Here is a 115,343-nt window from a genome sequence, read left to right as displayed (position 1 = left end):
CCAGCTTCGCGTTCCTGATCAGCCTTGTTCGAGGCAGCAGCCGCCTTCTGACCCCAGTCAGCAGCAAGCTTGGTGTCCTGCTCATGGTCGCGTTCGGCCAGGCGCAGGTTTCCAACTGTTTGTGCGACAGCATTTTCAGCTTCCGCAATCGAGTTGGTGTAATCGCGAATCAGCTGATCAAGCATCTTTTGTGGGTCTTCGGCACGATCCAGCAAAGCGTTAATGTTGGCTTTCGCCAGCTGTGCCATTCGTCCTAGAATTGTCTGCTTCTCTGCCATCGGGGCTCCTCCCGTATCTCATGACGTGATTCGTCTCACGCTTCGATTCAATACTATAGATCTGTGGCATCCGCTGCCTGGTGACGACGACAACTCAGCTACTTTTCGGCTCTCAGCGATGCCATGGAAGGGGCAAGAAATGCTGAACAGGCACACACGTGACTCTGACCAGGGCTCACCCACACCGAAGAACGATGCTCTCGACCGGGGTGCACCTGACCAGGGTGCGCCCGCACCTGCGAACGGCGCTCCCAGCTGGGGCGCACCCTCACCCACGGTTGGTGCACCTGAGCACTCAGATGAAGACAGCCAGCCGCTCGCGCGCATTGAAACCGGCAATCCCTCGGCCCCCACCACGATCTACCTGCTCCACGGCATCACGAGCTGCGCCGGTGCGATGGCCGACCTTCAGCTTCGCTTGGCGCATCCTTCGCGTCGCATTATCGCCTTGGATGCCAGGGGACACGGTTTATCGCCTCGCTGGAGTGACGATCAACTTGCGCGAGCAGGCGACCAGCTGATCGACGATGTTGTGAACGCGATCGAACGGGACCGGGCGTGCAGACGATCTCCCTCGCACCAGATCTTTCACCAAGCAGCGTCCCCCTCGGGCACAAATCGTGGGCCGCGAACAATCCTGATCGGGCATTCGATGGGAGCAGCGACGGCGGCGGCAGTCGCGCTGCGCAGGCCGGACCTCGTGGACGCAGTCGTGGCTGAAGACCCCGCACGTTTTGGGTCGCGCTCGCTGGAAGAACTTCATGAACGAGGGAAACTGCGCGCAGCTAAGATTCAAGAAACTGCGAATGACCTGGTCGGTGCACTGACGCGTGAGCTGGCGGCAGGGGCCGCGCCGAGCAGTGAGATTTTACCGGGTCTGTGGGCGAGCCAGCAGTGTGACCCGCGGCTTCTTCAGACGGGAGTCGTCGCGCCCGAAATAAGATGGGAAGAAGTCATGGCAGGACTGAAGGTGCCGACCCTGGTTGTCACTGGCGATGTTGTGGGTGAATCGCGGGTCGGGCTCGAGGGGATGGAGATCCTGCGCCAAATCGGCAACCGGTGTGTGGAATGCGTGATCGTGCACGGCGGAGTGCACAATGTGCGGCGCTCGCGGCCGCAGGGTTACTTTGATGCGGTCCTCCCGTTTATCGCGCGCATAGAGGCCAGTGGTAGGGGGGAGGAAATCACTGGTTGACGCGAGTGGACGGTGACGTGGCTGAAGGCCCGGCTGGCTCGAGCGAGTAAGTGAATCGCGCGCCAAGAAGGCTCCCTGCCAGCGAGCCGGTGTCGTCAGTGAACCGGAGGGGCCAGCGGCTGAAATCGCCGCCAAAGGCGCTGCCAAGACGTCAGCGGCTAAAGCCGCCGCCGAAGCTCCCGCCAAAACCGCCGCGGCTGAAGCCGCCGCCGAATCCTCCGCCGAGGCCGCTAGAGCCACGACGCGTGAAACTGCCACCGACAGAGCCACCCACACCGCCGCGACGCGTGAACTTTCCGCCACCGTAGCGTGAACCGGAACCGCCCCAGTAGCCTCCGCCGCGGTTAGAACCCAGGGTGGAGCCGAACAGGGTCCACAAGAAGGGATTGCTCAGCAACGAATCGGAATCGAAGAGATTATCCTGATTGCCACGCTTACTCGCCTCGATGGCCTGATGCGCCGCCTGATAGGCAGTCTTGGACGCTTCCTCGGATTGAGCGGGGTCGGAGTCAACCAGCTCTTCAGCGCGCCGCAAGGCTTCTTCGGCACGGGCGAGAGCTGAGCGAGCATCCTCAGGCGAATAAGCGCCCGAGGAGCGCACAAATTGACGCGCACGCTCAACCCAAAGTCGTGCACTGGACAGCTGCTTGTGGGCACGCTCAATTGCGCGCTCGCTCTGCTCAGCCTGGGAGCGCAATGGATCCAACGCGGCGTCGAGTGCACTTTCTGCCAGATGCAGCGACTCCAGGGCTTCCAGCGGATCCGCCTGCTTCTTCAGCGCCAGCCTGCCCTTATCCACCGCCTCATGCGCATCGGCAAGCATCGGCGCAAAGGCCTCCTGGTCGGCACCCAACTTCGTCACGTCCGCAAGATCCGAGCTGATCGAGGCAATCGCGCGCGACAGATTGTCCGCAGCATGCGCCACATTTTCCTGCGCCTTCAAAATCGCGTCGACCTGTACCTGCGCAAGACCCAGCGCGCGCTCGGCAATATCGAGAAGCTGGTTGGCGCGCCCGCGGTCCGTATTCAACAGTCCGTGAGCCTCATCGGCAGAAGTGCGAGCCGATTCGATCAAGGTGCGCGCCTGCTCAGGGTTGTCGAGCAGCGAGGCGATCATCGTGTGCGAATATGCAGCCGTCAGGGTGCGCAATTCGCCCTCGGCAACGCGAATATTGCCTTCGATCTGGTTGATGCGTTCGCGAACAGCGCGTTCACGCTCATCAGCGCTGGCCTCTTTCTCACGCATCACAGCGAACTCGTCGTGCTGTTGAGCGAGTGGCCCCATCGCTTCTTCGAGCGCCTGGAGGATAGTCAATGCGGCTTGTCGCTTCGTGCCCTCGTCATCTGATTCGAGCAGTTTCTGCTGATTCGCGAATTGAGCGTCTACAGTTTTGCGCGCGCGGCGGATCGCCTCGTCGTAGTCCTGAGTGCGGTTGCGACCAAACTGGGCGCGAGAATACGACAGCTCATCGGTGGCACTGCGAACAGTTTCGTCAGCGGCGAGCAGGCGTTGACCCGCCAGCGATACCAGCTCCTCGGTGCTCATATCCGCATACTGACCACGCGCACCCTGCTGCCCCTGCTGCCCCTGCTGCCTCTGCTGCGGCCTGTTGCGGCGCCTGAGCCAATACAGGGCAATGAACAGCACGGGAAAGCCCGCGATCACCACCGCGATCGCCCAGAACGAGGTGCCCGACCCGGACTGCGACGGCGAGCCTGACGAGGAACCTGACGGTGACGGTGCACCCGACCTGGTCAAGGCATCAGCAACCGCGGTACTTGCGGCGACGAACTCATCGCTCGTAATGGCCCCACTGCCCTGATTGATGACGTCAGTTGCCGCGTCGAATGCTGCAGACAGGTTTGAGTTGGCTTCGGAATGCCCGCACATGCCCTGAAGCTGGTCATCCAAGGCCAGCACGTACAGGCTCGCTTTGTCCTGCCCGGTCGCGTCGATGAAATTGTCGAGGGCGTCCTCACACCAGTCTTCAGGAGAAAGCGAATCAAATGAGGAGATAGCGGCAAAAAGTACCGGGTGGCCGTCGCTCTGCGCCGCAGATGCACGTTCTTGCAGGGTGGAGTGCTGATCTGGCGAGAGCATCGAAGACGGATCCACCACCCACGATCCTGACTCAAAATCCAGCTCATCGGGAGATACTGCCCACGAAGGTGAGGCAATCACGCAAGCGGCAATCAACCCGATCGCCAGCATCCATGCTCGTTTCAACGTCTTCATCGCTGCTCCTCACGGGTTGCCGCTTCATCAGAATGTCGGCATAATTCTTTCTCTTGATAGCCTACTGTTTTCGACGTTTCTTCGATAGATTTATGAGGGTGTCCGTCGGTCGCCTCGCTGCGCGGCTGGCGAAAAACAGCCTGGAGAATCGCCCGGGACAGCTTCCCGGCTTATCATAGACAGGACACATGCGCGCCACCGCGGCGCGCACACCGACCCCGAAGGGCGGCACAGCTGCCCTGAGGGACTCTACTTTAAAAGGAGCGCGATCGTGCCGACCGGCAAAGTGAAGTTCTTCGATGCTGACCGTGGCTTCGGCTTCATTGGTGGAGACGATGGAGTTGAGGTTTTCCTCCATGCCTCTGCGCTGCCACCCGAGACACCTACGCTCAAATCAGGAACCCGCGTTGAGTACTCGGTTGCTGACGGACGTAAAGGGCCCCAGGCTCTTTCCGTGCGCGTCATTAAGGAAGCTCACTCCATCGCAAAAGCGCACCGTCGCCGTCCCCAAGCCATGGTTCCCGTTGTTGAGGACCTCATCAAACTGCTCGATGACGCGTCGAACTCACTTCGACGTGGCCACTACCCAGAAAATGCGCGACAGGTAGCCAAAATGCTGCAAGCTGTCGCAGAGGATTTCGATGCCTGAAAAGACAACGCGACCCAGGAGTCGCAAGAAAGACGTCGTGCTGGAAGGCGCGGTTGAGATTGCGCGCCAAGCCGCTGAAGACGTCGCACGCCCCGGCACAGTTGGTGAACACGTCGGCATCCGCGTCGACGGTGACCGCTTGCTCACCCATCTGTTCGACAACCTCGATCCCGGTTACCGCGGGTGGACATGGGCAGTGACAGTTGCCCGCGTTCCGCGTGGACGCAAAGCAACGATCTGCGAAGTCGCCCTTATCCCCGGTGACGACTCGCTGCTTGCACCGCCGTGGGTGCCATGGGCTGAGCGTCTGACTCCCGACGACCTTTCACGCTCAGATGTCCTGCCGTATCGCGCAGATGATGAGCGCCTCGATCAGTCCTACGAGGACGCCGGGGAGAATCCAGACCTGCCGACGACGCGTGAGCTTGGCCTGGGCCGTGCGCGTATCCTTTCAACCGAGGGCCGTCGCAGTGCCAGCGAACGCTGGTACCACTCTCAGCAGGGTCCGGCACGAGGCCGCCTGGCGAAAAATCCGTGTTCGACCTGTGGATTCCTGGTGAAGCTGCCAGGGGAGTTCCGCACCGTATTTGGTGTGTGTGCCAATGAGTGGGCTCAGGACGATGGAAAGGTTGTCAGCCTCGACCATGCGTGTGGTGCACACTCGGAAACCGATACACCGAATCGGAAAACTCAGTGGCCTGTGCGCCCATCTCACGTCAACGATTTTGGAGTGGAAACGGTCGAGCTGGGGCAGGCGAACCAGGCAGGTCTCCCTCGTCAATTTGTGCCCGTGACGAGGCCTTAAGGTGCCTGACGAGGTGGCGCGGCGTTATATCGGTCTCTTTCAGCACTACCCAGCTTGAAAAAGTCATGTCGAGCGGGGCACCATTTTCAGGTGAGCTCCAAAAATTCCAAGCAGCGCAACAATGCGCGCAATCACAGTGTAAAGAATCAGAAAAACGCCGCAGCTCAGTCACAGCGTTCTGCAAGCAGCGGTGTTGCACAAAACGGTCTCGATCGTTTCTTCCACATCACCGAACGTGGTTCCACGGTGGGCCGGGAAATCCGCGGCGGCTTCGTCACCTTCTTCTCGATGGCCTACATCCTGGTGATTAACCCGATCATCTTGTCGTCAGCTCTTCCTGAGAACATCTCGACCCAGGCAGTCGCCGCCGGCACCGCGCTTGTTGCAGGCATCATGACCGTCCTGATGGGTGTCGTCGCCAACTACCCGTTGGGTCTGGCAGCAGGCATGGGCTTGAACGCTATGGTGGCATTCACCCTGGTCGGCGCATCAGGTTTGACCTTCCAGGAAGCAATGGGCCTGATCGTGTGGGAAGGTATCCTCATCACGATCCTGGTGCTGACAGGCTTCAGGGAAGCGGTCTTCAAGGCGGTTCCGCGCCAGTTGAAGACCGCTATTTCTGTGGGCATCGGTCTGTTCATCGCTTTTGTCGGTCTGCTGAACGCCGGCATCATCCGTCCGGGCGGAACACCCGTCCAGCTCGGTGTTGACGGCTCCCTCGACGGGTGGCCCGCAGTGATCTTCGTCTTTGGCCTGTTCCTGACGATCATCCTGTACGTGCGCAAGGTGCGTGGCGCCATCCTGATCGGCATCCTCTCATCGACCGTTCTGGCCATCATCATCCAGGCGTTCGTGAAGATCGGGCAGAAGTCCGACGAAAACCCGACCGGCTGGGGACAGTCAGTTCCTCAAATCGATGGCGCACCGGTGGCTTTTCCTCAGTTCTCCTCCCTCTTCCAGGTCGACATGTTCGGCGCATTCGGCAAGCTGGGACCCCTCGCAGTGATTCTGCTGGTCTTCTCGCTGATGCTGGCTGACTTCTTCGACACGATGGGAACAATGGTGGCCGTGGGCGCCGAGGGTGACCTGCTGGACGAAAAGGGCAACCCGCCGCGATCCAAGCAGATTCTGCTCATCGACTCCGTTTCAGCAATGGCTGGCGGTATGGGTGGCGTCTCCTCGAACACGTCCTTCATCGAATCAGCGGCCGGCGTGGGCGAAGGCGCACGAACTGGTCTAGCATCGGTAGTGACGGGATGTCTGTTCCTTGTCTCGACCTTCCTTGCACCGATCGTCAACCTGGTGCCGACCGAGGCTGCCTCAACGGCTCTGGTCTTCGTCGGGTTCCTCATGATGGTGCAGGTCACCGACATGGAGTGGCACAAGCCCGAAATAGCGATTCCGGCATTCTTGACGATTGCCTTCATGCCGTTCGCCTACTCGATTTCGGTAGGTATCGGCGTTGGATTCATCGCTTACACAGCCATTCAAATAGCGATCGGCAAAGCACGCAGGATTCACCCGCTCATGTGGGTCGTGTCGATTCTGTTCGTGGCCTACTTCGCGTTGGGCCCGATTCAGCGCGCACTGCTTGGCTGAACGCTCAACCTTTAAGGAGTAGTTCGTCAGGTGTCCCGGACCTTCCACTCGCTGCGCTATACCAACTTCCGCTACTGGTTCATCGGCAATATCATTGCCTCGACCGGTACGTGGATGCAGCGTGTGGCTCAGGACTGGCTGGTTCTCACCGTCCTGACGGATAACGAAGGGTTCCAGGTCGGCGTGGTGACAGCACTGCAGTTCATACCACTGCTGGTGCTGTCACCATGGGCCGGTGTCCTGGCAGACCGCCTCAACCGCAGACACCTCATTCAGGCCATGCAGGTCTTGACTGCGGCTCTCGGGCTGATCCTGGGTGCCCTCGTGCTGACGGGCACCGCCCAACTGTGGCACGTCTACGTGCTGGCCCTGATCGGTGGAATCGGATCGACCCTCGATTCACCTGCCCGCCAGGCATTCGTGTCCGAACTTGTTCCCGCTGAATCACTGCCGAACGCAGTGGGACTGAATTCAACTGCTTTCAACTCGGCCCGCCTCATTGGACCGGCACTATCTGGCCTGGTCATTGATTGGGTGGGTCCGGGCTGGGTCTTCATCATCAACGGTGCGTTGTTTGCGGCGCCTGTGATTGCGCTGGCACTGATGCGCACAGATGAGTTGAACGCTCAGCGTCACGTCAAGCGCGAGAAGGGTCAGATCCGCGAAGGTCTCGCCTACGTGCGCTCGCGCCCAGACATCATCCTGATCCTCATCGTCGTGTCCGTGGTGTCAGCCCTTGGCATGAACTTCCAGATGACTTCCGCCATGATGGCCACAGAGGTCTACCACCGTCAGGCCGGCGACTACGGAATTCTTGGTTCCTTCATGGCGATCGGAGCGCTGACCGGCGCCCTTATCGCAGCACGTCGACGCGTACCGCGCCTTCGCCTGATTGTTCTGGCTGCAGCAGCATTCGGACTGGTTGAAATCATTCTGGGACTTGCACCCAACTACTGGTCGTTCGCTCTCATTTCGATTCCGACTGGCCTGGCGATGCTCACCATGATTACCGCGGCCAATGCCGCCATCCAGATCTCCACTGCTGAGGAGATGCGCGGACGGGTCATGGCACTGTACTCGATGATCTTCATGGGATCCACTCCGCTGGGAGCCCCGCTGATCGGCTGGATAGGGCAGCAGTTCGGTGCCCGCTGGTCAATCCTGATCGGAGGAATCTTCTCCCTCCTGATCGCTATTGCAGCCGGCGTGTGGGCGATTATCCACTGGGAAATCCGCGTCCGACTGCACTGGTCATTCCACCCGCTCGAAGCGGTCGGCCCTGTTGAACGCGCCAGGGCCGCTCAGGATGCGGCCGAGGCCACCCGACGCGCATCCGAAGGTGGATAGCGACCTGGTTCAGGCGCTAGGCGAGGTTGTTGTCGATCACCCAGTCCACGCACTGTGTGAGTGCGCGAACGTCCCGGCTTTCCACCGAGGGGAATGTACCGATGCGCAGCTGATTGCGCCCGAGCTTACGGTACGGTTCGACATCGACAACCCCGTTGGCACGCAGAATCCGGCATACGCGCGCCGCATCGACGGTGTCGTCACAATCGACCGTGACAACAACGGGGGAGCGCCACTGAGCATTGGAGACGAACGGCGTCAGGTGCGAGTGCGCATCCGCCCACTGGTACAGCACGTCCGAAGATTCGAGGCAGCGAGCTTCCATCACCTGCAGGCCACCACCGGCCAGCATCCACTGAATCTGCTGATCCAGCATGATGAGCGTGGCGATGGCAGGAGTATTCAGCGTCTGATCCTTGCTCGAATTCCTGCATGCGATTGACAGATCCAGGATCTGCGGCATCCAGCGTGCATCATCGCCGTGCAACCTTTCGGCGCGCTCCTGAGCCGCAGGGGAGAGCAGCGCGACCCACAGGCCTCCGTCGGAGCCAAAACACTTCTGAGGGCTGAAATAGTAGACGTCCACATTGTTCAGATCGACGCGTACACCACCGGCGATCGACGTGGCGTCCACAACGGTCAGACAGTCATCAACGTTGACCCGATACAGCGGGCTGAGAGCACCAGTGGAAGTCTCGTGATGCGGGTATGCCGCAACGTCGATCGGTTCCCCTGAATCATGGCCGACGGCACCCTCGTCAATGAGTGTGGCCACCGTGCCAGGCTCACTTTTCACAATCAGGGGTGCGGCAAGGTGGGGCGCGCGGGCGGCCTCGTCAGCGAACTTCGAGCCGAACTCGCCGAAAACGGCGTGGGCGCTGCGCCTGCGAATCAGTGAGGTCGTAGCGACGGCCCAAAATGTTGTGGATCCACCATTGCCGAGGGCGACCTCCCACCCTTCGGGCAGGGAGAACAGATCGCGTAGCCCACTGCGGATCGATGCCACAATGGAGCGGACAGGCTGCTGACGGTGAGACGTTCCCATGACGAGTGGACGCATCAACGCGTCGAGCTGCTGGGTGCGAATCTTCGACGGGCCGCAGCCGAACCGGCCATCGTGAGGCAAGAGCGTGTCAGGAATGCGAGGGCACTGAGCGTCCAACTGATCTGTCATAGCCCCCAAGGTAGTCCCTTTTCAGGCTCGAGAGTGCCAGCCTTGGCGGGGTGGACACTCGTGCCGTCGAAGCATCTGCGCTGCATGCGCACCGCCGCGAATAAGGCAACGCCCGCCTTCCGAATACGAGCGTTTACAGCGGCCGGCAGGCACCTTGACTTTTCGGCGTTCTGCAGCTATCTGCGGCGTTTTTCACTGTTCGACACTAAAGTCATTAACGTTGTGGCTAATACCACGTCACGAAATGGGGATGGAGGACACAGTGGGAGAGCTCATCGACACGACGGAGATGTACCTCAAGGCCATCTTTGAATTGGAAGAAGATGGGGTCACACCTCTGCGTGCCCGGATCGTCGACCGGCTCGGTCACTCCGGCCCTACTGTTTCACAGACGGTGTCGCGCATGGAGCGCGATGGTTTGCTGCACGTGTTGGGGGATCGACGCCTTGAACTGACGCGAGACGGATGGTACCGGGCGCGGGAAGTGATGCGCAAGCACCGTCTCGCTGAGCGCCTCCTCCTCGACATCATCGGTCTGGGATGGGCGGACGTCCACGAGGAAGCATGCCGATGGGAACACGTGATGTCCGAACAGGTCGAAGCGCGCCTGGTCAAACTGTTAGGTGTCCCCCAGACGGATCCGTATGGCAACCCTCTTCCGGGTATTGAGATCGACCGTCCGGAAGTGTCCGTGGAGGTTGCGCTCAGAGAATCGGAACGTGTTGTAGCTCCCATTGCACGCATTGGTGAACCCATCCAGGCAGAGGTTGATGTGCTGGCACGCTTCGAAGAACTCGGCCTGTTTCCCACGGTCATGGCGGTTGCCGTGGCTGATGAGAAGACGGGAGATGTCCTGATTCGGGCGCTCAGCGACGAGGGCGAGGACGCTCATTTCCTTCGGCTGAATGTGGCTTTCGTCCCGCATCTGTTCTTTGCGATGGAACGCAAGTAGGGGTGCTCCAAAAGATTGCGTACATCACCGTTACCATTGCGTGACATTTGAGGGGTAGACGCGCTAATGTATCTCTTGGTTGCGACGCATCCACCCACACACCATCCGCTTAAGCCAAACAATGGTGAGCGTGGGAAGCACCTGTTTGGCGCGGGGGACCCAAAACCTGACGTGATCGCCTGGCGATCTTGGGGTGAAGTCCCAAAGTGGACCGGACACTCCAGTCCGAACCCGACAGCTGACCTCGTAAGCGAATAAGTGGAGATTTTAAAAGAAGTGAAACGAACGAAAACCGTTCTGCGGCATCGCAAGGCTTGCCGCCCTTTGACACCCTTGACACCGATTACTGATGCCGTATCGTCGGTTACCCTTCAGCCCGTGCGTGGGACAGCTTTTGTTTCCGTGACGGGTCTTGCTTTGACCGCTGCTGTTGTCGGCACCGCTCAGGCAACCCCGGAAGGTTCTGACGCGCCTTCCACTCACGTCAAAGGCATTACTGCTGGCACTGAAAAAGCAGCACCGACCCTGAGCGTTCCGAACATCGCTTGGAAAGCATCTGACCTGATCGGTGACGAAGCTGCAGTCACGGCAGCAGCCCCTGAAGAGGCAGCGCCAGCTACTGAAGAAGCTGACGGGATGGAGGCCGCCAACCGCGATGAGGCGCGCGCGGAACTTACCGACGGTGAGCAGGCTCCGATCGCAGTGAACGCTGCTTCTGGCGATATCGTTTCGATCGCCATGTCTCTGCTGGGTGTGCCCTACGTCTACGGTGGTTCCTCACCGGCTGGATTCGACTGCTCGGGCTTCACACAGTACGTCTACGGCCTGGCGGGCATTTCCATTCCCCGCACCTCCGGAGCGCAGGGAGCGGCCGGCGTGTCGGTTCCTGCATCGGAAGCTCAGCCTGGTGACCTCGTGTGGCACGCATACGGCCACGTCGGCATCTACGCCGGAAACGGAATGGTTATCGAAGCCACCACACCTGGATCCGTGACCAAGGTCCAGGGTCTGTGGGGAAGCTACGAGTTCATCCGCGTCGCTCACTGACCTCAGCAAGGCGGCAGGGCTCCTTGGATGCGGGCTCTGACCTGATTGTCACGCGTGGGTCTCACCGTAAGGTGAGGCCCACGTTTTCATGCGAGCAGGAATCGTTTTACGCCGTTTCGATCTCTATTCGCCCCACAAAGGCCAACTTCAAGGCACAATGGTGGTAACACTTCATGAAGGAGGACAATATGGGGTCCAAGGAAGTTATCCTCGTCGGAACGGATGGTTCCACTGAGTCTCTGGCTGCTGTGAAGTGGGCGAGTGACCGCGCGGTTCGAACGGGTGCGCGAGTCCATGTGATCTGTACCTATGCGCTTGCCTCGTATTCTGCGGCCGCCCTCGACGGCGGGTACGCCATGCTGGACGACGAAGCTCTCAAGCGTGGGGCGCAAACTGTCGTCGATGAAGCTGTCGAACATGCGAAGAAGCAGGGAGACATCCACGTTTCCAGTTCGATTGAGCCGGGGGATCCTGCAGGCGTCCTGGTTGACATGTCCAAAGAAGTGGACATGATCGTTGTCGGGTCGCGCGGCGGTGGCGGGTTTGCCGATCGGCTGCTGGGAACAGTTTCCAGCGCCTTGCCGGCTCACGCGAAGTGCCCTGTGGTTGTCGTGCCGCGCCATACCAGCGGCAAGTCGTTCACCCCTGTGGAGCGAATCGTGGTCGGCAGTGATGGCTCCGAGGTTGCCTCTGCCGCCTTGAAGCGCTCCATTGATGAAGCTGAAGTGTGGGATGCTGAACTGACGGCAATTTCGGCGGTACCGATCGCGCAGGGCAACTCGATGATGGCGTGGATGCCGACGTCAATTGACCGCGAAGCGCTGCTGGCCGACGTGCGTCAGGGACTGAACATGGCGATTGATTCTGCGCTGGCTGGCCGTGACATCCATGTGGCGCGTCACGCGTTGGACGGATCGCCCGCGTCGCTTCTCATCGAGTTCTCAACAGCCGTTGACTTAGTGGTTGTGGGAACACGTGGGCGCGGTGGGTTTGCAGGGGTCTTGCTGGGATCGACTTCTCAGACGGTTCTGGGCCATTCAACCTGCCCGGTCATGATCGTCCCCTCTGAACGCACAGATGACTCACCCGCGCCGCAAGGCACTTGGGAGCGCCGCTAGTCAGTTCGGAGCGGCGCACGGTACCTAGCGTGCCGCTGGTCAGTTCCGAGCGTCTCAATACAGATGGCGGTAGTGTGCTAGCCAGTGCTGAGCGCGGCAAGATAGCTGAGACGCCCTAAGTCGCATGCGGCCGCGATGTGGTGAACCAAAACGAGGGTGATACTCTATTCCTTGCGCCTTGGCGCACTGCCCTCGTAGCTCAGGGGATAGAGCACCGCTCTCCTAAAGCGGGTGTCGGACGTTCGAATCGTCTCGGGGGCACGCAGAACCTGAATCGTCATATTGCAAGACGTATCAAACTACTGCCCTGACCGGCAGACAAAGCGACAGCATGATGTTAGTCTCGATGCCATTCAACGATGAATGCATTGGAGAAGAATATGACGAATAATCGCTTTAGGTATAAATGCGTTCTCGGCATTGCAGCAGTCGTGTGCTTTGCCCTCGGCGTGGGAGGTGGAGACGCTGCGTATGCAGCAGACTCGGCTGACAGTGCCGCAACAGCTTCCGAGGCAGTCGCCGAAGCAGTCGCTATGCCACATGTCATTCCTTCGCTGACCGGACAATGGACGCTCCAGGACACGACGTTTACGCTTGGCGCCACCGCGAAGATTGCGGCTGATGATAACTCCAAACTGGCTGCCAGCGCGTTGAAAAGCGAACTTGACCGCGCCACAGGAAGCTCTCATGAAATCGTTCCGATCGAACAGGCCGAATCCGGCGACATTGCGATCATGCAGGACGTCAGCCTGAACAACTTGGGAGCGCAAGGTTACCGATTGACGATTGATGATTCGGTGCGCATCGCGTCGCCCTCGTCAATTGGAGCACTGTACGGCAGCCAAACCGTCGCGCAGATCTTCTCCCAGCAGCTCACCGTCCCGCGTGGGCAAGTCGACGACCAGCCCGCTTACGCTGAGCGCGGCGTGACCCTCTCAGCGAACTGGCTCTACCTGTCGATGGACTACATCGAGCGTCTCCTCGACGACATGGCCTACTTCAAGCTGAACCAGGTGCTGCTGGAAGTGAAGATCCCCAACGAAAACTACCCGAAATCAAGCGAATGGGGGTACTACACGCCCGACCAGGTTCACCACATTCTGGATTATGCGGCCGAACGAGGAATCGACGTGATTCCCGAGATCAACTCGCCCGGACACATGGAACCGTGGATCAGAAACTATCCGGACCTGCAGCTATCCGACAGGCACGGCAAGAAATACGAGGGCGACTTGGATATCACCACGCCTGAAGCATTCGACTTCTACACCAGCCTGATCGACGAGTACATGAAGCTGTTCACCTCACAGTACTGGCACATGGGAGCAGATGAATACATCTGGGGACGATACGAAGACTTCCCGCAGATGGCGCAGTATGCGAAGAACAAGTGGGGCCAGTCCGCAATTCCGCGCGATGCATATGTGGATTTTGTCAACCGTGTCAACGACTACGTCAAGGACACGTACGGAAAGACGCTGCGAATCTGGAATGACGGCTACCCGCTTGAGACCGGAACTCAGGCTCTTGACACCGACATCATTGTGGAACACTGGCTGGCCAAGGATCGAAAAGCACAGAACCTAGTGGACAGCGGTCATCAGGTCATGAATGCGAATGTGGCGCTCTATCAGACGCGCGGCTCGCTGAAAATCGACACCCCCAGGCTCTATGGCGAACGCTTCAGCGTAGCGAACTTCGACAAGGACGAAAAGGTCGGGGAATTGGGCGCGCCTCATCCCAACGTTCTGGGCGCAAAGATGAGCCTGTGGCCGGATAACAGCGCTGCCGAGACTCAGAACCAGGTCGAACGGCTCCAGAATGATCCGCTGCGCTACGTCGCACAGATTACGTGGTCAGACGCATACGAACTGGATACATGGGACGAGTTCAAGACGCTGATCGACACACTGGGGCATTCAGCAAAGTGGATACCACCCACGGAACCCACGCTGCGCGATGGGAATTACACGATCGAACTGGTAGACAATGGGCGATACCTGAATGTCGCTGATGACAAGTCAGCGCATTTGACTCAGAACCAGTATGTGTGGAACGTGCAGCAAACTGATGACGGCTACTTTACGATCAGAGACTCCGTGACCGGCAAGTGCCTTGACCTGGCAGGTGAGCCCACACGCCTCCAGGTTCCAGCTGACGAGGGCGGATCACTGGCTCTGGCCGCGTGCAGTGATACGTCACGACAAAAGTGGCAGATCAGCAATGACCACAACAACGCGGTGGTGATGAACGCGGCGTCAATGATGCTGATGGCTGACAAGGATGTTCGCGCTGCGCAGCTCCCATATGACAAGACGCAGGCCCGCTGGAAGATAGTTGGAGCTTTCGGCCTGGCTCTGAACTTTGACGAACCACGTGTTCACTACGGTGAATCAGCAGCCATCACAGCTGTGCTGACAAATAACAGCGGAGCAACAGTGACCAACGTGAAGCTCACCGTCGAGGAAACACCAAAGTGGACAGTCGAATCGACAGGCGCCATTCCGGAAACCATTGAAGACGGCCAGAGCGTCGAGGTGCCACTTGTCCTTTCTCCACGGTGTGCTGATTTCGGTCAGACACAAGTTCTGGCAACCGTGAGTTGGAACGATGGGGCAGAGGAACACAGCACGCAGGCAGGAGCAAGTTTCCGCTACACGTTCGTCCCGCTCAAAGCGTCAGCCTCCGATTCGAACTGGGACGGACTGCCGGAGAATGTGCTCAATCTTGACCCCGAAAAACTGTGGCACTCGCAATGGCAGCCAGAAATCCTCCCTTTCCCGCACTGGGTGACCATCGACCTTGGAGAAGTCAGGCGCATCACGGCACTGAACTACTGGCCTCGTCAAGTCGGCATGAACGGCCAGGCTCGCCAGTTTGAAGTCGCGACCAGCGTTGATGGAGAAAACTGGACGAAGCCACTGTTCTCAGGTGAATTTGTCGAAGGTACCTCATGGCAGCTTATTGAATTGCCGGAAACAACAGGACGATTTATCCGCCTGACCCTCAAGAGTCAGGTGTGGGCTCAGCCGGTAGTCGCCGTGGCAGCGCTCGAAGCTTATGCCTATCCGCTGAACGAAGTCTGCGAAGAGCCCCAAAGCGGAAATAATCCGGAAAGTGATGAAAATTCTCACAATGGCGAGAATCCGGGAGAAAATGGCGGTAATCAAGGTGACCAGGCTGCTCAACCGGGAACAGGCCAACGTCCCACAGTGGAACCTGATGGCGACGCCAGCCATTCACACGAAGGCCGCACATTCATTGCAAGAACCGGTGGAAATGGCGCGTTGGCGCTGTTTGGGGCTCTTCTCGGCTGCGCCGGAGGAGTGGTACTGATGACGCGGCGATGTGTCACAGATCGTTAACGAATGTTACGTGTCACGAGGATCGGTTTGGCAAAGATCCATGTGGCACGGGTACTATTTATGTGAACTTGAGGTTTGCGTCAAGAGCCTCAGACATTCAAGCTCGAAGGAGAGACAACACGATGGCCAATTCACTGAAGAAGGTGACCGCTCTCGGAGCGGTGGCATCCCTCAGCATGATGGGACTTGCAGCATGCTCCAATGGCGACGGCGGTGAGTCGAATTCCGCATCTGGCGATCAGTCAACGGCCGCTCCGGCTGGTGACGGCGGAAAAGTGGAGATTGCTTACATGCACCGTCTGCCTGACGGCGACGGCATGGTGAAGGTACAGGAAATTGCTGACCGCTGGAACGCGGAGCATCCTGATATTCACGTCACCACAACGAAGTTCGATGGTGCCGCACACGAAATGATCAAGAAACTTGAAACGGATATCAAGGCTAACTCGGGCCCCTGCCTGGCGATGCTCGGATACGCCGAAGTCCCCGAAATGTATGTCAAAGGCTTGGTCGAGGACGTGACCGAGCTGGCGGATCAGTACAAAGATCACTACTCCAGCGTCTTCAACCTGATGAAGGTCGGCGACGTGACCGTTGGCCTGCCGCAGGATACCGGCCCGCTGGTCTACTACTACAACAAGGCTGCATTTGAAGAGCTCGGCATCGATGTTCCGACGAACCTCGAAGAGTTTCAGGCTGCAGCTGCGAAGGCTGCTGAAGCCGGCAAGTACATCTCAGCATTCCTGCCTGACGAAGCACACTGGTACAGCGCTCAGGCCGCTGCAGCTGGTGGTGAGTGGTATACACCAGAAAATGACCAGTGGAAGGTCAACGCAGACTCAGACAAGTCCGCAGTCGTTGCCGACTTCTGGCAGAAGATGCTCGACGACAAGACCACGCTGCCTCTCGAGCGCTGGGGCGACGCATTCGCCCAGGCTCTTGTCGAAGGAAAGCTCATTGGCACTGTCGGCGCCAGCTGGGAAGCTCCTCTGCTCATGGACACCATGAAGGGCACCGACAATGAAGGCAAATGGGCTGTCGCTCAGCTCCCCGATTATGGTGCAGGCGCACTGACCGGACCTGACGGTGGGTCCGGTACGGCAGTCATGAAGGGATGCGAGTACCCCGAACAGGCCATGGAATTCAACGACTGGTTCAACACTCAGATCGATGACCTCGTTTCCCAAGGCCTAGTCGTGGCCGCGCTTGGCGAAATGAAGACACCGGAAGCTGTGATGAGCTTCTACGGTGGTCAGGATGTCTTCGCTGAACTCGCAAAGGCCAACGAAGCAATGGCGCCTAATTTCAGCTTCATGCCCTATTTCTCGGCTGTGGTGCCGAAGATGCAGGAAGCTGCGGCAGGCGCTGCAGACGGCTCAGGAAAAGTTGCTGACGTCTACAAGGCAGCGCAGGAGACTTCAATTAAGACATTGAAGGACAACGGTCTGCCGGTTGCCGAATAGCTATCACGATGATCAGTCGGCCAGAACAGATATGCAGGCGTTCTGGCCGACTGATCACTGTATACGCCACGAACATACAGCGCATATGCTCAGCGCGCCTGCCGTAGATGATTCAAAGGAGCAGTAGAGGTATGACAGGGACAACGGTGAGACAGGACTCACCGAGAACATCATCCATTCACGCCACGCCACGCCGCGGATCGAACAGGCGCGCCCGGAGGGAATCAATTGCAGGCTGGGGCTTCGCGCTCCCGTTCTTCCTGTCATTCGTCCTCGTCTTCCTGATTCCTATCTTCGTGTCCTTGTACAAGTCCTTCTTCAAACTGGTTCCCAAAGGAGGCGGGCTATTTGGCGGCGGCGAAAGTACTGAACAGTTCGTCGGATTCCTGAACTATCAGGAAGTGCTGGGAAATCCGCGCTTTTGGGCAGGTGTCGGACGCGTTCTCATTTACGCGCTCTTCCAGATCCCCGTCATGACACTGGCTGCTTTGGGGTTGGCGCTTCTGCTCGACTCATTCCTGACTCGCCACGTCACCGTTTACCGACTCGGCTACTTCCTTCCGTTCGCTATTCCTGGAATTGTTGCCGCCATGGTGTGGCTGTACCTGTACACCCCCGAGATTTCCCCGATTGTTAAAGGGCTGGCATCAATTGGCATCAGCATTGACTTCATGTCGAAGAACATCATCCTCGCGTCGATGGCGAATATGACGACATGGACGTACACGGGCTACAACATGCTGATCTTCATGGCCGCGCTTCAGTCAATTCCTCACGACCTGTACGATGCGGCTTACATTGACGGTGCGAACGGCTGGAAAGTTGTCCGACATATCAAGGTCCCCATGGTCAGAGGCGCGTTGCTGCTGTCCGTTCTTCTGTCGATCATCGGCACGATCCAGCTGTTCAACGAACCTACAGTAATGGAAACAGTCAACACTTGGATGGGTAAGGACTACACGCCGATGATGATGTCCTACAACACCATGATGGGAACACTTTCACCATCCGGTGACGGCCCGGCTTCCGCCGTGTCAATAGTGATGGCGATCATTGCGGGTGTTCTTGCCGCAATCTACGCATTGGTCCAACGGAAGGTCAGCCGATGAGCATCGCAACGCACACTCGTCCATGGAGCGCAAAATTCCGTAAGCCAGCCGCACGCCGTGAAAGCAGCCGACCCGAACCTCCACGGTCGCTGGCACCGTCCACATTTGCACGCGTCATCACAGCTGTTGTTTTGATCGGTGCGCTGATCTATTTCCTGATCCCGATCGTGTGGGTCATCTTCTCATCCACAAAAACCAACGCTGACCTTGCCTCCTCGAACGGCTTCTGGTTCGCACGCATGAACCTGGCGGAAAATTACTACAAGCTCAACGAATGGACTGGTGGCCTCTTCTGGCGCTGGGTTGGCAACTCACTGCTGTATTCAACCGTTGCCGGCGTCATCGGCACACTGATTTCAGTGGCGTGCGGCTACGCACTGTCCAAGTTCAACTTCGCGGGAAAGAAAATCGTACTCGGAACCATCATGGCAGGTATGCTGATCCCGATAGCACTGCTGACAGTTCCGCTGTACATCGTGTTCCACTCTCTTGGTCTGACCAACACCATGCTGGCGATCATTATTCCAAGCTGGGTCTCACCGTTTGGTGTGTTCCTCGGCATGGTGTATTCGTCCACATCAGTGCCGACCGAGCTGCTGGAGGCGGCACGCATTGACGGAGCCGGAGAGGTACGTATCTTCTTCACAGTTGTCCTGCGTCTCCTCGGCCCCGCGATGGTCACGATCTTCCTGTTTATCTTCGTGCAGACATGGAACAACTTCCTGCTGCCGTTGATGATGGTCTCATCCCCGGAGATCAAACCAGTGACCCTTGGCCTGTACGGCATGATGAGCTACTTCGCACCTCAAAAGGGTGCGGTCATGCTGGGAGCACTTCTGGGCGTTATCCCGTTGATCGTCCTCTTCCTTGCCTTGCAGCGCTACTGGCGGGCGGGCCTGGCTGCAGGCGCTGTAAAGGGATAAGGCAGACAGTTCTTGGGCGTGTGCCGAGTGCGGCTGGCAACAGTCAGCTGGACTCGGCACACGTTTTTATTTGCCCATTCGCTGTTCCCGACAGCGGCATGCTGGGTTAATGCCCGAAATGTGTGTATGGGGTGGGCGTGTCGCGGGGTGTTTAGTGTCCGGCCCAGCCTTTTTTGATGTGTAGTGATCTGTCTTGGTAGTTGGTGTTGTAGTCGATGGTGGTGTCGTAGCGGGCTGGTGTGCCGGGGTTGTCGGCACGCGTGGTGAGGGGTTTGTGGGATGGTGGCTGGTAGTGGCTGGTGAGGTAGCGTACCGGTTGGTGGGGTGGATTGATTTGTTGTTGAGGGATCATTGGACCGCGGTTCGCATGTGGTTTTGTGACAGGTCTTTATGAGCGGCGAGCAGTTTTCTGATGCCGGCGTTGATCCCGCCTTCGAGACTGCTTGTGGTTCTTGCTATCCCAAGGGTGGCAACGCTGGGGTCAAGATGAGTGAACAGGGACTTGTTGGCCAGTAGCTTCGCTAGGCGCAGGTAGGCGCGTCGAAGCCGGTAGTGGGTGTACCACCAGTGTTGTCGTCCTGGTTGCCAGCTGGTGTTGTAGGTTCGTTGCCTGGTGAGGTGAGCGTGAATGTTCCACCATTGGTTGAGTTGGGTGGCTCATGTGGCGGCTTCGTCGAGAGTGTTGATGGCGGCGAGGTTGCCTCCGAGGCGCAGTAATGCCTTGCCGGCAGGGGTTTTCGGGTGCCCTGTCAGGTCGGTTTTCGTGTTGAGCCATACGTGGAACAGGCAGCGCTGAACCCCGGTGGCGGGCCAGCATTGCCGGATCGCTTTGAGTGCTCCTGGCCCGCCATCGGTGATGACCACGGTAGGGGCTGGGAACTTGGAAAGAAGCGCCTGCCATGCGGCTACGGATTCACGGTCGCACCATTGCCAGCCAATGACGTGTGACTCGTTTGTTGCGATCAGTAAACACCAGTGGTGGGATAGATAAATCCCGTCGATGATGATCTGATCATAAATCTCACCAGTGATCAACGGTTGCGGAGGATCGACCTGCTAGCACCAGGAGACCTTTCTGGCAAACGAGGTTGTCGGCATTGCCAGCTGTTTGACGCACACTCCTGCCACAAGCCATGACACGAAAAGTGATGCCTGGGCTCGCCTGGTGGTATCTGGGCGGTTGATAACCCTCGACGCCCCGCACGCTCGGCACCGCCACCTGGTTCTTCCAGCACTGGTTTTGCCGTTCTTGACAAGCTTGTGGCCGCATACACCACAACGCGGCCGATTTCTAGCAGCATGGACCATACATGCTTTCAAAGCATGTACACAGCGCTCAAACCCCTGACACACCGAACAAAAACCAACACCACGTACACACAATCCGGGCATTAACCCTAAAAACGCGCCAGCGCCTCGGCAAGATGAATGAATCGAGTCATCTTGCCGAGGCGCTGGCTTTACCATTTGCAGGTCCTTCAAAGCGCATCCCCACCGAAGAAGGGGATACCTGAGCATGAACTAGTCGGGCATTGGGGTCACGAGGTGCGATGAAGCCATCTTTTTCCGAGCCGGCAAGAAAGCGCAGATACCTAATCCCGTGACGATACTCGTTGCGATAAACCATGCCATTCCTGGGAAACCAGTCCGGACTATGTGATAGGTGGATTCTGGCTCTTGACTGGATGCCGCGGACTCCGTGGCTTCTTCCCGAGTTGACTGAGACGAATCGAGAGATTGAGCTGAGTCAGCCGGATTCTCGACCTCGAATCTGACAACATGCTGGTAGCGTGACTGCTTGTCCGCGGACAAGACATCGATGACCGCGAACGGGGTTTCGAGAGAAGCCTGAGTTATCGTCACCGTCGCATCCCTATCGAGCGGAATTGCGCCGATTTCTGGAAAGTTACCACTCTCGCGATCTAGCCGCGGTATCGCTAAAGTGCTCTCGCCCGTGCCGGAGACAAAGTGAGGGACATCCACGCCATCAGCGGTTAGGCGTGCAATTCCAGATTGGCTCGATGCAGTGGCTCTCGTCGCATTGATTACGACCTCGGAAATAATCATGTGGGTCTGTGGGCGTGCTGTCAAAACGATTCGGATTCCTTGAGTCCAGCGATTCACATCAACCTTTACGAATGGAGCCCCTGTGTCTGAAGACTCGACATTGACCTCGGGCAACGCCTTCCACTGGTCAGTGGCGGGATCTTTATTTTCAACATGCAATCGAGATAGGTAAGAGAGGTAGCTGCCATCTCTATAGGTGTAGATTCCAACTTCCGATACCAGCTCGCTTTTTTCTAATTCATAAGTGAGCATGTCCGTTGAGTTCTTGTCACCAGACTTCCAATTCGACCACGCTTTATCATCGAGCACCATATTTGTCGTCGCGCCTACCGAGTATCCCGGTTCTGTGAAGCTAGCAGAGGAATTTGAATGAGGCGCGACGTTGTGAGCGCTAGGAGAGGTGACGATTACGTGAAGAATGGCAGGCACGCTCTGGCCGACACTTTCCGCCTCTCCGTACACGCTGGTGACACCCTCATGCGTGAGATCTTCTGGTCGTAGAGAGGAAAAATCCCATGTAACTGGCATTTCGAAGCGTTTCTCAGATCCGGCAACAGTGCCTGTCGTTGTCAGAGGAGCCGACTTCTTGATTTCTTCTATTGAAATGTGGGGATAGACCGTTATCGAACTTGGATCGGCGTATGCGGTGGCCCCAACTACTACGTGGACTCTCGCATCGTCGAAAGCATTACCGTATTGATCTATTCCATGACCGAGCACATCGACTGTTCCATGGTCAGGCCAAGAAATACCTTCGGTATCCCATGTGACGTTGACAGGTAAGCCATGACCGTAACTAAAGATCGGCGTCACCTGTTCTGGAAGGCTCGGGGCAAGACCTGGTTTCGTTCGTACCGTGGTTTCAATGAATCCTTTTCGAGCGACGTCGCGTAATAACCAGCGCTGATTTGCCCCTCCCGACGATTCATACATGCCGACACGCGCCCCATCGTTGCGCGATTGGTCTATGACGTCAAGGACCTGAATGCCTCCTGCCGCTTGGAGTGTGAAATCCTTCCCCGTAGTGGTCGAAATAATCCAATCGATAGGATCTGCCGATTCTGAAGCTATGACTCGGTCGCCATTGAGAGCAAGTTTCTGACCATGAGAATTTTCAAGGTTTATCACTAGCCGATTGGTGCCTTCGCCCGATTTAACAGTCGCTTTCCACGCTTGCCGCGTAGAGCGGTCGGTCGTTGGATCGTAGATTGTGACTGTTTCGTCTGCTCCGGCGGTGAGAGCTTTACCTGACTGCACGCCAAATAACTCGTACGACTCCCCATCGTGAAAAGCAGGGGCAGTCTGACTAATTCCAGAGACAGACTCAATTTCGAATGTTGTGACAGAACGCGCCGGCACAGTCATCATCGTGACACCGCTTGCATCGACTTTAGCCGGAGTGCCGCGACGGAGTGCATTCGCCGTCACGTTGTCTTGCGGGGATTCGGTTGTGGTTATGGGAGTAATTACCGCATTCGAAAAGTCGGCGAAGTTAGATAGGTCAATAGCAACTTGGCGAGTTTCATTGCTTGAATTTACGTGGACGATATTCAAACCATTGCCATCTGAAGTGATGGCTGCAGTTGAGTGCACCTCATCAACTGGAATGAGACGGTCGCCGGGACGAATATGATGGGTAAAGTTTCTGATGGTATTGAACTTGGAGTTGGTGAGAACCTTACAGGATGGATCTGGTTCGCCATCTTCAATCCTTCGGATTGAATTCCCATTCTCGTCGCAGTCGAAATCAACAAAAACAGATCCCCAATTCAGTTTTTCGACCTTTTCCATGTTGTAAAGATCTTCAACGGGTTGCCAAAAGACCCATGCCCTGGGCTCAAGCTCGCGCAGATCATCGATTATGTGCTGTGCCATTCCTAACCCGTTGGCTATATCGACCTGGTTGAATCCCAGCGAAGTTTGAGACCAGTTTCCTTCAACTTCGCTCATCCACAAAGGTGTTTGATCCGCTTTCGCAATGTCCCGCACTTTAAGCCGGTCAGTTGTGCCATATGTATGAACGTTGTACTGACTGACCAAATTACGTGCTTCAGGAGACCAATCGCGCCAGTTCCTGACGAAAGTCCCAGGATTCGTTTCATCCATCGCGGAGATCTTGACGGAGGTACTCGTAGATTCATTAGCGAGGCGAGAATCAAGCACCCGTATCATTTCATCTTGATATGTGGGCCCGATGTGAGCACCCTCTTGTCGCGAGGCGGTAGTTGGCCAGCCCGTGCCTGGATCTATTTGAGTTCCCCAGTAATTTGTATTTGGCTCATTGAAAGGATCAAGTGTGTCAAATTCAATGCCATGAGATTTTTCGAGGTGTTCGACGACTCTCACGAGGTAGTCCGCAAAAGCTGGCATGTTCTCTGTGCTGAGTTGTTCGCGTGTTGAGTCGAAGCCGCCTGAAACAAATCCGGACTCGGTGAGGAAATAGGGGGGAGAATTCGAGAAAGCCTCCCATTTCGTTACCTTATTCTTGATGGCGTCTATCCACCATCGCTGGCTTGCGTCCGCCTCAAAGTTGTAGTGTGATGCATCGTTACTGCTCCAATGTTTTCGGTATCTTTCCCGATCCTCGTAGGTAGAGCTAACGGAGCCGTCATCGTCGCCGACATCCAAAGTATCCTGCCACCACCCCTGAACAGCACCTCCTGGACGTAGGTATGGCGGGACGTCTGTCGCGTTGCCTCCTCCAATGTTGTAGCGGGCAATATTCAGATTGAGGCCGTCTTCTCCAAAAACCGCGTCGCGGAGTTCGTTTCGGACTGAATCTGGATATCCTCCGGTCGCATTGGCAAACCACACCAATGAAGTGCCCCATCCCTCGAATGGCTCACTCTGATACGCAGGATTTGGCTGAATATGGGCTGCGTTCTCAATTTCGTTTGCTTCTGCATGGGCGTCCATGGCTGAGGCAGGAATGGTCGACAACCCAAGCCCTCCCGCGCAGATAAGAGCTCCAAAAGCCGCTAGTTTTGACCGCATCGTCAAAAGTCCCTTCGTCCAAGTAACACACAGACACCACTCTGTGGTTACGTAACCACAGGGTAACAGATGTCAAGCTCACCCAACAGGGTTTAGCCGATCAGGACTGTCAGCGTCTGTTGCTGTGCCAGTGAGCTTCTATTCGAACTGGCTACCACTAAGGCGGTGACCTCCCGGATAGTGAAATATGGCAAACTGGCATGGTTTCGTGGGCGGAAGCCGCATCGTGCTGCCGAGGGCCTACGTGCTTCAGACAGCAGAATGAATGGCGCTCACGTGTTCTTGGAGCTTATGTTGGTATGAAGTGCACAGCCGAATAGGTGTCAATGCACTTTGCACTACGATGCGCGTATGGTAGCGTAATCGCATTCCAACTGTTCGGGGTGCGTCGACGCAGCTCGAAATAAATAGGAGGTTGTTCGATGGCGAGCAAGAAGAAGTTATTAGCAACTGCAGCAACAATTCCGCTAGCTTTGGGACTTGCTGCTTGTGGAGGATCTGGTGGCGGTTCCGGCGAATCAGGCTCTGCAGCTGGCGGTGATGAGAATTCATTGACCGTGTGGGCGTGGGATCCTGCGTTCAACATCTACGCAATGAACACGGCGGCAGAGATTTACAAGAAGGACCACCCTGACGTTGATATTAACGTCACTGAAGTGCCATGGGATGATGTACAAGCTAAGCTGACGACGCTGGCGCAATCGCAGCAGTTTGATCAGTTGCCGGACATCGTGCTTGTCCAGAATATGGCTTTCCAAAAGAATGTCATTAACTACCCAGACCTCTTTAGTGATTACTCCGACTCAGGGATTGATTTCTCCGAATTTCCTGAAGCGGTCGTGGGGTATTCGGTAGTTGATGGCGTGAATTACGGCCTTCCCTTTGATTCTGGGACTGCAGTAAATGCCTTGCGAACAGATGTCTTGGAGGAAGCTGGTTATTCACTTGACGACTTCACTGACATTACATGGAGTGACTTCATTAAGAAGGGCGAGGACGTCCTGGCGAAGACGGGTAAACCGATGATGAGCGGAGTTGCTGGCTCGTCGGACACCTTGATGATGATCCTGCAAAGTGCCGGTGTATCGCTATTTAGCGAAGATGGCAAAGCCAACATAGTGAATAACGACGCGCTGCGCAAGGCCATTGATATCTACGCAGAAATGGTGAAAAAGGGCCTGCTTGTCGAGGTGAATTCCTGGGACGAGTACATTGGTACAATTACGAATTCCACGGCAGCGGGTACCTTGCAAGGTATCTGGATATCAGGCTCGATTCAGACCTCGGAAGACCAGTCCGGTAAGTGGGGCATTACGAACGTTCCAAAGCTGGAAGGCGTGGAGGGAGCGACAAACTACTCAACTAATGGTGGCTCGTCCTGGGCAATTACGTCGAATGCCAACGTGGAACTGGCTGCGGATTTCCTTAAGTCCACCTTCGCAGGTTCGACCGAACTGTATGACACAATTCTTTCCTCGTCAGGCGCTATTGCGAACTGGATTCCTGCTGGTAAATCGGATGTATACAACCAGCCGGTTGAGTTCTACGGCAATGACCCCGTTTACAAGAAGGTTGTCGAGTTTGGATCGCATGTCCCCGCAATTGACCCCGGTGTTTACTACTACGAGGCTCGTGATGCAGTCAGCGCGGCAGTTACCAAGATTATTGCAGGTGGGTCGCCGGATGAAGCACTTCAAGAGGCTCAGGATAACGTTGAATTTGCTATGCAATAACGCTAATTGCGTAGACTTTAATTCTTCGTGCTCGTTATAGCTCTATTGCCGTCCTCGACTTTGAAATGACAAGTCGAGGACGGCGGAAGCTATCGACTCTGAAGCCTTTCATTGATTCAGGAGAATATCTGTAATGTTGGCACAGAAAACTCGTAGGCGTTCTCACAATAAAAATGACAATAGGACTACTACCAGTCGCGCATATCGACGTCGCAACTTAACTGGATGGTCATTTCTAATTCCTGCCGCGTTGCTCATCATGATAATGAGCTTTTATCCTATGGTGCAGGCTTTGATTTTGTCTTTCAAAACCGGTAAAGGCTCTCGGCTGCATTTTGCTGAACCGTTCTATATGAACTATCAACGTCTTCTTAATGATGACATCTTTATGATGACGCTCAAGAACACGTTCATATATCTTATTATTCAAGTTCCGATCATGCTGATATTGGCCATGATCCTTGCCAACATGCTTAACGATCGGAATCTACGGTTTAAGGGTTTCTGGCGGACAGCCATTTTCCTTCCCTGCGCAGTCTCTCTTGTCTCGTACTCGCTAGTTTTTCGTACTCTCTTCGCCAATGATGGCTTTGTTAATGACGTACTTGGAAAAATCGGTCTGATCGACTCGCCAGTGAACTGGTTAGGGCAGCCTAATACAGCGAGATTCGTCATTGTTTTTGGCTTAATTTGGCGCTGGACTGGGTACAATATGGTGTTTTATCTGGCTGCTCTGCAGAACATAGAGCAATCCAGTCTTGAAGCAGCGCGTATTGATGGCGCGAATGCGTGGCAAACCTTCTGGTATGTCACGGTTCCTCAGCTCAAACCAATGATTTTGTTGACAGCCATCATGTCTACGAACGGCACACTTCAGCTATTTGATGAGTCATGGAACTTGACTCGTGGTGGCCCCGCCTACTCGTCGATGACGATGTCGCATTACTTATACGAGTTGTCATTCCAAAAGAATCCGAATATCGGTTATGGATCAGCAATATCGTATGTAATTTTGATTTTGGTAGCAATACTTGCGCTGGCGCAGATGAAGGTCGGTGATAAACGTGACTAAGACGTTCCGCCGTGTTCCGGGATACCTCTTCTTGACAGTTTTCTCGATTTTTTCGTTGTTTCCGCTGTATTACATGTTGGTCTCTGCAACAAATACGTCGCGAGACGTACTCTCGTCAAAACTCACGCCTGGCGGAAATTTGATGGCTAATATTCGCGACTTGCTTGCCACGCAAAATGTTGGAGCTGCAATGTGGCACTCGGTTGTGAATGCTGTGCTCACTACAGTTCTGGCGTTGCTGGTGTGCTCGATTGCAGGGTATGGATTTGAGATTTATCACTCAAAAGGAAAGGATGTCTTGATGGCGGTTCTATTGCTCGCCATGATGATTCCTTTCGCGGCGACCATGATTCCGTTGTTCCGCCTGTTTGCAAAGGGTGGAATGGTCAACTCAACGTGGGCTGTCGTCCTACCTGCAATTTCTACGCCGTTCCTGATTCTGCTCTTTCGACAGTCCTCGCGTAATTTTCCATATGAGATCATCGAGGCTGCACGTATTGACGGCCTGAGTGAGCTTTCGATCTTTGCACGCATCTATATTCCGACGATGCGGCCTACGTATGCCGCTGCCGCTGTTATTACCTTCATGACAGCATGGAATAATTTCCTGTGGCCTAAAGTCATTCTGGTTGATTCGTCGTATCAAACCATGCCTATGCTGATATCGAACTTGGCTGCTGGTTACGTAACTAATTATGGTGTTCTCATGTTGGCTGTTCTGCTGACATCACTTCCGGCGATGGTTGTGTTTTTTGTTCTCCAACGGAGCTTTACTGAAGGAATTACGGGAGCCATTAAATGATCGACATTTCCGAAAAGATCAACAATCCTCAGTGTTTCGCTGAAAACCGGATGCCTGCGCATTCAGACCACCGATGGTTCGGAAGCGCGCGCAGCGCCGCCCTCGGCAATTCTGAATACGAGCAGTGCCTGAACGGACTGTGGAAGATTCACTACGCGAAAAACCCTACGGCAACCGTGCCCGGTTTTGAACAACCCGACTATGACTGCGCGGCGTGGGATGACATCCCAGTCCCCGCGCACATCCAAATGCGCGGCTACGACAAGCCGCAATACGTCAACACCCAATACCCCTGGGATGGGCAGGAAGACGTTGCGGAGGGCACAGCTCCCACCCGGTTCAACCCTGTCGCCTCCTACGTGCATACCTTCACCCTTGACCGGCCGCTCGAAGAAGGGGAGCGAATTTCCGTCTCCTTCAAGGGCGCTGAAAGTGCACTGGTTGTGTGGCTGAACGGCACATATATCGGATACGCCACCGATACCTTCACGCCCAGTGAATTCGACATTACCGACGCGCTGGTCGAGGGGAGCAACAAGCTCGCAGTGCAGGTCATCAAATGGTGCGCCGCCTCTTGGATTGAAGACCAGGACTTCTATCGATTCTCCGGCCTGTTCCGCGACGTCGTGCTCTACCGGCGGCCCGCCGTCCACCTCGAAGACCTGTGTGTAAGCGCCGAGCTGACTGACGATTACTCACGTGCCATCGTGCGCGTCAAACCAGTCGTCATTGGCGAGGGCGACCTGACCGTGGCGCTGGACGATATGGGGGAGCTCAAACGCTCCGACGACGGCACTTACGAGATCACCATTGAGCAGCCGCACCTGTGGAGCCACGAAGATCCGTACCTGTATGATCTCACGCTGGAGTTGCGTGACAACGATGGGCAACTGCGTGAAGTGATCCCTCAGACCGTGGGCATTCGACGCTTCGCCATCGAAGACGGCGTGATGAAACTCAACGGCAAACGCGTGATCTTTACAGGTGTGAACCGGCACGAATTCGGCCTTGATGGTCGCGTGATGAGCCGCGAGCAAACTGAACGCGACATCATCATGCTCAAGCAGGCCAACATCAACGCGATCCGCACCAGCCATTACCCGAACAACTCGTTCCTGTATGAACTGTGTGACCGCTACGGACTGATGGTCATCGACGAAATGAACCTGGAATCCCACGGCGTGTGGGACAGGATGTTGCTGCGCAAGGAACCGGTTGAGCACGCTTTGCCGGGTAACCGTGAAGAGTGGCGAGGCGCACTGTTGGACCGCGCAGCGTCAATGCTGATGCGCGACCGCAATCATGCCAGCATTGTAATCTGGTCATGCGGCAATGAGTCCTACGGCGGTTCGATGATCGCAGCGGTGGCCGACTATTTCCGCGAACACGACTCGCGGGTCGTACATTACGAAGGCGTCGTTCACGACAACCGCTACCCGAACTCCACTGACATCCACTCAGAGATGTACACACCGGCCGCAACAGTCGAAGAATTCTTGGCTCAGCACCGCGACAAGCCGATGATTCTCTGCGAGTTTGCGCACGCCATGGGCAACTCGTTCGGCGCCGTTGACAAGTACCTTGACCTAGCGCGCCGCGAGGAACTTTTCCAGGGCGGATTCATCTGGGACTTCGCTGACCAGGCAATCGCCATGCGCGACAAATACAACCGCCCGTTCTTCGGATACGGCGGGGACAACGGCGAGGCGCCAACGGACTATGAATTCTGCGGCAACGGCATCTACTTCGCTGATCACACGCCTACCCCGAAGATTCAGGAAGTCAGCTATCTGTTCCAGGATTTCGACATCACAGTTGAGCGTGCGAAAGTGACAATTGAAAACCGCTGCATGTTCACGAACTCCGATGCGTTCATATGCGTGGTAAGCCTAGAACATGAAGGTGCCATGCTGGCTCAGAGGGCCCTCGACACTCATGTTGAACCGGGAGAAAATGCCACCTACGACCTGCCGTTCAGCCTGCCTGAAGAAGCAGGCGAATACGTCATCAACGTGGAAATGCGCCTGCGTGAGGACACCGAATGGGCCGAGCGCGGACACGTCGTCGCCTACGGGCAGGGAGTCTTCGCTGTAGAAGGAGCTGCGGCTCCGGCTTCGGGCATTCCTGCACCTCGAGTAGTGGAAGGCGTGCGCAATATCGGTGTGCACGGCGAACACTTCTCCGCTCTGTTCACCTCGGCGCGTGGACTGACGTCCTACCGGTACGGCATGACAAGCGAGGGCGGGCGCGAACTGCTCCACAGCACAGTGCGCCCGAACTTCTGGCATGCGCCCACCTCGAATGAAAACGGGTGGAACATGCAGCGCGAATGCGCTCCCTGGCTCATTGCCTCACGGTATGCAAGACCGGTCGACGAGGAAGCGAAGGTGGAAACAGACGCCACATCGGCAACAATCACATTCCGCTACGACCTGCTGACCACCCCGGGTGCCATGCTCACCGTGGCGTACAGGGTTGACGGAAACGGTCGTATCACGGTTACGATGACGACAACGCCTGACGCGAAGCTGCCGTCGATGCCTGAATATGGTGCACTGTTTGAACTGTCGGACCGTCTGACCCACATGCGCTGGTACGGCGAAGGGCCTGAGGAGTGCTACGTCGACCGTCGTCAGGGGGCGCGCCTGGGTGTCTACGACCTGGAAGTGGCCGACGCGTTGACCCCGTACCTGCGTCCGCAGGAAGCAGGCTCACGCACGGGCGTGCGCTGGGCGGAATTGACCGACGAGGATGGCTGGGGCATCCGTTTCGAGGCTGACGAGCCGATGGAGTTCTCCGCTTTGCCGTGGACCCCGTTTGAGATCGAAAACGCTGCCCATCCCAACGAGTTGCCCGCCCCGATCAAGACTGTGGCCCGACCGGCGCTGATGCGTCGCGGCGTGGCCGGCGATGATACGTGGGGTGCTCGCACCCACCCTGAATATGAGCTGCCGCGAGGTGAGAAACTCCAGTTCACCTTCAGTTTCTGTGGCGTTGTGCACGCCTCGTACTGAACGGCTGCATCAACCGGCTTGAATAAACCGTGACCTGATGACCTGTGGTGTCTGCCCTCGGTACGCACCACAGGTCATCAGTCATATCGAACAGGTTTGAGATTCAAGACACACTCATTGCCGCGACTAAGGACATCAATCTCGGACAAGCGGAGTAGACCCTCACATGAGACTTACCGTCCGTGCGATTCCTGCCAGCTGGCCAGCTCCGGAATGCGTCGGCGTCATCCTCGTGGCAATTGGGGGCATACCGCGGCGCTTCCACAAAAGCGTGGCCATTAGCAATTAGCTTAGGAGAGTGGTTCCGAGTATCTTCTCCCGTTCAAATTCGGCTTCGTCCCGCCCTCGCCGGCGCTCCGAAGCCGCGGACGATGTGCGCGCCCAACACACGCCGATCGCCGACGAGCTGACAGACGCATTGGCGCAATGGCGTCAGGATCTATCCACACTCACGGTGAATGAACCCACCGTTGCAGGAACCAACGAAGCAGCCCCACGCCTTGCGCTCGGACAGGCCCACCCCGGAGGTCTGGCGCAACTGTACGCAGAGCACCCCACGCGCTTGTCGAACCTCGTACGGGAAAAAAGCGCGTACGAGCGGGCACGCGAAAAAACGTTGACGGTGATACGACGCGCGCGCCAGCTGGCTGCGACGCACGGAATCGGCCCCATCCACCTGGCGATCGGACAGGCATCGTGGACAGATGCGGGGGTACGGCGAGGCTCCCCGGCATTGCTGCGACCAGTCACTGTTGAAGAAACTGATGACGGCGATATCGTCATTTCCCTGCGTGAGGGAGCATCGATTGGACCTAGCCTGTCGCAGGCATTTGAATCAGCTCATCTCAACGTGGACCCGCACGCGATCCTGGATGACGCAACGTCGCTGCATGGGTTTTCACCCACCCGTGCACTGGCGCAGCTACGCGATATCGGTGCCAGTCTGGAGCGCTTTGACCTGAGGGAAGGCCTGGTTCTCGGCATCTTTGAGCATCCGGCAAGTGTGCTGCTGCGCGAGTTTGACCACCAGCAGGACCTGGTGAACCACCCGATTATTCGAGCGCTGGCAGGCGATGAAGAAGCGGTCAGAGAAATCGGCCAGGAACTGCCTCGCGCGAACCCCGCGGATCGTGACCCGTGGGATGAAAAAGGCATCGGTGACCTGGCTCCTGCCCAGCAGGACATCGTCGAGGCAGTTGCTGACGGCGCATCCCTCATGATCGATATTCCGCACGGTGCGGACGATACCGCCGTGATTGCTGCCATCATGACAGATGCTGCGTCACGAGGGCGTTCCACCATGCATATTGCAGGATCCCCGTCGCGCACCACGCGAGTGGAAACGTATCTTGACCAGCACGGAGTCAGTGAAATCTCCGTGCGCGTCGATGGCAGTGCCCAGTCGGCGCAGATTGTGCGTGAGCGCCTCGAATTCGCCATGGCCGACACGTCCGATGTGATCACCGATCCCACGCAGATCGAAGCGGTGCGGACGCGACTGCGTCGCGTCCGGGAGGCCCTGTCATCACATACGACCTACCTCCATAAGCCGTTCGACCGTTTCGGCGTATCCGCCTACGATGCCCTACAGGTGTTGACAGATCTGACCAGCATGCACCCTGCTCCACGCACCCGCGTCAGGCTGCGCGAGGATGTCCTGCTAGACATTGCGCAGGATCAGGGACAGCGCGCCCGCACGCTGCTGCACCGAGCCAGCGGCCTGAATCTGTTCTCATCATTCACGCAGCGCGGCGCGTGGCGCGGAGCGGTCATCAACGCAGCGGAGCAGGTTCCCGATGTCTTGAAACGAGTCAGGAGGCTCGCCACCGAATCCCTGCCTGAGATGCGAGTGCAGATGGGCACGGTTGCCGGCGAAACGGGGCTTGTCCCTGCCACCAGCCTGACTCAGTGGGAAGCTCAGCTTCAAATGCTCGAAGGCGTGCGCGATGTCCTCGACGTGTTCGAGCCGGCCATTTTTGAACGCAGCGCAGCCGATATGGTGATTGCAACCGCGTCGAAGCAATGGCGTCGCTCGCACGGTATCTCCATGAAACATTCGCAGCGTCAGCGCCTGATCCGACAGGCACGCGATTATGTGCGGCCCGGACGTCACGTTGAAGACCTTCACCGTGAACTTCTGCTCGTGCAGGAGCGCCGTGATGTGTGGCGACAGCATTGTGATTCCGACGGTTGGCCCACACTGCCGCAACGCATGGATGAGATCATTGAGCTGGCCGCATCAGTGCGTGCTGACCTGAACCGTCTGGCGCCGATTCTTGGCACCTCTCACCCTGACCTTGCCCGTATGAATATGACCGATCTGGGCAGACTGCTCGATCGTCTGGCAGCAGATCCGGATGGTGCTCGCGAACTTCCGCAACGTGTCGCTGTTCTGAAGGAACTGGCTCAGATCGGACTGGATGACCTCGTCGCTGACCTCCGTAAACGTAGTGTCGTCGATGAGATGCTGGATAGTGAACTCGATCTGGCGTGGTGGGCATCCGTTCTTGGACTGATGCTGGCACAAGAACCCAAACTCGGCGGGTTCGACCCGACAAAACTTGAAGACCTCATTGTTGAAGGCCGCCGGCTGGACGAAGAACAAATCGAATCGCTGGCTCCGATTGCGCTCCAGCGTGCACGCCGATTGCGCCAGCAGGCTCTTGCCACGCGACCTGAACAGCACGCCGACTTGGTTGCCTCATTGAAAGCAGGTGCCAGCGGGACTGACCTCTTCGCGCGACACCTCCTGTCCTCGCACCTCATTCCGCTGGTGTTGACCGTCCCGACTCTGGTACCGCTCCTTGTGCCGCATGGACACCGCATTGACCTCGTTGTGCTCGATGATGTCGATAGCCTGCCGTTGGCAGAACTTATTCCCATCATCGCGCGTGCGCGACAGATCGTGGTGATCGCCGACCTGTCGACCAGCGGCACCGCTTCCGAGCAGTCGGATTCCAGCAAAACGCAGGGAGCCGTGAGCGCGCTCGCTCAGATTTTGCCTCACTCGCGTTTGAGCGTGCTGCCGGGTCATCTCAATGACCGTGTTGCCAAATTGGTGAGCCAATACGATTCAGCTCAAATGGGTATCCCGGTTCCCTGGAGCACGACCAGTTCACCGATCAAGGCGATCTGGCCCGATGGCTCAGGTATGCCTGCACCGGGTGTAGCTGCAGTCGAGTCGTCGGCCGCCGAAGTCCACGCAGTTGTCGAGCAGGTCATTTGCCACGCACTCGAGCACCCCGACCGCTCCCTTGCTGTGATCGCGCTCAATGAACGGCATGCCACACGTATCCGCGCCGCCCTCGAACGGGAAGTGGCATCGTCTCCGGGGCTGACATCCTTCTTTGATCCTGATGCTCTTGAACCTTTCGTCGTGGTGAGTCCCGAAGACGCGCGTGGCCTGAGCCGGGATCACATTATGCTCACGGTGGGCTACGCGAAGACACCACACGGTCGCGTCCTGCACGATTTTGGCCAGATCAGCGCTGCGTCGGGCCTGCCCGTCCTTATTGATGTGCTGCGCACGGTGCGTTCGGAACTGACCGTATTTTCGTCAATTCGTCCCGAGGAATTTGATCGCTCACGTGTCACGTCCGAGGGAGCCCACTTGCTGCTCGATCTGTTGGAAGTAGCTGAAGGGGCAGAAGAGGACGAAAGAGATGCAACATGGCCGACCCTGCAGGATGCCCCCGATCCGCTGCTGATCGACTTGGCTGAGCGGCTGTATTCACTTGGTCTGGAAGTGGTACCGAACGTGGGTGTGCCCGGAGGAATGCGTATTCCGCTGGCAATCGGTCATCCCGAAGTACCTGGTCGCCTGCTCGTCGCAGTGCTTACTGATGATGATGCATATGTCAACGAGCCTTCACTGCGGGTGCGCGATCGGATCTGGCCTAAACTCCTGGAGGCCCAGGGATGGAAAGTACGAACCGAACTGTCCATGGCAGTCTTCATTGATCCCGAACGCGAAACTGACGCGATTGTGCAGCTCGTCCTTGATGCAGTTGATGAGGCCAACGGGCCGGCAGCGCATATCACGGTGCCCGACATCATTGATATCGACGAGGCAGACTCCGATGACGCGCCTGGTCTGGATCGCTCACTGAACGCTGACGCCTCGTCCGAGCCAGTTAACGGTTCTTCAGAGTCTGATCGCGGTGCCCATTCCGGCGCGCCCGGCGCAGATGGTCAAACCGGCAGCATCACTGATGATGAGGATGCTGGTGGTACGCGCGTCGAGAGCGGGACGGAAGGCTCCGAAGGTGCGCGAGCACTGGACTCGCCATCACCGGCAATGAGCAGTGAGGATCGGGCTCGTGCCCGAGCTGACGAAATCGAGCTGGGACTGACCGCAGAGATTTCCCGAATCGATCTTGAAGCGGCGAAGGAATCGGCGGATGCTGACAAGCGTGGACCGCGACCAGCTATCGCCAAAGGCCTTCCTCTGGCCGCCTACGGTGATGATCAGCTCGATGAGCTGGCACACTGGGTGCGCGCTGATGGTGAGGAACGCACGGAAGACGAGCTGATTGATGAACTGCGTTTCGCTGTGGGGCTAACCCGTCGTGGAGCGCAAACCGATGCAGTGTTGCGTAACGTTGTCAGGCGTACCCAGCCAACTCAGGAATAGGCGATGGCAGAGCACTCCAGACGTCGGCGCGTCATACGCATCAGCCCGACTGATCAGCGGCTGATCGATGACGGCGTGGCACCCTCGTGGGACGAGAAAGTAACCTCACGTGACCGTGAACGCGAAGGAGCCCAGCGTCATAATGATCATGAAAATGACGCCAGGCTTCTTGACAATGTCCCGCCGCATTGGCAGGTACGATCCGATTCCTAGGTGATGGCCATCAGGCCGCCACCAGGGACAGAAGCGAGGTTAGCGTACCGATGGCGTTGAGCCATTGGTGGAGAGCAGGTCGCGAATTTCGACAAGCAGTTTTGCTTCATCGGTCAAAGCAGGCTCTTCGGCTTCATTCTGTTCGGTCTTCTTCTGACGACGCTCTGCCAGCTTATTCATGGGCATCACGATGCAGAAGTAGATGGCGAATGCGATGAGCAGGAAGTTGACAAGGGCAGTCAGAACGAGTCCTGGCTTGATCTCGGACGTGCCGATGGTGAACTTGAGGACGTCGTCAAAGTTCGGCTGGCCAAAGATGGCGCCAATCAGCGGATTGATCACGCCATCAACGAGGGCGGTCACAATCTGTGAAAACGCGGCGCCGATAATGACACCAACTGCCAGGTCGACGACGTTGCCTCTGGAAATGAATTCCTTGAATCCCTGGATCATGATCGTCTCCTTGAAAAATAGACAAAGGGGATTCTTACCCCGAAGGAGATCGTAATACGAGCGTGATGATGTCTGAGGTAACGTGCCCGACGATCCGCTCAGTTTCGTCTGCTTTCATGATGATCGATACCGATTGGGTGGGCGAATCGGCCAGTGGCCCCGAATCATGGTCGGAAATCGAGGCGATACGGATACCATCAGCAAGCAGGGTCGCCGGGCATTTTCGCTGTTCATCGGCGCAGAATGAGTCAGATGCCCACAGCTGCACCGTGTCTCCAGCCGACACTCGAGTCAGCTGATCGACAGGCAGCTCGATCGTGACTTGAGCCTCGTCATCTGCCAGAGCGCGAGAATCCGCAGATCCTGCCACATTCGATTCAGTCAGCACCGTCCCCGCCTCGATGTCGGCACCCACCCATCGAGGCGGGATATCCGCGTCAGCGCTCAGCGCATCTGCTGGCACCGCAGCCGGTGGCACTGCGACTGTGTGAACTGCGGAACTGCTCGCCATCCCAGATGTCAGACGGGCTGACGTGACGAGGACGTCAACCCCTGGGGGAGGCGGACGCAGATACATCAGTGTTCCGCACAAGGCCAGACACATACTCACAGCTACTGTGATACGGACGGCCCAGTTCCATCGTCGGATTCGTGTCAGATCATCCATACGGTCACCTCATCATGGGTGTGCACTCGCCCAAAGCGCAGTGGCTCCACTTGTGGATCGCGTGAGATTCACGTCGACAGTGTGGATAACACAGTTTCGACCCACTCCTGTGGATGCCGCCGCATTGTCAGGGCCACTGCGGCCGTTCTGTTGATCGAGGCAGATCACTGTACGATTGCCGTAGACTGACATAAGAAACACTGCGGCGAGCGGAACGCAGCAGAGGACCGGGGGTGGCATTGAATGGCACTGTTTGAGGTCGAAAACGGGCGCCTGGTGGCAGCACAGTTCGGCCATCCTGTTCAGGGGCCGATAGGCGAGGATGTGCTGGACTCGGTGCGCAACCAGGTATTGGAGATTGTCTCGCGCCCACTGTTTCCGATTACATGGCGAGACACCTCCCACCATCCTGACGCGGCCGGCACCCCTCGCCTGACTGCGTTGGACGCAACCGGCCAAGTGGTGTGCGTGGAAGTTACCTCACATCTGGATTCAGATCTGCTGATCGCCTCCCTTTCGCGACTGTCAGACTCGGCAGCATTGTCGTGGACTGACCTGGCACGCGAATATGCAGGCGGGGTGGAAGCATTCCGGACCGGATGGCTACGGTTCCGCGATTCCATGCCACCCACCATTTCAGCTGGCCCACGCCTCATCCTGGTGGTCGGATCCATCGACGACCAGGTGCGGCCCGCCCTGGATGTGCTCGCCTCCTCAGGTGTGGAAGTGCATGAACTGTCGATGCGGGCCCTGTCATCTGGCCGCATTTTCCTGGACGTTCAGACAGTGGGGCCACGCTTGTACGGGCACGTCCCGCATGTCCTCGTGTCGGACGCTCAGTCGCAGGCCACGATCGGCCCGGCCCCCTCGGCAGACAATGGGCTGTACGCGCGCGGCGAGACTTCGTGGGACCCATCAGAAGGGGACGAGGATTACCTGCGTGCTGATTTTGATGACGCCACTGCTCAGGAGGATCCCGAAACCGGCGCGATCAGCATTATCGCCCCGCATCTGCCGTCTCGATCCGAGCGACGTCATGCCAGGCACGCGCAGCAACGCCGCGACGACACTTCAGAAGCAGTATCCGTGAGCGCAGACGATGAAGCGCTCGAACTCGTTGCGCACATGGTGGGCGAACAGATCGCACTGGTACTGGATACTGAGCTGGCTACAGATACGCAGGTCAGCGAGGAGCGTGCCCACCTGACCGAACAGGGCGTGATCGTCGTGGCTGAAGCGGAGTTCTCCGACCCGACAGATGCGTTGGCAAGTCTGGGTCTGAGTGGAATTGACGGGTGGCACGCCTGGCATATCGACAATGCTGAAGGTCCGACGCTGGCAGAAGCGCTCGCAGAAATTCGCGCCGTTCGCTGAATGCCGCTCGAACGAGGGAACGCCTGACGTGTGCCCGACAGTGCTGCCGCAGTTCACTGCTACAGTGCGTGAGCCATGAACTCCAGCCAGGAATCCATCGTGTACCAGACGCGTTGACGAACATCAGGATCCGACAACACCAGGTCATGGCGCCCGTCAAAGCGCGCGATTGTCACCAAAGAACCCAGGTGGGCTGACCGCGTAGCCAACACATCGGCATCGAGCACCGTGTCAGAACGGAAAACTTCCGGGCTCCACTTCTCGTCAAAATAACTGTGCGTGGACATCATCGACAGAATCGGGCAGTCAATCGAGACAGAATGCTCGATCTTCTCGTGCCCCACCAGGATGGCATCGAGCCACTGAGCGTACACCGGGTAGCCTTCTGGGCGCTTCCATTCATGCAGGTAGTCCCACCCTGTGAAAGCAGGGTCGTCGTCAGGAAAATCACGCAGCTCTTCTGGCAGGTCGAAACCCGAAGTCGACCAGCCCTCCATGAGGGAACGGCCATAATGATCCGGCCCTGTTGATGCAGGAATTTCCCACAGGGGAGTGCGGGCAGCGATGCGACCAAGGACGGGTTGGACAGCCGAACGCACCACTGCAAGCGTCTGCATCTCCAGCCACGGCGAATTCAGAACCAGTCCATCGAGCGCTCCGGGGTGACGCCACGCCCATAAGGTTGCGATCAGGCCGCCCGTCGAATGTCCCATCACGATCAGCGGGCCGTCAGGGCATTCGCCGCGGATAATGTCGAGCGCCTCACCCATGTCCTCGTCATAGTCGTCAATATCGCTGATGAAGCCAATTGTTTGCCACGGGCGCAGTGATCTGCCGTACTTGCGTAGGTCCAGTGCGTAGAAGCGCCCGCCCAGCGCCGAAATATGGCGTGCGAGGTGCCGCTGGAAGTAATAGTCATTTCGGCCATGCAGGTACAGGACTGTCACGGGGTTCTCGAGGCGGATAATCGGCCGGTCGACTGAACGCAGGTCATCTGCGTTCGGGTCGTTTTCTGGATCGTGACGCACCAACGTTGCCACAACCGGGCCTTCATCGTCGGGCAGAAGATCGATGGTTCGTGACACAAATCCTTCGCCCAGCACGTCAGTGCGCCACTGGCCCGATGGCGGTGGCCCGTCTGTGCCCCACGGTGCCAGGGGATCCCGAACTACGGGTTCGTCCTGTTCAGTCAGTTCATCGCGATCGTTCAAATGCTCACTCACACTCCTACTGTATCGACTGGACCCATCGGTTTGATGCAGAGCCAGGCTCGTATTCCTCATGCCCGCCGCGATACCGATCAATGAATTCTCGGATCAGTCGTGCCACCTGATCACGTTCAATCAGGAAACCGTCATGACCGTGGTCGGAGTGCACCTCTCGATAGAACGCACCGCGCACGTTGTCCGCAATGTTCCACAACTCATTGGGATGGAACAGACGATCCGAATCAACGGCAATCACCAGCGTGCGGGCCGTCACTGAACGCAGCGCGTGCGCAATACCGCCACGATCCCGCCCCACGTCATGCGTCAACATGGCGTGGCATAGCGCGACGTAGGAGCCTGCATCGAAACGGTTGGCCAGCTTGGCACCGTGATGATCCAGGTATGACTGGATAGCCAGCCGGCCCCCCTCGAGCACATCTTCTTCATGCTGCGGGAACCTGCCGAAGCGTTCCTGCAGCTCCGGCGCACTGCGATACGTTGTGTGCGCAATCTGCCGGGCCAGCCCCAGTCCCTGCGCGGGAGGCGGCCCACCGTAATAGTCGCCTCCCTTCCACAGGGGATCGAGGCGGATTGCGCCCAGCTGACTGTGAATCCATGCCGCCTGATCAGCAGTTGTCTGCGCACCCGAGGCAACGACGATAAGGCGTTCGACGCGTTGCGGGTAGGTGATGGCCCACTCCAGCGCTCGGTGACCTCCCATCGACGCGCCGATCACGAGTGACCAGCGATCAATTCCCAGTGCGTCAGCCAGCCGCGCTTCGGCATGGACCTGGTCGCGAGTGGAGATGAGAGGGAAACGCGACCCCCACGGTGTGCCGTCGGGAGCAGGGGAGGAGGGGCCGGTGGACCCATGGCAGCCTCCGAGGATATTTGCAGCGACCACGAAGTGCTCGCGCGTGTCAATAGGAGATCCTTCCCCGACGATGCCCTCCCACCATCCTGGTGTCGGATCGTGGAATGAGGACGTCACGTGAGAATCACCGGTCAGTGCATGCAGGACCAGCACGGCGTTGGAGCGCTCCGCATTCAGGGTGCCCCACGTTTCGTATGCCAGATGTGCCTGTGGCAGTGCGTCTCCGTTTTCAAGACGCAGCGGCCCAATATCGCACAGGTGCCGCCCGCCAGGGCATGTCGGTTTGGATCTCATGTGTCACTCCTGTGTCTTTCGTGCACTCGACCCCTCGCCGCTCACCGCGTCAGCAGCTGCGAAACCTCGCTCCAGATCAGCGATGATGTCGTCGACGTTTTCAATGCCGACGGACAGGCGAATCGTGCCGCCCTCGATTCCTGACTTGCGCAGCTCCTCTTCCGTGAGTTGCGAGTGCGTGGTCGAGGCTGGGTGAATCACCAGAGTCTTTGCGTCGCCGATGTTGGCGACGGTGGGAATCAATTCGAGTGACTCAGCGAAGGTGCGCCCCGCATCGGCGCCACCTTTGATGACGAAGGAGAGCAAGCCACCGGCACCCCTCGGCGCATACTTGAGCTGCAACTGGTGGTAGGGCGAAGCGTCGAGGCCTGCGTAGTTGACCGATTCCACGTCTGCGTGTGCCTCCAGGTATCGGGCAATCGTCAGCGCGTTGTCGACGTGGCGTTCAACTCGCAGTGACAGTGTCTGGATGCCCTGCTCAATCAGGAACGTGTTGAGCGGGGAGAGCGTGAAACCGAAGTCACGCAGTCCGACGGTGCGGGCTCGAAGAATGAAGGACAGGTTCACGCCGAACTGCCCGTCTTTTCCGAGATCGCGCGCAAAGACTATGCCGTTGTAGCTGGCGTCGGGTTCATTGAAGTCGGGGTAGCGGGCAGGGTCTGATCCGAAGTCGAAGGTGCCGCCATCGACGATGACGCCTGCCACTGAGGTGCCGTGCCCACTGAAGTACTTCGTGGCCGAATGGATCACGATGTCGGCGCCCCATTCCAGTGGTCGCACGAGGTAAGGCGTGGCCACCGTGTTGTCCACAATCAGCGGAACTCCGACTCGGTGCGCTGCCTGCGCGACTGGCTCGATATCGAGGATGTCGCCCTTGGGGTTCGGGATCGTCTCGCCGTAAAATGCGACCGTCCTGTCATCGGCAAGTGCTTCCCACTGAGCCGGATCTGCGGGATCATCCACCCAGCGTGTTTCAATTCCCAAACGTCCCAGTGAGTTCTTCAGCAGGATGATCGATCCGCCGTACAGCGAGGGTGACGCCACGACGTTATTGCCTGCCTGAGCGATGTTGAGAATAGCCAGAGCTGCAGCTGATTGGCCCGAGGACACCAACAGTGCTCCCACGCCGCCTTCGAGCGAGGCGATACGGGCTTCGACGGCGTCGTTGGTGGGGTTCGTCAGACGGGAATAAATGGGGCCGAGTTCGCGCAGCGCAAAGCGGTTCGCTGCCTGTTCGGGTGTCTCGAAGGCGAAAGATGAGCTGTGAACAATGGGGAGGCTGGTTGCGCCCGTTTGAGGATCGCGATCCCATCCGGCGTGAATCTGGCGGGTTTCAAAAGCCCAGGTGCGTTCGATTTCGGTGCGGTCAGACATGAGTGTGCTCCTTTAATAGTGTCAAGAATCTTTGGGAGCGCGATGAGCTGGACTCACACTTGTGGTGTGGTGAATTGGTGAGCCAGTTGTCGACAAGTCAGTCTTTGACGCAATCAACAGATATCTGAAACTTGAAAACGAATGGCAGCGTCCAACGTCCCGCGCTAGATGAGGGCGGTGCTGCACAGCTGGTCGTGTGACGAGCGTGCAGTCAGTTGGACATTCGCATTCGTTGGAACATGTCCATCACAGTAAGAGATTCATCGTGATCATGCAAGATGAGGTCAGAGGCGTGTCCACGATGTGGATGGTGGGGTGTGCGGAAGATGAACGAGGGGGATGTGTCTGGTGTGACGAATGTGAAAACTGTGACTGATGTGAATAACGTGAAAAATGGTGAAATTGTTGCCAAAGTGTTCGACGATGGGCTAGCGTAAGTGCTATATGTCGTGCGCGATGTCCACATGGCGTGGGGGAGCGTGCGGGAAAAGTCAGAGTGTCATTAGGTGGATCAGGTGAAAAGACAGGTTTACGGTAAGGTGTTGAGCCGCTTTGGCCAGAAGGCTCCGCGTCGCGCATCTGGCCGATACGCACTGACCGCTCTATTCATGTCAGGTTTGCTTGCTGTCAGTGCCGGCGTTGCGATGCCGGCGTCATATGCAGATGACACGCCCTCTCAAGATGACATCAACCAGGCGCGTGCCGAAGCCGATGCCGCCAAGATGTCAGTGGGGCAGATCGAAGTCGAATTGGCCGCGGTCTCTCAGCGCGCTTCAGATGCCATGCGCAATGCGCAGATTGCCGGCGAAGAGCTCAACAAAGCACGCTTGGATCTTGATGCTGCAACTGCTGCGGCAAATAAAGCTCGCGATGATGCGAATAAGGCTCAGGCTGAGTTTGACAAAGGTCGTCAGGAGCTGGCTGCTATAGCGCAGACTGCCTACCGCTCTGAAGGTTCGTCTCTTGATGCCGCTGCAGCATATTTGCAGGCCGACGGATTGCGCTCCGTTGAGTTCAAACAGACGACACTCGATTCATTCGCCAATAATGCCGATACGAAGATGCAACGGGTGGCCGCCCTCGAAAAAGTAGCATCGGTGATGAAGGAATCGGCTGAATCTGCCGAACAGCGTCAGCAAAAGGCGACAAACGAGGTGCAGGAACGCACCGATGCTGCGCAAAATGCTGCCAACTCGGCGTTGGCTTCTCAGCAGGCCACTGAAGCGCGCCGCAGTGAACTTGTGGCTGAGCTGGCACGCAAGGAAAACACCACTGTTGAGCTGATTAATCAGCGTGAAGCCGAACTGGAACGTCGTCGCGTGGAAGCAGCGCGCAAGGCGGCCGAAGAAGAATCAGCTCGCCTGGCGGCTTTGGCTGCGCGCCAGGAAGAGGAAGCGGCTACTCAGGGTCGACAGGAAGAGACGTATACTCCGCCTTCGCGTGAGACGCGCCCAACGCCAACTCCTACGCCGACCCCAGTGCCGACTCCTGATCCGGCACCCGCACCGTCCTACGGCGGCAGCGGCGGAGCGCAGACAGCGGTCAACGCTGCGTATAGCTTCCTGGGCGTCCCCTACGTATGGGCTGGCGAATCATACGCCGGTGTGGACTGCTCCGGCCTGGTCATGCTGGCGTGGAGGCAGGCTGGCGTGTACCTGCCACACTACTCTGCCTCACAGTATGGATATGGCACCCGTATTCCGCTGAGCCAGCGTCAACCGGGCGATTTGCTCTTCTGGTCCAGAGACGGTTCACAAAGCGGTATTTACCACGTGGCGATCGCCCTTGGCGGCGACCAGATGATCGAAGCGCCGTATCCTGGCACCACGGTGCGCGTCACCAGCATCTATGGCTGGAGCGGTTCCCTGATGCCGTACGTCGTTCGCCTCTGAAACTGCCTGGTGAGCTAGTCGCTACTCGTGCGCGTGCTCGCCAGCTTCGGCTTGTCTGGCTCGCGCGTAGGAGCGACGGATTTCCTCCTCGGCGTCTTCACGGCCCACCCAGTGTGCGCCCTCGACCGACTTGCCGGGTTCGAGGTCCTTGTACACCTCGAAGAAGTGCTGAATTTCAAGACGATGGTATTCCGACACGTCTTCAATTTCTGTGCGCCACGACGCGCGTTGATCGGAAGCTGGAACACACAGAACCTTATCGTCGCCGCCCTTCTCGTCGCGCATGCGGAACATGCCCAAAGCGCGGCAGCGGATCACGCATCCCGGGAATGTGGGCTCTTCGAGCAACACCAATGCGTCCAGAGGGTCGCCGTCCTCGCCGAGCGTGTCATCAATGAAACCGTAATCATCGGGATAGCGGGTCGACGTGAACAGCATGCGATCCAGACGAATACGACCGGTCTCGTGATCAATCTCGTATTTATTACGATTGCCCTTCGGGATCTCAATCGTCACGTCGAATTCCATCAATTTGTGTTCCTCCTGAGTGGCCGTATCTGTCTCATCCGCCATTGTCCACTACTGTGGAGCCGTGGGTCGAGACCGACTCACCCAAGGCGAAGGAGACGCGCGTGCAACGTCGAACTATAGGTGCGATTGTATGCGCTTCACTATGCACTTTAGCGTGTGGGGCGTACGCAGTGGGCGATGTCTACGATGTCGTGCCGGGCCTCCTGACGATCTCCGCGCCTGTTCAGGCCGTCGCGCCACCAGATCTGGCATCCCAGTCGGGGCTGAACATTCCCGATGCCACCGGCCAGTCTGATGGCCAGTCATCGACTCTGAACATCACCGATTCTGCCTCAGCTCCCGCTCCCACCGCCGCGCAGATCCAGACCTTGTGGTCACCAGTTGCGCAGGCCGCGCAGGAGGGCAAATGGAAAGCGTGGGCAGTGGTGATGGATGCGCTGACAGGGGAGGTGCTGCTCGACGCTGACGGCACGGGCGTGCACGTGCCAGCCTCGACAACAAAAATCCTCACCGCAACGACAATCCTGACGCACATCGATGCGAACACCCGCCTGCGCACCGAAACCTTCCTGACCGACACAACACTGCACTTGTGGGGCGAGGGCGACCTGCTGCTGTCTTCTGACGAGGGCGACCCGACCGCCATCGATGGCCACGCAGGGCTGGCTGACCTGGCTCGCCAGACAGCAGACGGCCTGAAGGAACGCGGCGTCACCTCGGTGACCTTGAACTGGAACAACGACATTTTCGGCGGCCCGGCACGCCTGAGTGCGTGGACGACGCAGGAAGTGGCTTCCTACGAAGGTCAGGTCGGCGCATTCGCGATCGACCGCGGCGCCTACGGCTATGCGCGATTTGATCCCACCTTCGATCCTGGACGGGACGTTGCCACCACGTTCGCCGAGCACCTACGCGACGAAGGAATTACCGTCGAACTTGGATCTGACGGTGATTCCACACCGCCACCAACCGTCAGCTCATCCGACACCGCGTCGTCGGGAACCACTACAGCAGATGCACCCGCTCAGGCAAGCAAGTCCGATGAACTGGCAGTCGTGTATTCGGCGACGCTCGGGCAGCAGATTCGCACGATGCTGCACGACTCTGACAACACGCTGGCCGACCAACTGTGCAGAATCGCAGCGCGCCGGGCTGGATATGACGCGAGCTATACAGGGTCAACGCAGATGGTGTCCGATACGATCGCCACGATGGGAATTGACACAACCGGCCTGTCCCTTGAGGACTGCTCCGGCCTGTCGAGCAACGACCGCTTGACGGGGCACATTTTGGTCGACACGCTCCACGCGAGTATGACCTCCGAAAACTCTCAGGTGCGTGACGTCATTCGATTCCTACCGTGGGGAGGACTGGAAGGAACTGTTCGGGCACGCTTCCCCGACACCCCGGCAGGCGGGAACCTACAAGCCAAAACGGGATCCCTGTCTACTGTGTCCACGCTGGCAGGAGCGGTCAGCACTGCTGATGGTCGTCAGCTTCTGTTCGCCATCGGGCACGACAATGTTCCAAACGATGGTGCGTACTCCACTCGACCGATTCTGGACGACTTCGTAGCCGGCCTGGCCGCTCTTCGAGCTCAGTGATTCTGACGCCTCGCCTCGTCGGAAAATTGCATGCAGCCGGCACACATGCCGCACCTTTTAGCCAGCGCGCCGCCAGGTCGGTAGGATGACACCATGAATCGGACAGCACAATGGCACCGCTTGGGGCGCCTCATGTCCAGCGCGACCCTGGCCGGCCCGACCGTCAGCCATTCAGCTGCAGCGGCAACAGTAGGCAGACTACGCAGAGCAATTTCACGCACCAACCCCCTGCTTGCTGGCTTATCCAGCCTTCCCGAAGCTGCCGAGCACGTGGCCTCAGCGCCCGTGCTGATCGTGGATCGCCGCGCCGCCGTCCAAATCATTTCCCAGATCACTGACCAGTTTATTACCACCGGACTGGACCTGACTGACCAGGCCCCCTCATCGCGATCCTTCCTTGCATCGCCTCTGACTACCCTGAGCGAAATCGGCGTGCTCCGCACCGTTGCGCCGCACGTGAAAGGAATTTGGGACCCATTCGGACAGCGACGCATCTTCATCGCACCCTCCGTTCTTGAAGCCGCCCAGCGCGGCACACTCGACCACAAGGATTTCAGCTCATGGGTAGCGATCCGTGCCGGACTGTGGGGCATCCTCTTCTCAGCCGCACCCTGGCTGCGTGACGAGCTGTCAATCACTGCCGCGAAGTTCCCCTCGTCCACAGCGCAGCTGGCCCGATTGGTCATGATGATGGACGGGATCGTGCGCGCGCAGATGGAACAAATTTCTCCGCGCCAGATCTCCTCGGCACGCTGGATCCGCAACAATGCGCCTGAGTCTGCCGGCATGACTGGGTTGATGGAGCTGCGGCGCCTGGGCGCATCCGTGCGTTCCATTGAGGCAGAACGCCAGGGAGCGTTCTCCTTCGCCCGCCACGTCGTCCTCGATGGTCAGGTCGCCACACTGTTGTCTGACCGCTCCCATATGCCCACGCGCGAAGAGCTCGTCTCCTACGAATCGTGGCGCGACCGTGTCGTGTGAGTCCCGCGCCTCACAACTGGTTGGCTCGACCCCGACAGGTGCCGTCCGGCGATTGTCGCTGGCTACACGCCGCTGCCTGCAGCAGATCATGAACGAGGGCGTCCCGACCGCCGTTGTGGTTGGAGTATCCGGCGGACCAGACTCCCTGGCCTTGTTGGTAGTCGCCACCGATTTGTGCAGACGGTGGAATATCCCGGTAGCGGGTGTCTACGTTGATCACCGCATTCGGCCTGAATCCTCCAACGAGGCTCGCCATGTGTATGACGTGGTGCAGTCTGTGGGCGCACATCCGGCAATTATGGATGCTGACATGGAGGCGTATCGCGAAGGCGGACCAGAGGCTCGTGCACGTTCGGCGCGGCGGGACGCCCTCGTCCGCTATGCGACGCAATGGGCACGAGAAAGCGGCACGACAGCAGCGACGATTCTTCTCGGTCACACAATGGATGACCAGGCCGAGACAGTAATGCTGCGCCTGGCCCGCGGATCGGGTGCGCATTCTTTATCTGCTATGCGCAGGCGTGACCTGATGGAATGTGGTGGGGTAGCGATCACGTGGCTGCGGCCCCTGCTTGATCAGCGTCGCGCTGATACTCACCAGGTGTGTCGGGATCTGAAGCTCGCGTGGGTCGATGATCCGACCAATGCGGTCGATGGGCCGTGGCGTGCATCTGATGGCAGTGCGCTGCGTCGTGCTGCAGTGCGCCAGTGGGCACTGCCTGCTCTGGAACGTGCGCTGGGAGTTGATCCGATTCCGGCGCTTGCGCGAAGCGCCGACATGCTCGGAGAAGATGACGCCTATCTCAGCGCACAGGCCGGCGACCTGTTCGATGCGTGTGTGCGCGAAAGCGAGGGAGCTCGAGACGGACGCTCGTCGGAAGCTGAGGGCGTCCGGGGTGCAGAACGCGGGCAGGTAGATGCCTGTGAGCAGTCAGAGGACAATGACAGTGCTCGCGGCAAAGCTTCGCGTGGCCGCGGGCGACACTGGATCGTTGACTGCACCAAGCTGGCAGACCTGGCAGCTCCTATCCGCAGGCGCGTTCTGCACCGACTCCTGGCCCAGGTGTCGAACTCACCAGGTTCCGTCTCTTCTGTCCACGTCAGGCAGCTTGACGAGATGGCGCTTAGCGGCGCTCACGGGACCCGTATCGACGTGCCGGGTGGGCACGCGAGGGTGGAGCGGTCCGGACCTCGTCGATCGATGCGACGCCTGATCGTGGAACGTGCCGAGTGAAGGCGAATCGCCATCACCGCTGGGGTGGTGCAGCAAGTTAGCCGATAGCGAGACTGCCCACGTTGAGTGTCACCTTGGGTGCGAAATGTGGCACTCTTGGACTATTAGTCGTGTAACCGAGAGGAAGACTAGGCGCGTGGACGCTCAAGACATGGGTGAAGACCTCGAGAAGGTTCTCTTAACCGAGCAGCAGATCAGCGACAGGCTCGAGGAAATGGCGGCGCAGATTGACGCCGACTATGAGGGCGAAGAGATCTTGATGGTTGGTGTGCTGCGCGGCGCCATCATGGTGATGGCGGACCTGTCACGCAAGATTCACTGCCCCCTCGAAATGGACTGGATGGCAGTGTCGTCATACGGTTCCGGTACTCGATCATCGGGTGTGGTGCGGATCCTCAAAGACCTCGACACTGATGTTCACGGCCGTCACGTCCTCATCGTTGAAGACATCATCGACTCTGGACTGACACTGTCGTGGCTCAAGGACAACCTGGAGACGCGAGGAGCGGCCTCGGTGAAAATCGCAACCCTTTTGCGCAAGCCGGACGCGGTGAAAGTCGATGTCGATGTGACATATGTGGGATTCGATATTCCCAACGAGTTCGTCGTGGGATACGGACTCGACTTTGCTGAAAGCTACCGCCACCTGCCCTTCGTCGGCACCCTCGCACCTCACGTGTACGGCGGGACCGAACGGCACTGAGGCCGCGCGCGACCATCACGGAACTGACAAGAATATTCGGTAAAGGCAACTGCAGTGGCTGAAAAGAAAAAGAAGAAAATCAACTGGCTGTACGTGATCATCCCCGTGCTCGCGGTCATCATCCTTGCCTCCATGCTCGGAAGACTTTTCGGACCGTCAACTGTTGACACCTCTGAAGGGCTGAAGATCCTTGAAGGCAACACTGTTGAACGCGTCGTGGTCAATGACTCGACCCAGCAGGTCAACCTCACGTTGTCCGAGCCGTACACGCACAAGGCAGTGGACGAGATGGACCGCGAGCGCAACCTCGGGACCCAAATCTCCTTTACCTACGTGCGCGCCCAGGCTGATGACATCTTGTCAACGGTGAAGGATCTGGAGCCGATGAAGGGATGGAACGCGTACTACCCGCAGCCCAGCGCCTGGATGACGATGCTGCAGCTCTTCTTGCCGGTCCTGCTGATTTTCGCTCTGATCTGGTTCTTCGCATCACGCATGATGGGCACACGCATGATGGGCAGTTTCGGCCAGTCCCGCGTGCGCGAAATCAACCAGGAACGCCCTGATATCACATTTGATGATGTGGCCGGTGAAGATGAAGCCGTTGAGGAACTTGAAGAGATCCGTGAGTTCCTGGTCGCACCAGAAAAGTTCCATAAGGTCGGTGCGAAAATTCCGCGTGGCGTCATGCTGTACGGGCCTCCCGGAACAGGTAAGACACTGCTTGCCAAGGCAGTTGCCGGCGAGGCCAACGTGCCGTTCTTCTCCATTGCAGGCTCGGAGTTCATGGAACTGTATGTCGGCATGGGTGCCAAGCGTGTGCGCGACCTGTTTGATAAAGCCAAAGAATCGGCTCCTGCCATCGTTTTCGTCGACGAGATTGATGCAGTTGGGCGTCATCGCGGCTCTGGCATTGGCGGTGGAAACGATGAACGTGAGCAGACGCTGAACCAGCTGCTGGTTGAGCTCGACGGCTTCGATGAACGCACCAACGTCATCTTGATTGCCGCGACGAACCGACCTGACGTCCTCGACCCTGCCTTGCTGCGTCCGGGGCGTTTTGATCGCCAGATCGCAGTGGAGGCACCGGATCTGAAGGGCCGCGCTGCAATTCTGAAGGTTCACTCTCACGGCAAGCCGATGACGAACGATGTGGATCTGCAGCAGATCGCCAAACGCACCCCCGGTTTCACCGGCGCTGACCTGGCGAACGTGCTCAACGAGGCCGCATTGCTGACGGCCCGCTCGAATGCGGACCTCATTGACAATCGCGCGATCGACGAGGCCATTGACCGCGTCATCGCCGGCCCGCAAAAGCGCACCCGAGTGATGAATGATCACGATAAGGCAGTCACTGCCTACCATGAGGGTGGCCACGCGCTGTGCGCGGCGGCACTGCGCTATACGGATCCGGTGACAAAGGTGACGATCCTGCCGCGTGGACGCGCACTGGGCTACACGATGGTGATGCCGACTGAGGACCGTTTCAACAAGACACGCAACCAGCTGCTTGACGACCTCGTGTACTCGATGGGTGGCCGCGTTGCTGAAGAGTTGGTATTCCGTGACCCCTCGACAGGTGCCGCCAACGACATTGAGAAGGCAACGCAGTCCGCGCGTTCGATGGTGACGGATTACGGCATGTCGGATCGTGTCGGCCTGGTCAAACTCGGCCAGTCCAACACGGACCCGTTCGTGGGTCGCGAGATGGGACGAGGTGAAGGACGCGACGTGTCCGAAACACTGGCGGGCATCATTGACGAGGAAGTGCGCCGGCTCCTGGATGACGCGACGCGTGAAGCGTGGCAGATCCTGACGAAGAACCGTCACGTCCTTGACGACCTGGCGCAGCGCCTGCTCGACGAGGAAACTCTCAACGAAAAGGAGCTGGCTCAGATCTTCGAACCTGTCATCAAGCAGCCGGAGCGAGAAGTCTGGAACTACCAGGCGGACGCTGCGATTGAAGGTGCCCGTTTTGGTGATCCGATCGGCGTGAACACCGAGGAGCCGCCCACCCAGCAGGCTCCCACCCTCGCCCCTGATACTCACGGTGAGCCTGCCTCGTCAACCCCGACGCCGGGGTCGACCACTGCGGGTGAACCCGTGGCACCACCCTCGACGGGCCCAGCAGCCGGCCCAGAGGCGGGGACGCAGCACTGATGTATGACCAAGCTGGTGTCGAACAGGCAATTCGTGACCTTCTGGTGGCGATTGGGGAGGACCCAGAGCGTGACGGGTTGAAAGACACACCTGCACGCATGGGCCGCTCCTTTAGGGAACTGGTCGGCGGCCTGGCTGAAGATCCGCGTGAGCACTTGCGCACGACCTTCACAACCGGGACGAATGAAATGGTGCTCGTCCGTGACATTGAGTTCTTCTCACTGTGCGAGCACCACCTGCTGCCCTTCCACGGCAAGGCCCACGTCGGCTACATCCCCTCTGACGGCACAGTCACCGGATTGTCGAAGCTGGCACGCCTTGTCGAGGGGTACGCACGCCGACCCCAGGTGCAGGAACGCCTGACAAGTCAAATTGCCGACGCAATGGTGGAGATCCTGCACCCGCAGGGCGTCACCGTCATCCTCGAGGCCGAACACATGTGTATGACAATGCGCGGAGTTTCCAAGCCGGGCTGCTCCACCGTGACATCAGCGATGCGCGGCGTCATGAACAATGCCGCCACCCGCTCAGAGATGATGGCGCTGGTCATGAGGGGGCGGCCATGACTGAAACCGGGCGCACTCCTTTACTTCCAGATGGGATGACACTTCCGAGCGACCGCACCCTCGTCATGGGGATCCTCAACGTCACGCCCGACTCTTTTTCAGATGGCGGCCAGTGGAACGACACCGACCGTGCTCTCGATCATGCACACGCTATGCTCAACGCTGGCGCAGACCTCATCGACGTGGGGGGAGAATCAACACGGCCGCACTCTCAGCGCATCTCAGCTGACGAAGAATGGGACCGCATCGGCTCGGTCATTACTGCTTTGGCCGCCGAGGGGGTCGTTGTCTCCGTGGATACACTCCACGCCGCAACTGCCAGGCGTGCCGGCGAGGCGGGGGCAGCCATTATCAACGACGTGTCGGGAGGCTGTTTCGACCCGGATATGAATGACGTTGTGGCCAGCACCGGCTGCGCGTATATCGTCCAGCACTGGAGAGGCCTGCCGGGTACCACTGGTGAATCATTCGACTACACCAATGTGGTCGAGGACGTTATCGCTGAAACGTGCGCACAGATCGACAAGGCTGTGGCTGCAGGGGTGGCACCCGAGCGAATCATCTTCGATCCAGGTTTAGGATTCTCATTGACGAACGAGCAATCATGGCTCATCGTCGACCATATGGAGCGCTTGAACGAATCCGGCTATCCTGTGCTCATCGGAGCGTCGCGCAAGCGTTTCCTTGCCCACTCACATCCAGACGGGCCGGACGCAGCTACCCTTGAGGTGACGCGTCAGGCGATTGAGGCGAATATGTGGGCGGTGCGCGTGCATCACGTGGACGATCATGCCACGATGGTTCGAAGCACTTGCCGCTAGGAGGAGAGATGGCACGGAAGCTGGACATCATCACCTTACGAGGCTTGAGCGCAGCCGGACGGCACGGAGTATTCGACTCCGAACGCGAATCAGAACAGCCTTTCCACGTTGACATCTCCCTGTGGGTAGACACCACTGAAGCAGCCCACTCCGACGACATCGACCAGACAGTGTCCTACGCGGACATAGCTGAAGAAGCAGTCGCCGTTTTGTCCGGGCCTTCCGTGTCCCTGCTCGAAACACTGGCGCAGCGCGTAGCCGATGCCGCTTTGGCGCATCCGCGCGTCGAAGGCGTGGAAGTGACCGTCCATAAGCCGATGGCACCGCTGGCCCAGCAATTCTCGGATGTCCTTGTCACGATTCGCCGCGGCACGTGCGATGAGGCACCGCTGCATGTCGAAACGTTGCAGCGAGCTGATGAAGCTGAGGATGCTCGCGGCCCCCTCGAAAAATCCAGTCCGACCTTGCCGCCCCTGCCACCGGTGACCGCATCGTTGGTGCAGCGTCCGGTAGCTGACAACGCCTCCGCGGTACGTGAGCATCCGGGCGAGGCTAAGACAGCCGGCAGCTCTGACAGGAGAGTGGACTACGCGATAGTGCTGCCACCGCGTCGCACCTCCACTCACCAGCCTCACGGACTGGATGATGCCGCGCAAGCTCGTCACGTTGTCCTTGCTTTGGGCGGCAACGAAGGCAATGCGCCCGTCACGCTGGCCGCCGCCGTCGGCAAGCTCATTGACTTGGACGGTTTTGAAGTTGATAACGTGTCGCCGCTGCTGCGTACTCAGGCAGTCATTGACGAGGGGACAGCCCCGCAGCGCGATTACTGGAATGCCGTTGTGCTTGGACGCACGACGCTCGACGCTGAAGAGCTGCTCTTACGGTGCCAGGGCTTCGAAGCCGAGTTGGGCAGAGTGCGCCACGAACACTGGGGGCCGCGCACAGTGGACATCGACATCGTCACCGTGGAAGGCACGACGTGCCATACACCCACGCTGACCCTGCCTCATCCATACGTACATCAGCGCGCGTTTGTCCTTGTTCCCTGGAATATGGCCGATCCGCTTGCAGAACTGGTGGATGCGCACGGCAATGCCACATCCGTTGCTCAACTCGCATTAGCTGCACCGGATCGCAACGGAATACGCGATGCGGTGACAGACTGGTTGGACGATCCAGCCAGCGTCATGGACGAATCGGATCGTGTCCTTGCCTCACAGGTGGATGAACCGCTGTCGAAACTTGATCTGTTGCCACCGGAATCCAAGATCGGGCTGCGTCCCAGCGAATCCGGTACGGATGTCCTGTGGCGCAATCTGTGGAAACAGTGGCAAAGCTCGCCCCTCGACAATTCTGAACGCCATGAACAGGCCGAAGCGCCTGCCCAAGCGTCAAGCGACGTGCCCACCGACGTGTCAGCCGACGCTTTACCAACGCCGCCTGCGCCCAGTGACGCAGCAAGGCGCGAGCAGGACGACGTGCCCGCTGAAGCGCCAGTCGACGAGCCAGCCGACCTGCCGGCCGACCAGCCAATCAACGAGTCAGCCGATGAGCCGCTTGCCGCCGACGAACCAGTGGCCGGGTCGCAGCAGGGCGGATACGAATTGCCGGAGCCACCCGTTGCCTCCACGCGTGAGGATATGTCGGACACATCGGAGATCATGATCCCTTCATCCCTGCTTCGGCACCGCTCTGTACGGTGGGTGCCTGTGCGTTCGGAGCACAACTCAGGCGAGGGGGAGCGCGCCCACACCGACGCTGAATCTGACCCTGATGCCGGCGCCGATGATCCTGTGCCTGAGGGTGATACTCGTGGTAGACGAGGCGCAGCCTCTCGGAGTACGAGCCGACGCGGGAAGGCGCATGTTCCTGCGCTGCCGGACTGGAATTTCCAGTCTTCCTCCCCGGCGCGCATTATCGACGATGCGGACGAGGCACCCGTGCGGCGCCGTTCAATCCTCGATCCACATATCGCTGACCAGTTCCCACATGGGCCACTGCCAGACGATGAGACAACGACCACTTCGGTGGTGCGTGGACGAACAGTGCGACCGACGGTGACGGGGCATATCCCTGTCATCAGGCGCGATGAGGGACAGGCTCAATGAAACCTGTGTCAGTCGCTCACCTCATCGTTATCGCTGTGGTTTCGGCTGTATGTGGTGCGGTGGTCAACTCCCTGCTCATCCAACGTGGGCTCTCACCCCTTCTGGTGTCCTACTTCCTGGCGATCCTGTATCTGCTGATCTCCGCACTACTGGGCTACTACGGTGTGTTGGTGCGTCGGTGGCGCGCACGCAAGAGTGACAGGATCGACGCACTGACCGCTGCTCGCGTGGCCGTCACAGCCCGCTCCTGCGCATATGTGGGGTCAGGTTCTGTGGGTATTTTTGTTGGCATCCTTCTGCCGTGCCTGGCGCGCATCGACGCACCCGCAATGCAGATGTGTGTGACGCGATCACTGGTCGCCGCAGTGGCGGCCTTGGTATTGACTGTGATCGCATTGATTGTTGAACGCTGGTGTGTTGTGGACATGTCAGATGACGACGATTCAAATCCGTCGCAGGCCTCACGGTCGGCAAGCCCCGCGTAGACGCACACCGAGCACTGCAAGCGCCGCGCAGGCACGCTCATGAGTGACGAACCGGCGTGGCACCGGCTTCCCATCGAGCCTGGAACGGTAGCGTCGTATTTATGAAGTCATCTGTGCGTCGCCGTCGTAATCCGTGGCCGCGCCGCATCATTTCGACCACGGTGTTGCTCCTGATCGTTGTGGCGCTTGTCGCGGGCCTCGTGACGCTCATCTCTCGAGCGATCGGACCGGAAAGCCGGCGGGCAGGGCAGGTGCAAACAGCGGTGCAGTCCGGTCAGACCGCACGCGCGCAATCGGGCGACACATATGCACAGTCGGGCCAGGGTTCACAGTCAGGTGCCACCGTCGGCGGTGTGCCTGTGTGCGACCCGCAGTCATTTCAGGCCACCATCGCGCTTGGCGCATCGCCAGTCCTGATCGGGCAGGGCACCTCGTTCGACGTCACGTTCACCAACAAGAGCAACCGTCAGTGCTTCACGACATTCGATCAGGCAGGTCTGCTGGTCGACACAGGTGGGTACACGGTATACGACACGACCTCATGCGAATCCCAGTCAGGGCAGGTCCCTTTGCTGTTCGGACCTCATCAGTCATGGACGGGGCACATAGCCTGGGATGGTCGAATCTACGACGCATCCTGCCAGGCCGTGGACACTGACTCCGATGGGAAAGCAGATATCGCGGATGCCGGCGGGTACACGGCGCGACTCTCATTCGCAGGTCGCGTCCTGACAAAGACACCCTTGACGTTCGAGGTGCGCTATGAGTAAGTGCCGATGTTCCTGGTGCTACCAGCCGACGATTCCTGACAGTGCCATAGCCTGCTGACGTTCCAGATTCTCCACGATCAGACCAGCGCGATACGGGCCAATGCCTTCAATGCGTTGAAGATCTTCCATACTTGCTTCGCGCAGTTCTGACAACGATGTGAACTCAGAAGCGATCACCTTAATGATGCTCCACGGCAGATGGGGAACCATCGACAGTGCGCGTATGCCGCGCGGCTGAATGGCGTTATCCAGGTCAGACATGTCGGCAACGTGCAGTCCCAGAACGTTTGCAATGGCAGTCAGATCGACCAGCTTGTCACCCTCCAGGGTGGACAGGTGTGATTCGGCGCGCGCAATTTCTGACGTGTGCCGGATGTAGTCGCGCAAAACCAATGCACGTTCAGAGGCAGAGCCGCGCACCAGGTCATCCACCTGCAGGGCGACGAGACGCCCATTGGAGCCCAGCTCTTCAAGGTACCCGTTGATTTCAGAGGTGATGCGCCTGATCATCTCCATGCGTTGCATCACCGTGGCAACATCACGCACCGTTGCAGAATCGCGCATCTCCAAAATCGTCAGGGTCTGCAGGACCTCGTCGAGGCGCTGCGAATAGCGGTCCAGAGTATCCACAGCCAGATTTGTTCGCGACAACAGTGTTTCCGGCTCGTCGACCGAGTGGTGCAGTGCGCCGACATAAATGGAGATCAGACGCATGGATGCCGACAGTGACAGCACGGGCACGCCAGTCTGGCGTGCGGTGCGTTGCGCAGTGCGATGACGCATACCTGATTCATTGGTGAGGATGGACGGATCAGGAAGCAACTGAACGTTGGCTCGCTTGATGCGCCATGAATCGGCCTCGAGAATCACTGCGCCATCCATCTTGCACAGTTCGCGCAGTGCCGAGGCGGAAAACTCGACATCGAGTTCGAAACCACCCGAACACATCGCTTCAATCTCAGGAGTCATCCCCATGACAATGAGAGCACCGGTGTGTGAACGCTGGATACGATCCAGCCCCTCACGCAAAGCGGTGCCAGGAGCGATCGCCTGAAGCGCGCCACGCAACGTCGCCTCATCGGATGTCATCGCGCACCTTCCTTCTTTCAAGTCACCCTACCTGCAGTTTACGGCAGTCCGACACGAACGCCAGTGGCTAGATCACTGACCGGAAAGATTTCGATACCGTCGACGGGCCGAACGTCGTCAGCTCCGCGCGCAGGGATAACAGCGTGCGTCAAACCCAGACGCGCTGCCTCTTGCAATCTGCGTTGTACTCCCACGCACGCGCGTACCTCACCGGTCAGACCCACCTCACCGAAAACGACGAGGTTATCCCTCAGCGGCTCGCCACGGTAGGCCGACACGATTGACAGTGCACACGCCAAATCGACCGCAGGCTCGCTGGCTTTCGCGCCACCTACCGTCGACACGTAGACATCTTCCGACGACGTGTCCAACCCCAGGCGCGCCTGCAAAACCGCCAGAATCATGGCGACACGGGAATGATCCACTCCGGCGGTTGTCCTGCGTGGCGATCCGCCCGCGCTCGCAGCGACCAGCGCCTGCACTTCCAATGGCATCGGTCGGCGCCCCTCCAGCGTGATCGTGGAGCACGAGCCGGGCACATGCAGCCCGTTCGATGACAAGAACAGGCCGGACGGGTCAGCAAGCCCGCGGATGCCCGTATCGGTCAGCTCAAAACATCCGACCTCATCGGTCGGCCCGTAGCGGTTCTTCACAGCGCGCAGCAGACGCAGGCGATTGTGCCGGTCACCCTCGAACTGACAGACCACATCAACGAGGTGCTCCAGAATGCGTGGGCCGGCAATGCCGCCATCCTTGGTGACGTGCCCGACCAACAGCACAGGCATGTTGCGTTCCTTGGCCAGCCTGATCAGCGCCGCAGTGACCGCACGAACCTGCGTGACACCGCCTGCCGCACCCTGCTCATCGCGTGAGTAAGCCGTCTGAACGGAGTCCACAATCAGCAGTGAAGGAGATTGCGCTTGAACGTGACCGGCGATCACGGCCACGTCAGCCTCGTCAGCAAGCAGCAGGGCATCATCCAGTGCGCCGATACGGGCTGCGCGGTTGCGCACCTGGGAAGCGGACTCTTCACCCGTGATGTACAGAACCGGCCCGTCACCATTGCTCCGCGCCAGCTCGGCGGCGCGTGAGGCAACATCGAGCAAAAGCGTCGATTTACCTACCCCAGGTTCACCGGCCAGCAACACCACAGCACCGGGGACAATTCCACCGCCAAGGACACGGTCAAGCTCACTGACGCCTGTCGATCGGCAGTCAGCGGCGTGAGCGTCCACCTGCACAATGGGCTGAGCTTGACGCGAAGGCGTGGCGGTAGCCGGCAGCAGCGCGGAGGGACGGCCAGCTTCTTCCAGTGTGCCCCACTCATGGCACTGACGACACTGACCGACCCACTTCGGGGACGTCCATCCGCACTCAGTGCATTCGAAGGTGGTTTTGTCTTTCGCCATGGTCACACGATAAAGGTCGTCATGTGCATCTGGAGACCTACCGCTCAGGGCCTGTGGGCGAAGTGCTCAAGCAGCATCGCATCGCCGGACACGATAATGATGTCCTCCGGGTTGATGCGTGTGGACGAGTCGGCGTATTCGAAGGGCTTACCGGGGCGCATCACACCGAGCATGTTGACGCCGTACTGTGCGCGAAGATCCAGCTCTGCCAGGGTGAATCCCTGAATTTCCTGAGGCGGCCGCAGCTTCATGATGGCGAAGCCCTGCTTATCCATTTCGATGTAGTCAAGCATGCGGCCACCCACCAGGTGCGCAGTGCGCTGACCGGCATCAAATTCGGGGTAGACCACGTGGTGTGCGCCGATGCGTTTGAGGATGCGTCCGTGTTCACGTGAGATGGCTTTCGCCCAAATCGAGGGGATCTCAATATCAACCAGGTTGGCAGTGATGAGCACGGATGCTTCCAGCGAAGAGCCGATCCCGACAACTGCCGACGCAAACTCGCGTGCGCCGAGCTGTTCGAGCGCCTCCGCATTGGACGCATCAGCTTCAACCAGCGGGATACGACCCGCAAATTGCTGGACGCGTCGTGGATCCTTTTCCACACCGAGAATTTCGTGCCCGAGCCGATCCAACGTGGCGGCAACGGCTGATCCGAAGCGTCCCAGCCCGATCACCAACGTGCCGGACGCGAGCGGTTTTTCTTCTGCCATAGGGGTATTGTCCCACAGCGTCGGGAGGAACGGGGCAGACCTATCCGACGATGGGCCGCTCAGCCGGCATTCTGATCACGCGGCGTCGTTCACGCAGTGCCAGAGCTGCAGCAACCGTCATCGTGCCCATACGTCCGGCGAGCATGAGGATAGTGAGCACATACTTGGCGAAAGTCGGCAGGGTTGGAGTGATACCAGTGGACAGACCCACCGTGGCGAATGCGGACACCGTCTCAAAGAGGACGACGTCCAGGGAGTAGTTCGTCACGGACAGCAAAATGATTACTGCGGTCGCCACCATTGCTGAGCCGATGAGCGCCACGGCAACGGCGAGACGTACCACTGAGTGCGGGATGCGGCGGCCGTACGCTTCAATATCGTGATCGCCTCGAGCTTCTGCCACGACAGCCAGCATGAGGACGGCAAATGTGGAGACCTTGATACCGCCTGCAGTTGAAGCCGAACCGCCGCCGATCATCATGAGGATGTCCTGGACGAAGTGTGTCTGAGGCTGCATACCGCCCACATTCAGGGCGGACAGACCTGAAGAGCGACTATTGACTCCCGCCAGGAACACATTGAGAACCTTTGAACTCGTATCAAGCGGCCCCAGGGTTTGCGGGTTGCCCCACTCCGTCAGAGCCATCAGCACTGAGCCGACTACCAGCAGCAGCAGGTACATCGTGATGGTCAATTTGGTGTGGAGCGTCCAGCGGCGAGGCGTGCGCCACCGCGCGACCACATCGGTGACAACGGGGAAACCTACCGCTCCTACAGCCGTGCCCAGTGCGATGGGGAACAGCATCCACCAGTCGGACACGAAGGGTGCTAGACCACCTGGAATGTTGACGAATCCGGCGTTATTGAATACGGAGATCGACAGAAACAATGCGTGTCCGATTGCACCTGTCACGGAGTCCGTCAGCTGCAGGAAACGTGGCAGAAATATGACGAATAGGATTGCCTCGGCAATCAGCGACGTGCCCACAACTGCGCGCAGCAGGGAACCGACCTGTCCCATACCGGACGACTTTGTTTCCATGGCGGCGAGCATGCGCTGCGTGAGCCCCAGGTGACGCGACACGGCGAAGCCGAGGATGGAGGCCAGGGTCATGACGCCGAGGCCACCGATCGCGATACCGATGGCGATGACGGCCTGCCCGAAAGAGGACCACTGCGTTGCAGTATCGACCGTTGTCAGACCTGTGACACACACCGCCGACACTGCGGTAAACAACACGTCCACAAATGATGCGGGCCGCCCTGTCGCAGAAGAAAATGGCAAAAGCAACAGCAGTGTGATGATTATCGCGATCGTGGCGAACACGGCGATCGCCAGGCGCGCCGGTGACGTGCGCGCTCGCTGCTCAACCCATTCGCGCAGGTGGTCCCAGCCTGATTTGCGCAAGAGCGTGAGTTGAGGGCCGTCCACACGCCGAACCAGGGGTGCCGCTGATGATGACTCAAGGCTCGGCGGTTCACCCGGTTGGATAGGGGAGCGTCGCCGTCTGAGTGATGTAGTGGTGATCGGCCGGTTGATCCGTTTCAGTGAGCGCCGGTGCGGGCGCGAGGAACGGACCATGACAACTCCTTTAAGCAAATCACCCGAGGCGGGTCAGCACTGTGATGCTAGCCCATCGTACGCGGGTTGGACCCGTTATCAGAATAGATGGAGTCGAGGTGGCGCACGGTCAGCTCCTCAACGCTGATGATCCCGGAGATGCTGGACAACGAGGTACGGCGTTTGCCCTCAGAAGGGAAAGCACAAGCAGAAAGAGTCGCCGTGTTGCGCCCCGCGAACACTTCCACCGATCCGCGATCAACCAGGACAGTCATCCGCAGGTGGGAGTCACCCTCGTCCATGTCGATGGGGGCGCTGCGGTAGCCGCGATCAGTTCCTGCCTTCGTACGCCTGTCGACAACGATGCGGCGCGCCAGATCGTCGTACGCCACCCACGTGTAGGATCCGTCCGATGTTTCGTTGACACGCAATCCAACCTGCTCAGAGGTGGTGGCAGACAGGTCAACAACCATGTCAATGGCGAATGCGTCCCCGTCGTCAACCAGGAGCCTGTCGCGGTTCGCGTCAAGAACAAAAGTGCCGAGGGTGTCCCGACCATATTCCAGCCCGTTGAGTTCAGGCAGGGCAGTGGCGGCCAGCTTGAGGTCCTCGGTGAGCGTCAACTCGCGCGGCACGGTGAACTGGCCGGACCAGTTGTCGCTGTACTGGGGTGCGAGAGGCAGCGTGAATGCTCCCATCCATGCCAGTGCGATGCGTCGGCCATCAGGAGCCTCGAAGGTCTGCTGTGCGTAGTAGTTTGAGCCCCAATCAGACAGGGCGTAATCGGTCAATGGATGGAAATCGCTGCCCAGCGTCCAATCGCCTACGACATAACCGGCGTTATGCCCGTTACGCATGGCATAGCCGGATGCGCGTGCGTTGGTCATCGGCCCGTAGCACAGTACCCAGTGGTCACCCAAGGGGAACAAGTCAGGGCATTCGAGCATGTAGACGTGCGGGTCAGGATCTTCGAACAGGACGCGGTCAAAGCTCCAGGTGCGCAGGTCCGGTGAGGTATACAGGTGAACCTGGCCGCGATCAGCTTCAGAGGTCGCGCCCAGCACCATGCACCACGTAACGCCTTGACGCCACACTTTCGGGTCACGGAAGTTCGGGAGGCCAGGGGCGTCAATAATGACGCCTTCCTTGTGAAAAGTCAGGCCGTCCTCAGATACCGCCAGGCACTGCGTCTGTTCGCTGCGACCGTCCGCGTGGCCGTCAAGCCAGCGATTTCCGGTGTAGAACACATACAGCAGGCCGTCTGGCCCCTCGACGGCGGAGCCGGAAAAAACGCCATCCTGATCTGCCGGAATGCTGGGGGCGAGGGCGATTCGCTCGCGCTGCCAGGTCACCAGATCAGCAGATGAGACATGGCCCCAGTGCATCGGACCCCACGCGGAGCCGTAGGGGTGATGCTGATAGAACGCGTGGTAGCGACCGTTGAAGTAGCACAGTCCGTTCGGGTCGTTGATCCACCCTGCTCGAGCAGCAATGTGGAAGGTGGGGTACCAGCGGTCGTTGCGTGCGCGCTCAAGCTGGTCAGAGGCTCTTTCAGCGCGTTCCAGCGCCTGCTCGTGTGCGAGGGTGAGCGGTGCGTGGGACAGGGGATGCTGCTCGTGTGCCAAGGCATGCGTATTCCCAGCGTTCAGGTGATCTTCCTGTTCGGGGATCTGTGCGCCTTCATTGGTCGGCTCGATATCGTGCGAATCCGTCGGCGTACTCATCAGGTGTCAGCCTCCTGTGATGCGCCAGTAATGGGCGCGAAAAGGTATCCAAGCTGTCCCCATCACTGTAAACAGCATCGGTGGCGCGCTTCAAGGCGATGCCTGCCAGCGTTCACCTGACGCTGCGAGGCAGCTCTCACATAAGGCGCTAGGTAGCGCCGCCTCGCTGGTGGCGCGAGTCATTGTCAAGCAGAGGGCGCCAAGCCGTGCCCAGCAGAGGGCGCTACCCAATTGTGCGAACGGAGTCCCGCTCCACGATCGGCACATGAACAAGGGTTGGTTCCGAGTGGGGCTCCGACTGCGATGAGTGATTATCTGCATTCTTCTGTGCCCGCCCATGTGAGCGGGCACAGTCAACCAGGAACTCCATCCCAAGGGCGCCCATCTCCAGGTACGGCAGATGCAGCGTCGTCATCGGCGGGCGCATCATGTTGGCAAGTGGCTCATCATCAAACGAGAGCACCGACATGTCGTCAGGCACCCGCAGGTTCCGATCACAGAGCGCCTGGTACACGCCCATTGCGATTCGGTCGTTGGCTGCAACGATGGCCGCTGCGCCGCTGCGATCTAGTCGATCGAGGATCGCATTCGCACCTTCGAAGCCCAGCGGAGACTCCCATGCTTCCCCCAGGAACCTCATCAACGATCTGTACGCCTGACGCAGCGCATCCTGCGTCAATACCGCGCAAGCGGGCTCCTATGCAGATGGATACTTCGGGTGCGGGGTCAGTCGGATAGCGCCCGATCAGAGCCACGCGACGGTGCCCATGCGCTCGCAGGTAGGCAATGGCACGGCGACCCGCGTCTTCCTCGTCAGGCATGATCGAATGCCACCCGTCGGCCTGGCCGTTAATGATTACTCCGGGCAATCCTGACGTCAAATGCGGCAAGGAGACCAGGCGTGGGGACATCAGGCCGACTGCAAATCCTTCGACTGCGCGGGACCTGAGGCCGCTCAGTGCGCGCGCCATGCCGTCGGGGCTTCGGTCGACTTCCATCATGAGGACTGAGAAGGAATGCTCGTCTGCGGTGTCGAGGATTCCACGGATCATCTGCGATGCGAATCGAGTAACGGTCACTCCACTGGAAACGAATCCAACCGTCGATGTCGTGCCGGTACGTAAATTACGCGCTGTGAGATTGGGTACATAGCCAAGGTGGCGAGCAGCCTGCTGGACGCGTTCAATGGTGGCCTCAGGGATGCGTGACTTGTGAACGCTATTGAGCGCCATGCTGACCGTCGCGGTGGACAGCCCGACATGCTGCGCGATATCAGCGATCGTAATGCGGCTTTCCATGTGGATCAGAATAAACCTCTGTGTATACAAAAGAGTGAAAGTGGATGAGGAGGTTTTTCGTCGATAGTTGCTGAAAAAGTCCTGAATGGCATTAAGATAGGGCTCGAGGCTTCTCGGAGCAGTGATCAGACCTGCCCGCCTCTTTGTTTTTGGGAGACGCAATGGACTCTTCACCTGCGCCCCGTTTTATGACGGTTGCGGAAGTGGCAGATCTCATGCGTGTGTCCAAAATGACTGTCTACCGCTTGATTAACAAGGGTGAATTGCCTGCTCTTCGCGTCGGCCGCAGCTTCAGAGTGCCCGAGGCTGCAGTGAGTCACATCATCGATGCCGGCCTTGCGCAATGGTCCGATGAACGTCAAAGTGGAATAAGCGGGTAGGATAGTAGGGTTGTATCTTTCGAGGTACCCCAGACCGTAGCTGTCATGCACCATCATGACTGCATTCAATTTGTGAATGACGAGGGAGGGCCCTATGGGTTCCGTTATCAAGAAGCGCCGTAAGCGCATGGCAAAGAAGAAGCACCGCAAGTTGCTGCGCAAGACACGGCACCAGCGTCGTAACAAGAAGTGACGCGACCGGGGCCCGGCCATCGTGGTCGGGTCTCGTTTTATATCTGATCAACCTGAGTAGCCGACCAGCGGCACAAACCCATCGAAGGGTGACAACCATGGAACTGACAACGATCCACGTGATGCGCCACGGGGAAGTCGATAATCCCGACGGTGTTCTGTACGGAAGGCTCCCTGGATTCGGCCTGACTGAGCTCGGGCACGCGATGGCGGAACGGGTCGCTCAGTACCTCATTGACGAGGGCGCCGATGTCACGGCCATTATTGCATCGCCACTCAAACGTGCTCAGCAGAGCGCTGCTCCGACCGCGCGGGCCTTTGACGTACCTGTCCAGGCGGACGTGCGCCTGATCGAAGCAGATTCAGCTTTCGAGGGTCTGCCCATTAACGCCAACCGTGCACTCTTACTGCATCCGCGTTACTGGCACCTCTATCTCAATCCGTTACGTCCCTCGTGGGGAGAATCCTATGCTGATGCTGCGTCGCGAATGAGTGCGGCAGTTTCCTCAGCCCTGGACAAGGCCCGTGGGCATGAAGCGTTGGTGGTTTCTCACCAAATGCCGATCACAGCGCTGACTCGTTTCGTGCAGGGTCGCATGTTGGCACACTCGCCACTGTCTCGTGTCTGTTCCCTGGCATCGGTGACGAGCTTCCATTTCAGCGGCTCGACGCTGGTGGGTCTCGACTATTCCGAACCATGCAAGGACATGTTGGCTCATGCGGCCGACATGACTCCAGGTGCGTCGGAAGCTCAGCTCAAACGGTAGTAACTGACATCTGCGTATCCGGCTGGTTGGGGCAGCCTATCGGTACCGGCCCTTTGATGTCGGCCTGTTCGAGTGCGGGCGGTGCGTGGCTATGTCTAGTCGGTCAGGCGCGGGCGGCAGCACCGCAATAAACGGTCTAGCGCGTACCTCTGCCTCCAACTGTCCCCTCCCGAACCTGCCTGTCTCTTTCTGCACCCAACTGTCGATCTGAAGGCAGTCTGCGAGGCGGGATTTTCACTAGCACCCGCCTGAACTGCGCAAACGGTGACGACACATCGGTGTGGAACTCGCGAGCGAGCTCGAGATCGACAGATGGGGAGAGAACGGACAGAGGGGCGAGAGGGGCAGATGGTGCGAGACGGAGCAGACGAGAGCGCTCGGAGATGTCTGTGATGAGTGACAGTGAGTGTTAGAGCTCGGGGTCCTCATCCAACGGGTCGCCAGTCTCGGACGTATCTTCGTCGGTGAAGGAATCGCGACCTGCTGGGCCCGCATTGCTAGTGGAATCAGGCTCTGGCGCGTCTGCATTGGTTGAGGAATCAGGGCTTGTTGGATCCGCATCGGTGTCGGAATCGGGCCCTGTCGCGTCTGCTTCTTCGGAAAATGAATCAGCCGGATCTGACTGGTCGGAATCAGAAACTGATGTGGAACCGGCTGGCGGCACGCGATATCCAGGCTCGTCAGGAGAACTCGAGTCGCTGTCAACGGGCTTCGCGTGATCTCCGTGCGCTTCCTCATTGCGAGCCTGCTCGCGTCGGCGGCGCTGAATGTCACGTTCCAGGCGGAACAGGAAATCCGGATCATCGTCGGGTGCCAGTGGTTCGCGACGCTGCGAGGACTGCGAACGGTCAGGTCGCCGGGACCATCCAGAACGCAGCGGATTCGATTCTGATGTCAAGTCCGACAACCCCGTGGTTTCCCCGGATTCGGCGCGCGTGATGGTTCGCAGCAGGATCCACACGATTGACCCGATGGAAATAAACGGCATCGTGATGACGATGATCGTCAGCCACCACATACGGCCGATACGACCAGGCACTTCATCATCAGGAGTGCGTGCCCAGTCAGCGATTGCGTAAATAGTGACGGCAATCCACAGGACAACGGCAAGAATACGAACCATCCCACCATTTTAGGTCAGGAACGACCATGCCTCGACACGACTTAGATGACGATGGCCACTGAAACGATGACGGCGCACGCCAGCGTCGCGATCCCCGTGTACTTCAAGGCGCGTATCAGATCGCGGCCAACCGCACCGTTGAGAACGATTCGAATACCGGGAATGACGGTGCCGGCCATCAGAACAGCGGCCACACACACCGCCCACCACGGGGAATGCACACTGATCGCCAGCACCACAACTGCGGCTATGAGGAGCGCGCAATACGCCGCTCGCGAAGCGGGATCGCCCAAACGGACAGCCAGAGTCATCTTCCCAGAGTTCCTGTCCGTGGGAATGTCACGCAAGTTATTCACCATGAGCAAGGCGATCGATTCCAACCCCATGCCTGCTCCGGCACACCACACCCACCAGGGAGCACTCAGAGTCTGCGTCCATGTGGTGCCCACAGTTGCGACCAACCCGAAGAAAATGAACACCATCAGCTCGGACAGTCCCACACCCATGTACCCGTACGGATTGCGTCCACCAGTGTAGAACCATGCGGCGGCAACTGCCGCGACGCCCACCACCAGCAACCACCACTGGCCAGACAATGCGATCAGAACCAGACCGGCCACGCCTGCCACAGCGAAACAAGCCAGCGCCACTGCCAGGACGACGCGCGGAGAGACCGAGCCGCCGCTCGTCAAACGTGGCGGGCCGGTGCGAAAGTCATCCGTTCCACGCACGCCGTCAGAATAGTCATTCGAAAAGTTCACACCGATTTGCAAAGCCAGCGCCACACACAGTGCGAGCAATGCGCGCCCCCAGTGCAACTGATCCAGCTCAGCTGCAGCCGCAGTTCCCACAATCACGGGCGCAAGAGCGGCCGGAAGTGTGCGAAGGCGGGCGCCCTCAATCCAGTCTTGAACAGTTGCCATTTAGCGTCGCCAGTGCTCCCCGTGTTCGATCTGTTCCATCACCAGTGCCCGCACACGGCTCCGGTCAACTTTCCCGGATTCCAGCATGGGCAGTGTGTGAAGCGGTACAACAACGCGTGGAGCCTGCGCTCGGCCCAGGCGCGCTCCCACGTGATCGCGAATGGAGCGCGCCCATGAATCCAGATCCGCACTGTGCGAGCTATCGCGCACCACCGCGGCGGTGACCACGTGCCCCCAGCGTTCGTCTTCAAGATCGAGGATCCAACTGTCACGCACACCCGGAGCTGACAACACGGCATCACGAACCGGACCAGGTGCCACTGACAGGCCGCCCGTCACGATGACATCATCGCTGCGCCCCAGCACCTGAACGTCGCCATTGGAGGCAATTCGACCGATATCACCTGTCAGCAGCCACCGTGCGCCACCCTCGTCAATGAAGGGGGAGGGGCCGTCCAGGTACTTTGTCATGAGCATGGGCCCGGCAATTGCCAAGCGTGATTGCCCGTCAACGTCGACAGCGCGGACCGTTACCCCCGGCAAGGGACGTGAGTTGTACACGCAGCCGCCACCCGTTTCAGTCATGCCATAGGTCGTGACCACCTGGATGCCGTGGTTGCGCGCAGCCTGCAGGAGTTCCTTGGTTATGGAAGAACCGCCGACGAGGACACCGGCAAGCGAGGCCAGTGCGCGAATAACTTCCTCACCGGCATCCAAACACGCTCGCAGCTGCACGGGTACCAGCGAGAGATACCCTGGCACATGTGAATCCTGAGTGGCACCCGCGATGGAAGAGAGCAGGTCAGCGGGGCGGAAACCTGAATCCGTGTCCACCACCATCGGGCTGAAACCGGCGACTGCACTGCGCATGAGGACCTGAGCACCGGCGATGTGATGGGCAGGAAGCGCAAGAATCCAACGCCCCGGCCCCTCCAGCGCCGCGTGAGTGGAGTGCACGGATGCGATTAATGCCTCGGTGGACAGGCCAACGAGGTGAGGCGTTCCCGTTGATGACCCCGACGTCGGAATCACCACGTCGATGCCGTCCAGAAGAGCCGGGTCATTGCGGACGTCTTCGGGTAGTTCAGGAAAAGCGTGCGACACATCGGTTTGAAGATGGCGCAAGGACGTATGGGGGATCTCGCTGGGAGGACGCATGACCACGACTGTTCGCTTGTGCGACGAGGGTGCCTCGTCCATGGCGCCGTCTGATGCTGTGCGTGCCTGTTCAGCCAGTTTGCTGAGCGAGGCGTAAGCCAAAGCCGCTGCTCCAACGGAAGTGCCTCCCGGAACGACTAAGACACGAGGGGTCTGCACTTGTCCTCCTTTACAAACGGCTTTTCTGAACCATCGTAGTGCCCAATCGGTCAATTAACGTGTGCGGAGATGAGATCGTGGGCAAGTCGACATGGAATTGCACCGATAGCCTCGTTACTATCGAGGTATGACTATTGGGAAGCTCTCAGCGAAAGCCTCATGGGCGCTGATCGCATTACTAGGAGCACTGCTCGTTGCAGTGATCGGTGTGGGTGCGTACGCGGCCTACTTCGCTGACCGCGCCTTGCCGCGAACCACTGTCGCCGGACAGTCCGTGTCCGGACAAAACCGCGACGAAATTGCCCAAGGTCTGCAGGAGCGAGCCTCACACGCCAGCATCAATGTGACGGTTGACGGTACGCTGACCAGCGCGACGCTGGAAGAAGTGGGAATCACCATCGACACCGACGCCACGCTGGATGATGTGTTCGCTCCCAACGGTTCGATCCTGTCACGCATCTCCTCACTGTTTACCTCGCGGGATGTCCAGGTGGTGACCTCGCGAGATGATGCGGCTGCGCAGGCATTGACTCAGAAAGTTTCCGCCTCTGTTGACCAGCCCGTACGCGAAGGTTCCATCCAGTTCAACGAAGACGGTGGCGCATTCAGCGTGATTGAAGCACAGGAGGGGCACAGTGTCGACCTCGAGCAGCTTGCCAGTGCATGCGATGAAGCTGCGCGCACGCTGACTACCCAGGATATTGACTTGCCGATGATCGCCGTCAGCCCGACGGTGACCACGCAAATTGCTCAGCAACTTGCAGACAAGGCGAACACGATGCTGGAAATTCCTGTATCGATTACTGACGGTATTCACACCTACTCACCCGATGCGCGTGAACGCTCGACGTGGATCGCGCTGCCGGATCTGAACGCCGCGGGCGGAGCTGGTGGCAAGGGTGCTGCCGCCAACACAGGCGCACTTGATGTCACGTGGAATGAGAAACCAGTTCGCGCGTGGGTTGAATCGACCGCGCTGTCCACCAACGAAGAGCCCACGAAGGGTGTCAAGAACGTCAATTCGCGTGGGGACGTTGTCGCGGTCGCGGATCCAGGTAAGAGCGGATGGACCGTCAACAACGCTGGCAAGGTGGCCGATGAGCTGCTCGCAGCCCTGAAAGACGGCACCGCCTACGAAGGCGATTTTGACTACGACCAGACCGAACCCGAATTCACCACCCGCGAGATTGCGGATGGTGCTGGCGACAAGGTGTATCAGGCAGCTCCTGGTGAAAAGTGGATCGACGTGGACCTGTCGAACGCATCAGTGACCGCCTACGAAGGTGCAACTGTTGTCCAGGGCCCGATCCCGATGGTTCCCGGCAAGCCCGGGTGGGAAACCGTTACCGGAACGTTCCGCATCTACCTCAAGCATCAGGACCAGATGATGGGCTGCAGCCCCGGCTACGACTACTGCACATACACACCGTGGGTGTCATACTTCCACGGTGACTACGCGTTGCACGGCGCGCCCTCACGCAGCTCTTTTGGGTGGTCAGGTGAAGGTGGCTCGCACGGTTGTGTCAATATGCCGGTTGATGGTGCGCAGTGGATCTATAACTGGGCCCCTGTCGGCACAGTGGTGGTGTCACACTACTGAGCAGCAGGCTCATCATTGCAGTTCGACCTTTTCGTATAAACCTGATAGCATTGTGATCAGTGACACGGGGTGCTTCACGCTGAGATCAAACCCGTTGAACCTGTCCAGATAATGCTGACGAAGGAATGTCCGATGGAGAATTTCCATACCCAATGCGTCGACGCTTTACACGCTGTCAGAACACACCACCCGCTCGTTGGAGCCATCACCAACTCGGTAGTCACGAACTTTACGGCCAACGCCCTGCTTGCCATTGGGGCAGCGCCGGCAATGGTCGATATCCCCGGCGAATCCGGTCCCTTTGCCGCAATTGCCAATGCTGTGCTGATCAACCTGGGAACCCCGACGCCGACTCAGTGCGAAGCCGCTCTGGAGTCCGCCACCAGCGCCAACGAAGCGGGCACGTGCTGGGTTCTTGACCCGGTTGCCATCGGGCCACTGCCGGTGCGCACGCAGCTCGCGCATCAGTTGGTCGCCCTCGGCCCGTCAATTGTGCGAGGCAACCCGTCGGAAATCATTGCTCTGGCAGGTCTGGGAGAAGGTGGCCGCGGTGTTGACTCCGCTGATGCGGTGGACGCCGCCATCGATGCCGCCCGCCGCATCAACAGCGAATATGGATCGTTGGTGGCTGTGTCCGGCAAGTCCGATGCGATCGTCTCAGCGGACGCAATCGTGCGTGTCGAGGGTGGCTCAGATATGCTGACCCGCATCACTGGGGCGGGATGCTCACTTGGCGCGCTGGCCGGCGCGTTCGCCTCTGTGGCTCGGACCCAGCTTGACGGTTTGGTTGCTGTTCACGCACTGTATGCGGCGGCCTCGGAAATCGCGGCGGAGCGTGCACGCGGAACCGGCACGTTCCAAATGGAGTTCCTCGACGCGCTGGACAACTTCCGCGATGAGGACTTTGAACGCGTCACCATCATCGCGCAGTGAGGCCAGGCCAGTGATGAACAAGGCTGTCTCATCCCTCGACCTGAGCATCTATCTTGTCACGGACGCAGACATGTGCCACGCTGCGGGACGCACCGTTGCGCAAACGGTGGCAGAAGCTGTCGCCGGAGGAGTGACATGCGTGCAGCTTCGGTGTAAAGACGCTGAGTCACTGGATTTCTTCAACGAAGTGATGGAAGTGGCCGACGCTGTCGCTGACTCGGTCACACTCCTGATCAATGATCGTGTGGATGTGTTCCTGGCGGCACGCCAGGCGGGCGCGACCGTTGCAGGCGTCCACGTTGGACAAACCGACTTGCCGGTTGCCCTTGTCCGCAAGCTGATCGGTCCCGAGGCCATCATCGGCCTGTCGGCCTCCACCCCTGAGGAACTGAAGGAAGCCGAAGAGAACCCGGGGCGCGTCGACTACATCGGCATTGGTGTCGTGCGTGATACATCCACGAAAACCGATGCTCCTGAGGAACATGGCATCGATGGAACAGGACAGATCGCACGCAGCACACACCTGCCGTCGGTGGCAATCGGCGGCATCAAAGCACCGGATATGGCACCGCTGGCACGTGAAGGATTGGACGGAGCGGCCGTCGTGTCCGCAATTTGCCTAGCACCCGACGCGCGCGAAGCTGCACGCGAACTGGCAGATCAATGGGCAGAAGGCCTGCGCAGCGCGGGTCACTAACCACCCAATTCAGACCCCGAGGAAGGGACTCAGCACGTGCCGGCTATGTATCCAGTGCGTCCGCCAGCTCATGATCCAAGCCCCGAATGACAGCGCATGCATCATCCATGCGATGAAGGAGAACATCTTATGAAAACAGTCAAAGCCCTAACAATCGCCGGATCGGACCCCAGCGGTGGGGCAGGCATTCAGGCAGATCTCAAATCGTTCAGCGCCTCAGGAGCTTACGGAATGAGTGTCATTACGGCGCTGACCGCCCAATCGACGCAAGGAGTGCGAGGCGTGTTCCCCGTCCCGGTGGACTTCGTGCGCCAGCAGATGGACACGCTGCTGGACGACATCACTCCGGACGCCACGAAAGTGGGAATGGTGGCAAGCACGGAACTTGCGGCCGCAATCGGTGAGTATCTGCCGCGCCTTTCGAACACGATTTTTGACCCCGTCATGGTGGCGACCTCCGGTGACCGACTGGTTGACGAGGACGCCATCGACGCTGTGCGCGACCTGTGCATGAAAGCTGACCTTATTACCCCGAATCTGCAGGAAGCAGCCGTGCTGCTGGATTGCGATGTGGCGACAACGCTGGACGAAGCAACCGACCAGGGCAAGGAACTTCTCGCGCGCGGCATGACCCGCGTCCTCATCAAAGGCGGACACCTGACCGACACGTCCACAGACGTGCTGATTGATGGTGACGGGGTCACATTCCTGAAGGGGACGCGTGTCGACACGCAGAACACTCACGGCACCGGATGCACGTTGTCCAGTGCCATAGCGGCCAGACGCCCACGCACAGACACCTGGGTTGATGCGATTGCTCAGGCGAAAGATTACTTGACGCGCGCGATCCTGGCTGCCGACTCGCTCGATGTGGGCAGGGGGCACGGTCCCGTTCATCACTTTGTCGACCTGTGGAATGACGAATCATGAGTTTTACCGACCAGGTATGGCAGCGCATCGAACCGGTGCGCAACGCGATCAGTGAGCATCCCTTTGTCTGCGCACTTGCCGACGGGTCGCTTGAGCTGGAGACATTCCACGAGTACCTACGCCAAGATGCGTTGTACCTGATTGACTATTCGCGCGCCTTGTCCGCACTGGCAGCCGGCGCCAGTGACGCTGACGAAGTGACGTTCTGGTCGGGGTGTGCGCATCAGACAATGGTGGATGAGCGTTCGCTGCACGCCTCACATGTGGACGTCCTTGAGGGGGCAATCATGAACCCCACATGTCGCGCCTACATGTCATTCCTGCTGGCCAGCACGCATGCCGAGACGCAGGGGGTTGGCATTGCAGCAGTGCTGCCATGCTTTTGGCTCTACGATTTCGTCGGGCATCGGCTCCGCGAGGGTGTCCACTCCGAGGATGAGCTGGACGCACACCCCTACGGTGACTGGATCAGAACCTACACGGGGCCAGAATTCGAGGAAGCGACGCGGCGCGCGAAACACTACGCCAACTTATATTCGCAGGCCAGTGACGAAGCAGGTCGTGAGCGAATGGCCGAAGCATGTGAAGTTGCGTCGCGCTATGAGTGGATGTTCTTCGACGCTGCGTGGACAGGTCAGCAGTGGCCACTGTAATGCGCGAGGCCACCGACAGTTGTCGGCCGGCGCAGTGAGGTCACCCGACGACGGGCCACGCGTCAGCAGTATGAATGGCCAGCTGTCAGCCGGCCGGCTTTAGTAGTAGTACGGGAAGGTCGACCAGTCGGGGGAGCGGTGCTCGAGGAACGCGTCACGCCCCTCCTGAGCCTCCGCCGTCATATACGCCATCCGGGTTGCCTCCCCGGCGAACACCTGCTGCCCGGCAAGACCATCGTCAGCCAGATTGAACGCAAACTTCAACATGCGGATCGCCTGCGGAGACTTGCCGGCAACCGTGTGCGCCCACTCCAGCGCCACATTTTCCACATCCTCATGCGGCACCGCACGATTGATGGCTCCCCACGCTTCCGCCTCTGCCGCGTCATAGCGGCGAGCCAGGAAGAAAATCTCGCGTGCGCGCCGATCACCGACCTGACGGGCCAGCAGCGCCGAACCGTACCCCGCATCAAAGGACCCCACGTTGGCATCCGTTTGCATGAACTGAGCATGTTCGCGGGAAGCGACCGCCAGATCACACACGACTCCCAATGAGTGACCGCCACCGGCAGCCCACCCGGTAATTGCAGCGATCACGACTTTCGGACAGGTGCGGATCAGGCGCTGAACCTCCAAAATATGCAGACGTCCCGCCCGAGCCGGATCGATCTGCTCACGCCGGCTCGACACATCGGCGTCCGCGTCAGCACCATCCACCTCGTAGCGGTACCCGTCGTTGCCTCGAACACGCTGATCACCACCCGAACAAAACGCGTAGCCACCGTCACGGGCAGACGGCCCGTTGCCAGTCAGGATGATCGCGGCAACATCACTGCTCATCCGCGCATGATCCAGACAGCGGTACAACTCATCGACAGTCAGCGGTCGAAAAGCATTGCGAATGTCTGGGCGATCAAAGGCAATACGAACCCAGGGCAGATCCTGTCCGGCAGGTGTGCCGTCGCAAGATCCGCGCGAAATTCCGCGATGATACGTCATGTCGGTCAGGTCCTCGAACCCCTCGACAACACGCCAGCGATCAGGATCGAAGGTGTCGGACACAAATGGAAGAGCACTCATGACCTCCACACTAGCGGCTAATCTGGAAGCCATGAGTACAGATCTGTCATCCATGCTGCGCCCCGGACAATCCCTGCTTCGTGAACTTGACTTCACGCGCGAAGAATGGGACAACCTGCTATGCCTGTCAGCAGCGCTGAAAGCAGCCAAGAAGAATGGCACTGAACAACAACTCATGAGTGGACGCAACGTCGCCCTCGTCTTTGCGAAAACATCGACACGCACGCGCTGCGCATTCGAGGTCGGGGCGGCAGACCAGGGAGCCCACACCGTTTACCTCGATCCGCAAGGCTCACAGATGGGACACAAAGAATCCATCGAGGACACCGCTCGTGTGCTGGGACGTATGTTCGACGCGATCGAGTACCGCGGTGACGACCAATCAGTTGTGGACACGCTGGCACAGTACTCAGGCGTTCCGGTATTCAACGGCCTGACCGACCAATGGCACCCGACGCAGATGCTGGCTGACACACTCACGATGAGAGAACACAGCGAGGGCGTGGACGACCATGACATTGCCTACGCCTACGTCGGGGACGCGCGTTTCAACATGGGGCGGTCCCTGTTGGTGAACGGCGCGATCCTCGGCATGGACACCCGCATCATTGCACCGAAGGAACTATGGCCACCGCAGGACGTCATCGAGGCGGCTCAGGCACGGTCCGACGAGTCGGGTGCGCGTCTGACCATTACCGAGGATGTCGACGCAGTCGCTGGCGTCGACTTTGTCCACACGGACATCTGGGTGTCGATGGGGGAGCCTAAGGATGTGTGGGCGCACCGCATCGACCTGCTGCGCAGCTACCGCGTTGACGAAGCGCTCATGGCACAAGCCGGTCCCGATGCGAAATTCATGCACTGCCTGCCGTCATTCCACGATCTGAAGACCACCGTCGGACAGCAGATCTTTGACGAGTTTGGCCTGGATGGAATCGAAGTTTCCGACGAGGTGTTTGAGGGGCCGCGCTCCATCGTCTTCGATCAGGCCGAGAACCGCATGCACACGATTAAAGCTGTTATGGTCGCCGCTTTGGGTCGGAGTGATACCACGAAGGCGTGAGCCACGACGGCAACGGCTTTCGTCCAAAGGCCATCATGGAGACGACAATACTGGCTATGAGGAGCAGAGCACCTGCCGCGCCTGTAATCCAGCGGCCAGCGGGGTTGGGAATCATCGACCCCAATGCGAGGATACTGATGCCGAGCAGCACGCCAGCCAGGCCCGGGATCGTGGCGAACGCCATTTTCTCATCCACCAGTCCGTTCGCGTTCTGCCACCATCGTGAACGCGGAGAATCGGTACGCAGCCACAGTGCCGCTGCCAGCACCATCAATCCGAAGAGCAAGGCAATCAGAATCATGATCCCACCCTACGTGGAGGGCTGCGATGTTACATAATGACCACTCTCAAATCTCAGGCGATCCGCTTCGCGAAAGATCGGGCGCTTCATGCGCGATCGAACAGGTCCGCATCGCTGAGCTGGCACCGGCCACGCGCCGCACGCTGGACGCTATCGACACCGTCCTGATCTACCACACGCCGCTCATCACGCGCTTTCGTGGAGTCACGGAGCGAGAAGGCCTCCTGCTGCACGGCCCTGAAGGCTGGTCAGAAGCGGCGCCGTTTTGGGATTATGGCCCGCCTGAATCCTCACGGTGGCTGATGGCCGCCCTCGAAGCTGCAACGCAGACGCCGCCCACGGCCCGGCGCACCAGCGTCCCCGTCAATGTCACGATCCCTGTCCGAACGCCAGCTCAGGCAGCCGAGCGTGTGCAAGCCAGCGGAGGATGTACGACCGCCAAAGTGAAGGTGGCAGACCCGGGGATGACTGTGGACCAGGACTGTGAACGCGTTGCCGCTGTTGCCCGCGAGCTTGCCCGCATCAGCGATGATCCGCATGTGCGCATCGATGCCAACATGGCGTGGGACGTGCCCACTGCTATCGCGGCGATTACTGCGCTGCACGAAGCAGCGGCCAGCGCCGGTGGCCTGGAATACGCGGAACAACCGTGCCGCACAGTCGAAGAGCTGGCGCGCGTGCGGGCCCGCGTTGACGTGCCAATAGCCGCTGACGAGTCGATCCGACGTGCCGAAGATCCCTATGCCGTTATTCGTGCTCACGCTGCCGACGTGGCGATCATCAAGCTTGCCCCGCTGGGAGGGGCGCGCGCAGCACGTGAGATTGCTGAACGAGCTGGCATCAAAGTAGTGGTCTCCTCCGCCCTCGAATCATCCATTGGGCTGGCGCGCGGCCTCCAACTGGCGGCTTGCCTGCCTGTCGAAACGGCGTGCGGACTGGCAACTGCGCAACTGTTCGCTGCTGACACCGTGCGCGAACCGCTCAAAGTGGAGTCAGGCCGAATTCAGGTGCATGACATGAGAGTGGATGAGGAATTGATTGACGCATGCCCCCTGCCGGCCGGATGCCGGGACAGGTGGATCGACCGATTAGACGCCATGTGCGCCGTGCTGAATGAGGAACGCCAATGACTCAGTCACTTCGCCTTGCTCTTGGAATCGTTCGTGCGCTCGCAGCTCACGGTGTGCGTGACTTCGTCTACAGTCCCGGGTCGCGATCAGCCCCGTTCGCCTATGCGCTTGACGCGTGTGAGCGCCACCTCGATATCCGAACGTGGATTGTGCTCGATGAGCGTGATGCCGCCTTCTTTGCAGGCGGCCTGTCTCGCGCCGACGAGTTGGCCACACCTGACTTCACTCCTGCGGCACATGAGCCTCGGCCCGTTGCGCTGATCATGACGTCAGGTGGAGCCGTTGCCGAGATGCACGCCGGCATCGCCGAAGCTCACCATTCCCATCTGCCGTTGATCGTGGTCAGCGCTGACCGTCCCTTCGAAATGCGATCCGTGGGAGCTTCGCAAACGACGACGCAGGCGGGGATCTTTGCCTCGCACGTGTCGATGACGTGTGACATTCCCGCTGATACCACTGCTGACCGGGCTTTGACGGCCCGCGTTGGACGCCTCGTCGCTGCCGCTCGCGGATGGTCAGCCACCGATCGCGGCCCGGTCCACCTCAATGTCGCACTTCGTGATCCTCTTGCACCTGCCAGTGCGGGTGACGTTGAGAAAATCCTGATGGACGAGGGTGACCCCGCCGTTTCTGCGACCCGCTTCTTCTTATGTGAGCGTGAGCCGGTCGCGTGGCGGCAGGTGGTGGATCCGAATCTGCGCACTGTGATGATTGCCGGCGACGGTGCGCATCGCGACAGCGCCGCATGGGCTGAACGCGCCGGGATCCCGCTGCTCGCTGAGCCGACCAGTGGGCTGACAGGAAGCTCCGCGTGGATTCCGCATCAGCAAAGCATTCTCAGTGACAGTGACGTGCTCAGCCAGATCGAGCAGGTCATCGTGACGGGGCGACCGACGTTGTCGCGCCCTGTTTCCAGGCTTCTTGCGCGCGATGATATTCGCATCGTAGTGGTCAGCGAGCATACGGAATGGCCAGATGTTGCAGGCAGGGCGAGCAGTGTTGTGCCCTCGCTGTGTGATGTGCCTCTGGGCGAGGGGGGCGAGTGGCGTGACTCTCTGCGTGAGCGTTCAGGGTATGCCGATGATGCGCTCGATCCCGAGCAGTTCTCTATGCTCACTGTGGCGGACCTGATCTGGCGCGACACTGGAACCGACGTACTGGTTCTGGGAGCATCGAACACTGTGCGTGCTTTCGACCTGGCGATCCGTACGCCTGCCCAGGCGAGCGTCGTGTCGAACCGCGGTCTGGCCGGGATTGACGGCACGATTGCCACGGCGTGGGGGTGCAGTGCCAACGGTGCGCGCGTGCGCGCGGTAATGGGGGATCTGACTTTTTTCCATGATGCGTCGGCACTGGCGCTTCGCGGTGGTGGAGCGCTGTCGATCATTGTTCTGGACGATCAGGGCGGATCCATTTTCGCCTCGCTTGAACATGGACAGGCACCTCAATCGATGTACGAGCGATGGTTTGGCTGCGCGCAGAGCGTTGATATCGAATCACTATGCCGAGCCTACGGGTGGTCATACCGCACGGCCGCGAGCCTGGATGACGTGGCAGAGGCCCTGGCACTCCCCATCGATGAACCGTCTGTGATTCATGTCAAATTGACGAGGGATGCTGACGGTATGCGGAGAATTCTCACACCTTCACGTTCTCAGAAAACTTCCAGATAACCTTCAGGTCATCTGGAAGATCCCTTGTCATACTGGGCATCACACAGACCAGAAAAAGAAGGACGTATGACAAACGAGCAATTTCCTCGATCTGAATTCAATGATCAGAACGAGACACCAGATGGGCGCGACGCTTACGCGCCACAGGAAACCTCTGACCACTCGTCGGCATATATGCCGCCGAGTGACCTGCCGCGTTCGAAAAGCGATAGCGCCGAACGGGGCGATCTGGGTGAACAGAGCGATCTCAAGGAGCGAGGTTATCAGAGCGATCAGAGAAATCAGGGCGATCAGGGATATCAGGGCCAGTCAAGTGAGCAAACCGGGCAGAGCCGGCAGGTTCAGCAGGGATCCCGATATGCCTACGGGTCGCCCTCGAACTCGACGGAATATATCCGCCCGGACGGGCCCAGCTATGCAGGGCGCGGTTCTTCGGCCTACGCAGGCGGCAGCGATGGCTTCGTAGCCCCGAGCTCCCAGTCGTATGAAGAAAGTGCGGCGAGTGGCCAGAGCCAGTCGTACGGGCACAGGCAGTCGTATGACCAAGGTGAGTCATCTGAGCGCACGCAATACCTGCAGGGCGGCCAGTATGCTCAGGGGGCGAACGGCCAGTACACGCAATCCGGCCAGTATGCAGGTGCGTCACGAGGTGACCAGTACTCGCACGATTCCCGCAATCCCTATGCATCACCGAACCCAGAGTCTGGATCCGCTTCCTATGGTCGAGTCGCCACTGCCGCGCCGGCATCCTCCACGAAACGTGCACGAAAGACGTGGAAAAATGGGCCGGGCTGGGGCGCAGTTGCTGCTGCGATGCTTGTGGCCGTTGCCCTCTCGCTTGGCGGCGCGTGGGGGATTAATGAATTTGTCGGTTCAGATAATTCGACGGCAACTGCTACCAGTTCGCAGAGCTCGCACGCCTCGCAACAGCCTGCACCTGTCATCAGCAGCGATGCGACGTGGGCAGAAGTTGCCGCAGCGGTCTCTCCCGCAACGGTGTCCATCAACGTCCAAGGCGGGCAAACCGCCGACATCGGATCGGGCGTCGTGTACGACTCAGCCGGTCACATCGTGACGAACTACCACGTTGTATCAGCGGCTGAAAATGCCTCAAATGGTCGAATCAGCGTCACCTTGTCTGACGGGCGAATCTATGCCGCCGAAATTGTCGGCGTCGATTCGAGTACCGACCTGGCCGTGCTGCAGATTGTGGATCCTCCCGCAGACCTGTCTGTCGCCGCATTCGGGTCATCTGCGGATGTCCAGGTGGGACAGGACGTGATGGCGATCGGATCGCCACTGGGTCTGTCGTCAACCGTCACCACCGGCGTCGTTTCAGCACTCAACCGCCCAGTCGAGGTGGCAACCGAACAACAGGACAACCAGCAGCAGATCGACCCACGTGACCCCTTCGGACAGCTTCCTCAAAATCAGAACAAGGAAACCAGCCCATCGGTCATCACCAATGCGATTCAGGTGGACGCCTCGATCAACCCGGGAAACTCCGGCGGACCGCTCTTTGACGCCCAGGGCAAAGTCATCGGTATTAACTCATCGATCGCATCTATGGGCTCAGATTCCTCATCTGCAGGCTCGATCGGACTTGGTTTCGCAATTCCATCGGACCTCGTGAAGTCTGTCGCTGAACAGATCATCGCGAACGGACAAGTCGACCACGCTGTGTTGGGCGTGCTCATTACAACCGGCACAGCCACAGTCGATGGCACCACGCGCATGGGTGCCGCCATCAGCGAGGTCAACAATGGCTCAGCCGCGGCCGAGGCAGGGCTGAAAGCTGGTGACGTCATTACCGCCGTCGACGGTAATGCGGTTGAATCCGGAAAGTCTCTGACCGGCTACATTCGCCGTTACACTGGAGGCGACCACGTCAGCATCGAATATGTGCGTGACGGCAAACTGGCCAGTGCAGATGTGACACTCCAATCGCAGATCCAGAAATAGAAATGCCAGGATCTATGCTCGTGTCAACATCTTGTTAAACGGGTCAATATCTCCTGAACTTGGAAGGATACAGCGCCATGGTGGCCGACTCACTGTTCAGTATGGACAAAATAGGGGCACGCCCCTCGATGGATCCGCAGCGAACAGTGAGCGGGCCCCACTGGCGCATCGGCATCATCACCGACCGGCTGATCCGATTCGAATGGTCCGACACCGACGAATTCGTTGACGACGCCACTCAGATCGTTCTGAACCGCAGTTTTGGGGATACTCCAAAATTCCGCGTCACCCGGCGCGACGGGCGCGTCCTGATCGATACGGACGCTGTGCGTATCACCTACGACGAAAAACCGTTTTCCCGTTTCGGGTTGTCTGCGTTTATCAAGGGCGTGGGATCCACCTGGCGTTTCTCGGAACCGGCTCGAGCCAACCTGGGCGGCACCGCCCGTACACTCGACCAGATCGACGGTCCTGTTGAACTGGACGAAGGCCTCGCAGCATTCGACGGGTGGGCTGTGATCGATGATTCCCAGTCCAACCTGATCCGCGATGTCAGCGAAGTTGACGGGCATGACAACGCATTCGGTACGTGGGTCCAGCCCCGTAATCCGGATGAGCCGTCCGGAGCGACACCCTCGTCCCACGACTTCTATCTGTTTGCCTACGGGCATGATTTTGCGGACGCGGTGCGCGACTTCTATCAGCTGACAGGCCCGACCCCGCTGCTGCCGCGCTTCACACTGGGCAACTGGTGGAGCCGCTACCACGCCTATTCGGACGAGGAATACCGCGAGCTCATCACACGCTTTGAGGACGAGCGCGTGCCGCTGTCCGTTGCCGTAATCGACATGGACTGGCACCTTGTCCACGACATTGACCCGAAGTACGGCACCGGATGGACTGGATTCACATGGAATCGTGACCTGTTCCCGCAACCTGAACAGTTCCTCGATTGGCTCCATCAACGAGGGCTGCGCACGACGCTGAATCTGCATCCGGCCGACGGGATCCGTGCCTTTGAAGAGGCATACCAGCGGGTCGCCACACGCATGGGAATCGATCCGGCCAGTGAGGACCCGGCCGAATTTGACCTGACAGATCCGCGCTTCATGCAGATCTACTTCGAAGAAGTCATTCACCCCATGGAAAAGGAAGGGGTCGACTTCTGGTGGCTTGACTGGCAGCAAGGCGGAACAACCCGTCAGCCCGGCCTGGACCCGCTATGGATGATCAACCACCTGCATTTCCTCGATTCCGCGCAGGCAGGGGAGCGCCCGCTGACCTTCTCGCGCTACGCAGGGCCAGGCTCGCACCGCTACCCGGTTGGATTCTCCGGCGACACGGTCATGTCGTGGGAGTCGCTCAAGTTCCAACCCTTCTTCACATCCACGGCCTCCAACATCGGATACTCCTGGTGGAGCCACGACATCGGCGGACATATGTTCGGTGTGCGCGACGAAGAACTGGAGGCACGCTGGTACCAGTTGGGTACCTTCAGCCCGATCAACCGCCTGCACTCCACTGAATCAGCTTTCAACTCAAAGGAGCCGTGGAACTTCCACGACGAGACGCGCAGCGTGATGAACCAGGCACTTCGTCTGCGCCACCAACTGATTCCCTACCTGTACACGATGAACAGGCACACCGCTTACGAGGGGCGGCCGCTCGTTGAGCCGATGTACTGGCAGGCACCCGAGACTGCCGATGCCTGCGATCACCCGCACGAATTCCGCTTCGGTTCGCAGCTGCTGGTCGCTGCCATCACTGATCCACGCGAGCACGACACGATGAAAGCCCAGGCCGACGTCTGGTTCCCGCGCGGCACGTGGTTCGATTTCTTTACAGGTCGACGCGTCGAATCTCGCGGTGAAGCCGGCCGTCGCCTGCGCGTATGGCGCGATCTGGATTCTTACCCGGTTTTCGCTCCCGCAGGCGCAATCATCCCGCTGCAGGATAATGCGCTCGACCAGCTCAACAATGTTGACAACCCCGAGCATCTGCGCGTCATCGTCATGCCCGGTGATAATGGTGAATTCGTCCTGTGGGAAGATGACGGAGCCGCACAGGAAAATGTCGCATGGGCCGCAACCACTCTTTCACTGAACTGGTCACCTGCCGATGATTCCGACACGCGCACCTTCACCATTTACCCGCCTGCCGACCATGTCGACGTTCTTCCGGCCACGCGCACGTGGACCCTCGTCTTCCGCGGCGTTGCGCCCATTGACGAGGGTGACGTGACGATCACCGTCAACAACGCCAAGGTTGCCTCTGAACGCGTGGCGCTGACCTACTGCAACAAGACCTTGTCCTATGAAGTCACGATTGCTGACGTTCCGGCAGATCAGCAGGTTACGGTTGAGATGTCTGCGGAAGCACTGACAGTGGCGGACGATCCGTGGTTTGATGACGCATTCGACCTGCTGTTCAAGGCGCAGATCGGCTATCCGGCCAAGGAGCGCGCGATCGAGATGATTCGTGAGGAAGGTGAACGCGCTTTGGGTGGCCTCGCCTCTTTGGGTGAGCCAACCCCGACGATACAGTGGCCGCACAAACCCGAATACCTTGTGGTTCCTGACAGCGTGCGCAGCGCTCTCGATGAGATCCTGACCCGAACCTCCCAGCCGCATGTAGTTCCCGCATGTCCGCCAGCATCGTCATCTAGGTAGAGGCTCTTTTCACGCATCGCCCGACTGCTGGCGCACGACCCCCTAGATTTAAGGCTGAATCGTGCACATTCCCCTAGATTTTCGATCTGTTTGTGCACATACCCCTAGAAGAACCGCGACCGTCCGCTGGCGCTCTCCGCGCAACACCCCGTGACCTGCGCATATGGGAAAGCGATGAAATGGCGAACCGCCTTTTCTAGGGGTATGTGCATTCTGGCGAGACTTTTTAGGGGTATGTGCACGTGCGCCCGCCAGTTTGAGGGGTCGGTGCACGCCCGCACCGACGTGACCACGCCGCGCCGCCGCAGCGTCGTCACCGAGGCAACCACACCACGCCGCGCCACACGGCCGCCGATACTTCCGTTAGGCGGATACCACCAGTACCCAATCGCGCAATCTACACGCCCAGCGCGTCCAGAACAGGGGACATCTTCGCGCGCGTTTCGGCCAGTTCCATCTCCGGCACGGAGTCAGGCATGATGCCCCCACCAGCGAAGACACGGATCTGTGTGCGCTCACGCGTGAACTGTCCGCATCGCAACGCAATGCCGAACTCACCGTCGCCATTCGCATCGACCCAGCCCACCGGGCCTGAATAGCGGCCGCGACGCGTCTGCTCGAAGGATTCCAGCAGATCGTACGCCAGTGTTGTCGGTGTGCCGCACACCGCTGCCGTGGGATGTAAAGCAGCCACCACGTCGAGGAGGGAGTGATCCGGCACAACAGCGTTGACTTCGGTTGCCAGGTGAATGACGTTTGGAAGTTCGATCACGCTAGGCTCGGGCGGGCACTCGACGGACGTGGCCATCGGTTCGAGGCGGCGGGTGACAGATTCAACGGCCAGCGCGTGTTCACGACGATTCTTATCTGACGACATCAACTCGTCAGCATTTCCGGGAGCTGCAGTGCCAGCCAGGACGCGCGAGTACACATGATCAGCTTCTTTAGACGCCAATATCTCCGGTGTGGCGCCCACTAAACCGGCAACGGCATATGTCCAGGTCGAAGGAAACTGCTCGTGCAACTGGGTGACCAGGTATCGCTCATCCATAGCGGTCGGACTGTCCACGACCATGTCGCGACTCATCACCACTTTCGATGCTGCTCCCGAGTTCAGGCGCCGGATCACGCGGCGCACCGCGCTGAGCCACTGGTTCTGCGTCATACGCCCGGCCTGTGTCATCAGTCCTTTCGGCGTAGTCAGCTGCGTACTGAGCGCTGCCTCGGCAAGAGCGGAGGCTACCTGAATCGGATCAGCAGGATCCTGGTCGAGCGCCGTCGTGATCACGAAGCGCGCGCCATCGCGCTCGACGATCGCGGTGTGCGGAATGATCAGGACACCGCGCGTATTCCATGCAAAACCGAACGAGGCCAATGCAACCGGTCCACAAAGGCGTGAGCTCCCCTCGTCAATTGTCGAATCAGTATCGACGAGGGCGTCCTGGCACACGTTCGTCCACTCTGACGACGCCTGCCTGATGGCCTGTGTACCTGTCACAGTGATCGTGGCAGTGCGCCCATCGGCAACGATCGAACAGCGATCTCCCAACCACGTCAACGCGTCTGCAGGGCTGGGCAGCAGTGAGGCCAGCGGACGCGTCGCACAGAGGTGTGAAGGCGGTAGTGATGCAATAGAGACGTGGAGTTTGCCATTGAGAGATACGGAACCGAAAGTGCCAGACATGAGGCCATCGTATCCAGACCATGAAAAGATAGAGACATGAATGAAACGGCAGGTCTGAACTACGACGTCTATGACCAGGACGCTGACCTCAATGACGACAGCTCACCGGCGGGCGTGCGCGCGCAACTGGATAAGGATCCCGGCGAAGTTGCGGCAATGTTTAATTCCGTGGCACGTCGATACGACATGATGAATGCACTTGCCAGCGGTGGGATGGATCATGTGTGGCTGCGCGCATTGCGCACTGCAGTCGATGGCAAGTCTGGGGAGGAAATCCTCGACCTTGCTGCCGGAACCGGTGCATCAGCTGCGGCGATCGCTGCCGGTGGCGCACGCGTGACGGCGTGCGACCTGTCAGAAGGAATGATTGCGGTAGGCCGTGCGCGCCACCCGGAGATCTCATTTGTTCAGGGCGATGCCACCAACCTCCAATTCGAAGACGCGACATTCGACGCCGTGACCATGTCGTACGGGCTGCGCAATATCAGCGACCCGGAACGCGCCTTGCGTGAAATGGCACGCGTGACGAAACCGGGCGGGCGACTGGTGATCTGTGAATTCTCCCACCCGACTGACCCGATTTTCTCGCGCCTGTACCGCATCCACCAGATGGTGGTCATGCCGACGCTGGCACGCCTGGTTTCATCTGACGACGTGGCGTACGACTACCTGGTTGAGACGATCCAGAGCTGGCCCGACCAGATCACTGTGGGGCAGATGATCGCGCGGAGCGGATGGGAGAGCGTGGAGTACAGGAATCTGACAGGCGGCATCGTTGCGCTGCATCGTGCCCGACGTGCCCAATGAGACGCGCTTCACGATACCTGAAATAGGTAAAGGCCCCCTTTCTCAAATACATCAAAGAACCAGTCTTTTTTCGCGCCAAAATGACGAAATGCGCCCTTTGGGGCAATCGGAGTAGGGTGCTAGTCGAATGAGGCTTGACAACAAGTAGAGGAGACACTGTGTCTGACGGTGTGGCGAAGCATGATGATGCTGACGTCGTAATCGTCGGTGGCGGGCCGGCAGGTGCATCAACTGCCTACCACCTGGCAAGTGCCGGCATTGATGCCCTCGTACTTGAAAAAGCATCATTCCCGCGGGACAAGATATGCGGCGACGGGCTGACCCCTGCAGCCGTGTACGAACTCATTGTGATGGGCGTCGATACAAGCACGTGGACGCGTAACCGCGGATTGACGGTCATTGGTGGCGGGCATCGCCTGCAACTGGAATGGCCTGACCAAAAATCACTGCCCGGATACGGCATGACACGTCGCCGCACGGAACTCGACCAAGACCTCATTCAGCACGCATGCAATCGTGGTGCGCGCCTGGTCGAAAACTGTACGGTGACAGGACCGTTGACTGACTCAACTGGGCGCATCACTGGCGTGCGCGCGCGCATCGGGCAGGGTAAAGACGCTGAAGATGTCGAGTTCCACGCCAAACTTGTGGTGGATGCAGGCGGCGTGTCGGCGCGACTGGCCACCGCAATGGGACGTGAAAAGAATCCGCGCCGTCCCCTCGGAGTGGCGGCACGCACGTACTTCCGCTCACCTCGCTCAAATGAAGAGTGGATGGAATCCCACCTCGAACTGTATGCAGGACAGCCCGGCAAATCCGAACCGTTGCCCGGTTACGGCTGGATCTTCCCGATGGGTGACGGCACCGTCAACGTCGGCTTGGGATCAGTCTCTTCAGATGCGAAGGCAACCAAACTGCCGTACCACAAAGTGCTGAAGCAATGGGTCGATTCCCTTCCCGACGAGTGGGGTTTCACGCCTGACAATCAGGTTGGCTCCCTGCGCAGCGCAGCGTTGCCGATGAGCTTTAACCGCACACCCCACTACGCGAACTCACTGGTGCTGGTGGGTGATGCTGGCGGAATGGTCTCACCCTTCAACGGCGAGGGAATCGCGCCGGCCCTGAAAGCGGGTCGTCTTGCTGCAATGGCGATGGCTCAGGGTCTTGCCCGCACGACGCTTGCCGGCATGGATAAGGCGATGGAAGAGTACCCTCATGCGATGAAACAGGAATATGGCGGGTACTATTCCATGGGACGAATCTTCGTGCGGCTGATCGAGAACCCGAAAGTGATGCACTTGTGTACACATACGGGGCTTGGAATCCCACGCTTGATGACACTTGTCCATAAACTGTTATCAGATGGTTTTGAACGTAGCGGCGGTCAATGGGACGACCGTCTGATTACTACCCTCACGAAGGTGGTGCCCAAGGTATGAGATCGACTCAGCAATCTCCGTGTTGCAGTTGTGCCATCGGGCTGACCGCCCTCGTCAATAACCGGGAGGAACAATGACCAATCCCTACGTGCCATTGCTGATTATGGCCGCAGCAGCCATCGTGCTGGCGCTGGGCGGCCTGGGCGCATCAGCGATCCTGGGACCCACACGCAAGAACAGCACCAAAGCTGACAACTACGAATGTGGCATTGATCCAGGCCCTCAGCACATTGAGGAAGGCCGTTTCCCGGTGCGCTACTACCTCGTCGCGATGACCTTCATCATCTTCGACATCGAGGTCGTCTTTATGTACCCGTGGGCCGTCAGCTTTAACCAGCTGGGCTTGTTCGGGCTTGTTGTCATGTTGACCTTTATCGCCCTGATCACGGTGCCCTACATTTACGAGTGGCGCCGCGGCGGGCTGGACTACTAGGAGCGAAGGAGGACTCATGGGTATTGAAGAAGCGTTACCTGCAGGCATTGCTCTGACCAGCATGGAAAAACTGCTGGGGCTGGGTCGTAAACACAGCCAGTGGCCTGTCACCATGGGCTTGGCGTGCTGCGCGATTGAAATGATGGCAGCCGGCACCCCTCGCTTTGACATGTCACGATTCGGACTGGAAGTGTTCCGCGCCTCGCCGCGTCACTCCGACCTCATGATCGTCTCGGGTCGTGTCTCCCACAAGATGGCACCGATCATCCGTCGCGTCTACGACTCGATGGCCGACCCCAAGTGGGTCATTTCGATGGGCGCCTGCGCCTCGTCCGGCGGCATGTTCAACAACTACGCCGTCATCCAGGGCTGCGATCACTTCCTGCCTGTGGATGTCTACCTGCCCGGATGCCCACCTCGCCCCGAAGCGCTGATCCACGCCGTCCTCACCCTGCGTGAGCAGATCGGCAAAGAGCCGCTTGGCGTCCACCGTCAGGAAATCGCACGCAAGGCCGAGCAGGCAGCACTTGCTGCTACACCGACCCACCAGATGAAGGGACTCCTGTCGTGAGCGAAACTGAATCAGTGACGCCTACCCCTGATGAGGTGCAGCCGCAGGGGCAGATGCAGGCGCTGGGATCCTTCCAGGCCCCCGACGTGGTGGCCCAACGCACCGGCATGTTCGGCGTTCACGACGCCGGAGACACCACCGGTTTCGGCGGGCTGCAGCAGGCCGCGACGTTCGCCGCCCCCAGCCAGCGACCGTACGGATCGTGGTATGACTCGGTCGTGGACATCCTCGAAGAACTGATTACCGAGGATGGCCTTGATGTCAACGACGTCATCGAAAAGGTCGTTGTCGAACACGATCAACTGACGATCTTCATTGCGCGCGAGCACATTCAGCGCGTGGCACGTCACCTGCGTGACGACCAGGACCTGCGCTTTGAACTGTGCATCGGCACCAACGGCGTGCACTACCCGGCCGACAGGGGCCGTGAACTCCACGCCATTTACCCGTTCATGTCGATCACCCATAACAGGATGCTGCGACTGGAAGTCACGTGCCCGGACGCAGATCCGCACATCCCCAGCATCGTCGACATCTACCCCGCGAACGACTGGCAGGAACGCGAGACGTGGGACCTGATGGGCATTATCTTTGATGGCCACCCCTCTTTGACGCGTACTGCGATGCCGGATGACTGGGTAGGACACCCGCAGCGCAAAGATTACCCACTGGGCGGCATTCCCGTGGAATACAAGGGAGCCACCGTTCCACCGGCCGACACACGGAGGTCGTACAACTGATGAACGCACAACGTGTCAATTTCCGGGCAACCCCCGGAACAGCCAACATCGATGTCGACGACATTCCCGAAGTCATGGCGCAGGGCGGTGACTGGGAAGACGTCCTCGCCGAAATCGAAAAGATCACGAACGAACGCATCGTGCTCAACATGGGTCCAGTGCACCCCTCGACGCACGGCGTGCTCCGCCTGGTCCTTGAACTGGACGGCGAACTCGTGCGCGAAACACGCGTTGACACCGGCTACCTGCACACCGGCATCGAAAAGAACATGGAATACCGCACGTGGACACAGGGCGTCACATTCTGCACCCGCATGGACTACGTCGCACCGTTCTTCCAGGAAGTCGGCTACTGCCTGGCGGTGGAAAAACTGCTGGGCATCACCGACCAGATTCCAGAGCGCGCCACGCTGATCCGCGTACTCATGATGGAGCTCAACCGTGCAGCCTCGCACATCGTGGCAATCGGAACCGGCGGCAACGAGCTGGGTGCCACCACGATGATGACCATCGGCTTCCGCGCACGTGAAGAAATCCTGCGAATTTTCGAACGCATCACCGGCCTGCGCATGAACCACGCGTACATCCGACCTGGCGGCGTCGCACAGGACCTGCCGGCAGGAACGGTGGACTTCATCCGTGAAAAGCTGCCGCGTATCCGCAGAGACGTGGGCGAACTGCAGGACCTCACCTTGCAGAACCCGATCTTCAAAAAGCGTTTCGTTGGTACCGGCTACATGCCGCTGTCAGCAGTTATGGCGCTCGGTATGACCGGACCGGGCCTGAAAGCGGCCGGCATTCCGTTTGATCTGCGAAAGATGCAACCGTACTGCGGGTACGAAGATTTCGAATTCGACGTTCCCACCTACGATTCATCCGACGCCTACAACCGCACACTCGTTCGCTTCGACGAGATCTACCAGTCACTGCGCATCGTCGTGCAGGTGCTCCGACGCCTCGAGAAGTGCGAGGGCGGTCCGACCATGGTTGCTGACCCCTCGATCGCGTGGCCGGCACGGCTGTCGGTTGCAACCGACGGACAGGGCAACTCGCTCGAACATATCCGCGAAATCATGGGCGAGTCGATGGAGTCGCTGATTCACCACTTCAAGCTGGTGACCGAGGGATTCTCTGTTCCCGCCGGTCAGGTATACCAGACCATCGAACATCCGAAGGGCCTGCTCGGGGTCCACGTAGTCTCCGGCGGTGGCACGCGCCCCTACCGCGCGCACTTCCGTGACCCTTCATTCGCCAACCTGCAGTCATTGTCCATCATGACCGAGGGGGGCCAGCTGGCTGACGTGGTTGTCTGCCTGGCAACAATTGACCCTGTTTTGGGAGGTGTTGACCGATGAGCTACGCGCCAGAAGTTGAACAGCGTCTGCGTGAAGAAGCGGCGCTGGTTGTGGACCGGTATCCCACCGGACATTCACGCTCAGCACTGATTCCGCTGCTGCACCTCGTGCAATCCGTTGACGGATACATCACTGCTGACGGCATCGCGCTGTGCGCTGACATCCTCGACCTGACACGTGCGGAAGTATCCGCTGTGGCGACGTTCTATACCCAGTACAAGCGCCATCCCACGGGAGACTACCTGGTGGGCGTGTGCACGAACGCGCTGTGCGCCGTGCTGGGCGGTGACGCAATCTGGGAGGCCGTCTCACAGCATGTGGGAGTTGGCACCGATGAGACCAGTGAATCCGGCAAGATTACGCTGGAACGCCTCGAATGCAACGCCGCGTGTGACTACGCGCCCGTCATGATGGTCAACTGGGAGTTCTTCGATAACCAGACACCGCAGTCAGCGATTCAGCTGATCGACGACATCGAGGCCGATAAGCCGATCCACCCGACGCGTGGTGCCGACACGGTCCACACGTTCAAAGAGGTCGAGCACGTACTTGCCGGTTTTCTTGATGGTCACGAGCATGAGGGCCCTTCGGCGGGCGAGAACTCACTGCTGGGCCTGCGCATCGCAGAGCAGAACAACTGGAATGCTCCGGTGCGGACCGGTTCTGAACAGGAGGAGGACAAGTGAGCTCCTTAAGCGCACCATCAACCCTCACGCCGATCCTGACGCGCGGGTGGGATGCAGAGCGGTCATGGACGCTGCAGTCTTACCTGAGCCGTGGCGGATACGAAGGATTGAAAGCCGCCCGCGCCCTTGAACCGTCTGACATCGTCGAGAAGGTCAAGGCTGCCGGTCTGCGAGGCCGAGGCGGCGCAGGCTTCCCGACCGGACTCAAGTGGTCCTTCCTGCCTCCCGATGACGGCAAGCCGCGGTACCTCGTGGTCAACGCCGACGAATCAGAACCGGGAACCTGCAAGGACATCCCGCTGATCATGGCGAACCCGCACATTCTGGTTGAAGGCATGGCGATCACATGCCGCGCCATTAACTGCCACCACGCTTTCGTCTACCTGCGTGGCGAGGTCGTCCACGTCTACCGCCGCCTCCTGAATGCGATTCGCGAAGCTGAAGAGGCTGGCCTGCTGGAAGACCTGCGCATCATTGCTCACGCAGGTGCCGGTGCCTACATCTGCGGTGAAGAAACCGCACTGCTGGACTCCCTGGAAGGTCGTCGCGGACATCCGCGCCTGAAGCCCCCGTTCCCGGCAGCTGAAGGCCTGTACGCGCGCCCGACTGTTATTAACAATGCCGAATCCATTTCGCAGGTGCCAGGGATTTTCCGCAACGGAGACGACTGGTACGCCTCGATGGGCACGGAAAAATCCAAGGGCCACGGTATTTTCTCCGTCTCAGGCCACGTCAAGAACCCAGGCCAGTTTGAAGCACCATTCGGCATCACGATGCGCGAACTGATCGACATGGCCGGAGGCATCCGCGAAGGCCACACCCTCAAGTTCTGGACACCAGGCGGATCATCCACCCCGCTGTTTACCGAAGCTGAACTTGATGTGTCCCTCGATTACGAATCCGTGGGACAGGCCGGATCGATGCTGGCAACGCGTGCACTGCAGGTGTTCGACGAGACCACATCGGTCGTGCGCGTCATTACCCGCTGGACCGAGTTCTACCAGCACGAATCGTGCGGCAAATGCACGCCGTGCCGTGAAGGAACGTACTGGCTCAAGCAGATCATGCTGCGCCTGGAACAGGGCAAAGGACTTCCCGGAGACGTCGATCTGCTCGAAGAGATCGCCGGGAACATCGCCGGTCGCAGCTTCTGCGCACTCGGTGACGCTGCAGCCACACCAATCAGGTCCGGCATCAGCAAGTTCCGAGAAGAATTCGAAGCCGGTTTGACGACGCCCGCACAGGAGCTGTTCCCGTACGAAGCGTCAGCTAACTTCACTAGAGGAGGTGCCCGATGAGCGACGCGCCAGAAATGGTCGATATTACGATCGATGACATCCAGATGTCCGTTCCCAAGGGAACGCTGGTCATTCGCGCTGCGGAACAGGCTGGAATTCGTATTCCACGATTCTGCGATCACCCACTGCTCGCACCTGCAGCTGCATGCCGCCAGTGCCTTGTCGAAGTCGGAATGCCTGACCGCAAGACCGGCGAGCTGCGCTTCATGCCCAAGCCGCAGCCCTCATGCGCACAGACAGTCAGCCCGGGAATGGTCGTCAAGACCCAGTTCACCTCCGAGATTGCCGACAAAGCACAGCGCGGCGTTATGGAGTTCCTGCTGATCAACCACCCGCTGGACTGCCCTATCTGCGACAAGGGCGGCGAATGTCCCCTGCAGAACCAGGCCATGACAGAAGGACGCGCAAAGTCACGATTCGCTGACGCCAAGCGCACTTTCCCCAAGCCTCTGAAGCTGACCAGCCACATCATGCTGGACCGTGACCGCTGCATCCTGTGCCAGCGCTGCGTGCGTTTCGGTAAGGAGATTGCAGGCGACGCGTTCATCGACCTGCAAGGTCGCGGCGGCGGTACCTCACCGACAGACGACCATTACTTCATGGGCGAACAGATCGGCTCCTTCGACACCCAGGTCATCGGGTTCCACGACGAAGGTGCCCACGACGCGAGAACTGTGCCGCTGTCTGGTCCATACGGCGAGGCTGGCGTCATTGGATCCATCAACGGGGGAGAGCTTCCACCATCAGGATACGACCAGTCGGGACGCGCATTCGCCTCGTACTTCTCCGGCAACGTTATTCAGATCTGCCCGGTCGGCGCGCTCACCGCGTCGTCCTACCGCTTCCGTGCACGCCCCTTCGACCTGGTTTCCACACCGTCGGTGTCAGAACACGACGCATCCGGATCAGCGATCCGTATCGACGTGCGTCGCGGCCAGGTCGTGCGCCGCATGGCCGGCAACGATCCGGACGTGAACGAAGAGTGGATCACCGACAAGGATCGCTTCGCCTTTGAATGGGATCGTGAATCCCGCCTGACCACACCGCTGGTTCGCGAAAACGGTCAGATGGTGCCGACCTCCTGGGCCGACGCGCTGCACCGCGTGGCTGAAGGACTGAAGGTGGCGCGTGACAAGGGAACAGTTGGCATGCTTCCTGGCGGCCGTCTGACCTTCGAGGATGCCTGGGCATGGTCCAAGTTTGCTCGCACTGTTGTGGGGACCGATTCCATCGATGCACGCGTTCGCGAAACCAGCGAGGAAGAACGCCAATTCCTCGCAGCACACGTAGCAGGAACAGGCCTGGGTGTGACGTATGCGGATCTGGAAAAGGCCGGGAGCGTCCTGCTGGTCGCACTCGAGCCCGAAGACGAATGCGGATCCATTTTCCTGCGCTTGCGTAAAGGCGTCCTGAAGGGAACCACTCACGTCACGACCATTGCGCCGATGACGACAAGTGGATCACTCAAGCTCAACGCACAGGTGGTGCACGCCGCACCCGGAACTGAAACCGAAGTTCTCGCGTCGCTCACCAGCGGAGCAGCGGCCGAAGGCACCGCCCTCGTCGAGTCTCTGTCCGACGGCGGGATCATCCTGGTCGGAGAACGCGCAGCGCGCACCCCCGGGCTGCTGACTGCAACCGCCAAGCTCGCTCAGGCAACTGGAGCCCGACTCCAGTGGGTTCCACGCCGAAGCGGTGACCGCGCAGCGGTTGAAGCCGGACTTCTTCCCGGCCTGCTGCCATTTGGTCGCTCACTTGCCGATGCCGGTGCCCGCGAAAGCATGGGCTGGGATACGGCAGGCATGCCGACCACAACCGGCATGGACATTCAGGACATTCTGGACGGTGTGCGCACCGGCTCTGTCAGCGCCCTGATCGTGGGAGGTGTTGACCTGCGTGACCTGCCCGATCCGAAAGCGGCACGCAATGCGCTCGACGCAGTGGACTTCCTCGTGTCGATGGAAGTGCGCGCGTCCGATGTCACTGAGCTTGCTGACGTGGTGCTGCCCGTTGCCCCGCCACTGGAAAAGAACGGTACCTTCATCAACTGGGAAGGCCGACTGCGCCCCTTCGGCCAGGCGATCTCGTCACGCTCGCTGACTGATCGCGATGTGCTCGTGCGACTGGCGCGCGAATTTGATGTCGATCTGGGTGGAGCCACGCTGAAGGATCTGTATGACGAGGTCAACCCCGTGATGGACTGGTCCGGTGAACGCTGCGTCATGGATGTGGCTACCACAACCGCCCCGCCCGTCGAATCGGTGAGCGAGGGACAGGCTGTTCTGGCCACTCACAAACCGATGCTCGACGCCGGACGCCTTCAGGACGGCGCACCGCAGCTGGCTGGAACAGCGCGCCGCCCCGTTGCCTTCATCTCGCAGGCAACGCTGTCGGCTTTGGGAATGTCGCAAGGCGACACCCTGACTGTTAGCTCCGAACGCGGATCGCTCACGCTGCCGGTGGAGGTCACCGATCTGCCCGATCGTGTGGTCTGGCTGCCTGAGTGCTCCCAAGGATCACTTGTACATGAGTCACTGGGAACAGCCGGTTCCGTTGTGACGCTCTCACACGCAGTGGAGGTGACCCGATGATGACAACGCTTCCGCTGGCGATTCCCGACTACACAGTGGCGGACTTCTCCCAGGAAACGTGGTGGCTGACCCTCATCAAAGCGGTCTTCATCATCTTGTTCCTGATTTTCAACGTGTTGCTCGCCCTGTGGGTGGAACGACGCGGACTGGGACGCATGCAGACCAGGCCCGGCCCGAACGTTGCCGGCCCGTTCGGCCTGTTCCAGGCTTTCGCTGACGCGTTGAAACTGCTGTTCAAAGAGGACATGTGGACCAGGCGCTCCGATAAGTTCCTCTACTTCATGGCCCCGGCCATCGCAGCGTTCTGCGCATTCAGCGTGTTCGCAGTGATCCCGCTTGGCCCGAACGTCAACATGTTCGGCCACTCAACGCCACTGCAGCTGGCCGACATGCCGGTTGCTGCGCTGTATATCCTGGCGATCACCTCGCTGGGCCTGTACGGCATCGTCCTCGGTGGCTGGTCGACGCGTTCGACGCTGCCGCTGTACGGCGCCGTGCGTTCATCCGCGCAGGTGATCTCCTATGAACTGTCGATGGGCCTGGCCTTGGTCTCCGTGTTCATTATGTCGGGATCAATGTCCACCTCCCAGATCGTTGCCGCACAGACTCCGTTCTGGTGGGCAGTGACGCTGGCACCCGCCTTCGTTATCTACTGCATCTCGGCAGTCGGCGAGGTCAACCGTCTGCCTTTTGACCTGCCCGAAGCTGAAGGCGAACTTGTCGCCGGACACATGACGGAGTACTCCTCCATGAAATTCGGCTGGTACTACCTGTCCGAATACGTCAACATGCTGAACGTGTCAGCCGTGGCAACCACCATGTTCTTTGGCGGATGGCACGCACCGTGGCCGTTGTCGCACGTGCCCGTCATCAACGACGGATGGTTCGGAATCGTGTGGTTCTTCCTGAAGATGTGGTTCTTCATGTTCCTGATGATCTGGACGCGAGGCACGCTGCTGCGTATCCGATACGACCAGTTCATGCAGTTTGGCTGGAAGCGTCTCATCCCGGTTGCCCTGGCATGGGTCGTTGCCGTAGCAGTGCTGCGTGGAGTGACCGCCTGGGTTGACACCTCAATGCCGGTGATCCTTGGCGTGATCCTCGCGATCTTCGTCATCGCCCTTGCAGTCATGTGGTTCCTGGATTCCGGTGAGGGCGAAACCACCGGCGAGGGAGACGACGTGACCGAAACGTTCGATCCGTTAGCCGACGGATTCCCTGTCCCGCCCAAGCCCGGCCAGCAGCTGCCGCCGTCACCGCGAGCCGGCAGAGCCCAGCCAGTTGGGGTTGCAGCCAACACGACTGTCGCGACTGATGCTCAGGAGGAAACCGATGAGTAAGTCAGACAAGCATCTTCCGCCATTGGGACCCGATGAGGAGCTGCTCTACGAGCACGATCATCGCGGCCCGGTCAGTGAGTTCTTTGCCCCCGTGGCAGGGTATGGCGTGACGATCACGTCATTCTTCCGCCCCACTGTCACCGAACAGTACCCCTTCGAGGGGCCGTTCGTGCAGCCGCGTTTCCACGGGCGCCACCAGCTCAACCGTTACGCCGACGGCCTGGAAAAGTGCATCGGCTGCGAGCTGTGCGCGTGGGCCTGCCCGGCCGACGCCATCCTCGTCGAAGCCCACTCAAACACGCCTGACGCACAGTACTCGCCAGGGGAACGTTACGGCGCGGTCTACCAGATCAACTACCTGCGTTGCATCTTCTGCGGATTCTGCATCGAAGCTTGCCCCACGCGTGCGCTCACCATGGGACACAACTTCGAACTGTCGGAGTACCGCCGCGAAGCGGAAATCTACGAAAAGCACCAGCTCCTTGTTCCCCTTGCCGACGGCATGCTGGCACCACCGCACCCGATGGTCGAAGGCATGTCCGACGACGACTACTACAAGGGTGAGGTGACTGGACCGACGCAACGCCAGATCGACTGGGTACGCGAGCGTCGACCCGAAGATTCTTCACTGCAGTCCGCTCAGCAGGCGGTTGCACAACCAGTTGAACAGGAGGCTGCGCGGTGACAGAAACAGCATGGCCACTGATGGGCAGCACAGGCGAGGCGATCCTTTTCAGTTGCGTCGCCGTCGTCATGGTGCTGGGCGCCCTCGGTGTGCTCTTCTTCAAGAAAGCTGCGTACTCCGCGATCTGTATGGTCGCGGTGATGATCGGACTGGCAGTATTGTTCATCGCTCTGGGAGCACCGTTCTTGGGTGCTGTCCAAGTCGTCGTCTACACCGGCGCCATCATGATGCTGTTCTTGTTCGTCATCATGATGATCGGCCTGGGAGCCACCGACGGATACCAATTCCAGTCACGCGGTGCAATCACTGCCGCATGCATCGGCGGGCTCGGCATGATCGCCATTTTTGCCGGTATCGGCGCGAAAACAGTGTTGTCCGCGAGCAAAGCCTCGAGCGTTGACCCGTACTCCAATGAGCCGGTCACCTCGCTGGCATCCTCACTGTTCGCAGACCACTGGATGTCAATGGAACTAGCGGGCACTCTGCTCATCACTGCCGCGATCGGCGCGATGCTGCTGACTCACACGGACCGCCTGGGACCCTCGTTCAACCAGCGCACTACGGCTGAAGCCAAGATGAAGGCCTTCAAGGAAAGCGGCCGTCACATTGGACAGCTTCCGGCGCCTGGCGTGTTCGCTCATTCGAACGCAACGGACGTTCCGGCAATCGGCGGCGACACACTCGCCCCGGTGGAAGATTCCGTGCCGCGTGTCTTCCGCGTGCGAGGATTGGGTCGTTCACTGAACCAGGTTGCCCCTGACATTGCAGAGTCTTTGCAGCTGACGCGCGCCGGGCTGCTGGACGATTCACCATTCAAGGCAGGAAAAAACGTGTCGGTTCCTCGATCCGGAGCCTGGGGCATGCCGGGGCCTTCCGCGCCCACCGGCCTCAACCAGCCTGAAGCGTCCGCGGCTGACCGCAACGCGCAGGCCGAGACCTCGGCCAACGAAGCTGATCCGAAGGGCATGGGCGAGGTGCAGACCGCACCGGATGCCGGACAAGCCAATACTGATCATGTACAGGGACCGGGCGCGAACGCCGGCCCTACGCAGGGCGGAAGCAATAACAATGCTCAGCCGCACACACCTGGTGAAGGAGCTGCCAAATGAGTATGGCATGGTACCTGATCCTCGCGGGCGTGATCTTCTCCATCGGAGCGGTCGTAGTCCTCGTGAGGCGTTCCGCTGTGATCTCACTGATGGGTGTGGAGCTCATGCTGAACTCCGCGAACCTCGCCCTCGTGACCTTCGCACGTATCCACGCAGATGTTGCCGGACAGATCATGGCGTTCTTTGTCATGGTTGTCGCCGCAGCTGAAGTGGTCGTCGGACTGGCCATCATCGTATCCATCTTCCGTGCACGCGCGACAACCGGCGTGGACGACAACAACCTGCTAAAGAACTAAGGGAGGACCATTTCAATGACCACTACCCTCCCCGCTTTGACGGCCGCAACAGGGCCGGCAGCACTTGCGTGGCTTATGGTCGCGATCCCACTGGCGTCCGCAATCCTGTTGCTCGTCCTTGGGCGGCGCGCAGACAAATGGGGCCACATCCTCGGTGTGATCGCCTCGTGGGCGTCATTCGTTGTCGGCGTCGTTATCCTGGTGCAGATGCTTGGACTTCCAGCAGGTGAGCGACGACTGTCCATCGATCTGTTCTCGTGGATTCCGGCCGGCGACCTGTCCATCAACTTCGGAACCCTGATCGACCCGCTGTCGATGACCTTCGTGATGCTCGTGACCTTCGTGGGCTCGCTCATCCACGTATACGCCATCGCCTACATGGAACACGACCGGGATCGCCGCCGCTTCTTTGCCTACTTGAACTTCTTCATCGCCTCCATGCTGACACTGGTCATCGCGAATTCTTACGCAGTGCTCTTCATGGGATGGGAAGGCGTAGGCCTTGCCTCATACCTGCTGATCGGCTTCTGGAACCAGGTGCCCGACAATGCGACCGCCGCGAAGAAGGCGTTTGTCATGAACCGTGTCGGTGACATGGGCATGCTGATCGCCATGATGGGGATGGTTGCCTATGTCGGCTCCGTCTCCATGAATGACGTCAGCACTGCAGCTGCGGGACTGTCCACTGCACAGGCGACACTCATCGGTATCTTCCTGCTGGTCGCTGCCTGCGGTAAGTCCGCGCAGTTCCCACTGCAGGCATGGCTCGGTGACGCAATGGCCGGCCCGACGCCGGTGTCCGCGCTGATCCACGCGGCCACGATGGTGACCGCAGGTGTGTACCTGATTGTCCGCTCCGGCGCGATCTTCCTGGCAGCCCCTGCCGCATCACTGACAGTGGCGATCATCGGTGCGATCACGTTGCTGTTCGGCGCGATCGTCGGTTCGGCCAAGGACGACATGAAGAAGGTGCTGGCAGCATCAACGATGTCGCAGATCGGCTACATGCTTCTGGGTGCGGGCCTTGGCCCCATCGGCTGGGCGTTCGCCATCTTCCACCTGTTCACGCACGGTTTCTTCAAGGCATTGATGTTCTTGGGAGCAGGCTCCGTCATGCACGGCATGAACGATCAGGTCAACATGCGTCGCTTCGGTGCCCTGCGCACCGCGATGAAAGTCACCTGGATTACGTTCGCATGCGGCTGGCTCGCCATCCTCGGCGTGCCGCCATTCTCCGGATTCTTCTCAAAGGACAAGCTCATCGAGGCGGCATTTGCAGCGTCCTCGTTCTCCGGAATGTCAACACCCTGGGCTCCGTGGGTATTCGGCCTGGTCACAATGTTCGGTGCCGGAATCACCGCGTTCTACATGTCGCGCCTGTTCTTCATGATCTTCCACGGAGAAGCACGCTGGACAGATTCAACACCCGAGCAGGAAGTCCACCCGCACGAGTCGTCCCCTCTGATGACCATCCCGATGATCATTCTGGCGGTTTGCTCGGTACTCATCGGTGGACTGCTCAGCATCGGCGGAGCATTCACCTCATGGCTGGTTCCCGCAGTGGGGGAGACCCCTCACGTTGAGCCGGTCCTGCCGGTGTGGCTGATCCAGGTCGCCACCCTGCTGCTTGTCGTGATCGGCGTCGCCGTTGCGTGGTTCATGTACGTGAAGAAGCCGGTCCCGATTGGCGTCCCGGCAGGCAACGCGCTCACGCAGGCTGCACGCCAGGATCTGTACCAGGACCACCTCAACGAGAAACTCTTCATGATGCCCGGACAGGCGTTGGTCACCGTGGCAACAGAGGGCGATCGAAAGGTGGTCGACGGTGCAGTGGGCGGCTTGAGCTGGCTCACCGTTGGTGCGGGTCGCCTCGTCGCCATCACACAGAACGGTTTGGTGCGAACCTATGCGTCTTACATCCTTGGCGGCGTTCTTGTCGTCTTGGCAATCGTCCTCGGCTTCAGGCTGTGAGGGTGAGGAGGAGAATCAATGACTACTACTGATCTCATCCAGTCCAGTTCAATCCCGTGGCTGACGATCATGGTTGCCTGGCCGCTCGTGGCCGGCGCACTGGTCGGCCTCATCCCGGGGTTGCGTGCGCGCGGACGCCTTGTGGCGTTGGGCGCCTCGCTCATCGAATTGGTGCTCGGTATCATCGTTGCCACGCAATTCGACTGGACCACACCTGCCACACACCAGCTCGGTGAATCATATTCGTGGATCCCGCAGATGGGCGTGTCATGGGCGCTCGGCGTAAATGCCCTCGGCCTTGTGATGATCTTGCTGGCCGTCGCACTGGTGCCGCTCGTTCTGCTTGCTGCGCCTGCTCGCCTCGCCGGTTCCACGCACGAGGGCGACGCGCGCGACGCTGACGCTGACGAACGTGAGTCGCGTGAGGGCGCCTATAGCGCGCTGATCCTCGTCCTTGAAATGTTCATGGTCGTGATCTTCGCAGCCTTCGACGTGATCGTCTTCTACATCGCATTTGAAGCGATGCTGGTGCCGCTGTTCTTTATGATCGGCACCTACGGAGTGGGCGAGGCCGTGGCACGCCGCAAGGCTGCCATCAAGTTCCTGCTGTACTCGCTTGCCGGTGGCCTGGCCATGTTGGGCGGTCTGGTGGCACTGTGGGCAGTTGTCCCGCAAAAGTCCGAGACGTTCTTCCGCCTGGACACTCTCTCTCAATTCACCCCGATGCTGCCGTCCTCGTGGGCAATGGGGATCTTCTGGGCCTTCATGGTCGCCTTCATCATCAAGGCGCCGATGGTTCCGGTCCACACATGGCTGCCTGACACGGCGGCAGTTGCCCGCCCAGGTACATCCGTCCTGCTGGTCGGCGTGCTCGACAAGATCGGCACATTCGGAATGATCACGCTGTGCGTGAGCCTTTTCCCGCAGGTAGCGGCCAAGTGCGCCGTCGCCATGTGCGTTGCCGCCATCGTCTCAATCCTGTGGGGCGGTCTGGCCGCCATCGGACAAAACGACATTATGCGACTGGTGTCCTACACCTCGGTGTCACACTTCGGCTTCATGGTGCTGGGCATCTTCATCGGCTCGCAGCTGGCGTTGACCGGCGCGATGATCTACATGGTCGCTCACGGTGTCTCGATCGCCGCCATGTTCCTGATCTCCGGCTTCCTGACCCGCCGAGGCGGGACACGCGAGATTCCTGCATACCGCGGAATGCAGCGTGTGACTCCGGTGATCGCCGGCACGTGGTTGGTGTCCGGTTTGGCTTCAATCGCCCTGCCTGGCTTGTCAGGGTTCGTCCCTGAATACATGGTGCTGATGGGGTCCTTCTCCGTGTCAGTTCCGATCGCGCTGTTCGCTGTGCTGGGTGTCATCATCGCCGCCCTGTACGTGCTGCTGCCGTATCAGAAGGTCTTCACCGGCCCGCCAAACGAACCAATGCGCCACCTCACTGACATGAACGGTCGCGAAAAGGCCGTCGTGACGCCGCTGATCATCGCGATGGCTGTCATCGGCTTGTGGTCTGCTCCGATTGTCGGAGCACTGACCCCGGTATCAGACCAGGTCTTGAACGCAGGAAGCGCGGCGAGTGCGCCAGCGCAGACAGATGGGCAAACCTCTGACGCACCTGCCGATACGTCAACTGAAGGGAGCTCCAAGTGATTCCCATGAACGTCGCTACAACTACGGCCAGTGTTCCGTGGGCGAGCCTGACACCAGTGCTGATTGTGCTCGGTGGAGCAGTACTGGCAGTCCTGGTTGAATCATTTGCCCCCGCACGCCTTCGTCGCCCGCTGGGAATTGGGGTCTCCCTCGTCGTGACCGCTGCAGCTATCGTCGTGCTCTCATGGCGCTGGGTTGTCGTAGCTGACACGCCGCAGGGTTTCGATGAATACATTGAGGACCCGCTGACAGTGGGTGCGCAACTGATTCTTGCCGTCATCACCTTCCTGGCGTTGCTCGTCATCGCGGATCGTACGCAGATTCGTGATGGAGCCTTCGCTGGACAGCCCTCGGACCGTCCCGGTTCCGTCGATGAGGAGCTGACAGAAAAGAAGCGCTACCAACGTTCGGAAATGTTTGCCCTCGTCCTGTTCTCGCTGGGTGGCATGATGGTGTTCCCTGCAGCGGACTCAATGATCATGCTGTTCGTGGCACTCGAGGTGATGTCGCTACCGCTGTACATCCTGTGTGCGACAGCGCGCCGTCGCCGCCAACTGTCACAGGAAGCTGCGCTGAAGTACTTCATCCTCGGCGCATTCGCCTCGGCCTTCTTCCTGATGGGCATGGCACTGCTGTACGGGTACTCAGGTGGACTGAAGTTCTCCGGAGTGTACAAGGTCATGACCCAGAGCACGGGCGAGATGGACTGGCTGTTGCTGGCCGGCATCGTCATGGTGCTGGTGGGCCTGCTCTTCAAGGTTGGTGCTGCCCCGTTCCACGCATGGACGCCTGACGTTTACACCGGCGCACCCAGCCCGATCACCGGTTTCATGGCAGCTGCAGTGAAAATGGCTGCCTTTGCCGCGATCCTGCGTTTCTACCAGGTCCTCGCCGGACACTTCACATGGGATCTGCTGATCCCGATGAGTATTATCGCTGTCCTGACGATGGTGGTTGGCACCGTCGCAGGTCTGGTCCAAACAGACATCAAACGCATGCTGGCGTACTCGTCAATCGCGCATGCGGGCTTCATCCTGCTGGCGGTCTTGTCCCTGGTCAAGGGATCGGCAGGCCACGTCCTGTTCTACGTCCTGGCATACGCGCTGGCCACCATCGGCTCCTTCGCTGCGGTTACGCTGGTTCGCTCCGGCACCCGCTCTGGTGATTCGCTGGAGGTAGGCGGAGAGGCAACGGCTTTGGATCGCTGGGCCGGACTGGGCAAACGCAGCCCGCTGCTGGCAGGCAGCGTCCTGGTGTTCCTGATGTCATTCGCCGGCATTCCATTGACCAGCGGCTTCATTGGAAAGTTCGTTGTATTTTCAGATGCCTTCGCTGGCCAACTCGGATGGTTGGTTGCGATCGGCCTGCTGTGCTCCGTGGCAACAGCGTTCTACTACTTCCGTGTTGTTCGCCTGATGTTCTTCACTGAACCAAGTGAGAACACCGTGGTCATTAAGAGCGAAGGCCTCACTGCGATCGCTATTGCTGTGTGTGCGCTTGGGACGATCCTGCTGGGCATCGTTCCTGGGCCCGTCTTGTCAATGCTCTCAAATGTCGCTATCTTCTTGCCGTGACAGCTGTGAATTCTTATTCCGTACTTGACCTTGACGTTCCTGCTCTCGAAGCGCGTATCACTCCTGCGCTGGAAAGCGTGGAGGAGCTGCTGAACGACGCAGTTCGAGGCGGGCGTGACCTGGTCGAAGAACTCACACGCCATCTGAGCGTGGCGGGAGGCAAACGGATCCGCCCGGCTTTGACACTTGTGTGTGCGCAGCTCGGTGACCCCGAACGTGCAACGAGCGAGCGTGTCATCAGTGCAGCGACCGCAATGGAGTTGACGCACCTGGCATCGCTCTATCACGACGATGTCATGGACAGTGCACCCACTCGGCGCGGGGTTACCTCCGCACAGCACATGTGGGGTAACAACCGCGCCATCCTCGCTGGCGATGTGCTCTTTGCCAGGGCATCACGCCTGATAGCTTCCCTGGGACCTGAATCGGTGGCGCATCACTCAGACACCTTTGAGCGTCTGTGCATGGGGCAGCTCAACGAAACCTTCGGACCACCCGAAGACGCCGACCCGGTCGAGTTCTATCTGCAGGTTTTGGCAGATAAGACAGGATCGCTCCTTTCAGCATCAGCTTTCTTTGGAGCCTTCCACGGCGGAGCCGGCAGAGAGGTCGCTGACCTTGTTGCCACCTACGGTGAGAAGGTCGGCGTCGCTTTCCAGATCGCTGATGATGTTCTGGATCTTGCCTCCACAGGTGAGACCTCAGGGAAGACCCCGGGAACTGACCTGCGTGAAGGCGTGGATACACTGCCCGTCTTGCTGTTGCGCCGCCACGTGGCACACAACGGTGACGATGCGGCAGGCCAGGAAATCCTGGACGCAATCGACGGGGATCTGAGTTCCGATGGCGTCCTGGCTGACGTTGTTGACATGCTGCGCCATCACCAAGTGCTGCAGGAGACTCGCGACCTAGCTGAAAAGTGGTGCGACGATGCAGTGGCAGTGCTGGACGCCCTCGACGATTCTGAACCCAAACAGGCGCTGACTGCTTTCGCTCATCTTATGGTCAACCGCTTGTCCTGATCGTGCGTGGGCGGCGCCATAGTGCCGTTCCTGTGAAGCGCGCTAGGATGGTGTGTTGTATCGAAAACGCGGCTCGAGCCACGCTCATTCGTGCGTGGTGAGCCTGAGAAGGGACGAATGACTGTGACAGCAACGAACGTTGCCGTTGTCGGGGCCGGCCCGGCTGGTATTTATGCTTCGGACATCTTGTCGAAATCAGATCTCGATGTGAATATCGACCTGTTCGAACGCCTGCCTGCTCCCTACGGACTCGTTCGCTACGGCGTGGCTCCTGATCATCCGCGCATCAAACAAATCATCGTTGCCCTCTACAAGATCCTGCAGCGAGGCGACATCCGCCTGCTCGGCAACGTGGAGATCGGTCGCGACGTGACGATCGACGATCTGCGCGAACACTACGACGCCGTCATCTTGGCAACCGGAGCTGACCGTGATGCTCCGCTAAACATCCCAGGTGTCGACCTGCCGCAGTCATATGGTGCAGCCGACTTTGTCTCGTGGTACGACGGGCATCCGGACTACCCGCGCACCTGGCCGCTTGACGCGCGCGAGGTTGCCGTCATCGGTGTGGGCAATGTGGCGCTGGATGTGTCCCGCATCCTCTCTAAGCATGTGCATGACCTGATGGTGACTGAAGTGCCGGACAACGTGGCGAAAATTCTCGAAGACAATCCCATCACCGATGTACATGTTTTTGGCCGCCGAGGTCCCGCGCAGGTCAAGTTCACGCCACTCGAGCTGCGTGAACTGGGCAAAGTGCCCGACGTTGACGTGATTGTCGATGAGGAAGACTTTGATTTTGATGAAGGCTCCGAACAGACGATGCGCTCATCCAACCAGCAGCGCCAGGTCGTCAAGACACTGACGAACTACGCCTCGGTGGATCCAGACGAGCGCCACGCTTCTCGCCGTATCCATATCCACCTGTTCCAGTCACCTTCGGAGATTCTGGCGGACAGCAAAGGTAACGTGCGCGCACTGCGCACCGAACGCACTGAACTGGTCGGTGACGGCAGCGTGCGCGGCACCGGAGTGATGACTGACTGGCCGGTGCAGGCCGTGTACCGGGCCGTCGGATACTTTTCGTCGCCCATCCCCGGCGTGCCGTTTGACGAGGTTCGTGGCGTGATCCCGAATAACGAGGGACGCGTTGTCACCGAGCCGGGGTCAACGGAAATTGTTTCAGGCGTGTACGCGACCGGATGGGTGAAGCGTGGCCCCGTGGGCCTGATCGGCTCCACGAAGTCGGATGCGCAGCAGACCATTGCGCACCTGGTTGAAGATGCAGAGGCTGGCGCTCTGCATGCCACCAGTGAAGCAGTGGGGCACGATGCGATGATCAAACTGCTTGACGAGCGTGGCGTCGCGTACACGACATGGGAAGGCTGGGAGCTGCTGGATGCGTACGAACGCGAACTGGGCTCACGGTATGGTGAGCTTTCTGGTGGTCGCGGCATCCGTGAGCGCATCAAGGTTGTCTCCCGCAATGCGATGACGGCGATTTCTCGCGGTGAAGAGCATTCGCACGACGATGAGGACCTGATTGGTCAGCCCGGTGAGATGGGCGTGCCCACGGCTATTGAGCGATTTGGTGATCACTACACCGGTCCGCGCGGCGAATGAGACACTAGAGATATGAAATCGCGTTCGCGTGTCGCGTCCAACACAGTGCGCACAATCCTTCTGTTTGCCGTCCTGTGGGCGGTGCTCCTCGGTATTGGTGCGATTTTGGCGCATACAACCGGGTCGATGGTGTGGCTGTGGGTGATGGGCGGCGTATCGCTGATCGGTACGTTCTTCACCTACTGGAACTCGGCGTCCTTGGCGCTGCGCCAGATGAATGCCGAGCCTATGGATCAAAGTCTGTATCCGGAGGTTTACCGCATTGTCGAGGATCTGAGCCGGCAGGCCGATCAGCCAATGCCGACACTGTGGATTGCGCCGACGATGGCGCCTAACGCGTTTGCAACGGGACGTAACCCGAAAAATGCTGCGGTGTGCGTGACCGCCGGTATCCTCGATCTGCTCAATGAGCGTGAGCTGCGCGGTGTGATCGGGCATGAGCTGTCTCATGTGTACAACCGTGACATTCTGATTACTGCAATCGCCTCGTCCCTGGCGGGCATCATGGCAATTGCTGGGCGCTCTCTGCTGTGGATGGGAGGCGGCAGCCGTCGTAACCGTGACGGTGGGGGAGCGGCCGGACTGATACTGTCACTGGTTGCCGCGATTGTTGCGCCGCTGATCGGCATGCTCATCCAGCTGGCGATTTCACGCACGCGTGAGTACGAGGCGGATCACGACGGCGCGATTTTGTCGCACGACCCCCTTGCTTTAGCGTCGGCGTTGAAGAAGCTTGAGGTGGGCACCAGCCGCGTGCCACTTGAGCGTACACCGGAGCACCAGGGCGCAGCCCAGATGATGATTGCGAATCCGTTCAGTGGGGAATCGGTGCGCTCGCTCATGTCCACGCACCCGCCGATGGAAGAGCGGATCCGCCGCTTGGAGGAACTGGCCGGCTATTAGGGCGAACATCGGCTCCTCTCTCATTTTCCCATCTGTCGATTAGGACGCGAATGCGAGCTCCCTGCGCACGCACTCTCTGATTCTCCCAACTGTCGATCAGAAGACGCCAGGCTGCACCTTCCCTGCCAGCCTTGTCAGGCTGATACGTGGGAAATCCCTATTTTCCTGCAGTTTTACCTTGCAGTGAGGGAAGCAATCAGTGCTCGCATAGGTGAAGCTGCCTCCAGGTCGACAGTTGGGGACAGGAGAGTGGGGTGCTTCAGATATGGGCGAAGACGCCCGCACTGCCTCGAGATCGACAGTTGGGGACAAGGCAGAGGGGGGCGAGGACGCTATCGGACGGCCATGATCCTACCGATAGTTCACGAACTGCAACGCGCAGTCGATCTTCTGGCCCGCTTCGCCTCTGAGCAGTGCAATGACTTCTTGCAGGGAATCGCGCGACTTTGACGAAACGCGAACCTCATCTCCCTGGATCTGTGCCTTCACGCCCTTCGGAGCTTCATCGCGAATCAGCTTCGTAATCTTCCTGGCATTGTCCTGGCTGATACCTTCGCGCAGGGGAACGACCATTCGATAGATTTTCCCGGACGGCTGAGGCTCACGATCCTTCAGATCCAGTGCCTTGAGTGAAACCTTGCGTTTGGTGAGCTTGGAGCGCAGCACGTCCACAATGGCAATCACGCGTTCGGGGGAGTTCGCTTCCATCACCACGGTATCGCCCGACAGCTCGATCGATGCGTCCACGTTACGGAAGTCGTAGCGTTGGGACACCTCCCTCGCCGCCTGATTGACAGCGTTATCCACTTCCTGGCGGTCGAGTTTGGAGACAATGTCGAATGATGAATCAGCCATGGGAATCCCTTCCTATCAGCGTCTGGCTATGAGTGTGCTCGATATCTCGCATCTGAGCGGGTCAAAACCGGTGGTCCGATTGGCGCTCACGCTTGTATTTTTGTTATTCTTTCACGGCACCAATGATTGGTGCCAATGGCGGGGTGCCCGAGCGGCCAAAGGGAGCTGACTGTAAATCAGCCGCGGAATGCTTCGGGGGTTCGAATCCCTCCCCCGCCACTGGACTGAATGCCGCAAGTGCTTCGCTCTCGAGGTGATCAGTTCTGCGACGTGAGGATGCTCTCAGGCCTGGAGATTGCTTCGAGCATGAGTGTCAGGCTAGAGTTTCTCTCGTTGCCCCGATAGCTCAGTCGGCAGAGCGTCTCCATGGTAAGGAGAAGGTCAAGGGTTCGATTCCCTTTCGGGGCTCTGGTTTGCGGCCTCGCAGTCGCGACCTACCACGGCGGGGTAGCTCAGCTGGTTAGAGCGCACGACTCATAATCGTGAGGTCGCGGGTTCGAGTCCCGCCCCCGCTACCGTGACCTCCCGGTCTCCGGCGATAATCTCAGAACCTCAAGTGAAGGAAAGATCGTGGCAAGCAAGTCTCAGGACGTTCGCCCCAAGATCACTCTGGCGTGCTCGGAGTGCAAGGAACGTAACTACATCACCAGGAAGAATCGTCGCAATACGCCTGACCGCCTCGAGCTGGCCAAGTATTGCCCGCGTTGCCGCAAGTCGACGACGCACCGCGAAACTCGGTGACGTTCCAGCGACGCCTCGCAACTGTCATGCCCCCGGAGCTGTTCAACAGCCCGGGGGTTTATGCACGCTGCGTTTCCGCCGCCCCGGCGCACTAGATAGCCACGCACGGCACTTAATCGATCGGCACAATATGACCATAGGGAAGGCTGTCATGAGCCTGTCACGCAGGGATCTGCCCCAATCACAGATACGCCGTGCCGTCATTGCTGACGCCGCTATGTTCTTTTTCATGGGCTTTGCCAGTTCCTCGTGGGTGTCTCGCTTGCCGGCAGTGCGTGATTCTCTGAACCTCAGCCCGACTCAGATCGGCGCAATGCTCCTCATCGGCTCTATCGGGTCACTTGTGGCGCTTCCCTCCTCAGGCCCGGTAGTCGGGGCGATTGGGCCGCGTATGAGCGGCCGCCTCGCGGGTGCGCTGTGGGCTATGGGACTGGGCTGCGTGGTGGCATCTATCCACGTGGGGTCGCTCGGTTTGTTGTCACTGAGCCTCATCTTCGTGTCGATGGGGATGTCGTTGACAGGGTCAACAATTAACACTGCAGGCGGACTAATCGAAGTCGCCCTCGGCCACCCAATCCTGGATCGATTCCACGCGATGTTCTCGATCGGCACAGTCACCGGCGCACTTTCAGGTGCCGCAATGGCGAGGGCGGCCGTCCACGTCACCTATCACCTGCTGGGAGTGATCGTCTTTGGCCTGACCTGCGTCGCAGTCGCAACCGCGTTCCTGCTCACCGAGGACGATGTGCTCGCCCAATCTGTGAGCGACGGCGCTCCCAAGCGTCGCCGGATATTTGGAAGCGGCGGATCAACGGCCCGTACGCGAAAGGCGTGGGGCGAAAAACGCACGCTGTTGATCGGCCTGATGGTGTTGTCCTCGGGATTGCTGGAGGGGTCAGCAAATAATTGGCTTGCACTGGCGATGGTTGATGGATACGACATGACGGCGGCGCAAGGCTCTGCGGTACTGTCCGGTTTCCTCGCCACGGTGGTGATCGTCAGGCTCAGCGCGGCGTGGCTGCGTCGGCACTGGCCACCTGATGTTTTATTGCGTGGCATGCTGATCGCCGCATGTCCCGGACTGATCCTGGTCGGTTTCGCACCCGTGTGGGGTATTGCGATGATTGGCGTGGTGTTGTGGGCATTCGGCGCCGCCCTGGTGTATCCCACCGGTGCTTCTGCCCTGTCCCACGACCCGTCGATGACAGCTGCGCGCCTGTCGGTGCTGTCCACCATCAATTACGGCGCATTCCTGATCGGTCCGCCTGTGCTCGGCTTGCTCGCCTCGCATATCGGGTACCACCGTGCTCTGACGTGTCTGATTGTTCCGGTTGCGGTTGGTGCGTGGCTGACGCGCTACCTGCGCCCTGAGTCAGACAGCTAGGATGTCCTACGTGAGCGAACAGGGGAAGAACCGACCACCGATCAACGCCGAGGAGCATAGGCGCCCGCGCGCCCGTACGCATGCCCCCCGCCTGTCTGACATGACGACCTTTCGTGTCGGCGGTCCGGTGACCACCCTTGTTGAGCCTTCCACTGAAGACGCCTTCGTTGACGCGTTGCGCCGCGCCGACGGTGAACACAGCCCTGACCGCCTCCTGATTCTCGGCGGCGGATCGAACATCTTGGCTGATGATGCGCCGTTTGATGGAACGGTGATTCGTGACGCTCGCACAAGCCTTGAAACAGATGTCACCTGGATCCCCTCGGAGCCATCCGCGCCGCAGAGCTCACCTGTCATCGTGACGGCTGCATCTGGCGTAGCGTGGGACGCCCTCGTCAATGAGAGTGTGAAGCGGGGACTGTCGGGCCTGGAAGCACTGTCAGGAATCCCTGGAACGGTTGGGGCGGCACCTGTGCAGAACATCGGAGCGTACGGCGGCGAAGTTGCCCACACACTGCTCCGCATAGGCGCGTGGGATCGCCTTGAGCAGCGCCGCGTCGAGTTGACCCACGATGACCTTGAGCTCGGTTATCGTTCATCCATTCTGAAGCAGTCGCGTCTGACACCTCGCATGGACGGCTCGCAGTGGGGGCCGACCGGGCGCTGGGTCGTCTTGGATGTCACGCTGCAGCTCACACGCTCACACATGTCTGCACCCGTCGCGTATTCCCAGCTCGCGCGCGCATTGGACGTTCCAATTGGACAGCAGGTTGAGACGAATCGCGTACGCAGCGAGGTCCTGCGCCTGCGTGCCTCCAAGGGCATGGTGATTGACGAGGGGGACCATGACACGTGGTCGGCCGGATCGTTCTTCACGAACCCGATTCTTGATGCCGATGAGGCGGAGCGGCTGTTGCCACCTGAAGCTCCGCGATTTGACGTTGGGCGGGGCCTGGTCAAGACATCGGCAGCGTGGCTGATCGACCGTGCGGGTTTTGGAAAAGGGTTTGCGCTGTCTGACGAGTGTGAACCGTGCGGTGGCCACGGCTCGGCGCGCGCCTCGTTGTCCACCAAGCACGTCCTGGCGCTGACTAACCGTGGAGGAGCCTGCGCACAGGATATCCGTGTTCTGGCGCGGGCGGTGCGCGCAGGGGTGAAGGGACGTTTTGGGGTGACGCTTGTGCCAGAACCCGTTGTCCTTGGAGAGCAAATTTAACAGCGGTACGGCTCAGCCAGCTGGACCAATGTTCGTGCTGCTCCGCGCGATTCAAGCATCTGACCGTGACCGTAGATGGGCAAAATGACTCGGCGATGCGCGCCTGGAAGCGTAGTGGGAGGGACGTTCTCATCCCACGTCGCCTCAATCTGAGTGATCCGTGCGTTCAGGTCAGTGCGTGAGGCCAGGGGGCGAATGGCGGGGGAGCCGGGGGAGAGTTCACGCAAACTCGGGATCGGCAACAGGCGTGCGATCGGTGCTCCGTCGAAGGGCGTCGCAAAGGTGATGAGGTGCCGAATACGCCATCCCTCGGGACCGGCCATGATCGCTTTGGCCACCAGTCCGCCTTTGGAATGCGAATAGAGCAGCACATGAGTGAGGTTTTCTCGCGCAAGGTAGCGCTCGGCCATCTGAGCAATCGTGTCAATCGGGCGGCGCATAGCGCGCACGCCTTCCAGGATTCGTGCGTCCCACCCGGCGTCGGCCAGCGCGCGCGCCCACGGGTCGAGATAGTGGCGCGACTCCCAGATGCCGGGAATCCCGATGGCGACTGGCCGCGCCGCGCAGTCAGGCGTTGCTGTGCTCGCGGCGAGCGTCGCAGGTGTGTGTGCGCTCGCGGCAGGCTGAGTGGACGTACCCGCGTCTGTGGCAGGCTGGGCGAGCGCGCTACTTGTTACGGTTATCGGCGAGGGTGACTGCGGGCCGGCCGATGGTGAGGCTGCCGAATCATCCGAACCGTTCTGACTGCCGGACGAATCACCGGCCGCCGAAAGCGTGTCGCATACGACAGATGTCATGAGCTGGAGGCGACGGCGCGCAGCGCCCACTAAATCGTTGGCAGCGACGGCCAGGCGCTGCGGAATTGGCGGTATCGTGACCCACGAAGGTACCTCTTGGCGCAACGTCTCCGCAGGGGCGAACCAGTGCCACAGCGGCCACTGCCGAACCGATTCAGCAGCATTCTCGTGTTCGTTCATCTCACGGCTCATTGGCCAACCACCGATCAATCTGCGCGTTCCAGATGCGCCTGCGGTCAAATGACACCAGGGAGGCGCGGATCGACTGACGGGCCAGTTCCGCAAGCTGCTCGTCGCTCAGACCGAAAACATCTCGAGCAGCCTCGTATTGAGCCAACAGGCGCGAGTGGAACAGCAACGGGTCGTCGGCGCTCAAGGCGATTGTGGCGCCGGCTGCCATCAAGTCAGGCAAAGGGACGTGCGCAATGTCTGGATACACCCCGAGGTGCACGTTAGACGTGGGACACACTTCCAACGCAATGCCGTCATCGACCAGGCGCTTGAGCAGGTCCGGATCCTCCGCGCTCCTGACACCGTGTCCCAGCCGGGTCGGGGAGAGCGCTGCCAGGACTTCACGCACCGATGAGGGTCCCAGCAGCTCGCCTCCATGCGGAACCGACGCAAGACCAGCGTCACGCGCAATGTTGAAGGCAGCACCGAACTGCGCGGTTGAGCCCACCCGCTCGTCGTTGGACAGACCGAATCCCACGACGGTGCCCGGCTCCCTGCCAGCGTACTGAGATGCCAGGCGGGCGAGGGTGCGTGCATCTAAGGGGTGGCGGATACGCGAGGCAGCGACCACGATGCTGACATCCACACCAGTTGCTTCGCTGGATGCGCGCGCCTCGTCCAGAATGATTTCGAGGGCGGGAGTGATGCCGCCGACCCACGGTGCATACGACGTGGGATCAACCTGCATTTCCAGATGCACAGAGCCTTCCGCCGCGTCATCCTCGGCAGCCTCACGCACGAGGCGGCGCATAACATCCTCGGTGCGAACTAACACGCGGGCTGCATCGTAAGCGCGCTGGAAGCGGAACCATCCGCGCGCATCTGCCGGAACAGTGAGCGGATCCATGTCCAGCAAATGAGGCGGCAGTCGGACGCCTTTTTCCACAGCGAGTTCGACCAGAGTGCGCGGTCGCATCGCGCCGGTGAAGTGCAGATGCAGATGTGCCTTGGGCAATGTGGCCAGGGGGCGCCGGCCGGGGGGCGTGGGCGCCGCCTTCGTCAATATGGGCTGGTCACTGGGACTGGGTGAAGCAATCGGACGCAGCGGCATCGGCGGGGGCATGCTGTGAGAATGTTCAGGCATCAGCACCATTATCGGCAGCCGGCCGGCGCGCGTCCATCCACAGGGCGATATCCCGCATCAGGCCGGGACCTTCAGGCTCGTTCAGTACTTCGTGGTATGCGCCGTCGATGACGCGTAGGTGCGCGTCGGGGGTGTGCGTGCCCCATGCCAGTGACAGTCGAGCATTGCGCACGAATTCCTCTGACCCACTCGGGCGAGCAAGATGGTCGTGTGAGCCGTGGATGACCAGGGTGGGCACGCTGAGTGAATCGGCTCGTGCGATCGTGTGGTCGCCCTGAACGCACATCGTCAGAGCAGTGATCAGCGGGACGGGTCCATGGAAATTGAGCGGATCGTTTTCGTAGTCGTCCACCACGTCAGGGTCGCGCGAGACGCCGCCCGCATCAAGCTTCGCTGTGGGCAATCCGGGGGCGACGCGAGCCAGTGTCAGCATGGAGCGAGCTACCTTGGCAGTGATCGGCGCGGCGGGACGAAATGCCGGACCGGTCAGCACCATGCCGGCAACATGATCCGGATCGATGAGGACAGATGCAGCGGTGATAATGCCGCCCATGGAATGACCCAACACAAATAGCTGCGACGTGCGCGAATTGGCGAGGGCGTCTGCGCGCGCTGCGCGGTGCTCTGTAATGAGACGGCCGACATCGACTTGAGCACGTGGACCATCTGCACTTCCGTGTCCGCTCAGATCGAATGTCACTGCGTCGTAGCCATCGTGATTGAGAGAATCGACGAGGCGCCTGTAGCGGCCTTGATGCTCGGCGTATCCGTGGCAGATCAAGACGGTGCCGTGAGGCTGGGGATCGGATGTGTGATGGGTGAACAACTGCATACCACTATTGTGCCTGTTAAAAGGCGCTGATGAGCGCTTATCAGCGCCAAAAGGGCAGAATTGGTGGTGCGACCGCAACAGCAAATGGTCAGGTGCGGGCATGCTGAGACTGAGATGGAATTCGCCGATGCTGAAGCAGAAACAACGCTCGCCGATGCTGAACCAGCGATCAGCCTCGCCCAGGCAGAAAGTGAGTCTTAGTCGCGGTCAGCCAGAAGCTTTTGAATACGGCCAACGCCTTCTGCCAGATCATCGTCGGAAAGCGCGTACGACAGGCGAATAAAGCCGCTGGGGCCAAAGGCCTCACCCGGCACTACCGCGACCTCAGCTTCCTTCAAGATGAAGTCGGCGAGTTCAGCGGACGTGGTGCACGTGGTGCCGCGAATGGAGGTGTTCAATAGTCCCTCCACCGATGGGTACGCGTAGAAGGCGCCCTTCGGTGTGGGTACGGTCAATCCTTCGATTTCACTGAGCATGTCGATCATCGTGCGTCGGCGGCGGTCAAACGCCTGGCGCATACGCTCCACGTCCTCCAGGCCACCCTCGAGCGCGGTTTTGGCAGCCCACTGGGCAACGTTGTTGACGTTGGAGGTTAAGTGAGACTGGAAAGATGTGGCCGCCTTGACCATGTCCTGCGGGCCAACCATCCAGCCCACACGCCAGCCGGTCATCGCGTATGTCTTTGCGACGCCGTTAAGGACGAGGGTCTGGTCAGCCAGCTCGGGAACGAGCTTGACAACGTGAGCAGTCTGGGCGCCGTCGTACAGCAGATGCTCGTAGATCTCATCGGTGATGACCCAGATACCGTGCTCCAGTGCCCACTGGCCGATTTGGCGAGTTTCCTCGGGTGTGTACACCGTGCCTGTCGGGTTCGAGGGGGAACAGTGCAGCAATGCCACAGTCTTGTCGGTGCGCGCCTCTTCGAGCTGGTCAACGGTGACTTTGTAATCCTGGTCAGCACCGGCAAAAACGGGAACCGTGGTGCCTCCGGCAAGTTTGATGGCCTCCGGGTAGGTCGTCCAGTAGGGGGTTGGCAGGAGAACTTCATCACCGGGATCGAGGACAGCTGCGAACGCCTCGAACACGGCCTGCTTGCCGCCGTTGGTGACCAGAATCTGGCTGGGGTCGACCTCGTAGCCCGAGTCGCGCAGCGTCTTGGCTGCGATTGCCTCGCGCAGTTCCGGCAGACCTGAGGCTGGGCTGTAACGATGCATCCGAGGATCGTGGCAGGCTTTGGCGGCTGCTTCGACGATCTGGTTGGGGGTCGGGAAGTCAGGTTCGCCGGCGCCGAAACCAATGACGGGGACGCCCTGAGCCTTGAGAGCTTTCGCCTTGGCATC

At 59.3% G+C, this 115,343-nt stretch carries 95 protein-coding genes, 4 tRNA genes, 1 pseudogene and 2 riboswitches (2 of these 102 cut by a window edge); of the genes and pseudogenes, 69 read left to right on the top strand and 31 right to left on the bottom strand.

Annotated features, from left to right (window positions below; translation table 11 throughout):
• Nucleotides 1-278: the 5' end (the start) of a PspA/IM30 family protein gene (locus tag BN3002_RS06960; RefSeq protein ID WP_058237252.1), read on the bottom strand. 439 nt of this gene lie to the left of the window's left edge; only the first 278 of its 717 coding nucleotides appear in the window; the start codon lies at nucleotides 276-278; its stop codon lies off the left edge, out of view.
• Nucleotides 279-417: 139 nt separating this feature from the next.
• On the opposite strand from BN3002_RS06960, the gene BN3002_RS06955 reads away from it, so the two are divergent.
• Nucleotides 418-1,473: an alpha/beta fold hydrolase gene (locus tag BN3002_RS06955; protein ID WP_058237251.1), complete on the top strand. Its 1,056-nt coding sequence runs from the start codon at nucleotides 418-420 to the stop codon at nucleotides 1,471-1,473.
• Between the two features lie 151 nt (nucleotides 1,474-1,624).
• Here the strand turns inward: BN3002_RS06955 and BN3002_RS06950 are convergent, their stop codons facing one another.
• Nucleotides 1,625-3,709 (bottom strand): hypothetical protein, encoded by a 2,085-nt coding sequence (locus BN3002_RS06950; protein WP_058237250.1) that lies wholly within the window; start codon nucleotides 3,707-3,709, stop codon nucleotides 1,625-1,627.
• Between the two features lie 271 nt (nucleotides 3,710-3,980).
• Between BN3002_RS06950 and BN3002_RS06945 the strand changes: the two genes are divergently transcribed.
• The 4 genes from BN3002_RS06945 to BN3002_RS06930 all read left to right on the top strand — a co-directional run bounded on the left by BN3002_RS06945 (nucleotide 3,981) and on the right by BN3002_RS06930 (nucleotide 8,109).
• On the top strand, nucleotides 3,981-4,358 hold the full coding sequence (locus BN3002_RS06945) for a cold-shock protein (protein WP_058237249.1): 378 nt from the start codon (nucleotides 3,981-3,983) through the stop codon (nucleotides 4,356-4,358).
• Nucleotides 4,351-5,163, top strand: a complete 813-nt coding sequence (locus BN3002_RS06940; RefSeq protein WP_058237248.1) for a DUF3027 domain-containing protein — start codon at nucleotides 4,351-4,353, stop codon at nucleotides 5,161-5,163. Before BN3002_RS06945 ends, BN3002_RS06940 begins: the two co-directional genes overlap by 8 nt.
• A gap of 225 nt (nucleotides 5,164-5,388) precedes the next feature.
• Nucleotides 5,389-6,762 (top strand): NCS2 family permease, encoded by a 1,374-nt coding sequence (locus tag BN3002_RS06935; protein ID WP_058237880.1) that lies wholly within the window; start codon nucleotides 5,389-5,391, stop codon nucleotides 6,760-6,762.
• Nucleotides 6,763-6,792: 30 nt separating this feature from the next.
• A complete protein-coding gene (locus BN3002_RS06930) occupies nucleotides 6,793-8,109 on the top strand; it encodes an MFS transporter (RefSeq protein WP_058237247.1) in 1,317 nt (438 codons plus the stop codon).
• Nucleotides 8,110-8,125: 16 nt separating this feature from the next.
• Here BN3002_RS06930 and serC read toward each other — a convergent pair whose 3' ends face one another.
• A complete protein-coding gene (gene serC / locus BN3002_RS06925) occupies nucleotides 8,126-9,283 on the bottom strand; it encodes a phosphoserine transaminase (protein WP_058237246.1) in 1,158 nt (385 codons plus the stop codon).
• A 250-nt stretch (nucleotides 9,284-9,533) separates the two neighbouring features.
• Here serC and BN3002_RS06920 point away from each other — a divergent pair, with 250 nt between their 5' ends.
• The 8 genes from BN3002_RS06920 to BN3002_RS06885 all read left to right on the top strand — a co-directional run bounded on the left by BN3002_RS06920 (nucleotide 9,534) and on the right by BN3002_RS06885 (nucleotide 19,260).
• Nucleotides 9,534-10,235, top strand: a complete 702-nt coding sequence (locus tag BN3002_RS06920; protein ID WP_371935774.1) for a metal-dependent transcriptional regulator — start codon at nucleotides 9,534-9,536, stop codon at nucleotides 10,233-10,235.
• A gap of 96 nt (nucleotides 10,236-10,331) precedes the next feature.
• A riboswitch (cyclic di-AMP (ydaO/yuaA leader) is annotated at nucleotides 10,332-10,503 on the top strand.
• A gap of 56 nt (nucleotides 10,504-10,559) precedes the next feature.
• A complete protein-coding gene (locus tag BN3002_RS06915) occupies nucleotides 10,560-11,282 on the top strand; it encodes a C40 family peptidase (RefSeq protein WP_257525565.1) in 723 nt (240 codons plus the stop codon).
• Nucleotides 11,283-11,470: 188 nt separating this feature from the next.
• On the top strand, nucleotides 11,471-12,400 hold the full coding sequence (locus BN3002_RS06910; RefSeq protein WP_058237245.1) for a universal stress protein: 930 nt from the start codon (nucleotides 11,471-11,473) through the stop codon (nucleotides 12,398-12,400).
• 188 nt (nucleotides 12,401-12,588) lie between these two features.
• A tRNA-Arg gene (locus BN3002_RS06905) sits at nucleotides 12,589-12,661 on the top strand.
• Nucleotides 12,662-12,780: 119 nt separating this feature from the next.
• The gene (locus BN3002_RS06900; RefSeq protein ID WP_058237244.1) at nucleotides 12,781-15,765 is read left to right on the top strand and encodes a family 20 glycosylhydrolase; all 2,985 of its coding nucleotides are present in this window, start codon (nucleotides 12,781-12,783) and stop codon (nucleotides 15,763-15,765) included.
• Between the two features lie 122 nt (nucleotides 15,766-15,887).
• Nucleotides 15,888-17,228, top strand: coding sequence for an ABC transporter substrate-binding protein (locus tag BN3002_RS06895; RefSeq protein ID WP_058237243.1), 1,341 nt, complete (start codon nucleotides 15,888-15,890; stop codon nucleotides 17,226-17,228).
• A gap of 131 nt (nucleotides 17,229-17,359) precedes the next feature.
• Nucleotides 17,360-18,337, top strand: a complete 978-nt coding sequence (locus tag BN3002_RS06890; RefSeq protein ID WP_058237242.1) for a carbohydrate ABC transporter permease — start codon at nucleotides 17,360-17,362, stop codon at nucleotides 18,335-18,337.
• Nucleotides 18,334-19,260, top strand: coding sequence for a carbohydrate ABC transporter permease (locus BN3002_RS06885; RefSeq protein WP_082628580.1), 927 nt, complete (start codon nucleotides 18,334-18,336; stop codon nucleotides 19,258-19,260). Before BN3002_RS06890 ends, BN3002_RS06885 begins: the two co-directional genes overlap by 4 nt.
• Before the next feature lie 151 nt (nucleotides 19,261-19,411).
• On the opposite strand, the gene BN3002_RS11145 is transcribed toward BN3002_RS06885, so the two are convergent.
• The 4 genes from BN3002_RS11145 to BN3002_RS06875 form a co-directional block, all read right to left on the bottom strand.
• Entirely contained in the window at nucleotides 19,412-19,612 is a 201-nt protein-coding gene (locus BN3002_RS11145; protein ID WP_154955711.1) for a hypothetical protein, read from the bottom strand.
• Nucleotides 19,613-19,917: 305 nt separating this feature from the next.
• Complete coding sequence (locus BN3002_RS06880; protein ID WP_058237241.1) at nucleotides 19,918-20,295, bottom strand: IS256 family transposase; 378 nt, start codon at nucleotides 20,293-20,295, stop codon at nucleotides 19,918-19,920.
• 21 nt (nucleotides 20,296-20,316) lie between these two features.
• Nucleotides 20,317-20,568 (bottom strand): IS1/IS1595 family N-terminal zinc-binding domain-containing protein, encoded by a 252-nt coding sequence (locus BN3002_RS11550; RefSeq protein ID WP_443592060.1) that lies wholly within the window; start codon nucleotides 20,566-20,568, stop codon nucleotides 20,317-20,319.
• Between the two features lie 213 nt (nucleotides 20,569-20,781).
• Nucleotides 20,782-24,321, bottom strand: coding sequence for a glycoside hydrolase (locus BN3002_RS06875; RefSeq protein ID WP_082628579.1), 3,540 nt, complete (start codon nucleotides 24,319-24,321; stop codon nucleotides 20,782-20,784).
• Between the two features lie 422 nt (nucleotides 24,322-24,743).
• On the opposite strand from BN3002_RS06875, the gene BN3002_RS06870 reads away from it, so the two are divergent.
• The 6 genes from BN3002_RS06870 (at nucleotide 24,744) to BN3002_RS06845 (ending at nucleotide 35,788) form a co-directional block, all read left to right on the top strand.
• Entirely contained in the window at nucleotides 24,744-26,054 is a 1,311-nt protein-coding gene (locus BN3002_RS06870; protein WP_058237239.1) for an extracellular solute-binding protein, read from the top strand.
• Between the two features lie 280 nt (nucleotides 26,055-26,334).
• Nucleotides 26,335-27,126: a carbohydrate ABC transporter permease gene (locus BN3002_RS06865; RefSeq protein ID WP_227469093.1), complete on the top strand. Its 792-nt coding sequence runs from the start codon at nucleotides 26,335-26,337 to the stop codon at nucleotides 27,124-27,126.
• Complete coding sequence (locus BN3002_RS06860; RefSeq protein ID WP_058237237.1) at nucleotides 27,119-27,928, top strand: carbohydrate ABC transporter permease; 810 nt, start codon at nucleotides 27,119-27,121, stop codon at nucleotides 27,926-27,928. Before BN3002_RS06865 ends, BN3002_RS06860 begins: the two co-directional genes overlap by 8 nt.
• Nucleotides 27,925-30,942 carry a beta-galactosidase, LacZ type gene (lacZ, locus tag BN3002_RS06855; protein ID WP_058237236.1) on the top strand — a complete coding sequence of 1,006 codons (3,018 nt, stop codon included), beginning with the start codon at nucleotides 27,925-27,927 and terminating at the stop codon, nucleotides 30,940-30,942. The genes BN3002_RS06860 and lacZ overlap by 4 nt, the downstream gene beginning before the upstream one ends.
• Before the next feature lie 298 nt (nucleotides 30,943-31,240).
• Nucleotides 31,241-35,575, top strand: coding sequence for a PDDEXK-like endonuclease domain-containing protein (locus tag BN3002_RS06850; RefSeq protein WP_074026206.1), 4,335 nt, complete (start codon nucleotides 31,241-31,243; stop codon nucleotides 35,573-35,575).
• Nucleotides 35,576-35,578: 3 nt separating this feature from the next.
• On the top strand, nucleotides 35,579-35,788 hold the full coding sequence (locus BN3002_RS06845) for a hypothetical protein (protein ID WP_058237235.1): 210 nt from the start codon (nucleotides 35,579-35,581) through the stop codon (nucleotides 35,786-35,788).
• Nucleotides 35,789-35,827: 39 nt separating this feature from the next.
• On the opposite strand, the gene mscL is transcribed toward BN3002_RS06845, so the two are convergent.
• Nucleotides 35,828-36,241, bottom strand: a complete 414-nt coding sequence (gene mscL / locus BN3002_RS06840; protein WP_058237234.1) for a large conductance mechanosensitive channel protein MscL — start codon at nucleotides 36,239-36,241, stop codon at nucleotides 35,828-35,830.
• Between the two features lie 34 nt (nucleotides 36,242-36,275).
• Nucleotides 36,276-36,908 carry a hypothetical protein gene (locus tag BN3002_RS06835; RefSeq protein WP_058237233.1) on the bottom strand — a complete coding sequence of 211 codons (633 nt, stop codon included), beginning with the start codon at nucleotides 36,906-36,908 and terminating at the stop codon, nucleotides 36,276-36,278.
• Nucleotides 36,909-37,151: 243 nt separating this feature from the next.
• Between BN3002_RS06835 and BN3002_RS11420 the strand changes: the two genes are divergently transcribed.
• Complete coding sequence (locus BN3002_RS11420; protein WP_058237232.1) at nucleotides 37,152-38,282, top strand: hypothetical protein; 1,131 nt, start codon at nucleotides 37,152-37,154, stop codon at nucleotides 38,280-38,282.
• Between the two features lie 59 nt (nucleotides 38,283-38,341).
• Here the strand turns inward: BN3002_RS11420 and BN3002_RS06825 are convergent, their stop codons facing one another.
• The 3 genes from BN3002_RS06825 to BN3002_RS06815 are packed head-to-tail and all read right to left on the bottom strand — an operon-like array spanning nucleotide 38,342 to nucleotide 42,032.
• Nucleotides 38,342-39,505, bottom strand: coding sequence for an alpha/beta hydrolase (locus BN3002_RS06825; protein ID WP_257525561.1), 1,164 nt, complete (start codon nucleotides 39,503-39,505; stop codon nucleotides 38,342-38,344).
• 4 nt (nucleotides 39,506-39,509) lie between these two features.
• Nucleotides 39,510-40,658, bottom strand: coding sequence for a homoserine O-acetyltransferase MetX (metX, locus tag BN3002_RS06820; protein WP_082628577.1), 1,149 nt, complete (start codon nucleotides 40,656-40,658; stop codon nucleotides 39,510-39,512).
• Nucleotides 40,659-40,661: 3 nt separating this feature from the next.
• Nucleotides 40,662-42,032: an O-acetylhomoserine aminocarboxypropyltransferase/cysteine synthase family protein gene (locus BN3002_RS06815; RefSeq protein ID WP_058237231.1), complete on the bottom strand. Its 1,371-nt coding sequence runs from the start codon at nucleotides 42,030-42,032 to the stop codon at nucleotides 40,662-40,664.
• Nucleotides 42,033-42,547: 515 nt separating this feature from the next.
• Between BN3002_RS06815 and BN3002_RS06810 the strand changes: the two genes are divergently transcribed.
• Entirely contained in the window at nucleotides 42,548-43,924 is a 1,377-nt protein-coding gene (locus BN3002_RS06810) for an NlpC/P60 family protein (RefSeq protein WP_257525560.1), read from the top strand.
• Between the two features lie 21 nt (nucleotides 43,925-43,945).
• Here BN3002_RS06810 and BN3002_RS06805 read toward each other — a convergent pair whose 3' ends face one another.
• Nucleotides 43,946-44,452: an inorganic diphosphatase gene (locus BN3002_RS06805; RefSeq protein ID WP_058237230.1), complete on the bottom strand. Its 507-nt coding sequence runs from the start codon at nucleotides 44,450-44,452 to the stop codon at nucleotides 43,946-43,948.
• Between the two features lie 173 nt (nucleotides 44,453-44,625).
• On the opposite strand from BN3002_RS06805, the gene dacB reads away from it, so the two are divergent.
• The 10 genes from dacB to BN3002_RS06755 all read left to right on the top strand — a co-directional run bounded on the left by dacB (nucleotide 44,626) and on the right by BN3002_RS06755 (nucleotide 55,887).
• Nucleotides 44,626-46,059, top strand: coding sequence for a D-alanyl-D-alanine carboxypeptidase/D-alanyl-D-alanine endopeptidase (dacB, locus tag BN3002_RS06800; protein ID WP_058237229.1), 1,434 nt, complete (start codon nucleotides 44,626-44,628; stop codon nucleotides 46,057-46,059).
• A gap of 93 nt (nucleotides 46,060-46,152) precedes the next feature.
• A complete protein-coding gene (locus BN3002_RS06795; RefSeq protein WP_082628576.1) occupies nucleotides 46,153-47,040 on the top strand; it encodes a zinc-dependent metalloprotease in 888 nt (295 codons plus the stop codon).
• Entirely contained in the window at nucleotides 47,030-48,274 is a 1,245-nt protein-coding gene (tilS, locus tag BN3002_RS06790) for a tRNA lysidine(34) synthetase TilS (protein WP_058237227.1), read from the top strand. The genes BN3002_RS06795 and tilS overlap by 11 nt, the downstream gene beginning before the upstream one ends.
• 136 nt (nucleotides 48,275-48,410) lie before the next feature.
• Nucleotides 48,411-48,977: a hypoxanthine phosphoribosyltransferase gene (hpt, locus tag BN3002_RS06785; RefSeq protein ID WP_058237226.1), complete on the top strand. Its 567-nt coding sequence runs from the start codon at nucleotides 48,411-48,413 to the stop codon at nucleotides 48,975-48,977.
• Between the two features lie 54 nt (nucleotides 48,978-49,031).
• Nucleotides 49,032-51,137 carry an ATP-dependent zinc metalloprotease FtsH gene (gene ftsH, locus BN3002_RS06780; RefSeq protein WP_058237225.1) on the top strand — a complete coding sequence of 702 codons (2,106 nt, stop codon included), beginning with the start codon at nucleotides 49,032-49,034 and terminating at the stop codon, nucleotides 51,135-51,137.
• Nucleotides 51,134-51,703, top strand: a complete 570-nt coding sequence (gene folE / locus BN3002_RS06775; RefSeq protein WP_058237224.1) for a GTP cyclohydrolase I FolE — start codon at nucleotides 51,134-51,136, stop codon at nucleotides 51,701-51,703. The genes ftsH and folE overlap by 4 nt, the downstream gene beginning before the upstream one ends.
• Nucleotides 51,700-52,524, top strand: a complete 825-nt coding sequence (gene folP, locus BN3002_RS06770; protein ID WP_058237223.1) for a dihydropteroate synthase — start codon at nucleotides 51,700-51,702, stop codon at nucleotides 52,522-52,524. The genes folE and folP overlap by 4 nt, the downstream gene beginning before the upstream one ends.
• Nucleotides 52,525-52,532: 8 nt before the next feature.
• Nucleotides 52,533-54,632: a dihydroneopterin aldolase gene (folB, locus tag BN3002_RS06765; protein WP_058237222.1), complete on the top strand. Its 2,100-nt coding sequence runs from the start codon at nucleotides 52,533-52,535 to the stop codon at nucleotides 54,630-54,632.
• Entirely contained in the window at nucleotides 54,629-55,117 is a 489-nt protein-coding gene (locus tag BN3002_RS06760; protein WP_058237221.1) for a DUF3180 domain-containing protein, read from the top strand. Before folB ends, BN3002_RS06760 begins: the two co-directional genes overlap by 4 nt.
• A 56-nt stretch (nucleotides 55,118-55,173) precedes the next feature.
• A complete protein-coding gene (locus tag BN3002_RS06755; protein WP_257525553.1) occupies nucleotides 55,174-55,887 on the top strand; it encodes a hypothetical protein in 714 nt (237 codons plus the stop codon).
• A gap of 18 nt (nucleotides 55,888-55,905) precedes the next feature.
• Here BN3002_RS06755 and disA read toward each other — a convergent pair whose 3' ends face one another.
• The 7 genes from disA to BN3002_RS06720 form a co-directional block, all read right to left on the bottom strand.
• Complete coding sequence (gene disA, locus BN3002_RS06750) at nucleotides 55,906-56,976, bottom strand: DNA integrity scanning diadenylate cyclase DisA (RefSeq protein WP_058237219.1); 1,071 nt, start codon at nucleotides 56,974-56,976, stop codon at nucleotides 55,906-55,908.
• Nucleotides 56,977-57,014: 38 nt separating this feature from the next.
• On the bottom strand, nucleotides 57,015-58,385 hold the full coding sequence (radA, locus tag BN3002_RS06745) for a DNA repair protein RadA (RefSeq protein ID WP_058237218.1): 1,371 nt from the start codon (nucleotides 58,383-58,385) through the stop codon (nucleotides 57,015-57,017).
• 44 nt (nucleotides 58,386-58,429) lie between these two features.
• Nucleotides 58,430-59,098 (bottom strand): potassium channel family protein, encoded by a 669-nt coding sequence (locus BN3002_RS06740; RefSeq protein WP_058237217.1) that lies wholly within the window; start codon nucleotides 59,096-59,098, stop codon nucleotides 58,430-58,432.
• 40 nt (nucleotides 59,099-59,138) lie between these two features.
• The gene (locus BN3002_RS06735; RefSeq protein WP_082628574.1) at nucleotides 59,139-60,680 is read right to left on the bottom strand and encodes a TrkH family potassium uptake protein; all 1,542 of its coding nucleotides are present in this window, start codon (nucleotides 60,678-60,680) and stop codon (nucleotides 59,139-59,141) included.
• Nucleotides 60,681-60,727: 47 nt separating this feature from the next.
• Nucleotides 60,728-62,383: a glycoside hydrolase family 32 protein gene (locus BN3002_RS06730; protein ID WP_082628573.1), complete on the bottom strand. Its 1,656-nt coding sequence runs from the start codon at nucleotides 62,381-62,383 to the stop codon at nucleotides 60,728-60,730.
• Nucleotides 62,384-62,606: 223 nt separating this feature from the next.
• Complete coding sequence (locus tag BN3002_RS06725) at nucleotides 62,607-62,909, bottom strand: substrate-binding domain-containing protein (protein WP_504739173.1); 303 nt, start codon at nucleotides 62,907-62,909, stop codon at nucleotides 62,607-62,609.
• Nucleotides 62,878-63,681 (bottom strand): LacI family DNA-binding transcriptional regulator, encoded by an 804-nt coding sequence (locus tag BN3002_RS06720; RefSeq protein ID WP_058237215.1) that lies wholly within the window; start codon nucleotides 63,679-63,681, stop codon nucleotides 62,878-62,880. Before BN3002_RS06720 ends, BN3002_RS06725 begins: the two co-directional genes overlap by 32 nt.
• 161 nt (nucleotides 63,682-63,842) lie before the next feature.
• Here BN3002_RS06720 and BN3002_RS10765 point away from each other — a divergent pair, with 161 nt between their 5' ends.
• The 3 genes from BN3002_RS10765 (at nucleotide 63,843) to BN3002_RS06710 (ending at nucleotide 65,020) form a co-directional block, all read left to right on the top strand.
• On the top strand, nucleotides 63,843-64,061 hold the full coding sequence (locus BN3002_RS10765) for a helix-turn-helix domain-containing protein (RefSeq protein ID WP_070725342.1): 219 nt from the start codon (nucleotides 63,843-63,845) through the stop codon (nucleotides 64,059-64,061).
• Between the two features lie 94 nt (nucleotides 64,062-64,155).
• Entirely contained in the window at nucleotides 64,156-64,254 is a 99-nt protein-coding gene (locus BN3002_RS10760) for a 30S ribosomal protein bS22 (RefSeq protein WP_003792170.1), read from the top strand.
• 97 nt (nucleotides 64,255-64,351) lie between these two features.
• Nucleotides 64,352-65,020, top strand: coding sequence for a histidine phosphatase family protein (locus BN3002_RS06710; protein WP_058237213.1), 669 nt, complete (start codon nucleotides 64,352-64,354; stop codon nucleotides 65,018-65,020).
• A gap of 409 nt (nucleotides 65,021-65,429) precedes the next feature.
• Here the strand turns inward: BN3002_RS06710 and BN3002_RS11290 are convergent, their stop codons facing one another.
• From BN3002_RS11290 to BN3002_RS06695, 3 genes are read right to left on the bottom strand one after another with little or no spacing between them, the layout of a single operon-like run.
• Complete coding sequence (locus BN3002_RS11290) at nucleotides 65,430-66,143, bottom strand: hypothetical protein (protein WP_058237212.1); 714 nt, start codon at nucleotides 66,141-66,143, stop codon at nucleotides 65,430-65,432.
• Nucleotides 66,144-66,184: 41 nt separating this feature from the next.
• On the bottom strand, nucleotides 66,185-67,066 hold the full coding sequence (locus BN3002_RS06700; RefSeq protein WP_058237211.1) for a 1,4-dihydroxy-2-naphthoate polyprenyltransferase: 882 nt from the start codon (nucleotides 67,064-67,066) through the stop codon (nucleotides 66,185-66,187).
• Complete coding sequence (locus BN3002_RS06695; RefSeq protein WP_058237210.1) at nucleotides 67,067-68,383, bottom strand: AMP-binding protein; 1,317 nt, start codon at nucleotides 68,381-68,383, stop codon at nucleotides 67,067-67,069.
• Nucleotides 68,384-68,510: 127 nt separating this feature from the next.
• Between BN3002_RS06695 and BN3002_RS06690 the strand changes: the two genes are divergently transcribed.
• The 5 genes from BN3002_RS06690 (at nucleotide 68,511) to BN3002_RS06670 (ending at nucleotide 73,196) form a co-directional block, all read left to right on the top strand.
• Nucleotides 68,511-69,983, top strand: coding sequence for a L,D-transpeptidase family protein (locus BN3002_RS06690; protein ID WP_058237209.1), 1,473 nt, complete (start codon nucleotides 68,511-68,513; stop codon nucleotides 69,981-69,983).
• A 55-nt stretch (nucleotides 69,984-70,038) separates the two neighbouring features.
• A riboswitch (TPP riboswitch) is annotated at nucleotides 70,039-70,126 on the top strand.
• Entirely contained in the window at nucleotides 70,116-70,916 is an 801-nt protein-coding gene (thiM, locus tag BN3002_RS06685) for a hydroxyethylthiazole kinase (protein ID WP_074026203.1), read from the top strand. It overlaps the preceding riboswitch by 11 nt.
• The gene (thiE, locus tag BN3002_RS06680) at nucleotides 70,888-71,613 is read left to right on the top strand and encodes a thiamine phosphate synthase (protein ID WP_307781419.1); all 726 of its coding nucleotides are present in this window, start codon (nucleotides 70,888-70,890) and stop codon (nucleotides 71,611-71,613) included. The genes thiM and thiE overlap by 29 nt, the downstream gene beginning before the upstream one ends.
• Nucleotides 71,614-71,742: 129 nt before the next feature.
• Nucleotides 71,743-72,543, top strand: coding sequence for a bifunctional hydroxymethylpyrimidine kinase/phosphomethylpyrimidine kinase (gene thiD / locus BN3002_RS06675; protein ID WP_082628572.1), 801 nt, complete (start codon nucleotides 71,743-71,745; stop codon nucleotides 72,541-72,543).
• Complete coding sequence (locus BN3002_RS06670; RefSeq protein WP_058237205.1) at nucleotides 72,540-73,196, top strand: TenA family protein; 657 nt, start codon at nucleotides 72,540-72,542, stop codon at nucleotides 73,194-73,196. The genes thiD and BN3002_RS06670 overlap by 4 nt, the downstream gene beginning before the upstream one ends.
• Nucleotides 73,197-73,295: 99 nt before the next feature.
• Here the strand turns inward: BN3002_RS06670 and BN3002_RS06665 are convergent, their stop codons facing one another.
• On the bottom strand, nucleotides 73,296-74,276 hold the full coding sequence (locus BN3002_RS06665) for a 1,4-dihydroxy-2-naphthoyl-CoA synthase (protein WP_058237204.1): 981 nt from the start codon (nucleotides 74,274-74,276) through the stop codon (nucleotides 73,296-73,298).
• Nucleotides 74,277-74,328: 52 nt separating this feature from the next.
• Between BN3002_RS06665 and argF the strand changes: the two genes are divergently transcribed.
• A complete protein-coding gene (gene argF / locus BN3002_RS06660) occupies nucleotides 74,329-75,339 on the top strand; it encodes an ornithine carbamoyltransferase (protein ID WP_227469112.1) in 1,011 nt (336 codons plus the stop codon).
• Here argF and BN3002_RS06655 read toward each other — a convergent pair.
• On the bottom strand, nucleotides 75,296-75,640 hold the full coding sequence (locus tag BN3002_RS06655) for a hypothetical protein (RefSeq protein WP_058237203.1): 345 nt from the start codon (nucleotides 75,638-75,640) through the stop codon (nucleotides 75,296-75,298). The genes argF and BN3002_RS06655 overlap by 44 nt on opposite strands.
• Before the next feature lie 26 nt (nucleotides 75,641-75,666).
• On the opposite strand from BN3002_RS06655, the gene BN3002_RS06650 reads away from it, so the two are divergent.
• From BN3002_RS06650 to BN3002_RS06635, 4 genes are all read left to right on the top strand, one after another.
• Nucleotides 75,667-76,770, top strand: a complete 1,104-nt coding sequence (locus tag BN3002_RS06650; RefSeq protein ID WP_058237202.1) for an o-succinylbenzoate synthase — start codon at nucleotides 75,667-75,669, stop codon at nucleotides 76,768-76,770.
• A complete protein-coding gene (menD, locus tag BN3002_RS06645; protein WP_058237201.1) occupies nucleotides 76,767-78,443 on the top strand; it encodes a 2-succinyl-5-enolpyruvyl-6-hydroxy-3-cyclohexene-1-carboxylic-acid synthase in 1,677 nt (558 codons plus the stop codon). Before BN3002_RS06650 ends, menD begins: the two co-directional genes overlap by 4 nt.
• Before the next feature lie 66 nt (nucleotides 78,444-78,509).
• Nucleotides 78,510-80,405: a S1C family serine protease gene (locus tag BN3002_RS11285; protein ID WP_257525547.1), complete on the top strand. Its 1,896-nt coding sequence runs from the start codon at nucleotides 78,510-78,512 to the stop codon at nucleotides 80,403-80,405.
• 77 nt (nucleotides 80,406-80,482) lie between these two features.
• On the top strand, nucleotides 80,483-83,074 hold the full coding sequence (locus BN3002_RS06635) for a glycoside hydrolase family 31 protein (RefSeq protein WP_058237200.1): 2,592 nt from the start codon (nucleotides 80,483-80,485) through the stop codon (nucleotides 83,072-83,074).
• 397 nt (nucleotides 83,075-83,471) lie between these two features.
• Here BN3002_RS06635 and BN3002_RS06630 read toward each other — a convergent pair whose 3' ends face one another.
• Complete coding sequence (locus BN3002_RS06630) at nucleotides 83,472-84,758, bottom strand: isochorismate synthase (protein WP_058237199.1); 1,287 nt, start codon at nucleotides 84,756-84,758, stop codon at nucleotides 83,472-83,474.
• Between the two features lie 156 nt (nucleotides 84,759-84,914).
• Here BN3002_RS06630 and BN3002_RS06625 point away from each other — a divergent pair, with 156 nt between their 5' ends.
• The 19 genes and pseudogenes from BN3002_RS06625 to BN3002_RS06535 all read left to right on the top strand — a co-directional run bounded on the left by BN3002_RS06625 (nucleotide 84,915) and on the right by BN3002_RS06535 (nucleotide 106,863).
• Nucleotides 84,915-85,565 (top strand): ubiquinone/menaquinone biosynthesis methyltransferase, encoded by a 651-nt coding sequence (locus BN3002_RS06625; protein ID WP_058237870.1) that lies wholly within the window; start codon nucleotides 84,915-84,917, stop codon nucleotides 85,563-85,565.
• A 158-nt stretch (nucleotides 85,566-85,723) separates the two neighbouring features.
• Nucleotides 85,724-87,004 (top strand): geranylgeranyl reductase family protein, encoded by a 1,281-nt coding sequence (locus BN3002_RS06620; protein WP_058237198.1) that lies wholly within the window; start codon nucleotides 85,724-85,726, stop codon nucleotides 87,002-87,004.
• Between the two features lie 73 nt (nucleotides 87,005-87,077).
• Nucleotides 87,078-87,437, top strand: a complete 360-nt coding sequence (locus tag BN3002_RS06615; protein WP_058237197.1) for an NADH-quinone oxidoreductase subunit A — start codon at nucleotides 87,078-87,080, stop codon at nucleotides 87,435-87,437.
• A 16-nt stretch (nucleotides 87,438-87,453) separates the two neighbouring features.
• On the top strand, nucleotides 87,454-88,008 hold the full coding sequence (locus tag BN3002_RS06610) for an NADH-quinone oxidoreductase subunit B (RefSeq protein WP_058237196.1): 555 nt from the start codon (nucleotides 87,454-87,456) through the stop codon (nucleotides 88,006-88,008).
• Between the two features lie 53 nt (nucleotides 88,009-88,061).
• Nucleotides 88,062-88,748, top strand: a complete 687-nt coding sequence (locus BN3002_RS06605; RefSeq protein WP_058237869.1) for an NADH-quinone oxidoreductase subunit C — start codon at nucleotides 88,062-88,064, stop codon at nucleotides 88,746-88,748.
• Nucleotides 88,748-90,103: an NADH-quinone oxidoreductase subunit D gene (locus BN3002_RS06600; protein ID WP_058237195.1), complete on the top strand. Its 1,356-nt coding sequence runs from the start codon at nucleotides 88,748-88,750 to the stop codon at nucleotides 90,101-90,103. Before BN3002_RS06605 ends, BN3002_RS06600 begins: the two co-directional genes overlap by 1 nt.
• Entirely contained in the window at nucleotides 90,100-90,789 is a 690-nt protein-coding gene (gene nuoE / locus BN3002_RS06595) for an NADH-quinone oxidoreductase subunit NuoE (protein WP_058237194.1), read from the top strand. The genes BN3002_RS06600 and nuoE overlap by 4 nt, the downstream gene beginning before the upstream one ends.
• A complete protein-coding gene (gene nuoF / locus BN3002_RS06590) occupies nucleotides 90,786-92,087 on the top strand; it encodes an NADH-quinone oxidoreductase subunit NuoF (protein WP_058237193.1) in 1,302 nt (433 codons plus the stop codon). The genes nuoE and nuoF overlap by 4 nt, the downstream gene beginning before the upstream one ends.
• Nucleotides 92,084-94,678 carry an NADH-quinone oxidoreductase subunit G gene (locus BN3002_RS06585; protein ID WP_058237192.1) on the top strand — a complete coding sequence of 865 codons (2,595 nt, stop codon included), beginning with the start codon at nucleotides 92,084-92,086 and terminating at the stop codon, nucleotides 94,676-94,678. Before nuoF ends, BN3002_RS06585 begins: the two co-directional genes overlap by 4 nt.
• Nucleotides 94,678-96,018 carry an NADH-quinone oxidoreductase subunit NuoH gene (gene nuoH / locus BN3002_RS06580; RefSeq protein WP_058237868.1) on the top strand — a complete coding sequence of 447 codons (1,341 nt, stop codon included), beginning with the start codon at nucleotides 94,678-94,680 and terminating at the stop codon, nucleotides 96,016-96,018. The genes BN3002_RS06585 and nuoH overlap by 1 nt, the downstream gene beginning before the upstream one ends.
• Nucleotides 96,011-96,703, top strand: a complete 693-nt coding sequence (nuoI, locus tag BN3002_RS06575; RefSeq protein ID WP_058237191.1) for an NADH-quinone oxidoreductase subunit NuoI — start codon at nucleotides 96,011-96,013, stop codon at nucleotides 96,701-96,703. Before nuoH ends, nuoI begins: the two co-directional genes overlap by 8 nt.
• Nucleotides 96,704-96,723: 20 nt before the next feature.
• Nucleotides 96,724-97,617 (top strand): annotated as a pseudogene (locus tag BN3002_RS06570) (NADH-quinone oxidoreductase subunit J); the annotation flags it as partial.
• Nucleotides 97,618-97,808: 191 nt separating this feature from the next.
• Complete coding sequence (nuoK, locus tag BN3002_RS06565) at nucleotides 97,809-98,108, top strand: NADH-quinone oxidoreductase subunit NuoK (protein ID WP_058237190.1); 300 nt, start codon at nucleotides 97,809-97,811, stop codon at nucleotides 98,106-98,108.
• Nucleotides 98,109-98,123: 15 nt separating this feature from the next.
• Nucleotides 98,124-100,079 carry an NADH-quinone oxidoreductase subunit L gene (nuoL, locus tag BN3002_RS06560; RefSeq protein WP_058237189.1) on the top strand — a complete coding sequence of 652 codons (1,956 nt, stop codon included), beginning with the start codon at nucleotides 98,124-98,126 and terminating at the stop codon, nucleotides 100,077-100,079.
• An 18-nt stretch (nucleotides 100,080-100,097) separates the two neighbouring features.
• Nucleotides 100,098-101,741 (top strand): complex I subunit 4 family protein, encoded by a 1,644-nt coding sequence (locus BN3002_RS06555; RefSeq protein ID WP_074026202.1) that lies wholly within the window; start codon nucleotides 100,098-100,100, stop codon nucleotides 101,739-101,741.
• 5 nt (nucleotides 101,742-101,746) lie between these two features.
• Nucleotides 101,747-103,315: an NADH-quinone oxidoreductase subunit NuoN gene (gene nuoN / locus BN3002_RS06550; protein WP_058237866.1), complete on the top strand. Its 1,569-nt coding sequence runs from the start codon at nucleotides 101,747-101,749 to the stop codon at nucleotides 103,313-103,315.
• Nucleotides 103,312-104,337, top strand: coding sequence for a polyprenyl synthetase family protein (locus tag BN3002_RS06545; RefSeq protein ID WP_257525540.1), 1,026 nt, complete (start codon nucleotides 103,312-103,314; stop codon nucleotides 104,335-104,337). The genes nuoN and BN3002_RS06545 overlap by 4 nt, the downstream gene beginning before the upstream one ends.
• A gap of 123 nt (nucleotides 104,338-104,460) precedes the next feature.
• Complete coding sequence (locus tag BN3002_RS06540) at nucleotides 104,461-105,960, top strand: FAD-dependent oxidoreductase (protein ID WP_117394388.1); 1,500 nt, start codon at nucleotides 104,461-104,463, stop codon at nucleotides 105,958-105,960.
• Nucleotides 105,961-105,972: 12 nt separating this feature from the next.
• Complete coding sequence (locus BN3002_RS06535) at nucleotides 105,973-106,863, top strand: M48 family metalloprotease (protein ID WP_058237188.1); 891 nt, start codon at nucleotides 105,973-105,975, stop codon at nucleotides 106,861-106,863.
• A gap of 351 nt (nucleotides 106,864-107,214) precedes the next feature.
• On the opposite strand, the gene BN3002_RS06530 is transcribed toward BN3002_RS06535, so the two are convergent.
• Nucleotides 107,215-107,718: a YajQ family cyclic di-GMP-binding protein gene (locus BN3002_RS06530; protein ID WP_058237187.1), complete on the bottom strand. Its 504-nt coding sequence runs from the start codon at nucleotides 107,716-107,718 to the stop codon at nucleotides 107,215-107,217.
• A 137-nt stretch (nucleotides 107,719-107,855) separates the two neighbouring features.
• Between BN3002_RS06530 and BN3002_RS06525 the strand changes: the two genes are divergently transcribed.
• The 6 genes from BN3002_RS06525 to BN3002_RS06505 all read left to right on the top strand — a co-directional run bounded on the left by BN3002_RS06525 (nucleotide 107,856) and on the right by BN3002_RS06505 (nucleotide 111,059).
• Nucleotides 107,856-107,937, top strand: a tRNA-Tyr gene (locus BN3002_RS06525).
• A gap of 116 nt (nucleotides 107,938-108,053) precedes the next feature.
• Nucleotides 108,054-108,126, top strand: a tRNA-Thr gene (locus tag BN3002_RS06520).
• Nucleotides 108,127-108,159: 33 nt separating this feature from the next.
• Nucleotides 108,160-108,233, top strand: a tRNA-Met gene (locus BN3002_RS06515).
• A gap of 55 nt (nucleotides 108,234-108,288) precedes the next feature.
• Nucleotides 108,289-108,459, top strand: a complete 171-nt coding sequence (gene rpmG / locus BN3002_RS10755; protein WP_074026201.1) for a 50S ribosomal protein L33 — start codon at nucleotides 108,289-108,291, stop codon at nucleotides 108,457-108,459.
• Between the two features lie 151 nt (nucleotides 108,460-108,610).
• Nucleotides 108,611-109,843: an MFS transporter gene (locus BN3002_RS06510; protein WP_058237186.1), complete on the top strand. Its 1,233-nt coding sequence runs from the start codon at nucleotides 108,611-108,613 to the stop codon at nucleotides 109,841-109,843.
• 40 nt (nucleotides 109,844-109,883) lie between these two features.
• The gene (locus BN3002_RS06505) at nucleotides 109,884-111,059 is read left to right on the top strand and encodes a UDP-N-acetylmuramate dehydrogenase (protein ID WP_257525677.1); all 1,176 of its coding nucleotides are present in this window, start codon (nucleotides 109,884-109,886) and stop codon (nucleotides 111,057-111,059) included.
• On the opposite strand, the gene BN3002_RS06500 is transcribed toward BN3002_RS06505, so the two are convergent.
• The 4 genes from BN3002_RS06500 to BN3002_RS06485 form a co-directional block, all read right to left on the bottom strand.
• Entirely contained in the window at nucleotides 111,056-112,036 is a 981-nt protein-coding gene (locus tag BN3002_RS06500; protein ID WP_058237185.1) for an esterase/lipase family protein, read from the bottom strand. The two genes, BN3002_RS06505 and BN3002_RS06500, sit on opposite strands and share 4 nt — an antisense overlap.
• A 1-nt stretch (nucleotide 112,037) precedes the next feature.
• Complete coding sequence (locus BN3002_RS06495; protein WP_058237862.1) at nucleotides 112,038-113,138, bottom strand: adenosine deaminase; 1,101 nt, start codon at nucleotides 113,136-113,138, stop codon at nucleotides 112,038-112,040.
• Nucleotides 113,139-113,163: 25 nt separating this feature from the next.
• Nucleotides 113,164-114,003, bottom strand: coding sequence for an alpha/beta hydrolase (locus BN3002_RS06490; RefSeq protein ID WP_058237184.1), 840 nt, complete (start codon nucleotides 114,001-114,003; stop codon nucleotides 113,164-113,166).
• Between the two features lie 197 nt (nucleotides 114,004-114,200).
• Nucleotides 114,201-115,343, bottom strand: partial view of a pyridoxal phosphate-dependent aminotransferase gene (locus BN3002_RS06485; RefSeq protein ID WP_058237183.1) — the 3' portion only. 72 nt of this gene lie beyond the right edge of the window; 1,143 of the gene's 1,215 nt are visible here — the last part of the coding sequence; its start codon lies beyond the right edge, outside the window; its stop codon occupies nucleotides 114,201-114,203.

The organism is Actinomyces ihuae (genome assembly GCF_001457875.1).
Taxonomy (GTDB): domain Bacteria; phylum Actinomycetota; class Actinomycetes; order Actinomycetales; family Actinomycetaceae; genus Pauljensenia; species Pauljensenia radingae_A.
Note: the sequence above shows the minus strand (reverse complement) of the source record. Positions and strands in the feature narration are given on the sequence as shown.

Excerpts from the sequence above, each read along its gene's own strand:
- BN3002_RS06890 (WP_058237242.1), top strand. The coding sequence starts at position 17,360 with ATGACAGGGACAACGGTGAGACAGGACTCACCGAGAACATCATCCATT.
- BN3002_RS06535 (WP_058237188.1), top strand. The coding sequence starts at position 105,973 with ATGAAATCGCGTTCGCGTGTCGCGTCCAACACAGTGCGCACAATCCTT.
- BN3002_RS06605 (WP_058237869.1), top strand. The coding sequence starts at position 88,062 with ATGCAGGCGCTGGGATCCTTCCAGGCCCCCGACGTGGTGGCCCAACGC.
- thiM (WP_074026203.1), top strand. The coding sequence starts at position 70,116 with ATGGAGAATTTCCATACCCAATGCGTCGACGCTTTACACGCTGTCAGA.
- nuoI (WP_058237191.1), top strand. The coding sequence starts at position 96,011 with ATGAGTAAGTCAGACAAGCATCTTCCGCCATTGGGACCCGATGAGGAG.
- lacZ (WP_058237236.1), top strand. The coding sequence starts at position 27,925 with ATGATCGACATTTCCGAAAAGATCAACAATCCTCAGTGTTTCGCTGAA.
- BN3002_RS06875 (WP_082628579.1), bottom strand. The coding sequence starts at position 24,321 with ATGCGGTCAAAACTAGCGGCTTTTGGAGCTCTTATCTGCGCGGGAGGG.
- argF (WP_227469112.1), top strand. The coding sequence starts at position 74,329 with ATGCTGCGCCCCGGACAATCCCTGCTTCGTGAACTTGACTTCACGCGC.
- BN3002_RS06795 (WP_082628576.1), top strand. The coding sequence starts at position 46,153 with ATGAATCGGACAGCACAATGGCACCGCTTGGGGCGCCTCATGTCCAGC.
- BN3002_RS11145 (WP_154955711.1), bottom strand. The coding sequence starts at position 19,612 with ATGATCCCTCAACAACAAATCAATCCACCCCACCAACCGGTACGCTAC.
- BN3002_RS06805 (WP_058237230.1), bottom strand. The coding sequence starts at position 44,452 with ATGGAATTCGACGTGACGATTGAGATCCCGAAGGGCAATCGTAATAAA.
- nuoN (WP_058237866.1), top strand. The coding sequence starts at position 101,747 with ATGAACGTCGCTACAACTACGGCCAGTGTTCCGTGGGCGAGCCTGACA.
- BN3002_RS06910 (WP_058237245.1), top strand. The coding sequence starts at position 11,471 with ATGGGGTCCAAGGAAGTTATCCTCGTCGGAACGGATGGTTCCACTGAG.
- BN3002_RS06690 (WP_058237209.1), top strand. The coding sequence starts at position 68,511 with ATGACTATTGGGAAGCTCTCAGCGAAAGCCTCATGGGCGCTGATCGCA.
- BN3002_RS10760 (WP_003792170.1), top strand. The coding sequence starts at position 64,156 with ATGGGTTCCGTTATCAAGAAGCGCCGTAAGCGCATGGCAAAGAAGAAG.
- BN3002_RS06555 (WP_074026202.1), top strand. The coding sequence starts at position 100,098 with ATGACTACTACTGATCTCATCCAGTCCAGTTCAATCCCGTGGCTGACG.
- BN3002_RS11550 (WP_443592060.1), bottom strand. The coding sequence starts at position 20,568 with ATGGTCCATGCTGCTAGAAATCGGCCGCGTTGTGGTGTATGCGGCCAC.
- BN3002_RS06610 (WP_058237196.1), top strand. The coding sequence starts at position 87,454 with ATGGGTATTGAAGAAGCGTTACCTGCAGGCATTGCTCTGACCAGCATG.
- BN3002_RS06835 (WP_058237233.1), bottom strand. The coding sequence starts at position 36,908 with ATGGATGATCTGACACGAATCCGACGATGGAACTGGGCCGTCCGTATC.
- BN3002_RS06665 (WP_058237204.1), bottom strand. The coding sequence starts at position 74,276 with ATGAGTGCTCTTCCATTTGTGTCCGACACCTTCGATCCTGATCGCTGG.
- metX (WP_082628577.1), bottom strand. The coding sequence starts at position 40,658 with ATGAGATCCAAACCGACATGCCCTGGCGGGCGGCACCTGTGCGATATT.
- folP (WP_058237223.1), top strand. The coding sequence starts at position 51,700 with ATGACTGAAACCGGGCGCACTCCTTTACTTCCAGATGGGATGACACTT.
- BN3002_RS06845 (WP_058237235.1), top strand. The coding sequence starts at position 35,579 with ATGGCAGAGCACTCCAGACGTCGGCGCGTCATACGCATCAGCCCGACT.
- BN3002_RS06885 (WP_082628580.1), top strand. The coding sequence starts at position 18,334 with ATGAGCATCGCAACGCACACTCGTCCATGGAGCGCAAAATTCCGTAAG.
- BN3002_RS06870 (WP_058237239.1), top strand. The coding sequence starts at position 24,744 with ATGGCGAGCAAGAAGAAGTTATTAGCAACTGCAGCAACAATTCCGCTA.
- BN3002_RS06500 (WP_058237185.1), bottom strand. The coding sequence starts at position 112,036 with ATGAACGAACACGAGAATGCTGCTGAATCGGTTCGGCAGTGGCCGCTG.
- disA (WP_058237219.1), bottom strand. The coding sequence starts at position 56,976 with ATGACATCCGATGAGGCGACGTTGCGTGGCGCGCTTCAGGCGATCGCT.
- BN3002_RS06940 (WP_058237248.1), top strand. The coding sequence starts at position 4,351 with ATGCCTGAAAAGACAACGCGACCCAGGAGTCGCAAGAAAGACGTCGTG.
- BN3002_RS06740 (WP_058237217.1), bottom strand. The coding sequence starts at position 59,098 with ATGGCAGAAGAAAAACCGCTCGCGTCCGGCACGTTGGTGATCGGGCTG.
- BN3002_RS11285 (WP_257525547.1), top strand. The coding sequence starts at position 78,510 with ATGACAAACGAGCAATTTCCTCGATCTGAATTCAATGATCAGAACGAG.
- BN3002_RS06955 (WP_058237251.1), top strand. The coding sequence starts at position 418 with ATGCTGAACAGGCACACACGTGACTCTGACCAGGGCTCACCCACACCG.
- BN3002_RS06530 (WP_058237187.1), bottom strand. The coding sequence starts at position 107,718 with ATGGCTGATTCATCATTCGACATTGTCTCCAAACTCGACCGCCAGGAA.
- BN3002_RS10765 (WP_070725342.1), top strand. The coding sequence starts at position 63,843 with ATGGACTCTTCACCTGCGCCCCGTTTTATGACGGTTGCGGAAGTGGCA.
- folB (WP_058237222.1), top strand. The coding sequence starts at position 52,533 with ATGGCACGGAAGCTGGACATCATCACCTTACGAGGCTTGAGCGCAGCC.
- BN3002_RS06615 (WP_058237197.1), top strand. The coding sequence starts at position 87,078 with ATGACCAATCCCTACGTGCCATTGCTGATTATGGCCGCAGCAGCCATC.
- nuoH (WP_058237868.1), top strand. The coding sequence starts at position 94,678 with ATGACAACGCTTCCGCTGGCGATTCCCGACTACACAGTGGCGGACTTC.
- BN3002_RS06490 (WP_058237184.1), bottom strand. The coding sequence starts at position 114,003 with ATGCAGTTGTTCACCCATCACACATCCGATCCCCAGCCTCACGGCACC.
- BN3002_RS06720 (WP_058237215.1), bottom strand. The coding sequence starts at position 63,681 with ATGGAAAGCCGCATTACGATCGCTGATATCGCGCAGCATGTCGGGCTG.
- BN3002_RS06655 (WP_058237203.1), bottom strand. The coding sequence starts at position 75,640 with ATGATTCTGATTGCCTTGCTCTTCGGATTGATGGTGCTGGCAGCGGCA.
- BN3002_RS06700 (WP_058237211.1), bottom strand. The coding sequence starts at position 67,066 with ATGGCAACTGTTCAAGACTGGATTGAGGGCGCCCGCCTTCGCACACTT.
- BN3002_RS06895 (WP_058237243.1), top strand. The coding sequence starts at position 15,888 with ATGGCCAATTCACTGAAGAAGGTGACCGCTCTCGGAGCGGTGGCATCC.
- BN3002_RS06510 (WP_058237186.1), top strand. The coding sequence starts at position 108,611 with ATGAGCCTGTCACGCAGGGATCTGCCCCAATCACAGATACGCCGTGCC.
- BN3002_RS06635 (WP_058237200.1), top strand. The coding sequence starts at position 80,483 with ATGGTGGCCGACTCACTGTTCAGTATGGACAAAATAGGGGCACGCCCC.
- BN3002_RS06625 (WP_058237870.1), top strand. The coding sequence starts at position 84,915 with ATGTTTAATTCCGTGGCACGTCGATACGACATGATGAATGCACTTGCC.
- mscL (WP_058237234.1), bottom strand. The coding sequence starts at position 36,241 with ATGATCCAGGGATTCAAGGAATTCATTTCCAGAGGCAACGTCGTCGAC.
- serC (WP_058237246.1), bottom strand. The coding sequence starts at position 9,283 with ATGACAGATCAGTTGGACGCTCAGTGCCCTCGCATTCCTGACACGCTC.
- BN3002_RS11290 (WP_058237212.1), bottom strand. The coding sequence starts at position 66,143 with ATGGTTCGTATTCTTGCCGTTGTCCTGTGGATTGCCGTCACTATTTAC.
- radA (WP_058237218.1), bottom strand. The coding sequence starts at position 58,385 with ATGGCGAAAGACAAAACCACCTTCGAATGCACTGAGTGCGGATGGACG.
- BN3002_RS06865 (WP_227469093.1), top strand. The coding sequence starts at position 26,335 with ATGGTGCAGGCTTTGATTTTGTCTTTCAAAACCGGTAAAGGCTCTCGG.
- BN3002_RS06650 (WP_058237202.1), top strand. The coding sequence starts at position 75,667 with ATGTTACATAATGACCACTCTCAAATCTCAGGCGATCCGCTTCGCGAA.
- BN3002_RS06735 (WP_082628574.1), bottom strand. The coding sequence starts at position 60,680 with ATGGTCCGTTCCTCGCGCCCGCACCGGCGCTCACTGAAACGGATCAAC.
- BN3002_RS06760 (WP_058237221.1), top strand. The coding sequence starts at position 54,629 with ATGAAACCTGTGTCAGTCGCTCACCTCATCGTTATCGCTGTGGTTTCG.
- nuoK (WP_058237190.1), top strand. The coding sequence starts at position 97,809 with ATGAGTATGGCATGGTACCTGATCCTCGCGGGCGTGATCTTCTCCATC.
- BN3002_RS06920 (WP_371935774.1), top strand. The coding sequence starts at position 9,534 with ATGGAGGACACAGTGGGAGAGCTCATCGACACGACGGAGATGTACCTC.
- BN3002_RS06950 (WP_058237250.1), bottom strand. The coding sequence starts at position 3,709 with ATGAAGACGTTGAAACGAGCATGGATGCTGGCGATCGGGTTGATTGCC.
- menD (WP_058237201.1), top strand. The coding sequence starts at position 76,767 with ATGACTCAGTCACTTCGCCTTGCTCTTGGAATCGTTCGTGCGCTCGCA.
- BN3002_RS06600 (WP_058237195.1), top strand. The coding sequence starts at position 88,748 with ATGAACGCACAACGTGTCAATTTCCGGGCAACCCCCGGAACAGCCAAC.
- BN3002_RS06630 (WP_058237199.1), bottom strand. The coding sequence starts at position 84,758 with ATGTCTGGCACTTTCGGTTCCGTATCTCTCAATGGCAAACTCCACGTC.
- BN3002_RS11420 (WP_058237232.1), top strand. The coding sequence starts at position 37,152 with ATGGCACTGTTTGAGGTCGAAAACGGGCGCCTGGTGGCAGCACAGTTC.
- BN3002_RS06815 (WP_058237231.1), bottom strand. The coding sequence starts at position 42,032 with ATGTCTGACCGCACCGAAATCGAACGCACCTGGGCTTTTGAAACCCGC.
- BN3002_RS06900 (WP_058237244.1), top strand. The coding sequence starts at position 12,781 with ATGACGAATAATCGCTTTAGGTATAAATGCGTTCTCGGCATTGCAGCA.
- BN3002_RS06730 (WP_082628573.1), bottom strand. The coding sequence starts at position 62,383 with ATGAGTACGCCGACGGATTCGCACGATATCGAGCCGACCAATGAAGGC.
- BN3002_RS06710 (WP_058237213.1), top strand. The coding sequence starts at position 64,352 with ATGGAACTGACAACGATCCACGTGATGCGCCACGGGGAAGTCGATAAT.
- nuoL (WP_058237189.1), top strand. The coding sequence starts at position 98,124 with ATGACCACTACCCTCCCCGCTTTGACGGCCGCAACAGGGCCGGCAGCA.
- nuoE (WP_058237194.1), top strand. The coding sequence starts at position 90,100 with ATGAGCTACGCGCCAGAAGTTGAACAGCGTCTGCGTGAAGAAGCGGCG.
- BN3002_RS06585 (WP_058237192.1), top strand. The coding sequence starts at position 92,084 with ATGAGCGACGCGCCAGAAATGGTCGATATTACGATCGATGACATCCAG.
- BN3002_RS06670 (WP_058237205.1), top strand. The coding sequence starts at position 72,540 with ATGAGTTTTACCGACCAGGTATGGCAGCGCATCGAACCGGTGCGCAAC.
- BN3002_RS06495 (WP_058237862.1), bottom strand. The coding sequence starts at position 113,138 with ATGCCGCTGCGTCCGATTGCTTCACCCAGTCCCAGTGACCAGCCCATA.
- thiD (WP_082628572.1), top strand. The coding sequence starts at position 71,743 with ATGAAAACAGTCAAAGCCCTAACAATCGCCGGATCGGACCCCAGCGGT.